The 115,343-nt window shown below is 63.9% G+C and carries 108 protein-coding genes (1 of these 108 running past the window's edge); 54 read left to right on the forward strand and 54 right to left on the reverse strand.

The window, feature by feature from the left end; all coding sequences use genetic code 11:
* Positions 1-3,211 (forward strand): VCBS repeat-containing protein (locus VGH98_00905; GenBank protein HEY2374506.1); only part of this gene is annotated, 3,211 nt, incomplete at its 5' end.
* A 4-nt stretch (positions 3,212-3,215) separates the two neighbouring features.
* Here VGH98_00905 and VGH98_00910 read toward each other — a convergent pair.
* Positions 3,216-3,659 (reverse strand): TonB-dependent receptor plug domain-containing protein, encoded by a 444-nt coding sequence (locus tag VGH98_00910; GenBank protein HEY2374507.1) that lies wholly within the window; start codon positions 3,657-3,659, stop codon positions 3,216-3,218.
* Between the two features lie 115 nt (positions 3,660-3,774).
* Here VGH98_00910 and VGH98_00915 point away from each other — a divergent pair, with 115 nt between their 5' ends.
* Both VGH98_00915 and VGH98_00920 read left to right on the forward strand, forming a co-directional pair.
* A complete protein-coding gene (locus VGH98_00915; protein ID HEY2374508.1) occupies positions 3,775-7,089 on the forward strand; it encodes a VCBS repeat-containing protein in 3,315 nt (1,104 codons plus the stop codon).
* A complete protein-coding gene (locus VGH98_00920; GenBank protein HEY2374509.1) occupies positions 7,086-9,551 on the forward strand; it encodes a hypothetical protein in 2,466 nt (821 codons plus the stop codon). Before VGH98_00915 ends, VGH98_00920 begins: the two co-directional genes overlap by 4 nt.
* A 22-nt stretch (positions 9,552-9,573) precedes the next feature.
* Here the strand turns inward: VGH98_00920 and VGH98_00925 are convergent, their stop codons facing one another.
* Entirely contained in the window at positions 9,574-10,797 is a 1,224-nt protein-coding gene (locus VGH98_00925) for a P1 family peptidase (protein ID HEY2374510.1), read from the reverse strand.
* A gap of 95 nt (positions 10,798-10,892) precedes the next feature.
* On the opposite strand from VGH98_00925, the gene VGH98_00930 reads away from it, so the two are divergent.
* A complete protein-coding gene (locus VGH98_00930; GenBank protein ID HEY2374511.1) occupies positions 10,893-11,438 on the forward strand; it encodes a DUF664 domain-containing protein in 546 nt (181 codons plus the stop codon).
* A gap of 364 nt (positions 11,439-11,802) precedes the next feature.
* Here VGH98_00930 and VGH98_00935 read toward each other — a convergent pair whose 3' ends face one another.
* Positions 11,803-11,982: a hypothetical protein gene (locus VGH98_00935; GenBank protein ID HEY2374512.1), complete on the reverse strand. Its 180-nt coding sequence runs from the start codon at positions 11,980-11,982 to the stop codon at positions 11,803-11,805.
* A gap of 36 nt (positions 11,983-12,018) precedes the next feature.
* Positions 12,019-13,380: an aspartate aminotransferase family protein gene (locus tag VGH98_00940; protein ID HEY2374513.1), complete on the reverse strand. Its 1,362-nt coding sequence runs from the start codon at positions 13,378-13,380 to the stop codon at positions 12,019-12,021.
* 106 nt (positions 13,381-13,486) lie between these two features.
* On the opposite strand from VGH98_00940, the gene VGH98_00945 reads away from it, so the two are divergent.
* Both VGH98_00945 and VGH98_00950 read left to right on the forward strand, forming a co-directional pair.
* Positions 13,487-13,726, forward strand: coding sequence for a hypothetical protein (locus tag VGH98_00945; protein HEY2374514.1), 240 nt, complete (start codon positions 13,487-13,489; stop codon positions 13,724-13,726).
* 184 nt (positions 13,727-13,910) lie between these two features.
* Positions 13,911-15,416 (forward strand): ankyrin repeat domain-containing protein, encoded by a 1,506-nt coding sequence (locus VGH98_00950; protein ID HEY2374515.1) that lies wholly within the window; start codon positions 13,911-13,913, stop codon positions 15,414-15,416.
* A gap of 45 nt (positions 15,417-15,461) precedes the next feature.
* On the opposite strand, the gene VGH98_00955 is transcribed toward VGH98_00950, so the two are convergent.
* The 3 genes from VGH98_00955 to VGH98_00965 form a co-directional block, all read right to left on the reverse strand.
* Positions 15,462-16,442 (reverse strand): amidohydrolase family protein, encoded by a 981-nt coding sequence (locus VGH98_00955; GenBank protein HEY2374516.1) that lies wholly within the window; start codon positions 16,440-16,442, stop codon positions 15,462-15,464.
* A complete protein-coding gene (locus tag VGH98_00960) occupies positions 16,432-17,766 on the reverse strand; it encodes an amino acid permease (protein ID HEY2374517.1) in 1,335 nt (444 codons plus the stop codon). The genes VGH98_00955 and VGH98_00960 overlap by 11 nt, the downstream gene beginning before the upstream one ends.
* Before the next feature lie 63 nt (positions 17,767-17,829).
* Positions 17,830-19,266, reverse strand: coding sequence for a peptidase dimerization domain-containing protein (locus VGH98_00965; GenBank protein HEY2374518.1), 1,437 nt, complete (start codon positions 19,264-19,266; stop codon positions 17,830-17,832).
* A 199-nt stretch (positions 19,267-19,465) separates the two neighbouring features.
* On the opposite strand from VGH98_00965, the gene VGH98_00970 reads away from it, so the two are divergent.
* On the forward strand, positions 19,466-19,702 hold the full coding sequence (locus tag VGH98_00970) for a hypothetical protein (GenBank protein ID HEY2374519.1): 237 nt from the start codon (positions 19,466-19,468) through the stop codon (positions 19,700-19,702).
* 113 nt (positions 19,703-19,815) lie between these two features.
* On the opposite strand, the gene VGH98_00975 is transcribed toward VGH98_00970, so the two are convergent.
* A complete protein-coding gene (locus VGH98_00975) occupies positions 19,816-21,267 on the reverse strand; it encodes an MATE family efflux transporter (protein ID HEY2374520.1) in 1,452 nt (483 codons plus the stop codon).
* A 378-nt stretch (positions 21,268-21,645) separates the two neighbouring features.
* On the opposite strand from VGH98_00975, the gene VGH98_00980 reads away from it, so the two are divergent.
* Positions 21,646-22,407 carry an Hsp20/alpha crystallin family protein gene (locus VGH98_00980; GenBank protein HEY2374521.1) on the forward strand — a complete coding sequence of 254 codons (762 nt, stop codon included), beginning with the start codon at positions 21,646-21,648 and terminating at the stop codon, positions 22,405-22,407.
* Positions 22,408-22,507: 100 nt separating this feature from the next.
* Here the strand turns inward: VGH98_00980 and VGH98_00985 are convergent, their stop codons facing one another.
* The 3 genes from VGH98_00985 to VGH98_00995 form a co-directional block, all read right to left on the reverse strand.
* The gene (locus tag VGH98_00985) at positions 22,508-23,998 is read right to left on the reverse strand and encodes a pitrilysin family protein (protein ID HEY2374522.1); all 1,491 of its coding nucleotides are present in this window, start codon (positions 23,996-23,998) and stop codon (positions 22,508-22,510) included.
* Positions 23,995-25,437 carry a pitrilysin family protein gene (locus VGH98_00990; GenBank protein HEY2374523.1) on the reverse strand — a complete coding sequence of 481 codons (1,443 nt, stop codon included), beginning with the start codon at positions 25,435-25,437 and terminating at the stop codon, positions 23,995-23,997. Before VGH98_00990 ends, VGH98_00985 begins: the two co-directional genes overlap by 4 nt.
* A gap of 171 nt (positions 25,438-25,608) precedes the next feature.
* A complete protein-coding gene (locus tag VGH98_00995; protein HEY2374524.1) occupies positions 25,609-26,781 on the reverse strand; it encodes a DHHA1 domain-containing protein in 1,173 nt (390 codons plus the stop codon).
* 56 nt (positions 26,782-26,837) lie between these two features.
* On the opposite strand from VGH98_00995, the gene VGH98_01000 reads away from it, so the two are divergent.
* Complete coding sequence (locus tag VGH98_01000) at positions 26,838-27,614, forward strand: hypothetical protein (GenBank protein HEY2374525.1); 777 nt, start codon at positions 26,838-26,840, stop codon at positions 27,612-27,614.
* A 29-nt stretch (positions 27,615-27,643) separates the two neighbouring features.
* Positions 27,644-27,814 carry a hypothetical protein gene (locus VGH98_01005; protein HEY2374526.1) on the forward strand — a complete coding sequence of 57 codons (171 nt, stop codon included), beginning with the start codon at positions 27,644-27,646 and terminating at the stop codon, positions 27,812-27,814.
* Here the strand turns inward: VGH98_01005 and VGH98_01010 are convergent.
* From VGH98_01010 to VGH98_01025, 4 genes are all read right to left on the reverse strand, one after another.
* Complete coding sequence (locus tag VGH98_01010) at positions 27,783-28,172, reverse strand: hypothetical protein (protein HEY2374527.1); 390 nt, start codon at positions 28,170-28,172, stop codon at positions 27,783-27,785. The genes VGH98_01005 and VGH98_01010 overlap by 32 nt on opposite strands.
* Before the next feature lie 30 nt (positions 28,173-28,202).
* A complete protein-coding gene (locus VGH98_01015; GenBank protein ID HEY2374528.1) occupies positions 28,203-28,646 on the reverse strand; it encodes a hypothetical protein in 444 nt (147 codons plus the stop codon).
* 26 nt (positions 28,647-28,672) lie between these two features.
* Positions 28,673-30,073: a magnesium transporter gene (mgtE, locus tag VGH98_01020; protein ID HEY2374529.1), complete on the reverse strand. Its 1,401-nt coding sequence runs from the start codon at positions 30,071-30,073 to the stop codon at positions 28,673-28,675.
* Between the two features lie 106 nt (positions 30,074-30,179).
* Positions 30,180-30,512, reverse strand: a complete 333-nt coding sequence (locus tag VGH98_01025) for a hypothetical protein (protein HEY2374530.1) — start codon at positions 30,510-30,512, stop codon at positions 30,180-30,182.
* Positions 30,513-30,734: 222 nt separating this feature from the next.
* Here VGH98_01025 and VGH98_01030 point away from each other — a divergent pair, with 222 nt between their 5' ends.
* Positions 30,735-31,052, forward strand: coding sequence for a hypothetical protein (locus tag VGH98_01030; GenBank protein HEY2374531.1), 318 nt, complete (start codon positions 30,735-30,737; stop codon positions 31,050-31,052).
* Between the two features lie 42 nt (positions 31,053-31,094).
* Here VGH98_01030 and VGH98_01035 read toward each other — a convergent pair whose 3' ends face one another.
* Complete coding sequence (locus VGH98_01035; GenBank protein HEY2374532.1) at positions 31,095-32,201, reverse strand: site-2 protease family protein; 1,107 nt, start codon at positions 32,199-32,201, stop codon at positions 31,095-31,097.
* A complete protein-coding gene (locus tag VGH98_01040) occupies positions 32,198-33,262 on the reverse strand; it encodes a DUF3108 domain-containing protein (protein HEY2374533.1) in 1,065 nt (354 codons plus the stop codon). The genes VGH98_01035 and VGH98_01040 overlap by 4 nt, the downstream gene beginning before the upstream one ends.
* Before the next feature lie 137 nt (positions 33,263-33,399).
* Here VGH98_01040 and VGH98_01045 point away from each other — a divergent pair, with 137 nt between their 5' ends.
* The 4 genes from VGH98_01045 (at position 33,400) to VGH98_01060 (ending at position 38,547) form a co-directional block, all read left to right on the forward strand.
* On the forward strand, positions 33,400-34,695 hold the full coding sequence (locus tag VGH98_01045; protein HEY2374534.1) for a hypothetical protein: 1,296 nt from the start codon (positions 33,400-33,402) through the stop codon (positions 34,693-34,695).
* Positions 34,696-34,710: 15 nt separating this feature from the next.
* Positions 34,711-35,406 carry a response regulator transcription factor gene (locus VGH98_01050; protein ID HEY2374535.1) on the forward strand — a complete coding sequence of 232 codons (696 nt, stop codon included), beginning with the start codon at positions 34,711-34,713 and terminating at the stop codon, positions 35,404-35,406.
* Between the two features lies 1 nt (position 35,407).
* Positions 35,408-37,006, forward strand: a complete 1,599-nt coding sequence (locus VGH98_01055; GenBank protein HEY2374536.1) for an ATP-binding protein — start codon at positions 35,408-35,410, stop codon at positions 37,004-37,006.
* A gap of 212 nt (positions 37,007-37,218) precedes the next feature.
* Positions 37,219-38,547: an MFS transporter gene (locus tag VGH98_01060; protein HEY2374537.1), complete on the forward strand. Its 1,329-nt coding sequence runs from the start codon at positions 37,219-37,221 to the stop codon at positions 38,545-38,547.
* Positions 38,548-38,589: 42 nt separating this feature from the next.
* Here VGH98_01060 and VGH98_01065 read toward each other — a convergent pair whose 3' ends face one another.
* Entirely contained in the window at positions 38,590-38,853 is a 264-nt protein-coding gene (locus VGH98_01065) for a hypothetical protein (GenBank protein HEY2374538.1), read from the reverse strand.
* 140 nt (positions 38,854-38,993) lie between these two features.
* Between VGH98_01065 and VGH98_01070 the strand changes: the two genes are divergently transcribed.
* The 3 genes from VGH98_01070 to VGH98_01080 are packed head-to-tail and all read left to right on the forward strand — an operon-like array spanning position 38,994 to position 40,458.
* Entirely contained in the window at positions 38,994-39,533 is a 540-nt protein-coding gene (locus tag VGH98_01070) for a hypothetical protein (GenBank protein HEY2374539.1), read from the forward strand.
* Positions 39,534-39,542: 9 nt separating this feature from the next.
* Positions 39,543-39,959 carry a phage holin family protein gene (locus tag VGH98_01075; GenBank protein HEY2374540.1) on the forward strand — a complete coding sequence of 139 codons (417 nt, stop codon included), beginning with the start codon at positions 39,543-39,545 and terminating at the stop codon, positions 39,957-39,959.
* 49 nt (positions 39,960-40,008) lie between these two features.
* Complete coding sequence (locus VGH98_01080) at positions 40,009-40,458, forward strand: DUF3618 domain-containing protein (protein ID HEY2374541.1); 450 nt, start codon at positions 40,009-40,011, stop codon at positions 40,456-40,458.
* Positions 40,459-40,533: 75 nt separating this feature from the next.
* On the opposite strand, the gene VGH98_01085 is transcribed toward VGH98_01080, so the two are convergent.
* Both VGH98_01085 and VGH98_01090 read right to left on the reverse strand, forming a co-directional pair.
* Positions 40,534-41,859 (reverse strand): ABC transporter permease, encoded by a 1,326-nt coding sequence (locus tag VGH98_01085; protein HEY2374542.1) that lies wholly within the window; start codon positions 41,857-41,859, stop codon positions 40,534-40,536.
* Positions 41,852-42,844 (reverse strand): ATP-binding cassette domain-containing protein, encoded by a 993-nt coding sequence (locus VGH98_01090; protein HEY2374543.1) that lies wholly within the window; start codon positions 42,842-42,844, stop codon positions 41,852-41,854. The genes VGH98_01085 and VGH98_01090 overlap by 8 nt, the downstream gene beginning before the upstream one ends.
* A gap of 149 nt (positions 42,845-42,993) precedes the next feature.
* Here VGH98_01090 and VGH98_01095 point away from each other — a divergent pair, with 149 nt between their 5' ends.
* From VGH98_01095 to VGH98_01110, 4 genes are all read left to right on the forward strand, one after another.
* Complete coding sequence (locus tag VGH98_01095; protein HEY2374544.1) at positions 42,994-43,959, forward strand: extracellular solute-binding protein; 966 nt, start codon at positions 42,994-42,996, stop codon at positions 43,957-43,959.
* Positions 43,940-44,761: an ABC transporter permease gene (locus VGH98_01100; GenBank protein HEY2374545.1), complete on the forward strand. Its 822-nt coding sequence runs from the start codon at positions 43,940-43,942 to the stop codon at positions 44,759-44,761. Before VGH98_01095 ends, VGH98_01100 begins: the two co-directional genes overlap by 20 nt.
* A gap of 7 nt (positions 44,762-44,768) precedes the next feature.
* On the forward strand, positions 44,769-45,842 hold the full coding sequence (locus VGH98_01105) for an ABC transporter ATP-binding protein (GenBank protein ID HEY2374546.1): 1,074 nt from the start codon (positions 44,769-44,771) through the stop codon (positions 45,840-45,842).
* Between the two features lie 70 nt (positions 45,843-45,912).
* Entirely contained in the window at positions 45,913-47,187 is a 1,275-nt protein-coding gene (locus tag VGH98_01110; protein ID HEY2374547.1) for a M20/M25/M40 family metallo-hydrolase, read from the forward strand.
* Between the two features lie 16 nt (positions 47,188-47,203).
* On the opposite strand, the gene VGH98_01115 is transcribed toward VGH98_01110, so the two are convergent.
* On the reverse strand, positions 47,204-47,995 hold the full coding sequence (locus VGH98_01115; GenBank protein HEY2374548.1) for an anti-sigma factor: 792 nt from the start codon (positions 47,993-47,995) through the stop codon (positions 47,204-47,206).
* A gap of 10 nt (positions 47,996-48,005) precedes the next feature.
* The gene (locus VGH98_01120; protein HEY2374549.1) at positions 48,006-48,518 is read right to left on the reverse strand and encodes a sigma-70 family RNA polymerase sigma factor; all 513 of its coding nucleotides are present in this window, start codon (positions 48,516-48,518) and stop codon (positions 48,006-48,008) included.
* 145 nt (positions 48,519-48,663) lie between these two features.
* On the opposite strand from VGH98_01120, the gene VGH98_01125 reads away from it, so the two are divergent.
* The 4 genes from VGH98_01125 to VGH98_01140 all read left to right on the forward strand — a co-directional run bounded on the left by VGH98_01125 (position 48,664) and on the right by VGH98_01140 (position 51,499).
* Entirely contained in the window at positions 48,664-49,935 is a 1,272-nt protein-coding gene (locus tag VGH98_01125) for a metallophosphoesterase (protein HEY2374550.1), read from the forward strand.
* 93 nt (positions 49,936-50,028) lie between these two features.
* Positions 50,029-50,151 (forward strand): hypothetical protein, encoded by a 123-nt coding sequence (locus VGH98_01130; protein ID HEY2374551.1) that lies wholly within the window; start codon positions 50,029-50,031, stop codon positions 50,149-50,151.
* Positions 50,148-50,948 carry a PPK2 family polyphosphate kinase gene (locus tag VGH98_01135; protein ID HEY2374552.1) on the forward strand — a complete coding sequence of 267 codons (801 nt, stop codon included), beginning with the start codon at positions 50,148-50,150 and terminating at the stop codon, positions 50,946-50,948. The genes VGH98_01130 and VGH98_01135 overlap by 4 nt, the downstream gene beginning before the upstream one ends.
* 2 nt (positions 50,949-50,950) lie before the next feature.
* Entirely contained in the window at positions 50,951-51,499 is a 549-nt protein-coding gene (locus VGH98_01140; protein HEY2374553.1) for a DUF1697 domain-containing protein, read from the forward strand.
* Between the two features lie 25 nt (positions 51,500-51,524).
* Here the strand turns inward: VGH98_01140 and VGH98_01145 are convergent, their stop codons facing one another.
* Both VGH98_01145 and VGH98_01150 read right to left on the reverse strand, forming a co-directional pair.
* Positions 51,525-52,934, reverse strand: a complete 1,410-nt coding sequence (locus VGH98_01145) for a serine hydrolase domain-containing protein (protein ID HEY2374554.1) — start codon at positions 52,932-52,934, stop codon at positions 51,525-51,527.
* An 824-nt stretch (positions 52,935-53,758) separates the two neighbouring features.
* A complete protein-coding gene (locus tag VGH98_01150) occupies positions 53,759-56,257 on the reverse strand; it encodes an ABC transporter permease (GenBank protein ID HEY2374555.1) in 2,499 nt (832 codons plus the stop codon).
* A gap of 151 nt (positions 56,258-56,408) precedes the next feature.
* Here VGH98_01150 and VGH98_01155 point away from each other — a divergent pair, with 151 nt between their 5' ends.
* From VGH98_01155 to VGH98_01170, 4 genes are all read left to right on the forward strand, one after another.
* Positions 56,409-57,155, forward strand: coding sequence for a c-type cytochrome (locus VGH98_01155; GenBank protein ID HEY2374556.1), 747 nt, complete (start codon positions 56,409-56,411; stop codon positions 57,153-57,155).
* Positions 57,156-57,234: 79 nt separating this feature from the next.
* Positions 57,235-57,591: a YciI family protein gene (locus VGH98_01160; protein HEY2374557.1), complete on the forward strand. Its 357-nt coding sequence runs from the start codon at positions 57,235-57,237 to the stop codon at positions 57,589-57,591.
* Between the two features lie 11 nt (positions 57,592-57,602).
* A complete protein-coding gene (locus VGH98_01165; protein HEY2374558.1) occupies positions 57,603-58,832 on the forward strand; it encodes an RNA polymerase sigma factor in 1,230 nt (409 codons plus the stop codon).
* A 35-nt stretch (positions 58,833-58,867) separates the two neighbouring features.
* The gene (locus VGH98_01170) at positions 58,868-61,285 is read left to right on the forward strand and encodes an ABC transporter permease (protein ID HEY2374559.1); all 2,418 of its coding nucleotides are present in this window, start codon (positions 58,868-58,870) and stop codon (positions 61,283-61,285) included.
* A 2-nt stretch (positions 61,286-61,287) separates the two neighbouring features.
* Here VGH98_01170 and VGH98_01175 read toward each other — a convergent pair whose 3' ends face one another.
* The 9 genes from VGH98_01175 to VGH98_01215 form a co-directional block, all read right to left on the reverse strand.
* On the reverse strand, positions 61,288-61,887 hold the full coding sequence (locus tag VGH98_01175) for a TMEM175 family protein (GenBank protein ID HEY2374560.1): 600 nt from the start codon (positions 61,885-61,887) through the stop codon (positions 61,288-61,290).
* Complete coding sequence (locus tag VGH98_01180) at positions 61,884-62,339, reverse strand: hypothetical protein (protein HEY2374561.1); 456 nt, start codon at positions 62,337-62,339, stop codon at positions 61,884-61,886. Before VGH98_01180 ends, VGH98_01175 begins: the two co-directional genes overlap by 4 nt.
* A 35-nt stretch (positions 62,340-62,374) precedes the next feature.
* Positions 62,375-63,664, reverse strand: a complete 1,290-nt coding sequence (locus tag VGH98_01185) for a SufS family cysteine desulfurase (protein HEY2374562.1) — start codon at positions 63,662-63,664, stop codon at positions 62,375-62,377.
* Between the two features lie 97 nt (positions 63,665-63,761).
* Positions 63,762-64,121, reverse strand: coding sequence for a Rieske 2Fe-2S domain-containing protein (locus VGH98_01190; GenBank protein ID HEY2374563.1), 360 nt, complete (start codon positions 64,119-64,121; stop codon positions 63,762-63,764).
* The gene (locus tag VGH98_01195) at positions 64,118-64,585 is read right to left on the reverse strand and encodes an SUF system NifU family Fe-S cluster assembly protein (GenBank protein HEY2374564.1); all 468 of its coding nucleotides are present in this window, start codon (positions 64,583-64,585) and stop codon (positions 64,118-64,120) included. The genes VGH98_01190 and VGH98_01195 overlap by 4 nt, the downstream gene beginning before the upstream one ends.
* A gap of 57 nt (positions 64,586-64,642) precedes the next feature.
* Positions 64,643-66,007 (reverse strand): Fe-S cluster assembly protein SufD, encoded by a 1,365-nt coding sequence (sufD, locus tag VGH98_01200; protein ID HEY2374565.1) that lies wholly within the window; start codon positions 66,005-66,007, stop codon positions 64,643-64,645.
* On the reverse strand, positions 66,004-66,777 hold the full coding sequence (sufC, locus tag VGH98_01205; protein HEY2374566.1) for a Fe-S cluster assembly ATPase SufC: 774 nt from the start codon (positions 66,775-66,777) through the stop codon (positions 66,004-66,006). Before sufC ends, sufD begins: the two co-directional genes overlap by 4 nt.
* A gap of 79 nt (positions 66,778-66,856) precedes the next feature.
* The gene (gene sufB, locus VGH98_01210; protein ID HEY2374567.1) at positions 66,857-68,290 is read right to left on the reverse strand and encodes a Fe-S cluster assembly protein SufB; all 1,434 of its coding nucleotides are present in this window, start codon (positions 68,288-68,290) and stop codon (positions 66,857-66,859) included.
* 284 nt (positions 68,291-68,574) lie between these two features.
* Positions 68,575-69,390, reverse strand: a complete 816-nt coding sequence (locus VGH98_01215) for an FHA domain-containing protein (GenBank protein ID HEY2374568.1) — start codon at positions 69,388-69,390, stop codon at positions 68,575-68,577.
* 319 nt (positions 69,391-69,709) lie between these two features.
* On the opposite strand from VGH98_01215, the gene VGH98_01220 reads away from it, so the two are divergent.
* Entirely contained in the window at positions 69,710-70,987 is a 1,278-nt protein-coding gene (locus tag VGH98_01220; GenBank protein ID HEY2374569.1) for a hypothetical protein, read from the forward strand.
* Positions 70,988-71,003: 16 nt separating this feature from the next.
* Here VGH98_01220 and VGH98_01225 read toward each other — a convergent pair whose 3' ends face one another.
* Complete coding sequence (locus VGH98_01225) at positions 71,004-71,201, reverse strand: hypothetical protein (GenBank protein ID HEY2374570.1); 198 nt, start codon at positions 71,199-71,201, stop codon at positions 71,004-71,006.
* A 196-nt stretch (positions 71,202-71,397) separates the two neighbouring features.
* Here VGH98_01225 and VGH98_01230 point away from each other — a divergent pair, with 196 nt between their 5' ends.
* The 4 genes from VGH98_01230 to VGH98_01245 all read left to right on the forward strand — a co-directional run bounded on the left by VGH98_01230 (position 71,398) and on the right by VGH98_01245 (position 75,257).
* A complete protein-coding gene (locus tag VGH98_01230; protein ID HEY2374571.1) occupies positions 71,398-73,860 on the forward strand; it encodes a protein kinase in 2,463 nt (820 codons plus the stop codon).
* 30 nt (positions 73,861-73,890) lie between these two features.
* The gene (locus VGH98_01235; GenBank protein HEY2374572.1) at positions 73,891-74,580 is read left to right on the forward strand and encodes a M23 family metallopeptidase; all 690 of its coding nucleotides are present in this window, start codon (positions 73,891-73,893) and stop codon (positions 74,578-74,580) included.
* Positions 74,581-74,589: 9 nt separating this feature from the next.
* Positions 74,590-74,874 carry a ribosome assembly RNA-binding protein YhbY gene (yhbY, locus tag VGH98_01240; protein ID HEY2374573.1) on the forward strand — a complete coding sequence of 95 codons (285 nt, stop codon included), beginning with the start codon at positions 74,590-74,592 and terminating at the stop codon, positions 74,872-74,874.
* Positions 74,875-74,993: 119 nt separating this feature from the next.
* On the forward strand, positions 74,994-75,257 hold the full coding sequence (locus VGH98_01245; GenBank protein ID HEY2374574.1) for a ferredoxin family protein: 264 nt from the start codon (positions 74,994-74,996) through the stop codon (positions 75,255-75,257).
* A gap of 21 nt (positions 75,258-75,278) precedes the next feature.
* On the opposite strand, the gene VGH98_01250 is transcribed toward VGH98_01245, so the two are convergent.
* The 5 genes from VGH98_01250 to VGH98_01270 form a co-directional block, all read right to left on the reverse strand.
* Positions 75,279-75,905 carry an isoprenylcysteine carboxylmethyltransferase family protein gene (locus VGH98_01250; GenBank protein ID HEY2374575.1) on the reverse strand — a complete coding sequence of 209 codons (627 nt, stop codon included), beginning with the start codon at positions 75,903-75,905 and terminating at the stop codon, positions 75,279-75,281.
* A gap of 17 nt (positions 75,906-75,922) precedes the next feature.
* The gene (locus tag VGH98_01255; GenBank protein ID HEY2374576.1) at positions 75,923-76,720 is read right to left on the reverse strand and encodes an alpha/beta fold hydrolase; all 798 of its coding nucleotides are present in this window, start codon (positions 76,718-76,720) and stop codon (positions 75,923-75,925) included.
* 18 nt (positions 76,721-76,738) lie between these two features.
* Positions 76,739-77,152 carry a thioesterase family protein gene (locus tag VGH98_01260; GenBank protein HEY2374577.1) on the reverse strand — a complete coding sequence of 138 codons (414 nt, stop codon included), beginning with the start codon at positions 77,150-77,152 and terminating at the stop codon, positions 76,739-76,741.
* Positions 77,153-77,207: 55 nt separating this feature from the next.
* A complete protein-coding gene (locus VGH98_01265) occupies positions 77,208-78,164 on the reverse strand; it encodes a pyridoxal-phosphate dependent enzyme (protein ID HEY2374578.1) in 957 nt (318 codons plus the stop codon).
* 86 nt (positions 78,165-78,250) lie between these two features.
* Entirely contained in the window at positions 78,251-79,525 is a 1,275-nt protein-coding gene (locus tag VGH98_01270; GenBank protein ID HEY2374579.1) for an AI-2E family transporter, read from the reverse strand.
* Positions 79,526-79,602: 77 nt separating this feature from the next.
* Between VGH98_01270 and VGH98_01275 the strand changes: the two genes are divergently transcribed.
* A complete protein-coding gene (locus VGH98_01275; GenBank protein ID HEY2374580.1) occupies positions 79,603-80,754 on the forward strand; it encodes an HRDC domain-containing protein in 1,152 nt (383 codons plus the stop codon).
* A 36-nt stretch (positions 80,755-80,790) separates the two neighbouring features.
* Here VGH98_01275 and VGH98_01280 read toward each other — a convergent pair whose 3' ends face one another.
* Both VGH98_01280 and VGH98_01285 read right to left on the reverse strand, forming a co-directional pair.
* On the reverse strand, positions 80,791-81,195 hold the full coding sequence (locus tag VGH98_01280; GenBank protein HEY2374581.1) for a metal-sulfur cluster assembly factor: 405 nt from the start codon (positions 81,193-81,195) through the stop codon (positions 80,791-80,793).
* A 34-nt stretch (positions 81,196-81,229) separates the two neighbouring features.
* Positions 81,230-82,324, reverse strand: a complete 1,095-nt coding sequence (locus tag VGH98_01285) for a DUF2156 domain-containing protein (protein HEY2374582.1) — start codon at positions 82,322-82,324, stop codon at positions 81,230-81,232.
* Between the two features lie 105 nt (positions 82,325-82,429).
* On the opposite strand from VGH98_01285, the gene VGH98_01290 reads away from it, so the two are divergent.
* Positions 82,430-83,650, forward strand: a complete 1,221-nt coding sequence (locus VGH98_01290) for a BamA/TamA family outer membrane protein (GenBank protein HEY2374583.1) — start codon at positions 82,430-82,432, stop codon at positions 83,648-83,650.
* Between the two features lie 39 nt (positions 83,651-83,689).
* Here the strand turns inward: VGH98_01290 and VGH98_01295 are convergent, their stop codons facing one another.
* Positions 83,690-85,072: a serine hydrolase gene (locus VGH98_01295; protein HEY2374584.1), complete on the reverse strand. Its 1,383-nt coding sequence runs from the start codon at positions 85,070-85,072 to the stop codon at positions 83,690-83,692.
* Positions 85,073-85,519: 447 nt separating this feature from the next.
* Here VGH98_01295 and VGH98_01300 point away from each other — a divergent pair, with 447 nt between their 5' ends.
* The 3 genes from VGH98_01300 to VGH98_01310 are packed head-to-tail and all read left to right on the forward strand — an operon-like array spanning position 85,520 to position 87,961.
* Entirely contained in the window at positions 85,520-86,107 is a 588-nt protein-coding gene (locus VGH98_01300; GenBank protein ID HEY2374585.1) for a sigma-70 family RNA polymerase sigma factor, read from the forward strand.
* On the forward strand, positions 86,091-86,795 hold the full coding sequence (locus VGH98_01305) for a hypothetical protein (GenBank protein ID HEY2374586.1): 705 nt from the start codon (positions 86,091-86,093) through the stop codon (positions 86,793-86,795). Before VGH98_01300 ends, VGH98_01305 begins: the two co-directional genes overlap by 17 nt.
* A 29-nt stretch (positions 86,796-86,824) precedes the next feature.
* Positions 86,825-87,961: a PDZ domain-containing protein gene (locus tag VGH98_01310; protein ID HEY2374587.1), complete on the forward strand. Its 1,137-nt coding sequence runs from the start codon at positions 86,825-86,827 to the stop codon at positions 87,959-87,961.
* Here VGH98_01310 and VGH98_01315 read toward each other — a convergent pair.
* The 7 genes from VGH98_01315 to VGH98_01345 form a co-directional block, all read right to left on the reverse strand.
* Complete coding sequence (locus VGH98_01315; GenBank protein ID HEY2374588.1) at positions 87,945-88,907, reverse strand: NAD(P)/FAD-dependent oxidoreductase; 963 nt, start codon at positions 88,905-88,907, stop codon at positions 87,945-87,947. The genes VGH98_01310 and VGH98_01315 overlap by 17 nt on opposite strands.
* Before the next feature lie 164 nt (positions 88,908-89,071).
* Positions 89,072-89,890 (reverse strand): matrixin family metalloprotease, encoded by an 819-nt coding sequence (locus VGH98_01320; GenBank protein ID HEY2374589.1) that lies wholly within the window; start codon positions 89,888-89,890, stop codon positions 89,072-89,074.
* 46 nt (positions 89,891-89,936) lie between these two features.
* Positions 89,937-90,695 (reverse strand): matrixin family metalloprotease, encoded by a 759-nt coding sequence (locus tag VGH98_01325; GenBank protein ID HEY2374590.1) that lies wholly within the window; start codon positions 90,693-90,695, stop codon positions 89,937-89,939.
* Positions 90,692-91,090 carry an alpha/beta fold hydrolase gene (locus tag VGH98_01330; protein HEY2374591.1) on the reverse strand — a complete coding sequence of 133 codons (399 nt, stop codon included), beginning with the start codon at positions 91,088-91,090 and terminating at the stop codon, positions 90,692-90,694. Before VGH98_01330 ends, VGH98_01325 begins: the two co-directional genes overlap by 4 nt.
* A 386-nt stretch (positions 91,091-91,476) precedes the next feature.
* A complete protein-coding gene (locus tag VGH98_01335) occupies positions 91,477-92,400 on the reverse strand; it encodes a proline dehydrogenase family protein (protein ID HEY2374592.1) in 924 nt (307 codons plus the stop codon).
* Between the two features lie 15 nt (positions 92,401-92,415).
* Complete coding sequence (queG, locus tag VGH98_01340; protein HEY2374593.1) at positions 92,416-93,489, reverse strand: tRNA epoxyqueuosine(34) reductase QueG; 1,074 nt, start codon at positions 93,487-93,489, stop codon at positions 92,416-92,418.
* Positions 93,486-93,758: a hypothetical protein gene (locus VGH98_01345; GenBank protein ID HEY2374594.1), complete on the reverse strand. Its 273-nt coding sequence runs from the start codon at positions 93,756-93,758 to the stop codon at positions 93,486-93,488. The genes queG and VGH98_01345 overlap by 4 nt, the downstream gene beginning before the upstream one ends.
* On the opposite strand from VGH98_01345, the gene VGH98_01350 reads away from it, so the two are divergent.
* The gene (locus VGH98_01350; protein ID HEY2374595.1) at positions 93,746-95,287 is read left to right on the forward strand and encodes an FAD-binding oxidoreductase; all 1,542 of its coding nucleotides are present in this window, start codon (positions 93,746-93,748) and stop codon (positions 95,285-95,287) included. The genes VGH98_01345 and VGH98_01350 overlap by 13 nt on opposite strands.
* On the opposite strand, the gene VGH98_01355 is transcribed toward VGH98_01350, so the two are convergent.
* Entirely contained in the window at positions 95,288-96,754 is a 1,467-nt protein-coding gene (locus VGH98_01355; protein ID HEY2374596.1) for an alkaline phosphatase family protein, read from the reverse strand.
* A gap of 178 nt (positions 96,755-96,932) precedes the next feature.
* Here VGH98_01355 and VGH98_01360 point away from each other — a divergent pair, with 178 nt between their 5' ends.
* Positions 96,933-97,946, forward strand: a complete 1,014-nt coding sequence (locus VGH98_01360) for a TIGR00730 family Rossman fold protein (protein HEY2374597.1) — start codon at positions 96,933-96,935, stop codon at positions 97,944-97,946.
* Positions 97,947-97,970: 24 nt separating this feature from the next.
* On the forward strand, positions 97,971-99,299 hold the full coding sequence (gene speY, locus VGH98_01365) for a deoxyhypusine synthase (GenBank protein ID HEY2374598.1): 1,329 nt from the start codon (positions 97,971-97,973) through the stop codon (positions 99,297-99,299).
* Between the two features lie 106 nt (positions 99,300-99,405).
* Here speY and VGH98_01370 read toward each other — a convergent pair whose 3' ends face one another.
* Positions 99,406-100,230 (reverse strand): MBL fold metallo-hydrolase, encoded by an 825-nt coding sequence (locus VGH98_01370; protein ID HEY2374599.1) that lies wholly within the window; start codon positions 100,228-100,230, stop codon positions 99,406-99,408.
* 152 nt (positions 100,231-100,382) lie between these two features.
* On the opposite strand from VGH98_01370, the gene VGH98_01375 reads away from it, so the two are divergent.
* Entirely contained in the window at positions 100,383-100,865 is a 483-nt protein-coding gene (locus VGH98_01375) for a GreA/GreB family elongation factor (GenBank protein HEY2374600.1), read from the forward strand.
* A gap of 68 nt (positions 100,866-100,933) precedes the next feature.
* Here VGH98_01375 and VGH98_01380 read toward each other — a convergent pair whose 3' ends face one another.
* On the reverse strand, positions 100,934-102,562 hold the full coding sequence (locus tag VGH98_01380) for a hypothetical protein (protein HEY2374601.1): 1,629 nt from the start codon (positions 102,560-102,562) through the stop codon (positions 100,934-100,936).
* Positions 102,563-102,615: 53 nt separating this feature from the next.
* Entirely contained in the window at positions 102,616-104,277 is a 1,662-nt protein-coding gene (glpD, locus tag VGH98_01385) for a glycerol-3-phosphate dehydrogenase (GenBank protein HEY2374602.1), read from the reverse strand.
* Positions 104,278-104,373: 96 nt separating this feature from the next.
* On the opposite strand from glpD, the gene fadI reads away from it, so the two are divergent.
* The 9 genes from fadI to rsgA all read left to right on the forward strand — a co-directional run bounded on the left by fadI (position 104,374) and on the right by rsgA (position 113,902).
* Positions 104,374-105,672 (forward strand): acetyl-CoA C-acyltransferase FadI, encoded by a 1,299-nt coding sequence (gene fadI / locus VGH98_01390; GenBank protein HEY2374603.1) that lies wholly within the window; start codon positions 104,374-104,376, stop codon positions 105,670-105,672.
* A gap of 3 nt (positions 105,673-105,675) precedes the next feature.
* Complete coding sequence (gene fadJ / locus VGH98_01395; protein ID HEY2374604.1) at positions 105,676-107,847, forward strand: fatty acid oxidation complex subunit alpha FadJ; 2,172 nt, start codon at positions 105,676-105,678, stop codon at positions 107,845-107,847.
* A 114-nt stretch (positions 107,848-107,961) separates the two neighbouring features.
* Positions 107,962-108,561, forward strand: a complete 600-nt coding sequence (locus tag VGH98_01400) for an RNA polymerase sigma factor (GenBank protein HEY2374605.1) — start codon at positions 107,962-107,964, stop codon at positions 108,559-108,561.
* Positions 108,542-109,147 (forward strand): isoamylase early set domain-containing protein, encoded by a 606-nt coding sequence (locus VGH98_01405; GenBank protein HEY2374606.1) that lies wholly within the window; start codon positions 108,542-108,544, stop codon positions 109,145-109,147. The genes VGH98_01400 and VGH98_01405 overlap by 20 nt, the downstream gene beginning before the upstream one ends.
* Positions 109,144-109,782 carry a hypothetical protein gene (locus VGH98_01410; GenBank protein HEY2374607.1) on the forward strand — a complete coding sequence of 213 codons (639 nt, stop codon included), beginning with the start codon at positions 109,144-109,146 and terminating at the stop codon, positions 109,780-109,782. Before VGH98_01405 ends, VGH98_01410 begins: the two co-directional genes overlap by 4 nt.
* A 69-nt stretch (positions 109,783-109,851) precedes the next feature.
* On the forward strand, positions 109,852-111,555 hold the full coding sequence (locus tag VGH98_01415; protein HEY2374608.1) for a M14 family metallopeptidase: 1,704 nt from the start codon (positions 109,852-109,854) through the stop codon (positions 111,553-111,555).
* The gene (locus VGH98_01420) at positions 111,555-112,505 is read left to right on the forward strand and encodes a proline dehydrogenase family protein (GenBank protein HEY2374609.1); all 951 of its coding nucleotides are present in this window, start codon (positions 111,555-111,557) and stop codon (positions 112,503-112,505) included. The genes VGH98_01415 and VGH98_01420 overlap by 1 nt, the downstream gene beginning before the upstream one ends.
* Positions 112,506-112,529: 24 nt before the next feature.
* Entirely contained in the window at positions 112,530-112,943 is a 414-nt protein-coding gene (locus VGH98_01425) for a hypothetical protein (GenBank protein ID HEY2374610.1), read from the forward strand.
* Positions 112,940-113,902 (forward strand): ribosome small subunit-dependent GTPase A, encoded by a 963-nt coding sequence (gene rsgA, locus VGH98_01430; GenBank protein ID HEY2374611.1) that lies wholly within the window; start codon positions 112,940-112,942, stop codon positions 113,900-113,902. Before VGH98_01425 ends, rsgA begins: the two co-directional genes overlap by 4 nt.
* 311 nt (positions 113,903-114,213) lie before the next feature.
* On the opposite strand, the gene VGH98_01435 is transcribed toward rsgA, so the two are convergent.
* Entirely contained in the window at positions 114,214-114,462 is a 249-nt protein-coding gene (locus VGH98_01435; GenBank protein HEY2374612.1) for a hypothetical protein, read from the reverse strand.
* A gap of 205 nt (positions 114,463-114,667) precedes the next feature.
* Here VGH98_01435 and VGH98_01440 point away from each other — a divergent pair, with 205 nt between their 5' ends.
* Positions 114,668-115,343, forward strand: partial view of a GntR family transcriptional regulator gene (locus tag VGH98_01440; GenBank protein HEY2374613.1) — the 5' portion only. 86 nt of this gene lie beyond the right edge of the window; the window shows 676 of its 762 coding nt (coding positions 1-676); it begins with the start codon at positions 114,668-114,670; the stop codon falls past the right edge of the window.

The following is a 115,343-nucleotide window of genomic DNA, read 5'->3' on the forward strand; positions in this document are numbered from 1 at the left end:
CTACCGGAACTTCTATAACGGGGGCGGAGTCGCAGTCGCGGACCTGAATGGCGACGGCCTTCCCGAGGTGGTGCTCACCTCGAACGAGGAGGGGCCAAAGCTCTACCTGAACAAGGGGCAGTTCCACTTCCGCGACATCACTAAGGCATCTGGCTTAACGACAGACCGGGCCTCGTGGACCACCGGTGTCGCCATCGCGGACGTGAACGGCGACGGCCTGCTCGACATCTACATCTGCCGCGCGGGGCCCGGGACGCCAGAGCAGCGCCCGAACCAGCTCTGGATCAACCAGGGCGTGGACAAGGATGGCATCCCGCACTTCAAGGAAAAGGCGAAGGAGTACGGCGTCGCCGACGAAGGCTATTCCACGCAGGCAGCATTTCTCGACTACGATCACGACGGCAAGCTCGATCTCTTCGTGATCGAGAACTCGCCGCGGTCGGTGAGCAACGCCGGCCAGCGAAATCTGCGCAGCGAACGGAGTCAATACGGCGGCGCGAAGCTCTACCACAACGACGGCGGACATTTCAGCGACGTGACCGGGCAAGCGGGCATTTACAGCCCCGATATCGCCTTTGGTCTCGGGGTGGCCGTAGCCGATGTGAACAACGACGGATGGCCGGACATCTACGTCTCCAACGACTTCGCCGAACGCGACTATCTGTACATCAACAATCGCGACGGAACGTTCAGCGAAGTGCTCGACAAGGAGATGCCCGTCGTCAGCTACTTCTCGATGGGTCTCGATGTCGCGGATCTCGAGAATAGCGGATGGCTCGACGTCTACACGACCGATATGCTGCCGGAGGACCAGGTTCGTCTCGCGACCACCTCCACCTTCGAGAACTGGGAGACGTACCAGAGTCGCGTGCACGGCGGCTATCACCATCAGATCATGCGCAACATGCTTCAGCGCAACAACGGTGATGGCACCTTCAGTGAACTGGGCCAGATGGCTGGAGTCGCGCGAACGGACTGGAGTTGGAGCGCGCTCATCGCCGATCTCGATCTCGATGGGCGAAAGGACATCTTCGTCACAAACGGCATCGCGAAGGACGTGACGTCCCAGGACTACATCGCCTTCATCGCGAACGGCGCGACGATTCGCAGCATGACGAATGAGGGCCGCCAGCGCGCCGACCTTCTCAAGCTGACTGGCGCGATGACGTCCACACCGCTGCTGAATTATGCGTTCCATAACACCGGCGGCTTGCATTTCACGAACGAAGCCGCGGCCTGGGGGCTCGCGACGCCGAGCTTCTCGAGCGGCGCGGCGTACGCCGACCTCGATGGCGACGGCGCGCTCGATCTCGTCGTGAACAACGTCGATCAGGAAGCCTTCATCTATCGCAACAACGCGCGCAAGCTGCATCCCGAGAATCACTTTCTCCGCGTCGCGCTGGCGGGCGACGGAGGGAATCGATTCGGTATTGGCGCACGCGTCACGGTGTACGCCGCGGATGACACGTTCATGCAGGAAGAGTCACCGCAGCGGGGCTTTCAGTCGAGCGTCGACTACGTGCTCGATTTCGGCCTCGGCGCCCACGCGACGGTAGACTCGTTAGGCGTGCAGTGGCCGACGGGCAAGGTCACGACACTTCGAGACATCGCCGCGAATCAGTCGGTGACAGTGCACGAACGCGATGCGGTGGGCAAAACACCAATCACCAATCACCAATCACCAACCACGCTCTTCACGGACGTCACCGCCGACACAAAATTCGACTTCAAGCATCAGGAGAACGACTTCGCCGACTTCGATCGAGAGCCGCTGATGCCCAAGCTGCTCTCGACCGAGGGTCCTTATCTCGCCGTTGGCGACGTGAACGGCGATGGCCTGGACGACGTGTACATCGGCGGCGCGAAGAACCAGGGCGGCAAGCTCCTGATTCAGCAGCGCGACGGACGCTTCGTGAGCGCGAACGATTCGCTCTTCGCCGCGGACGCGATCTCGGAGGATCTCGGCGCCGTCTTCTTCGACGCGAATGGCGATGGCCGCCCCGACCTCTACGTCGTGAGCGGCGGCAACGAGTACAACGAAGGGGCAACGGCGCTTCAGGACCGGCTATACATCAACGACGGGCATGGAAAATTTCACAAGGCCGTCGGATATCTCCCGCCGGAGTCGTCGAGCGGCTCACGCGTCGTCGCCGCCGACTACGATGGCAACGGCACGATCGATCTGTTCGTCGGCGGACGCGTGTCGCCGTGGGCGTATGGCGCCGATCCGGAAAGCATGCTCCTGCGCAACGACGGCAAAGGACACTTCACCAATGTGACGGCGACGCTGGCGCCCGAGCTCCAGCACGTCGGCATGGTGACGGACGCCATGTGGCGTGACATCGACGGCGACGGGCGTCTCGACCTCATCGTGGTCGGCGAGTGGATGCCAATCACCATCTTCCACAACGAGGGTGGCGGCCGCCTCAAGCGCATGCAGGTGAAGGGGCTCGAGAACACCAATGGCTGGTGGAATCGCATCATCGCCGGGGACCTCAATGGTGACGGAAAGGTCGACTTCATTGTCGCGAACCTCGGGCTCAACAGCCTCTTCCGCGCGTCGCCTAACGAGCCAGTGACGATGTACGTGAAGGACTTCGACGGCAACGACATCGCCGAGCAGATCATCTCGATCTACAATCATGGTGTGAGCTATCCGCTTCCACAGCGAGACGAGCTGCTCGGGGCGCTGCCGTTTCTCGCCTCGCGATTCCCGCGCCACAAGGATTTCGCGGGCAAGTCGGTCACCGATATCTTCACACCACAGGAGTTGTCGGACGCGGTCGTGAAGAAGGCCTACACGTTCGCGACGTCGCTGGTTCTCAACAAGGGCGACGGCTCGTTCAAGGTCGTGCCGCTGCCTGACGAAGCGCAGATCGCGCCGATCTATGGCATGCTCGCGGCGGACGTCGACCGCGACGGCCACACCGACCTGTTGCTCGCCGGCAACTTCGACGGATTCAAGCCGCAGATTGGGCGCATGGCGGCGAGCTATGGGCTCATGCTGCGTGGCGATGGGAAGGGAAGCTTCACTCCCGAGCGGCCACGGGAGAGCGGCTTCTTCGTTCCCGGTCAGGCGCGCGATATCGCGCGCCTACGCACGGCGCGTGGCGATCTGTACGTCGTCACGCGCAACAACGACCGTCCTCTCTTCTTCCGCGCCAATCGCGGCGTAACCGTCGCCACGCGCAGCGCCCGGAAAACCCAATGACCGGCTATTGCGGGTTTTTCGCTTTCTTGGTCTTGACGACGATCACGCCATTCGCGCCGCGGCTGCCGTACATCGTTAGGCTCGCCGCATCCTTCAGCACCTTGATCGAATCGATGTCGTAGGGATTGATGCCGCTCAAGCTGCCGTTCGCACCTGGCTGGATTACCTGACCATCCACGACATACAGCGGCTCGCCGTAGACGGAGTTCTGTCCGCGAATGCGCACGATGAGCCCGTCCGGACCCTGGAATACATCCACACCGGAGACACGACCTTGCAGCACTTTCTCGATCGGCTCATCCGGCGCGGGATGGATATCCTGAGACGTGACCGTCGCATCAGGGGTCGGAGCAGTCTTGGTGGCAGGAGTGCCGCCGTGCGAGCAGGCTGCGACGAACGCGGCAAGAAGCGCGGCACCCAGCAGACGATGTGACGAAAGCGACGGCATGCGATTCCTCCCGACGGGTCAGAACGGCGTGGAAACGGCGTCAGCTTTAACTGACGGTCTTACGCGTCGGCGCGCAAGTTGTGCTTCGTGGTCGAGACGCGCCTGGCACCCTCTCGTGAGGCTCCGCACGTTCGGGATCGTTCTTGTGACCCTGGCCGCCGCGTCGTGCACGGCCAGGCGCGAGCGGCCAGCCGGGCCCCCGCTCTTCGAGTCGCTGTCACCCAGTGCGACGGGCGTCACCTTCATGAACCGGCTGCCGGAAGACTCGTCGTTCAACTTTCTCAGCTACTTGTACTACTACAACGGCGGCGGGGTCGCCGTCGGCGACGTCAATAACGATGGCCTTCCGGACCTCTATTTCACGTCCAATCTCGGCGCGAACCATCTCTATCTGAACAAGGGGAATTATCGCTTCGAGGACATCACCGATCGCGCCGGGGTTGCCGATTCCATCGGGTGGAAGACCGGCGTCACCATGGCGGACGTGAACGGCGACGGCTACGTCGACATCTACGTATCGGCCGTTGACTACCTCGCGATGCATGGGCGGAACGTTCTCTACATCAACAATGGCGACGGCACGTTCACCGATCGCACAAAGGAATACGGGCTCGATCACGTCGGCTACTCGACGCAAGCGCTGTTCTTCGACTACGACGGCGACGGCGACCTCGACATGTTCCTGCTCAACCATTCGACGCACGGCGATCGCGGGCGCGCGGCTCAGGGTACCGGCACGCCCAAGGGAAGCGATCGCCTGTTTCGGAACGACGGCGGCCGCTTCGTCGACGTGAGCGAAAGCGCCGGCGTTGCCGACCGCGCCGGTGCGTTCGGCCTCGGCGTCGTCGCGAGCGATTTCAATCTCGATGGATGTCCCGACCTGTATGTCGCCAACGATTTCCAGGAGAACGATTACCTCTATATCAACAATTGTAACGGAACGTTCACCGAATCGGTTGCGAAGGCGATGGGCCATACCAGCCGCTTCTCGATGGGTGTGGACGCGGCGGACTTCAACAACGATGGCCGGCCGGACCTGATCGTGACGGACATGCTTCCCGAGCGTGAGAGTATTCTCAAGAGCTCGGCGAGCACCGAGAGCGTCGATCTCTTCAACATGCAGGCTCGCGCCGGCTTCCAGCCGCAGTACGAGCGAAACACGCTGCAACTGAATCGTGGTGGAGGGCGGTTCAGCGAAATTGGGTTCCTCGCCGGCGTCGCGGCGACGGATTGGAGCTGGTCGCCGCTGTTTGCGGATCTCGACAACGACGGCTACAAGGATCTGTTCATCACCAACGGTATCTACCGGCGGCCTAACGATCTCGATTACGTCAATTACATCAGCAACGAGGCGATCCAGGCGTCGCTCGCCCAGGGGATCACTCGCGAGAATTCGGCCGCGGTGCTCGAAAGGATGCCCGAGGTGCCGCTGCCTAACTACGCATTCCGGAACAACGGCGATCTCACCTTCACGAATGTCGCGAGCGCCTGGGGACTGGCGCAACCTGGCTTCTCGAATGGCGCGGCGTACGTGGACCTCAACAACAGCGGCGCGCTCGATCTCGTCGTCAACAACATCAATGCGCCCGCCTCGATCTATCGCAATCGCGTGCGCGAGCTGAATCCCGGCGCCTCGCACTATCTGGGCTTGCAGCTTCACGGTGCCCGCGGCAACACGGCGGGGATCGGATCGAAGGTGACGATCGTTGCCGGCGGGAAGACGCAGCTGCTCGAGCAGATGCCGACGCGCGGCTTCGAGTCGTCCGTTGATCCGCGCCTGCACTTCGGACTCGGGCGCGCGACGCAGGCCGATTCGCTCACCGTCATCTGGCCCGACAGACGTTATCAAGTGCTGACGAACATTCCGGTCGATCGGATGCTCACGCTCGAGCAGGACAAAGCCGCGGGAAAGTACGCGTATCGCCGCGACACGACGTTCCGGCCGCGCTTCGCCGACGCTACGGCACGCTCCGGAATCGACTTCAAGCACCAGGAGAACGATTTCGCCGATTACACGCGCGAGCCACTGATTCCACATCTCCTGTCGACGGAGGGACCGGCGCTCGCCGTCGGCGACGTCAACGGAGATGGGCTCGACGACATCTATGTCGGCGGGGCGAAATGGCAGTCAGGACGACTCTTCATTCAGCAGCCCGACGGCACGTTCAAGGAGAGCAAGCAACCCGCGTTTCAGGCCGACAGCCTCCAGGAGGATGTCGATGCCGTCTTCTTCGATGCGAATGGAGACGGTCATCTCGATCTCTACGTCGTGAGCGGAGGGAACGAATTCTGGGGCGACGACGACGCGCTCCAGGATCGGCTCTACATCAACGACGGGCAGGGCAATTTCCATCGAGACACGCAGGCGCTGCCGCGATTCGCGGAGAGTGGCTCGTGTGTCGTGCCCGGTGATTTCAACGGTGACGGCCACATCGATCTCTTTGTCGGCCGGCGCGCGGTGGCGCGCAACTATGGTCTCACGCCACGCAGCTATCTGCTCGAGAATGACGGCAAAGGTCATTTCACGGACGTCACGCGTGACAAGGCGCCGGCGCTTGCCGACGCCGGCATGGTGACTTCGGCGTCGTGGATCGACTACGACAATGATGGGAAGCTCGATCTCGTCGTCGTTGGCGAGTGGATGCCGGTGCGCGTGTTCCGGCAAGAGCATGGACGGTTCGCCGATCGCACGCAGGCGGCGGGGCTCGCGGGTACGGAAGGCTGGTGGAATACCGTGTCGGCGGCCGACGTCAACGGAGATGGGCGCAAGGATCTCCTGTTAGGCAATCTCGGACTCAACTCGTATCTGCGCGCGTCGGCGAATGAGCCGGTGAGGCTCTACGTCGGTGACTTCTTCTCTACGGGCGTGCTTAAACAAGTTCTCACGTCATACAAGGGCGGCGTCAGCTATCCGATTGCGGGGCGTGACGAGCTGCTGCGCCTCATGCCGCAGCTCCGAACCAGGTTCCCCACGTACGCGTCGTTCGGCGCGAGCCGGATCGAAGACATTCTCCCGTCCGCGGAGCTCGCGAAGGCGAAGGTACTGGAGACGCACGACTTCGCGAGCGCCATTGCGTTCAACGACGGAAATGGTCATTTCACTCTGCGGAATCTCCCGTCCGAAGCGCAGTTCGCACCGGTGAATGCCTTTATCGCCGATGATTTCGATCGCGATGGTCACATCGATCTGCTGGTTGCCGGCAACATCTACGGCGCTCCGCCGATTTTCGGCCAGTACGATGCCAGCAAGGGTTTGCTGTTACGTGGCGCGGGCGAGGGACATTTCACCGCGGCGGATCTCGAGGCCACGAATCTCGATATCGAGGGACAGGTGCGTCATATGGCGTTGGTGCGAGGCGCGCACGGCGCGAAGTTCATTGCGGTCGCGCGAAATAACGAGACGCTAGAGCTAATTCAGGTGAAACCGTGATCTCTTCTTGGTCATCCTTCGCCGTGCCCGCGCTGATCTTCACAGCGTCGATCGCTCACGCTCAGCGCGTCCCCACAACCAGAGACGAGTTACCGGTTCTCTCGCTCCCCGATCCAAGACTCGACGACACCAGCGCTTATCAAGGGTACAGCACGCGCTTCTATCGCGACTCGAAGGGGAACGTTTTGCAGGTGTATCTGCGTCGCAACGAAGGACGCGTCGTCAATCTCTGGGCCGATGCCGCCAACGAGAGCATCGGCCTTACGGTCCGCGACTCGGCCGGCGCGCCCGCGGCGGTCAACTGGGGCAGCGAGATCGCGCTCACGTCGGACTCCGGTTCGACGCGCGTCGTGAGCTATCACCTAACGACCAATAGCCGTGCGCTCCGGCTCGGCTGGTTCGTCCTCGGCACGATGCGCATCGAGCGCGATTTTCAGTATTGGCGCAAGCACCTCGATCCCTTCACCGCGCCCGGCTTTCACGTCGCCGAGGAGGACTCTCTCGTCGCGCGGCTGAGCGGAATGCCTGCGGAGGAGCGTCGACGGGAGCTCGTCCTGCTGCATGCGAGCAGCATCACCGAGCTCCGTGGCCGGCTCGAGCCACGCGTGACCATCGTCCATGCCGGAGCCCGCGACATCCTGCGGGTAACCAAAGCGAGCCTAACGGGAAGAAATCACCTTGGCATCGAGATTACCTACGACACGGCGCGCGTGAGCGGCAAGGTCATCGGCCGAGCGATTGCGCTCGACGCTCGCGGCGGTGGCCCTATCGATCTCGCCGTGCGGGTGGCGACGGATGCGCGGTCGCTCACGCCGCTCAGCCGCGGCGAGATCTTCGATCGTGCGTTCCTGGCATTCGCCGACTCGGTCTCGAAGCATGACCCGCGCGTCGAGCGGCAACTGCGTGCCGTCGAGCTCCTCAGTTCGCGCGAGAAGCTGATGGCCGGGCTGCCAAACTTCGCGACCTACTTCGGCCGCGACCAGATGATGTCGTCGCTGATGATGCAGCAGGTATGGACGCCGACGATGATGGAGCACGTCATCGGCAGCGTGTTGCGCAAGCTCGCGCCTAACGGTGAAGTGAGCCATGAGGAGGCGCTCGGCGGCCAGGCGATTCGCGAAGGCGCCGCCGAGTACGTGCGGCTCGTCGACTCCTCGCGCGCCATGGCGAAGCGCGGCGCGGCGCGCGACGCCGAGGCGCTCGTCACCCGAGCGCGAGTCGTGATTGGCGATCTGGAGCGCGTGCGCGAGAACTATCACATGATCGACGACGAGTTCCAGCTGCCGGTACTCGTTGCGCGATATCTCGCCGATCCGCGGCTCGACGCCAACAAGAAGCGCACCTTCTGGCGCGGGAGCGAGCGTGGTGTGCCGCGCCTATCGCTGCTCGTTCAGGAGCTCGAGGTCGTGGCGCTGCGCGCGGCACCGTATGCAGCGCAGCCGGACGCGACAAACCTAGTCGGGTTTGCCGCCCGTGACGCGACGCACTGGGAGTCGGAGAGCTGGCGCGACAGCGGCGCGGGCTACGCGAACGGGCGCTTCGCGATGGACATCAACGCGATCTGGGTACCGACGTCGCTACAGGCAATCGGGGATATCATTGCGTCGCTTCGCACGCTTGGTCTCGCGCAGGGGGCTTCGATTCCCGGAGCCACGCCGGGACCAAACTTCGCGAAGTACCTCGCAGACCCGATGGCCTTGGCGAGCGCCGAACGCGTGTGGTCGGGTGCCGTGCGGCACTTCGTCGTCAGGCTGGCACCCGCCGACGCGCAGGCGCGGATTCGCGCCAAGCTCGCGTCGCTCCCGGAGGTGGAGCGTGGCCACTGGATCGGCGTGCTCGCGAACACCGACGCCGATCGCGATTCCATCACCTTTCTCGCGCTCTCGCTCGACGCGGCGGGCCGTCCGATCGACGTCGTGAACACCGATCCAGCGACGGCGCTTTTTCTCGCCGACTTGAGCGGCCGGGGGCAGGCCGCTCTCGATATCACGCCGTTCCGGAACATCGATCCATTCGTCAGGCCCTATCCCGCGGGACTGTTCGTCGACCGGTTGGGTCCACTCGTCGCGAACGACGCGTACTCGACACCGGACGTGTGGAGTACGTTCGAGCGGGACCAGTACCACTCGCCGCGCGTCGTGTGGGGGCGGGAGGTGAACCTCATCACGCTCGGCCTGGCGCATCAGATCGCGCTCGCGGTCGATGCCCGCGGCCGTCCGCACGATCCGTCGCAGACGGCGTATGTCGCGAGCCTAACGAGCGCGCTGCGCAAGGTCCAGAGCGCGGTCGATGCCTCGGGACTGCGGCACTTCGAGCTCTGGAGCTACCGCATCCAGGGAGGGCAGCTCCAACCGGTGCGGTACGGCACGAGCTCGGACGTCCAGTTGTGGAACACGACGTCGCTGGCGGTGCAGTGGGCGTTGGACAAACTGCCGAAGTCGACGACGGCGGCACAAAGGTGAGAGCGGGTTGATGACAGCATGACTAGCGCCCGTATTTCTTCATCGCCGCCATGAGCCGATCGACGGGCAGCGCGTAGACTCGAACGAAGTTCGCGCCAGTCATGGTCTCGGCTTGTAGCATCGCGTTGACGATCGCTTCCTCCGTCGCCTGCGTGGTCGCGTAGAAGAGGGGATTGATCCTGCCGTTCGGGATCATGGTCACGTGCGCGAGTCCCGTGTCGGCCGCGGCGTGCGGGTTCGCGGTCGAGAAGGCGACGAAGATGTCGCCCGAGCTGTTCTCGCCTTTGCCTCCCATGCGTCCTATACCTAACGAGACGCGCGTCGCGATGCGCTTGAGCTGGTGCGGCAGGAGCGGCGCGTCCGTCGCGACGACGACGATGATCGAGCCTTGCCCCTCGTCCGACTCCTCGTCGCGATTCGCCGGCGCGGCGGCGTCGCAGCGAGGTCCGCGGATCGACATGTCGCTCGACGCGACGCACGACGTCAGATCGGGAATCTCTTCGCCTACCGGGACGCCGGCGACGCGCAGCTCGCGCCGCGAGCAGCAATTGCACTGCACGAGGACACCGACCGTGTAGCCGCCGTCGCGGGCGTCGAGCTTGCGTGACGCCGTACCGATACCGCCCTTGAAACCGTGACACACCATACCCGTCCCGCCGCCGACGTTCCCCTCTGCTGGCACGACGCCTCCGCGCGCTCCGTCGAGCGCGGAGAGCACATGTTCAGGCTTGACGTGGAAACCGTTGATGTCGTTGAGCCGCCCGTCATAGGTCTCGGCGACAACCGGCAGCCCCCAGGGTTGGAGACCCGGACGATGCACCTGCCACTGGAGAATCGCATCGCGGACGACGCCGACGGAGTGCGTGTTCGTAATCGCGATCGGTCCCTCGAGGAAGCCGGATTCCTGCAGCCAAGTCGTCCCCGTCATCTCGCCATTGCCATTGAGCGTGAACCACGCGCCCATCACCGGATCCGGGTCGGTCTTGCCGCGCGGGTGAATGACGGTGACGCCCGTGCGCACCGGTCCCTGGCCGACGACGAGCGCGCCGTTGCCGGAGATGAGAGTCGTGTGCCCGACCTCCACGCCGGCGACGTCGGTGATCGCGTCGAGCGTGCCCGGCGTACCGCCGATTTTCGCCGAGAGACCGAGATCACGAGCGCGCGGCTTTGACGCTGTCGTTTGCGCGGAAGCGTTGGCGAGGAGGAGAAAGCTGCTGAGCGAGAGCGCGAGGAGGTTGGCGCGCATGTTGAGACTCCGGACAGGAAGGCGAAATTACGGCGCGGAGAAGCTAGCGCGGATCTTGCGCGTCGGCGAGATTCGCCCGCCGCTGCAATCGCCGCGTGAACACAAAGGACGCCGACATGCAACCGCCGGAGTCGTTCGTGATCGGTTCGATGCCGGGCTATTCGCCGGGCATCAGCCGCCTCGTTGGCATGATGACGTACGCGCGTTGGACGACGCTTCGCGCCATCGAGGGCCTGACCGCTCCGCAGCTCGACCATCTGCACGATCAGTCGAGCAACACGATCGGCGCGCTGCTCACCCACATCGCGAGCGTCGAGGTCGTGTATCAGCGCCTAACGTTTGCGGGTCGCGCCATCTCGTCACCGGAGTACGACGGCGAGTGGTCGATCGCCTTGCAGTTGGGCTATCGCGCGCGCGACGCACTTCGCGGTAAGCCGCTCACGCATTACGTGCAGTCCCTCGAGGTGGTTCGCGCGTTCACGCTCGAGGAGCTCTCGCACCACGACGATCGCTGGCTCGATCAGACGACGGCGTTCTGGAACGGGCGTCAAGCGAACAACTACTTCAAGTGGTTCCACGTGTTCGAGGACGAGCTGAATCACCGCGGGCAGATCCGGTGGCTGAAGCAGCGACTGCCTTGACCCTAATTAGGTAGTAGAAGGCGCACCTCCGCTTGTTGCGACACCGTTGACGCAGTAGGCCGACGTGTTCACAGCGGTCGATCGCTCGCTCTGGTAAGATCTCATCGAGGAGCTGTGCGACCGCTACGAGGCCTCGCGTCTGCGCCGCGCCTCCGGCAAAAGAGGCAAACGTTCCACATTGAAAGGCGACCGGTCCAACTTCGAAGGCGACCGGTCCAACTCTGAACGCGACCGCGGCAAGAACGCGCGCGCCGGTGCCGCATAGGTAGCGGTCGCTACCAAATCGTGAGGCGCCCGCGACTTAATAAAGCGCGACCAGAACACTTCGTGAGGCGACGCGCGCAAAACTGAAGGCGACGTCGGCTCAGAGCGAGTGCACCGCGGCACTGTGTGACACGACCGTGGCTTCGCATGACACGACCGTGATTTCACACGACACGACCGTGGCTTTGTATGACACGACCGCCGCTTCATTCGACACGACCGGGGCTACATCCGACACGACCGGGGCTTCACCCGACACGACCGTGGCTACGCTCGACACGACGCCGGCGCGGCTGGTGGCTGCCTAATTAGTCCCTCACTCGACCCGCTTGAGCGTCTTCGCTACCGCGTCGATGATCTCGTCGATCTGCCCCTCCTCGACGATCAGTGGCGGGGACAGCGCGATGATATCGCCAGTCGTCCTGATGAGCACATTCTCATCCTGGAAGCACCGCGTGAACACCTCGAACGCGCGCGCGCCCGCTTTCCCCGGCCGCGACGCCAGCTCGATGCCGGCGACGACGCCGAGATTCCGAATGTCCACCACATGCGGCGCGACGCGCAGTGAGTGCACCGCGTCCTCGAAGTACGGCGCGAGGGACGCCGCGCGCTCGAACAGCCCCTCGTCGCGATAAACGCCCAACGTCGCCAGCGCCGCAGCACAGGCGAGAGGGTGTCCCGAGTAGGTATAGCCGTGAAAAAATTCGATCCCCTGCTCGGTTGCATTGACGATCGTTTCATAAACGCCCCGCCGGACGAACACCGCGCCCATCGGCACCGCGGCATTCGTGATGCCCTTGGCGACCGTCATCACGTCCGGCTCGACCCCGAAATAGTCCGCGGCGAAGGGCGCTCCGAGCCGGCCGAAGCCCGTGATCACTTCGTCGAAGATCAGGAGGATGCCGTGCCTCGTGCAGATCTCCCGCAGCCGCTCGAGGTATCCCTTCGGTGGAATCAGCACTCCGGTCGATCCGGCCATGGGCTCGATGATTACCGCCGCGATCGTCGACGCGCCGTGCTTCTGGACGACCGTCTCCAGTTGGTCCGCAAGCTCCTTCCCATGCTCCGGCTGTCCCCGCGAGAAGGCATTTCGAGCCGGATCGTGCGTGTGCGGCAGGTGGTCGACGTTAGGCAGGAGCTGGCCCGCGAACTGCTTCTTGTTCGTATCGATGCCGCCGACGGAGATCCCACCGAAACCGACGCCATGGTATGCACGCAGTCGGCCGATGAGCTTCGTCCGCGTCGGCTCGCCCTTCGCCTGCCAATACGCGAGCGCGATCTTGAGCGCGCTGTCCACTGCCTCCGAGCCGGAGTTGGCGAAGAAGACGTGGTCGAGCTTCCCCGGCAAAATATCTGTTAGTCGGGACGCCAGCTCGAACTCGAGGGGATGTCCCATCTGGAATCCCGGCGCGTAATCCATCCGTGCCGCTTGCTCGGCGATCGCCCGCGCGATCGGCTCGCGGCAGTGGCCGGCGTTCACGCACCAGAGTCCCGCCGTCCCATCGAGGATGCGTCGGCCGTCGACTGCGGTGTAGTACATCCCTTTTGCCTCGGTGAGCAGGCGCGGCGCGCGCTTGAACGCGCGGTTCGCCGTGAAGGGCATCCAGAGCTCCTCGAGGGACAGGTCGGCGACGTCGATGTCGAGGGCGGAGGCGGAGACGGTCGGTGCGCTGGACATGGTGGAAAGGGGCTAGGGGCTGGAGCCGATTGGCTAGGGCCACTGGAAATGTGTCGCCTCAGTGTCCCCTTCGCTATAGTCAAGCTACGTGGACTTATCGACGCTCATGGCAGACGACAAACAAGCCACGCCTAACGAGACAAGCGATCCGCCCATGGCTTCGACGGCCGAGGTCAAGGCCGTCGTCCAGAACGTGCAGCGGACCCACCGCGGGCGCATCAAGTGGGGAATCGGGAAACACACTGCCGAGCTTGCACTCAGGGCGCTGAACGAACCGCGGTCCGTGCTGCGGCGGCCGTCGTCGTCCAAGTCGCGGCGCCGAAAGAAGCACAAGCGACTGCTGTAGCTAGCCAATTCGCGGATCGCGCGTTGACACGGCCGCGCGCCCACGACAGCTTGCAGATCGAGCGTGTAGGGCGCCTCCAGTCCGCGGAAAGGGACCGAGTCCCACCTAACGAGGAGTCGTTGCCGACAAAATCGCTTCTTTCGGCCCGTACTGCGGACATCGGGCGCTCACGAAAGGAGCGCACATGCCCACTCGCACCCTCCCGCCCCGTCCCGATCTCGCGCAACTCAAGCGCCAGGCAAACGAGCTCCTGAAGCTCCAGCGCGAGAAGAAGGCGTCCGTCATCGCGCGGATTGCCGCCACTCACCCGAGATTCAAGCAGCACCCTCCAGAGAGAGCGTTCGCATCACCTTTCGCCCTCGCCGACGCGCAGCTCGTCATCGCCCGCGAGTACGGATACCCAAGTTGGGCTTCTCTGAAGCACGACGTCGAGGCCACACGCCGGGTCGCGCCATTCACGCAGCACCCGCGATTTGCCGAGGCCGTCGGCGCCATCGTCGCGGGCGATCTGCAGCGGCTCCGCGTGTTGCTCGACGCGCATCCCGAGCTCGTGCGCGCGCGAACGAACCTCGAGCCGCCGTTCCACTACTTCACCGGCGCGACGCTGCTTCACCATCTGGCGTGGAATCCCAGCCGGGAGGAGCCCGTACCGCCTAACGTCGTCGACATCGCGCGGCTCCTCCTCGATCGCGGCGCCGATCCGGACGCGCTCACCCTCGGCCGCAGCATTGGCACGACGATGGGATTGATCGTCACGAGCCGGATGGCGAGCGAGGCGAACAGCTCCGGACCGCTCATCGATCTGCTGCGTGACAGAGGCGCCAAGCTCGATCTCGGGAATTCGGAGACCGTGATTCCAGACTGGGGAAAACGAAATGTCCTCCACGTTGCGCTCTCCAACTATGGGATTCGCGCCGCGCAGAAGCTCATCGAGCTCGGCGCGAAGCCGGATATCTGTTCCGCGGCGGCGCTCGGTCGCATGGATCTCGTGCGCGGCTTCTTCGACAGCAACGGAGAACTGACCTCGCGGCCGCGTCGTGACGGCGCGCCGATGCCGGCGCGGGACGCGATCGGCCTCGCGCTATTGTTCGCGTACGTGAATCACCATCCCGATGTCGTCGATTTCCTGCTCGAGAAAGACGGCAACTGGAACATGACGGGCGTCAATAACGGCGCGGCCATGCATCGCGCGGCATGGAGTGGTGACCTCACGATGGTCCAGCGGCTCGTCGCCCGCGGCGCCGACTTCACCAATCGCGACAACCCCTTCAATTCGACGCCGCTCTCGTGGGCGCAGCACAACAAACAGCAAGCGGTGTTCGACTGGTTGCGGGCGCAGTGCGCGATCGACATACACGACGCCGCGAGTTTCGACCTCCGAGAGCACGTCGAAGCGCGCCTGCACGAGGATCCGGCGTCGATCGACAAGCGCCTCGATCAGTGGGAGGCGCCCCAGTGCACGCCTCTGTACTGGGCCGCATGGACTCGCCTCAGCGACGTCGACGGCGCGCACGAGCTCGATGAATCAAAGCGAATCGGCCTCGTTAGGCTGTTGCTCGATCATGGCGCCGACCCAAACATCATCGCGGGCGATGGCAATGCTCCACTCGATGTCGCCCTCGGCGCGGGCGCAGCGAATATCGCTGCGCTCATCGAGTCACGTGGAGGAAGGAGAGCCGCGGACCTCTGAGCAGAATCCGGATGCGCGCGCGTTCCTTCGCGACGCGAATCCCGCTCAATTGGTCCGATAGACACCCGCCGCATTCCCCGCAAGGATCTGCGCTCGTTCGCTCGGCGAGAACGCCGCACTCGCGATGCTTTCCTTCATGAGATCGATGCTACCGATCGCATGCGGGTAATCGCTGCCGCCGAGGAGCTGACTCACGCCTCCGAAATCCGCCGCAAATCGCAGCGCCCTGGCATCGAAGTTCACCGTGTCGAAATAGAATCGCCGTAAATACTCGCTCGGCGGATGCGTGATTTGCGTTCGACATTCACCGAATGCGCGCCACCCGCGGTCGAGACGCTCGGCGAGATACGGAATCGCGCCGCCGAGATGGCCGAGCACCCACTTGATGCGCGGATATCGCTCCGGCACTCCCGCGAAGACGAGCTTCGCTGCCGCGAGCGTCGTGTCCATCAGGAAGCCGACGAGCGGCATGAGCCAGAAATCCGTCATCGCTTCGACGCCGACGGGGCTCGTCGGATGAATGTGCATCACGGCGCCCAAGCGATTCGCTTCGGCGTAGAGTGGCTCGAAGCGCGAGTCGGCGAGCGCGTCGCCGTTCACATTGCTGAAGAGCATCGCTCCGGAGAAGTGCAATTGCTCGACGGCGCGCCGCAGCTCGGCGACGGAGGCCGCCGGATCGCACAACGGGAGCGTCGCCAGCGCGGCGAAGCGTGGCCCTCGTTCACGCACGATCGCCGCGAACGCGTCGTTGACCAGCCGCGCAAGCTTCACCGCACGCGCTGGTGGCTCGACGTGCGTTCCCGGTGTGGTTAGGGAAATGATCTGCGTATCGACGCCGTCGCGCGCGAGGACCTCGGCGCGATAGGCGATGTCGCGATGGCCGCGCACGGCGACGTTGTAGTCGCCGGGATAGTGGACGCAGGGATTGCCCGCTTCGTCGATCGTCACGCGGACGACGCTGTCCTTGTCGCGCAGCGCCTCGAGGTATTCGGGCGGATAGAAGTGGTTGTGGACGTCAATTACCATCGGCGACGAGGGGATTGGAGGTGACGGTTCGGCGGACCCAGATCCGGTAGGCGGGCCAGCCGATGAGGATGAGGACGAGCCCCGTTAGGCTGTCCATGGGCGCCGCGACGATCTGATTCGTGGCGACGAGCAGCGCCGTGGCGGCAAAGGCGACGGGAAGCACTGCGCCTAACGGTGCGCGAAACACCGGGGCGAAGCCCCCTCGCTTCCGTAGCTGAAGCAGCCCGATCGCCATCAGCGAGAAGAAAATCCACTCCGAGTACACGACGCGCGCGACCAGCACCCGATAGGTGCCTGTCGCGACGAGCACGCACGCCCAGACGGCCTGGAGGGCGATCGCGCGGTGCGGCGTCTGATAGCGTGGGTGGACGTCGCCGAGCCGTCGGAAGATCAGCCCGTCGTTGGCCATCGCGAGATACGCGCGCGGGCCCGCGAGCACGATGCCGCTGAGGGCGCCGAAGGTCGAGACGACGACAAGCACTGCCATCAGCACCGCGCCGCCGCGGCCAAGCACCGCGTCGGCGGCGTCGGCGGCAACACGCGTCGATTCCGCGACTCGCCCGAGCGGCAGCACGTGCAGGTACGCCGTGTTGAGCAGAACGTAACACGCCGTGACGATCATCGTCCCCGCGACCAAAGCGCGGGGGATCGTACGTTGCGGCTCGATCGTCTCACCCGCCGCGTACGTTACCATGTGCCAACCGCCGAAGGCGAACAGGCCCGCGGCGACGGCGAGGAGAAAGCCACGCGCGGATACGGGCGCCGGAGCCGCGCCTGGCACGGCGACATTCGGCCCGAGCGCGAACGCGGCAACGACGACCGCCGCGATCGCGAACACCTTCGCTGCGGTGAGCGCGGTCTGAAGGCCGCTTCCCTGCCTAACGCCGATGTAGTTCACCGCGGAGAGCACGACGACCGCTCCGGCGGCGACGACGCGCTGGCCGAGATCGGTCAGCGGCACGAGCACGCCGAGGTAGCGTGCAAAAATCATCGCGATGACGGCGATGATGCCGGTGTGCATCGTCCAGAACATCGCCCAGCCCCAGAGAAAGCCGAGGGCGGGCGAGAAGGCGCGCGTGAAATAGACGTAGACGCCGCCCGTGACGGGAAAGGCCGACGCCAGTTCGGCGGCGATGAGCGAGCCGCCCAACGTGAGGAGGCCGGCGAGGATCCAGACGGCAATGATACCGACGACGGAGGGAACGGCGCCCGTGACGGTCGACGGCTGAACGAAAATCGAAGCGCCGATGATCGTGCCGACGACCATCGCGGTCGCCTGTAGCGGACCAATCGTTCGGCGAAGCGGAGGGCTCGTGTCAGCCATGCCCGGATGACCTCCCCACTCTCCACTCCAGAGATGGTTGGGAAGGGGTGAGTTCACGCCCTCCTACCGAGCTCCAACGACCTTCGGGACCACGTACACCCGCCGCAGTGCGTCGAGGTACTCGTTATGCAATCCCTTGATCGTATCGAACTCCTTCTTCACCGCCGCGCGGTACTCGGGATGCGTCGCGAAATCGAAGAGGAGCGCGGTCATCGCCTGCGCGTCGACGACGAAGCCGTGATGTCCGACATCGGTGAGCGCGTCCGCTTCCATCTCGTAGGTGTGGTTCGGCGCGTTCGACGACTTGGCGCTGAAGCCAACGCCCGGGATGTTGCTCGACACGCTCCCCGTCTCCTCGTAGCCCTGCGGTTTGCCCGGCTCGGGGAGCACGCCTGTCGCGCCGTACTTCTTCATGTACGCGAATGCGAGCTCGTCGAGCGTGGCCACGCCCACGCCGTCGCGGTTGTGGCCGTAGTGATCGATCTTGACCTCGGTGCCCGTTGCCAGCGCGGCAGCGCGCGCCGCGTTGTCGACCATCTCCGTCTCCTGCGCGAGGTAGACCTCGTCGGGATACCGAATATAGAAATCGGCGGCCGTCTTGTCGGGTACGACATTCGGCGCCGCACCGCCCTCGGTGATCACGCCTTGAATGCGTGCCTCCGGGCGCAGGTTGCTCCGAATCGCATCGATATTGTTGAAAAGATGAATAACTGCCTCGAGCGCGTTGCGGCCGTTCCACGCCGTGAGCTGGTGCGCGGGCGCGCCATAAAAGGTGTACTTCGCGCCGTCGATATTCATGCAGCACGTACCGAAGCCGGGCGCGGCACGGCTCGTGGCACTGGTCGAATGGCTGCGGACGAGGACGTCGATCCCGTTGAAGACGCCCGCATCGTACATCACGGTCTTGGCGTTAGGCGGCATCATCTCCTCACCCGGCGTCCCGAATACGACAACGGACCCCGGCGTCTTCGTCTTCGTGAGATACTCCGCGATGGCGACCGCCGCGGCGATGCCGATCGGTCCCTGTGTGGAGTGTTGATCGCCGTGGAAAGCGCCCTTCGTGCCTCGTAAGGCGTCGTATTCGAGGATGATGCCAAGATTCGGCGAGCCGGATGACTTCGTGTAGCGCGCAACGAAGGCGGTCTTGAGACCAGCCACGCCCATCTGCACGTCGAAATCGTGCTTCTTGAGATAGTCCACGAGGAGCTGCACCGATCGCGTCTCCTCGAAGCCGATTTCCGGGTGCCGTGTAATGTCATCGCCGAGTGCGATAAGCTCGTTGTCCATCAGCGCCTTTGCGCGCGCAACGACGGCATCGCGCCCCGCACTCGGGCCGGTGAGGCGCGAGACGAGTGTGTTGACATCGAGCGAGTGTTCGAGGTCATCGAGTTGCTTCACGACGGAACGAGCTGCGTCGCGCTCCGTGGGCGTCTCCTGGGCGATGACGGAACCAGGGGCGAGCAACGCGAGCAACGTGAGCCTCACGACGAACGTGCGCATTGGAATCTCCAGGGGGTTACAGTCCGCGATAAGGCTGCACGAGAGCCGCGCTGACGGCTAGAGGTCGGAAGAGGCCGGTTTATCGCGCAGCTTGGCACGCACCCCGCATATGACGAGACCGGCTCGAACGCTTGGCTCCTTCGAGCGATCGAGCGGCGCCGCCGGCAGGGGGCCGGAGGCATAGAACTCGGAGGAAACAATGGCGGACGTCAACATTCAGCAAACGCCCTCCAGCGGCGAGTCTCGAAGCGGTGGCTCGGGCGCGGTGTGGGCGATCGTCGTGGTCATCCTGCTGCTGGTGATTGGCTGGTTCGTATTCGGTGGTGGTCTCACGCGCCGCACCACGGCGACCGTGAACGTGAATGTCCCAGGCCAGACTGGGGGCAGTGGATCGGGAAGCGGGTCCGGTTCCGGCGGAGCGACCAAGACTCCGTAGTTGCGTTGCATGACAAAGTCCGTCACGGACAAACTGGTGGTTGGTGATTGGTGATTCGTCGTAACGTTCACGAACCACCAACCACCAACCACCAACCACCAACCACCAACCACTCAGACAGTCCTCGTCTTCCACTTTCCTCGCCTGAAGATCAACGCACTCAGCACCGCCAGCGTCGAGAACGCGACCGTCACCGAGAGGTAGACTCCGCGCGGCCCGAAATGCAGCGTCTCCGCGAGCACGAACGCAAGTGGAATCTCCCACAACCAGAACACGACGACATTCAGGATCGTCGGCGTCATCGTATCGCCCGCGCCATTGAAGGCCGCCGCCAGCACCATTCCGTAGGCGTAGAACAGGAAACCCAATGCAATGATGCGCAACGCGTCCACCGCGTAAGGAACCACGAGCGGGTCACTGGTGAAGATATTGGCAATGGGCCCGGCGAACGAGACGAACAGCAGCCCGATCGCGCCGAGGAAGCACATGTTGTAGAAACCGGCGATCCACACCGCGCGCTCGGCGCGCTCCGGTTTCTTCGCGCCTAACGCCTGGCCCACCATCGTTGCGCCCGCGTTCGCCAGTCCCCACGACGGCAGCAGCGCAAAGATGATCACGCGGATCCCGATCGTGTAGCCGGCGAGCACGCCGCTGCCGAACGATGAGAGGATGCGAATCAACCCGATCCAGCTTGCCGTTCCGATGATGGTCTGCAGCGTCCCGCTCGCCGAGAGCCGGATCATCCGCAGCATCACCGCGGGCTGGAGACGAAGCTGCTTGCGCGTGATTGTGACCCGCCCCCTGCGCCCGAGCAGGAGCCGGCTCAACGCGAACAGCGCGCCCGTCCCGCGGCCGATGTTCGTCGCGATGGCTGCGCCCTTGACGCCGAGCGCGGGAAAAGGACCGAGTCCGAAGATCAAGCACGGACCCAGCGCGATGTTGATTGCATTTGCGAGCCAGAGCACCCGCATCGCGATCGCCGCGTCGCCTGCGCCGCGGAAGATCGCGTTCACGAGAAACAGAAGAACAATCGTCGCGTTGCCGCCGTACATGATGCGCGCGTACGTCGTGCCGGTCGCGAGCACGCTCGGCGATGCGCCCATCATACGCAGGAGCTGCGGCGCCATGATGCCGCCAGCAATACCGAGCGCCGACGCGATGAGCGCGCCGAGCACGATGGCTTGCACGGCGGCGCGCGCCGCTCCGTCCGCATCGCGCTCGCCGGTTCGGCGCGCGACCATAGCTGTCGCGCCGATCGCGAGTCCCATCGCGATCGAATAGATGATCGTGAGCATGGACTCGGTGAGGCCAACGGTCGCTACCGCGTCGGCGCCGAGCCGCGAGACGAAGAACACGTCGCAGACGGCGAACACGCTCTCCATCACCATCTCCAGGACCATTGGCACGGCGAGAACGAGTATCGCTCGACCAATCGGACCCTGGGTGTAGTCACGCCGCGAGCCGCGCAGCGCCTCCCGCACGCCCGACCAGAAACTTTCCACCGGCGGCGCTTGCGCGGCGACTGCCGCGCCTGGATCGAGTGCTTCGCTGAATTCCGACGACATAGTTGGTACGATCTCGTATCAAACGTGAAAGGGGCAGCACCGAGATCGGTGCCGCCCCTCATGTCACGAGCTCAGGCAAGCGACGATCGTCAGTGCATGGATCCGAATCGCGCGCGCATTCCGGCGTCAGCAGCGCTCGCGACGATTCTCGGCTTGTGTGTGAACTGGCGCATCGGCTCGATTGACGGGTCGGGGAGGGGGGTCGCCCGACTAGTGAGCCAGCAATGTATGCGGGACCGGAAAACGGCACAATGGCGCGCCCGATTTGGCACTTCACTTGCCGCGATTCGCCGATGACGAAACAGTGAACTCGCCGACGCAGGCGACGGAGTCGGCGTGCGATCGAAAAAACTATACGGCTTTGAAGGAGAGAGCGTCATGGCAACACGAGGCAGCGGCAGAACCGAGGACCGAGCCAACACCCGCAACCCGAGCTCGACGAAGGGAGGGGCAGGGGGAAGGGGAGCGACCGCGCAAAAAGTGGAACCGAACCAGCAAGCTCGCGGTGCACCGGCGACGAATCAGAGCGAGGCGAGTGCGCGTGGTGATCAGCAGCGAGTGTTGCAGACGGCGCGCGAGGGCGGCCAGACACAGCGGACGCCCTCGAGTGAACGTGGTGAGATTACCCGCAGCGATCGCTTCCTCCGTCCGTTCGGTTCACTCGCGGCAGTGAGCCCATTCGCGCTGATGCGCCAGATGATGGAGGACATGGATCAGCTCTTCGCCAACGCGGGCTCGTGGCCCGAGGCGCGTGGTCAAGCGCCTCAGCGGGGCACCCAACGCGGCACGCAGGCGCCGTCACTGCGCAATCTCTGGGCGCCGCAGGTCGAGATCTTCGAACGCGGGAACAACATCGTCGTGCGCGCCGAGTTGCCGGGTCTGAACAAGGACGACGTCGACGTCGAAGTCGAGGACAACGCGCTCGTCATTCGCGGTGAGCGGCACAGCGACGTCGAGGACGAGCACGAGGGCTACTACCGCAGCGAGCGGAGTTATGGAAGTTTTTATCGCGCGATTCCGCTTCCCGAGGGCGTGGATCCGAACGCCTGCAACGCGACATTCAAGGATGGCGTGCTCGAGGTGACGGTGACGAAGCCCGCCCCGCAGGAGTCGCGGGCGAAGAAGATCAACGTGCGGTGATTGGTTATCCGTGGCTGGTAACTGGTCAAGGCAATGCCGGCGAGCGTAGCTCGCCGGCACTCCGAATCACCAATCACCCATCACCAGTCACCGATCACTATTACGGCACCGCTACCGGATCTCCATTCAGGTCCAGCACGACCACTGGCGCGATGCCCGTGGCCTTGAGCGGTTGCTCAATCGCCTTCCGGTCGCCGACGATGACGATCGCGAGATGATCGACGTCGATGTACTTGTTCGCGACCCGCGTCACGTCGTCCTTCGTCACTGCGCGCACGTTCTGCGCATAGTGCTGGTAGTAATCCTGTGGCAACTGCTCGAGGAAGATGTCGGCGATCGAGCCATTCACCGCGCGCACCGACGAGAAGTTCTGCGGCAAGCCTTGCACGAGATTGTCCTCTGCCGTCTTCAGCTCGTCGTCCGTCACCGGACGTTCGCCGCGAATGCCCCTGAGCTGCTTCATGAACTCGATCAGCGCGCTGTCCGTTTTCGCCGTCACGACGTCGCCGCCGGCCTCGAACGGTCCGGGTCCCTTGCCGTAAGAGAAACCGGAGCCGACGCCGTAGCTGTAGCCTTTCTGCTCGCGGATGTCGGCGTTGAGTCGCGACTGGAACATGCCGCCGAGCATCGTGTTGAGCACCTCGAGTGCGAAATAGTCGGACGTGCTACGCGACGGACCTGGTAAGCCGATCGCGAAGCTCGATTGCGCCGCGCCGGGTTTGTCGACGAGGTAAATCGTCGTCGTCTTCTGTGGAGGAACCTGCGGATACTCGAAGCTGGGGACGGAGCCGCCGGCATTCCATGGAGCGAGTACACGCTCGACCATCTGACGCACCGCGTTAGGCTCGACGTCGCCCACGACCGAGATGATGGCGTGGCCCGGCGTAAAATACGCCTTCGCGAAGGAGACGATATCGTCGCGGGTGATCGCCTGCACCGACTGCTCCGTCACCGACCGACCGTACGGATGCGCTTCTGTATACAACACCTTCGGGAAGACGCGCGAGGCGATCGATGCGGTGCGGTCCTTCGCCTGGGTCAAGGCCACCAGCCGGCGCGCGCGATACCGCTCGATTGCGTCGTTAGGGAATGACGGATTGACGAGCAGGTCCTCGACGATCTGTAATACGCGCTCGACCTTGTCGGTCGTCGCGAGGAAGCTGATCGCACCATTCTCGCCGCCGACGCTGATGCGGACGCCGGTGCCGAGCAGCTGCAAGGCATTCGAGATGTCGTCGCCGCTCTTCGTCGTCGTGCCCTCGCTGAGCATCGCGCCGGCGAACTCACCGACACCGGGCTTCGCAGCCGGCTCGTACTGGTTACTTCCGCCGACGAAGTCGATCGCGACAGAAACGAGCGGCAGGTTGTGCCGCGGTGACACGATCAGCTCCGCACCGTTCGATAGCTTCATCGTCGTCCACGTCGGCACCTTGAGCTCCGGCGTCGCGCCGGGCGCGGGGATCGTCGCGCGATCAAAAGACGCCGGCCCCGCCGCCTGCTTCGGCTGTTGCGCCGCGACGACCGAGAGGGCACTCACGCCGAGTACGGCTGCGGCGGCCGCCGCGAGCCGCAGACTATAGTAAACGCTCATCGGTTCGCTCCATCGGTGACGGTCACGCTCTGATCGGCCTTGGCTGCATCCTGCTTGTGCCCCTGCGGCACGACCGAAAGCACGACGCGTCCCCTGGTCAGATACTGCTTGGCGACGCGCTGCACCTCGGCAGGCGTCACGCTCTCGGCCTCAGCGTAGGATTTGCGGTAATAGCCCGGATCGCCGTGAAAGACGGAGCCATCGCTCAGGATTTCCGCCTTCTGGAGATTCGATTCGAGTCCGCTCACGAAGCCGAGCTCGATGCCCGCCTTTGCGCGCGCCACTTCCTCGGCCGTCGGACCCTCACGCTGCAGCCGCTCAATGATGGTGTCGGATGCCAGCTCCAGCTCGGTGAGCGTGTGTCCCGGACGCGGCGTGAGTGTGATGCGGAACTCGCCGCCGTTCTCGTTCGTGCGCTGCTGTGCGGCGAGGCTCGCCGCCCACTGACGGTCGTACACCAGCTCCTTCTGCAACCGCGACGTACGCGAGCCGGACAACACGCTTGCGAGCACGTCGAGGATGTGATCGTCGTTGTGCGACTCGCCGACCGTCGGCCACGAGATCGTCAGGCGCGGTATCTGTACCCGGTCCTCGAACACGAGCCGCTTTTCGCTCGCCAACGTGACCAGCTTGACTTGCGGCCGCACGATGCTTTTGCCGCGCGGCAGATCGCCGAAATACTTCTGCACCCAGGCCTTTGCCTGCGTGGGATCGAAATCGCCGGCGATCGTGATCGTCGAGTTGTTAGGCGCGTAGAACACCCTGAAGAAATTCTTCACGTCGTTCACCGACGCTGCCGAGAGATCGACCATGCTCCCAATCACCGGCCAGGAGTATGGATGATCCTTGGGATACATCGCGGCACTGATGATCTCGCTCGTTCGCCCGTACGGCTGATTGTCGTAGCTCTGGCGCCGCTCATTTTTCACGACGTCCCGCTGCGCGTTGAGCTTGGTCGTGTCGAGCGCGTCGAGAAGGAATCCCATGCGGTCCGCCTCGAGCCAGATCGCGTCCTCCAGGTAGTTCGCCGGAACGATCTCCCAGTATTGCGTGCGGTCGTTCGTCGTCGAGCCGTTGTTGAAGCCGCCGACGCCCTCGGTGAGCTTGTCGTGCAGCCCATACGGGACGTGCCCGGAACCGGTGAACATCACATGCTCGAAAAGGTGCGCGAAGCCGGTGCGGCCCGGCAGCTCGTTCTTCGAGCCGACGTGGTACCACATGTCGACGGCGACTGTCGGGACGGCATGATCCGGCGACAGGATGACGTTGAGCCCGTTCGCAAGTTGATAATGCTCGTACGGAATGGAAATCTCACTGCGGGCTGGATGGCCAGCTGGCGTTTGCGCTGGCGCAATCCGGAGAGCGATGACGGCGGCTACGAGTGCCGCGGTCGCGCCTCGTCCATACGCCCGCGCCGAGGATCGGATGATCCGAGACACAATGCGGGTCCTATGTTGAGTGACAGGACGGTTCCTACGGAAGGAACGTGAAGTATGGCCTATCGGGCGTCATACCAGCAACGATCGGTTCGGTTCCGTACTGTTTCCGAACGTCGCATCTGACTGCCGTGCATAGGGTCAGAAAGCCAACGGAAGTTAGCACTTTGCCATTCAAACGGCGCTCAGAACCGTCGTGACCGCTTCCTCGAGACGTGCCGCGTCGGGCACCGTTCCCTGCGCGATCCGTGGTGAGCCGCCGCCCCGGCCGCCTAACCGCGTCACTGCCTCACGAAGCGTGCGCCCGGCGTCAACGCCCGCGTCCTCGGAGCTGGCGAAGAGGAGTGACGGCGGGTCAACGAGCGTGCCAACCAAGAGCACGCGCGGCAGCCCCACCATCGCCTGTGCCAGGTTTCGCAACTCGTCCATCGACGCCGCATCATGCCTAACGACTCGGCGACCGCCCGCGTCCGTCGGTGCGGCCTCGTACAGCGCCCGCGCCCGACCGACGGCAACTTCGCGCTCGAGGCGCCGGCGCTCGTTCTCGGCGGCGCGAAGTTGTTCGGCCTGCGCGCTCACGAGCGCCGGCGCGTCGTCGAGCGCGGCCGAGAGCGAGGTCGCGATCCGCGTCAGCGCCTCGAAGTCGGTCCGTGCGCGGCGCATCGCCCGCAGACCGCAAACGAACTCGAGACGCGCCGACTTTCGCACACGCTCAACTCTGCGAATGAGGATCGCGCCGATCTCACCGGTCGCGCGGACGTGTGTTCCGCCACACGCGCTGCGATCGACGTCGGAAATGGAAACGATGCGAAGCGTCCCTTCGCGATCGCTCTGCTTGCGCAGGTCCGTTGCCTCGGATGCCTCCTCGAAGGTCGTCGTGATCGGACGATTCTCGGCGGCGATCTCGTTCGCGCGCCGCTCGGCTTCGATCACCCGCTCCGCGCTGATCGATTCGACGTCGAGGTCGAGCGAAGAGTAGTCGCGTCCGAAGTGAACGCTCGCCGTGTGGTGGCCGAAGAGTTCCTCGAGCACGGCGGAGAGCAAGTGCTGACCGGTGTGCTGCTGCATGTGATCGAAGCGGCGCTGCCAGTCTATGTCACCAGCGACGCTCGATGCGTCGCCTCCGAACGGCGACTCTAGCACATGCGCGATTCGATCGCCTTCGTCGACGACGTCAGTTACGATTCCGCCGCCCAGAGTCCCGAGATCATTCGGTTGACCGCCTGACGTCGGGTAGAACGCCGTCTGGTCGAGATAGACGCGAAGGCCGTCGTCGCTGGCGTCGACGACGCGGGCATGGAAATTCGTAAGGTAGGAATCCGTGTAGTACAGCCGTATTGTGCTCATAGCGCGCGCGAGGAGTCTGATAAATATGTCGCGCCACCCACCGCACCAGTCTGCCTATGCTCAAACGTCTCGTCCGCAGGCGACTGGTCGTCGGAATCGCCGCGATCGTCGTCGCTCTCGCGGCATTCCGGCGTGCGCTCGACCAGTCCGGGATCATCCGCGTTGTCGGCGGAGTCGCGCCACCGCGAGCATCTCCAGGTAGCGTCGTCTCCGATAAGCCGGTTCCGGTGAGCCCAGGCTTTCAGGGCTGTCCGCCCACCGGCGACGGCGGCGACCGGGAGTTGAATTACCTGAAGAATCGCGTCGACAGCGCGAGCTGGGCGCCGACGGCCTTCGCCACCGTCCTCGATCTCCGCTGGTCACCGTCAGTCATTAGGCGCTTCCGCGAGGCGTGGAGCCGGCGCGACTCCGTCTCGGTTGCCGAGGACGAAGGGCTGCCGGTTGCAGTCGAAGGATATTTCGTCGCTGGGAAGCTGGAGGGTCCCGAAGCGACGAACTGTCACGGCGCGGACGCAACGTTCCGCGATTGGCATCTCTGGTTATCGGCGACGCCGGGCAAGGACCGCAGCCGCTCGATCGTCGTCGAGACAACGCCCGCGGTTCGCGCGAACCACCCGGAGTGGTCGCTCAACGCGATTCACAAGCTGGTACGCGATAGCACGCTCGTTCGCGTGAGCGGGTGGTTGATGCTCGACCCAGAGCACCCCGAGCAGTTGGGGAAAACGCGGGGGACGTTGTGGGAGATTCACCCTGTGATGAAAGTCGAAATGCTTCGCGACGGTCGCTGGACTGACCTTTCGGCAAAAGCATTGACGGACACTACCTCAGAATGAGCTGTCGTTTTTCAGCCATGGATGTGACGATGCACAAAGCAATCTCCCTTACCGTCCAGCTCTGGATCGAAGGCGACGACGAACCCGCACACGACTTCTCGCAATCGACGAGTCAGGCCGTCCGCGAAATGATCGAATCCGGCGTGGCGAAGTTCCCCGCGCTCACGGTCAAAATTCGCTCGATCCAGGAGCAATCCTGAACAACACCGGACCGCGTAGCGGGAGCGTGCGCGGAACGCCACGGATCGTCCAGAGCAAAGCCGCACAGCACGCCAGGGTCATCGCGCCTAACGTAAGCAGCAGCTCGTTCGTCGCCGCGATCGCGGCCGTCCGCCGGCGCTCCGCATCGAGCGAGACCCGCACGAGTTGCATCGCCTTCTCACTCGTGATCTTCCGCCGGCCCTGCTCGACAGACGCGATGTAGTCGCTGCGCATCTGCCAGTTGTCACTCGCCTCCACGATCTGCCGGAGCCGGGTCGCGGTGTAGAACATCCCTGCAACGATGACCGCGAGCACGAGCGTCGGCGCAAGGAGGAGGAATTTTCGGTCGAGTCGCATATCGAAAGGACAGCGACGCCAACGCCGAGGTCACGAACCGCGTCGGGCCGACGTATCGGAACGCGGCGCAGCCGGCCCACCGCAGGCGACCTTCACGCCGCGCACGCTCGTCACCGGGTTCTTGAGCCGTCCATCGGCAACCAGCGCGACGGCTCTTCCAATCAGCGTATCCCCACGCTGCTCCGTCCATTGAATCTCGAGTCCGACTGGCCACCAAGCGGGGAACAGCATGAGGACCGAATCCGCAGGCGAAGTCGATGCCCCGCCATTTGGCACCCGCGCGGCCCAATCACGCGGCGTGCCCACGGGCGCGCTCGTCGCCGGATCGTAGCCCGGATTGTACGCGCTCGCGACGCTCCTGAGCGGCGGATCCCAGGCGCCGAACTTGAAACCGAAGCACTCGTTAGGTGCTGCTTGCGCGCCCACGATGGATGGCGCGAGTGCGAGCGCGATGAAGACGAGTCGGCGATGCATGAAGGAACTATTCGTCCGCGCTCACCTCAGAGCAACGTCCCGTGCAGGACGATCAGCGCTACCGAGAAATAAATCACGAGCCCCGTCACGTCGACCAGCGTCGCCACGAAGGGCGCCGACGCACTCGCCGGATCGAACCCCACCCGCTTCAGGACGAACGGCAACATCGAGCCGGCGAGCGAACCGAAGCACACGATGCCGATCAGCGCCAGCCCAACCGTCAGTGCAACGAGATGATAGTGCACCCCATAATCGAACAGGTGCACGTGCTGCCACAGCTCAATGCGCACAATGCCGATCACGCCAAGGATCGAGCCGAGCACGAGGCCGGTCGGTAACTCCCGCATCGCTATCCGCCACCAATCGTGAAGCCGGATTTCGTGCAGCGCCAGTGCACGGATGATCAACGACGTCGCCTGCGACCCGGAGTTCCCGCCCGAGCTCATAACGAGCGGAATGAACATCGACAGCACAACCGCGCGCGCAATTTCTCCCTCGAAGTGCTGCATCGCCGTCGCCGTCAACATCTCGGACAAAAACAGCGCGCACAACCACCCCGCGCGCTTCCGGATCATCGACAAGAGGCCCATTTCCATGTACGGCGCATCGAGCGCCTCCATACCACCGAACTTCTGCACGTCCTCGGTCTGCTCCCGCACAATCGCGTCGATCACGTCGTCCACGGTCACGATGCCAAGCACATGCCCGCCATCGTCGACCACGGGCACCGCAAGCAGATTGTACTTCGAGATCAGACGCGCAACCTCCTCACGATCGGCGAGCGTGCGCACGCTCAATGGTTTCCGCTGATCGCCTACCGTCGTAACCACCGCCGCGCGCTCCGCCGTCATCAATTCGCGTAACGACACGACGTGCACCAATCTCTGATCTTGCGGATCGAGCACGTACACGGCGTATACGGTCTCCTTAGCTCGCCCAACCTCGCCGATGTAACGCAACGCCTGCTCGACCATCCAGGTCGCCGGAATCGCCACGAACTCCGTCGTCATGATGCCGCCCGCACTCTCCGGCGGATACTCGAGCAGCATCTCCAGCGAATGACGCGTCGGCGCCTCGAGTAGCTTGAGCAGCCTGGCGCGGTCGCTCTCCGGCAACTCGCGCACGAGATCCGCACGCTGGTCCGCCGACATCGCTTCGGCCAGGGCCGCTGCCGCCTGCGGCGGCATGCAGCGCACGATCGCGGCACGATGTCGATCGAGCTCGGGCTCGTCGAACACCTGCACGGCAAGATCGAACGGCAGCGCCGCCATCACCTTCGCGCCCGCTTCGGGACCAAGCTCCTTGAGCGCCTCGGCGACGTCCGCCGCGCGCATGCCGGCCAACGCCTCGGCTAGCTCCGAAGGATCCCCATGCAACAGATACAGAAGTTCCGGCGGAGCCGCCGCCCGCCCCCCATCCATTACCATCACGTCCTCGGCGTCAATTTGGTTGGCTCGGCGTTAGATCGATGTATTTGTCGCTCTAACGACTCGCGGAACCCAGCAACGGTTACGTCGGACGCGATGAAAGTAGCTACTCCTGCTCGGGTTCCGCGGCGGATTGGTCCGACTCGGCGGTCTTTTGCTTCGGCGAGATCACGGGCTTTTTCGGTCGGCCACCTTTGGCTCGCTCGGCGTCCGCCGCAAGCAACGCGTGATAGGCTCGCCGAGCCTGCTCCAACGGATGCTCCGCAGGCCGCACGCGCTCGGCACGACGCGCCTTTTCACGACGGTAATGCTCACGTGCGGCAACGTCCGTCGGCGAATGGTCGCTCTCGAACGTCGCGTCCCGCTTGGGCGGCGTCACATCGGTGCGGCGGACACGTGTGGATCGCTTTCGCTGGCGCTTTTCGTTCCCCGTCGACATGGGTCTCCCTCCCGGCAGCAACGCTGATTTTACGGAGGGCAAACACCATGCGCGTGGAGAACCTCCGCACCCCTCCGGCCGCGCAGGCACAACTATTGCGCCCCCTTTGTTTAGCGATCTTGCAACTTTGCGCTCCGGGCTGTCGCCGCCGATGGCCGGACGTTGCGTGCGGCAGTCGTGAGGTGCATAACGAGTGCGGCGATGCGGCCCCGGAGGACGAGCATGGATCAACGTGCAGCGGGACAACAGTGGACGCCGTCGCACGAGCCCGCATGGGTCCCCACGGCGACGGTCGCCAAGTTACGGCAGATCACTTCCCGGTACCTCGACGGCGATGGCGCCGCCTCCGCCGACGTCGAAACCGTCGCCGACTCCCTCGCGGCCGCCGCGCACTCGGCAGGACACAGCCCTGAGCGCATGCTCATCGCGGTGCGAGAGATCTGGCGCGAGTTCACTCCCTCGCAGCACGATCGGCTCCAGCTCGCGTCGCTCTACGATCGGCTCGTGCGCAGGACGATCGACCGGTATTACGATGTCTGACGTTCCGATCCGCTCGCCGCTCTGACAACGGCTCGTCGGTGCTCAGCTCCTCTGCTTCGCCGCCATCGCTGAGCGAATCATGATGTACTCCCCGATGTTCTCGAGCGTGAGCACGCCTAACAGCTCGCGCCCGCGAACGACCGGCATCGCGTTGCATCCACAGTTTCGGAGGCGGTCGATCGCCTCCTCCGCGCGGTCCTCGGGCGTCGCCGTCGCAAATCGGCGATGCATCGAGTCCGCGACCGTCGCCGATGCGCCGCCGTCGGAGAGCGCACGCAAGAGGTCGGCGCGCGTCAGCACGCCCACCAGGCCGCCGCTCGCGTCCACCACCGGGAAATCCTGCTGAAATCCCTCGAGCGTGAACTGCACGGCGCGCGACAGCGGATCATCGGGCGCCAGCGTGTGAACCTCGCGAATCATCAGATCCTCGATCGGTACTCCGTCGAGCGTCGCCGACGTCTGCACCGCGGCCGCCTCGCTTCCGGCGCCAAGCCAGACGAAGAGGGCGATCAGCACCCAGAAGGGGTTGGTGAAGCGGTACAGACCAGCGATGCCTAACAAAAGAGCGAACACGCGTCCCACCCGCGCCGCGATCTCCGTCGCCCGGGTGTAGCTGCTCAGCCGCATCGCAAGGATCGCGCGGAGCACACGCCCGCCGTCCATCGGGAAGGCGGGAAGCAGATTGAAGGCCGCGAGCACGACGTTCACGAATGCCAGCTGATAGAGAAACGCGCGTGCTGACGTCACGATATCGATGTCGTACAGCTCGCCAACGGGCGGCTGGCCGCCGAGCCTAACGATGCCGTAGAGCACGATCGCCAGCACGACATTCACTGCCGGTCCCGCGAGCGCGACGAGCAGCTCCTGCCGCGGGTCGCGGGGCATCCGCTCGAGCCGAGCGACGCCGCCGATGGGCAGCAGCGTGATGTCGCGCGTGCGGATGCCATAGCGCCGCGCGGTGAGCGCGTGTCCCAATTCGTGCAATACTACGATCGCGAACAGCGCGATGATGTAGATCATCGACGCCGCAATGGCTGCCGGACCCTGTGCGTACTCCTGAAACGCGACCCATGCGAGGAGCAGCACGAAGGTCGCGTGGACGTACAGATCGATCCCCGCGACGCGCCCGAGGCGCCAGGACCATCTCATCTCGACTGACCCGCGACCGGAGCCGCGCCCAGCCACGGTGTCCCGGGCCGGCGGTTTCGCAGATACAGATTGAGCGACCCGAACTTCAGCGACGACTTGAGCTGGACGAGCGTGCGCGTGCTGTCGTCCGTGAACCACACTTCCGCCCGGCCACCCTCGCCAAAAATCCCGGATGTCTTGATCACGGGCCTAACGACGACCGCGTTGAACGTGCCCGCCGGCACCTTGATGGTCTCCTTGCGTACGACGACGACGCGCACCGGATTCTTGTCCGGCCGGAAGTATCGAGCGAACTCGTAGGTCTGGCCAACCTCGAGCGGAATGCTTCGGAGGAAAAAAAGAAACGACGCCTCATCGAGCGGGTCGGCGACAGTAGGCGTCTCCGGCTTGCCGTTCTCGCTCAGCATCTTTCTCTCCGGGAAGAACTCGAAATCGCGCTGCCGATCGTACGAGCCTTCGTCGATGCTCTGCACGGCCCGGAGCGTCGAGTAGGACTCAGGATCGAACCAGCTTTCGTAGCTGTCGTTCACGCGATAGATGCGAATCCCGCCCTTCACCGTAAAAGTTGCGTGGATCGCCGGCGCGCCGCGCACGCTATCGATTCCGAGCACCTCGAGCACTGCGCTGCCGACGCCGAGGAAGCCGTATTTGACCTGATACTCGAGCCGCTCTTTGTCGCCGAAGGGAAGTCGCGCCAGCGCGATCGAGAGTGCGGATGGAGAGGGGGCCGCCGCGGGCGCGGGCGGCGTGGGCAGCGGCGCTGGCGCTGGCGGCGCCACCGTAGCGATCGTCGTCGAATCGATACGCGCCGACAGCGTGTCGGATGTTTTGCCGACTGGTTTTGTCGAGAGCCGCTGCGCCACCGGACCGACGCGCCGCGGCGTTCCGACGCCTGAAGCGCTCATCGGTGAGCGCATTGGGGCCGCGGTCCCGCTCTCCGCGTGCGCCGCACTCTGCGGTGGTGTCGCGGCGCTCGCGGTCTGACGCTCGCGACCGTGACAGCCGGCAGCCGCGACGAATGACAGCAGCATCCACCTGCATGCACTCGATTGCTTTCGCATGAGATCTTCAGTGTGCTCCGAACTGTTCTACAGGTTCATGCCGCATGCCATGCATTTCCCGACTGGCACCATCGAGACGATGCGAGAGCGGTCGGGCCATCGTACAATTCGCCACTCCCGTCACGGAGGATACCGACATGGGATGCTTCGCTCTCGCTCCGATCTGCCTTGTGGCGTTCGCGATTGTCAGCGCCACTGCGCAGCAACCCAATGCAAACCCCGCCACTCAAACCCAGGCAGACGACTACACACGCTACGAGCTTCTCGCTCCCGGCTCTGCCCGATTCCGCATCGCCTATGAGGTGACTGCGACGACCACCGGCGCGACGCAATTCTTGAATCCCATTCGCAAGGGCAGCGTCGCCAGCGACGAGCATGTCTACGATCGCGCGACCGGCGCGCCACTCGTCTTCGACGTCGTCGGCGGCGACGTTGCGCGGGCTGCTGGCGTGCGCGGCGGCGACTCCACATCGCAATACATTCGCGTGCGACTGGCGCGCCCCGTGCCCGCCGATGGCGAAGCAAGGATTCTCATCGATAAGACCTACTACGATCCCAAAAGCTATTACGAGGAGAACGGGGTTCTCGTCTTCGCGCGGCCGCTCGGCATCAAGCGCAACGCGATCGTTCTACCCCTCGGTTACGAGATCGTCTCTTGCAACATTCCGTCACAGGTCATCGAGGAATCGGACGGGCGCATCTCGATCAGCTTCTGGAATTCCCTACCGGCTGAAGCGCCACTGATCGTAAGAGCGCGGAAGCTCCCCGCGGCTGCGTTGAACCGGGTCACGATGGCCGGAAACGCCGCTTCTACGCCTTCTGGTAGCGCTCCTGTGGCGGCTGCGCCGCCTCGGATGCGTCTGCCCCTCGACGAGCGCGCGCATCAGAACCGAGAGATCGTCTACCTCCTTCAGCAGCCGGAGACCCACGCGTTCGACTTGTATCACGACTACACAGAGTCACGTCCAGGCGTCGACAAGTATCTCAACGTCGTTCGAACGGGGAGCGCGGTGTCCCATCCCACAGCGCGGATCCTCGACACGGGTGAAGAGTTGAAATGGGAGGTCCTGACCGGAGATGCGATTCGCCGAGCCGGCCTCGACGTGCCGGACGTGACGGCTGAGACCCAAGTGGTGGTCTTTCATTTCATGGCCGTTAAGCCGAACGAGTCTGCGCGGCTCCGGATGTACGAGACGTACACGGACAGCGCGCGCTATCGGTTGGACGGCAGCATGCTCGTCTGGGATCGCTCCTTCGGCCGGCCGGCGAATGCCGTCGTGCTGCCGGCGGGTTGGTATCTGACGAACAGCGCGATACCGGGTGCGATCAGCGAGACGGCGGACGGGCGCGTACGTCTTGACTTCATCAATGGCCGGCCCGATGAAATTGAAGTTTTCCTCACGGCGCGCCGGCGCGAGCGGGCGGGCCAATGATGATTCGACGCCGATATGGACAAGGCCGCCAGCATTCTGATTATCGACGACGAGCCGCAGATTCGCAGTGCGGTTCGCAACGCCCTCCGTGAAGTTGCTGACCACATCGGCGAAGCCGCGACAGGGGCCGAAGGGCTGAACGCCGCCGCCGCCGAGCGACCAGAGCTCGTCGTGCTCGACCTGGGACTCCCCGATTCAGCGGGCGTCGACGTCTGCCGCGAGCTGCGCCGCTTACTCGCGTCGCCGATCATTGTCCTGTCGGCCCGCCACTCGGAGGATGAGAAAGTCTTACTCCTCAATGCCGGCGCCGACGACTACGTTACCAAGCCGTTCAGCGTCCTCGAGCTCGCGGCGCGGGCTCGAGCACAGTTGCGGCGAGCGCGGACGGCGGCGCCGGCGACGCCGGCGCCCATCACGCTTCATGGACTGACTGTCGATCCGGTCACGCGCCGAGTCGATCGCGATGGCCGGCAGATTCACCTGACTCCGATCGAGTGGCAGATTTTGAGCACGCTCGTGAGCGCCGGCGGCCGCACACTCACCCACCAGCAGATCTTCGATGCGGTGTGGAGCCGGCAATTTGGCAGCCCGCAGCAATATTTGCGCGTGCACATCACGAACCTCCGGCGAAAGATCGAGAACGATCCGGCGTCACCGCGGATCGTCATCACCGAGCCGGGCGTCGGCTATCGCGCCGACGTCATGCGTTGACGTGACCAGCACCATCTCCACGCACAGCGGGACGCCCCCACTCGGCGGTCGCCTTCGCCGTGTGCTGCATCGCGTCGACGAGATCCGGCTCCATGTCAGCCGGCCTGCACTCGTCTGGCTGTTCTGGATCGTCATCCTTGCCGCCGCGACGCTGGCCATGTTCTCGGTACAGGGCCGAATCGAACAGGCGCACGTCGTTCTGATCTATCTCCTTATTGTGCTCGGGGCGAGCGCGAGTGCCGGCCGCGCGCTCGGCTTCGCGCTCGCCTTCGTAGCATTTTTTCTCATCGATTACCTGTTCCAACAGCCGTACTACGACTTCTTCAACGACAAGCCGCTCGATTTTTTTGTTCTCGTTGCCTTCCTGACGACGGCGATTGTCGCGACGCAATTGCTCGCCCGGGCACAGGAGCAGGCACGAGAGGCTCGCGCGCGCGCCATCGAGGTGACCTCGCTGTCGCAGCTCGCGTCGGAGACGCTCAACGTCGGTCGCGCCGAGGACGCGCTCGTGAAGATGGTCGACGTTATCCAGTCGACACTTGGCGTCGCGTCCTGCACGATCTGGCCGTGGATGCCGGATCGCGGCTTCGGCGAGAGCATAACGAGAGACGGTATCGACGTGCGACGTCGCGATCCCGACACCCTCGTCCATCGTGCCGCCGAGCGGGGTGAGCCGCTCTCGCTCGCCGTCAACGGCGCCCTCGGCGCCGAGGCCGCCGCGCCGGGCACCCGTGAGCTCTTTCTTCCGTTAGGCGTCAAGACGGGCGTCGTCGGCGTCCTCGTCCTCTCCGACGACAAGCCGATCGTTTTCAATCCGCCGAAGCAACGTTTCCTCGCCGCGCTCACCTACTACGCCGCGCTCGGCATCGAGCGGGCGCAACTCGTTCGTGAAGCCGAGCATGCCGCCGCGTTGCGCGAGGCGGACAAGATGAAGGACAACCTGCTCGCGTCGGTGTCGCACGATCTGCGTACACCGCTGACGACGATCAAAGCGCTCGCCCAGACCGCGGCACTGCGCGGCGACACCGCGGCTGCGGCAATCGAAGAGCAAGCCGATCGCCTAACGCGGTTCGTCGGTGATCTGCTCGACCTGTCACGAATGAAAGGCGATGCCTTTCGCGCGGCGCTCGACATCAATACCGCCGAGGACCTCATCGGCGCCGCGCAGCGCCAGGCGCAGGGCTTGCTCTCCGAGGGCCGCACCATTCGCACGGTCGTCGATCTGGAGAGTCCGGCACTCGTTGGGCGTTTCGATTTCACGCACGCGCTTCGCATCGTCGGCAATCTCCTCGAGAACGCGCTTCGCTACACGAAGCCGGGGGGCAGCGTGGAGCTCGGCGTGCGGCGCGACGGAGACTGGCTCGTTTTCACCGTCGCCGATCGAGGTCCAGGCATACCGGCCACCGAGACCGATCGGATCTTCGAGGCATTCAATCGCCACGCTGACGCCACGCCCGATGTCGGTCGAGCAGGTCTCGGCCTCTCGATTGCCCGTCGGCTCGCGGAGATTCAGCAAGGCTCGCTCGTGTACGAGCCGCGGCCGGGCGGAGGGAGCGTGTTCGTGCTGAGATTACCAGCGGTGGATCTCGAAGGCGCCTGACCCTACTGACCTACTGTCGCCGTGACGGCCGGAGGTCGAAGCAGAAGCCGCCTTAACGCAATCTTAGCCGTTGATCGAGCCTGGTCGCGCGTAACTTCCTCCGAGAGGCGAATCCAGATCGTTCGCGGTCAGATAGTCCGTCACGGCGTTGCGGTGGGTGGCGGCGCGGCGGGACCGCGACGATCGGAGCCTCGCCGCTGTAGCTTTCCGCGATGGCCGAGCGCGCCATCGCCCCGACCCCGCCTCGTTATGCCTGGTACGTCGTCGGCGTTCTGACGCTGGCGAACGTCTCCGGCTTCCTCGATCGCCAGGTGCTGAGCCTTCTCGTGCCTGCGATCGAACGCGACCTGCACATATCGGACACGCAGATGAGCTACCTCATCGGCCTGTCCTTCTCGGTGCTCTACACCGTGCTCGGGTTGCCCATTGCGTGGTGGGCGGATCGCGCCAATCGGCGCAACGTCATGGCGACTGGTGTCACCCTGTGGAGTTTGATGACGATGGCGTGCGGTCTCGCGTCGACGTATTCGCGTCTGCTGCTCGCGCGAATTGGCGTCGGCGTCGGCGAGGCGACGCTCAACGCGCCCTCCGTGTCGCTCATCGCTGATTACTTTCCACCCGAGCGCGTCGGCATCGCGATGAGCGTATGGTCGTTAGGCACGTTTCTCGGATCGGGGCTGGCGTATTTCATCGGCGGATGGATCGTCGGGCTCGTGGCGACGGCGTCGAGCGTGACGGTGCCCGTTATCGGCGCGATGCGCTCCTGGCAGGTCGTGTTCGTGCTCGTCGGCGCGCCGGGACTCGTCATCGCGCTCCTGATGTTGACGGTTCGTGATCCGCGCCGGGCGAGACGCGCCTCGCCGCCGACGGCGCGCGCCGCGCTCGTCCCGTACGTTCGCGCGAATCTGCGCACTTTCGTCAGCCTCGGCGTCGGCTTCGCGCTCTCCGCGTCGGTGAACTTCGGCATCGCCGCCTGGCTCGCGACCTTTCTCATCCGCTCGTACGGCTGGACGGCCTCGCGCGCGGGCACGGTTCAGGGAATACTCACGATGACCGTCGGCGTGGTCGGCACGCTCGCTGGCGGGCGCGCTGCCGATATGCTCGTTAAGCGCGGCCATGTCGATGCACCGTTGCGCGTCGGGATCGTCGGCGCGCTCGGGATGCTGATCTCCGCGTCCGCGTATCCGCTCATGCCAACGGCGGCGCTCGCCGTGGCGTGGCTCGTCGTCGTGAATTTTTTTGCCGCGTTTCCGTGGGGTCCCGCTTTCGCCGCCGCGGCCGAGATCGTCCCGGCGCCGATTCGGACGCAGGGCGCAGCGCTGTACTTCTTCGTGCTGAGTCTCGTCTCGGGCACGTTAGGCCCGACTGCCGTCGCCTTCTTCACCGACAGCGTTTTTCACGACCCGATGGCGCTGCGCTACTCGCTTCTGATCGTGAACGTCATCGGTATGGCGTGCACGATCGCGTTGCTTGCGTTCGGGATCCCGGCATATGAACGCACCGCTCGGACGGCGCAGCTGCCCGACGGCATCGCTCGTTAGGCTCGTCGGCGCCCGCGCCGTCGGGTGTGCGCTGGAGCGGCGCTAGCTCTCCCGGCGACGAGTCGCCCAGCCCTTCTTGGCCGCGCGGCTGCGCTCGTCGTGCGACATGCTGCCCGCGCTCGAGTCGCGTTGTCCGCGGCCGGAACCGCCGGACTTGTTGCCGCCGCCGGTCTGCTTATTCACCGTCGCCCATCCGCGCCGCTCCGCCTCGTGCCGACCGACGCCACGCTTTTCGTAGCCTTCTTCGATATGCTCTTCCATGCGTTTCTGCTTGTCCGTGTACTTCGATTTGTCGCCGCGTGGCATTGTACGTCTCCTGATGAATGTCTTGAGTATCGCGTGCAACGACTGTTCCCTTCAGGGGCGCTCCCAGCAGTCGCGCTTCTCGGTTCCGATGGGCACGCGCTCTGCACAACCGTTTCTGCCAACATCTGGAGGATGCGGAGATGGAACGGAACGCGGACGAGTATTCTGGCGGCAGCTCGACTGGCGCCGCGGGATCGACGACTGGTGGCTACGGCAACAGCGGCGACGTGAGTGGCGCAGCGGCCACCGGCGGCTCGAGCTACGGCAGCACGTCCGGTGCGGGTGAGGGTGGAATCGCGGATCGCGCGCGTGACATTGCGGGAACGGCGAAGGACAAACTTGCGGACGTGGGCACGAACGTGCGTGAGAGCACCGGCAACGCGAAGAACAAGCTCGCGGACGCGCTCGAGTCGGGTGCCGACAAGCTGCGTCAGCGCGGCGGGCGCGGCCAGCTCAGTGCGTCGGCGGGGAGTGCCGATGTCAGCGTCAGCGGCGATGGCGTCGCGAACGTGACCGACCGCGTTGCTGGTGGGATGCAGGCGACGGCCGATTGGCTGCGCGACGCGGATCTCGACACTCTGCGGTCGGGTGTGGAGCGTCAGGTGAAGGACCATCCCGGCCGGACACTGCTCCTCGCCGTCGGCGTTGGCTACTTGCTCGGCAAAGCGTTTCGGAAGTAGGAGGCGATCATGACGGTCGCCGTGCACCAGAATGGCCGTCGCTCGGTCGGCGCTCTCCTCCGCGATCTCGCGGAGGGGGGCGTTGAGTTGGTGCGAGCTGAGCTTGTTCTCGCCCGCGTCGAGATCCTCGAAGCACTCAATGGCGTCGGACGAGGCGCAGCGCTGGTCGCCAGCGGGGCGGTGCTCGCGCTCCTTGGCGGCCTCGCACTCATCGCCGGTGTGATTCTGCTCGTCGGAGATCAATGGCTTCCACGCGACCTGTATTGGCTCGCGGCGCTCATCGTCGCCGTCATCACCGGTGCTGGCGCTGCGTGGTTCGCAGGGCGTGGGATGTCGTTGCTCTCGCCGGACGCGCTTGCACCCGACCAGACGGTGACGACGCTTCGCGAGACGAAGGACGATCTCGTAGCTGCCGTTAGGCATTGAGTTGCAGCCGAGCCCAGACTTTAGGCCCTCATATCGGAGACTTCACGCAATGGCTGAGACAACGGCCGACGTCCGCCGCGACATCGAACAGACTCGTGAGCGCATGTCCAGCACGCTCACCGAGCTCGAGCAGCGGCTGAACGTCGTGCAGATCGTGCGCGATCATCCGTGGCCCGCGCTCGCGCTCGCATTTGGCGCCGGACTCGCGCTGAGTGCGTCCGGGACAGACAAGAAGGCAGCCGTCGCGGCCGTCGCCGCGACGAAGGGCTCGACGACGAAGCTCGGTGCGGCCCTCGACGACATCGTGGCGAATCTGATGTCTGGCGTGCACTCCGCGCTTCAGGACCGCATCGATGGTTGGGTCGACGACCTCAAGTCCGCGATGGGCGCGCCGCAACGAACGACTAACCGTCGCCCCGGCATGGTCGCGACTTCGGGCGGATATGGAACCGGACCCGTCGACGACTTCGGAAGAGCACAGCCGGGGAGGGCAGACTAACGGTTAGCTCGAGAAGGAGTCTCCGTTGACCTAACGAGAGCGGATCTAGAAAGTCCAATCCAGAGAAGCGGCTCTCTACGCGTATCTCACCCACTTTGCCACTTCAGCGAGGCTGGGCTTTTTTCCGTACATCAACATGCCCACCCGGTAGATCCGCGCCGCGAGCCAGACTGCACCGACGCAGCCTAACGCGCATACGGCGAGTGAACCAATGATGCTCGGCCAGCCGACCGGCGACAGCCCCATGCGCATCGGCATGATGATCGGCGACGAGAAGGGAAGCCACGACAGCACCCTCGCGATCGATCCGGTCGGATTCACGATCACGGAGTTCACGAACAGCCAGCTCCCGATGAGCAGGTACATCACCGGCATCGCTGCCTGTTGCGCATCCTGCTCGCTGTTCACCATCGATCCCGCGGCTGCAAGGAGCGAGGCGTAGAAAATGAAACCGAGCAGGAAGTACAGCACCACGACGACGAACAATCCGATCGTCAGGCCACCTAACGAAGCTCCGACCGCCGCGGTGCCCGCGCCCGTGATCGGGGCGCCTGCCGACTTGAGCACGATCGGCGCGATGTTCGTCATCAGGTAGCCAGCGATCGCGATCCAGAGAACCTGCTGCGTCAATCCGACCGCGCCCGCGCCCGCGACCTTCCCTGCGAGCAGCATCTCCGGCTTGATGCTCGAGATCACCACTTCGGCGACGCGCGTCGATTTCTCCTCGAGCACGCCGCGGAGCACGTTCTGGCCGTGGAAGATGATCGACATCAACAGCAGAACGCCGATTCCGATGCCGAGAAAGATTGCCGCCTGACCCGATCCACCCCGTCCGCGCTCATCGATGCGCGTGAGCGGCATTGTCAATGAGAGGTTGCTAATCAGCGCGATCGTCGCCGGTTTCACCCCTTCGCGCTCGAGCATCACGCCGGTGAATGCCTGACGGACGGCGCTCTTGAGCTTGTCCATGTCCACGATCGACGAGGCATTCCGCCCCGCGTAGAGAATTCGTCGACTCGACATGGTGCTGTCGTCCAGGACGAGATAGCCGACGATCGACTTTGGCCGCATCACCTCGTGCGTCGCCGAGTCCTCGGCGATCGATAGCTGCGCCTGCGACATTTCGCGAACTTGCGGCGGCGGCGCTGCGTCGGCGTTAGCCGTCGACGCGCTGTCGCGCATCAACACCGCCGCAACTCGGTGTCCGAGTCCCGTTCCCGTCGCATCCAGAATGACGATGTTCACCGCTGCCGCGCTCGAGGCGCTTCGCGCCGTGACCCATGCGGGGATCAGAAATATCGCGGTGATGAACACCGGAACGAACAGCGTCATCACCACGAACCAGCGCGAGCGCACGCGCTCCAGGTACTCGCGCTTCGCAACGACCCAGAATTTATCCATGTCCCGACATCCCCGTCTCGACGCCCTGGGCGCCGACACGCTCGATGAAAATTTGATGAAGTGAGGGCAGCACGAGCTCGAAGCGCTCGATGCGCGCGCCGGCTGCGACCAAGCGGTGGAGGAGCTCCTGCGCGTCAGCGCCCGCCGCCAGCTCGATCTCGAAATACCGATTGTTGTCGTCGTAGCGATTGACGAGGCGTCTGTCGCCGAGCACCTGGCCGACGCCGTTCTCGGTCACGCGGCCATTTCCCGAACGGCTCGGCACGAGCGTGAGCGCGACGTTGCGCCGGCCGCTGCTCGTGCGGACGTCGGTCACGGGGCCGTCGAGTACCTTCTCGCCCCGCGCGATGATACACACGGCGTCGCACATGCGTTCGGCGTTCTCCATCACATGCGTGCTGAAGACCACCGTCTTTCCTCGCTTTTTGAGCTCGACCACGGCGTCCTTCAGCGCTTGTGCGTTGATGGGATCGAGCCCGCTGAATGGTTCGTCGAGTATGACGAGATCCGGGTCGTGCACGAGCGTCGCGATGAATTGCACCTTCTGCTGCATTCCCCGCGACAGTTCATCTACTCTCGCATTGCCCCAATCCCGCTCTTTGGTCGTAAGGGCGAACCGCTCGAGCCATTCGCCGATGCGCTTATCCGCTTCCTCGCCCGAAAGTCCCTTCAACTCGGCGAGAAAGCGGAGGATGCGGCGCACCTGCATTTTCCGGTAGAGACCACGCTCCTCCGGCAGATATCCGACGCGATTGAGCAAGCCACTTTCGTAGTTGGGTCGCCCGAAGATGCTGATCGAGCCTCCATCTGGTGCGATGATGTCGAGTAGCATGCGAATGGTGGTCGTCTTGCCGGCGCCGTTCGGGCCGAGGAGCCCGTAGACGGATCCGGATGGCACCTGGAGCGACAGATCGCGCACCGCGACGTGCTCCTCGTACCGTTTCGAGACGCCACGAATATCAATGGCGAGATCGTTGGCGTTCATTTACAGGGTGGGTGGGGGAGGGTGTCGGCCCGTACTGCCGTGCAGTACAGCGCCGGCCCGTGGGGGGAGTTCGCTTCACTCAACGTCGACGGTATGCAAAGGTTTCGGAACCCTTGCTACTTACGGTTGGCGCCGCTGATTATTGCCTCATGCGGAGATCTTGTACATACGCCGTTGTCATGGCGCTCGCGTGCGCTGCCTGCCGCGAGCGAAGTTCAGCATCGTCAACGACATCGTCGTCGCAACGCGATACCGTGGTCGTCTATCTGGCCGCTAGTCTCACCAAACCGCTTCAGGCGGCGTTGGATAGCTTTGCCATTCGTAACAATACGGTGATCCAGCGGGAGAGCGGCGCCTCCCTCGAACACGCCCGGAAGCTCACCGAGCTCGGCCGAATTCCGGATATCATCGCACTCGCGGACCCCGAAGTCTTTCCCCAGCTGCTCATGCCGAAGCACGTCAGCTGGTACGCTGAGTTCGCGCGCAACCGGATGATCATCGGGTACACCGATCGGTCGCGTCACGCGTCCGAGATCGATTCCACCAATTGGCGACGTATTCTCGCCGAGTCGGGAGTCGAGGTGGGACGTCCGGATCCGAATCTCGCGCCAGCTGGGTATCGCACAGTGCTGATGTTGGTGCTGGCCGAATACCATTATCACGATCCGGGACTCCTCCAGCGCATTCTCTCGAACACGCCGCCCAAGAATATGCGGCCTGACGCCGCACAGCTCGCGGCGCTTCTCCAGACCGGTGAACTGGACTACGTATTCGACTACGAATCTGTCGCCGAGGCATATGGATTCCGCGCTCTGCATTTGCCGGCGGCAATCGATCTTGGTGATCCGTCGCTCGCGAGTGAATACGCTCGCGCGATGTGGCGCTACAAGACGCCCAAGGGTGACACCGTAGTCCGCCGAGGAAGTCCGATTCTTTACGCGCTCTCGGTGCCGGTCAACGCGCCGCATCCCGCGGCAGCGGCGCGTCTTGCCGCATATCTACTTTCGGGCGACGGCCGAAGTATGATGCGCACTGCCCACGTCGACGCGCTCGATCACGCGCTATTCGTCGGCACTGGCGTGCCCGCCACCATTCGTGACGCCGCTGCCCGATAGCGCGTCGCGCGATGCGAGCGGGTGGCGCGGAGCACTCTCGCCCGCGGCGACGGTCGTCAGTGGACTGTTCGCATCCCTCTTCCTACTCTTTCTTGTCGCACCGCTCGTCGGACTCGTCGGTGCGGGCGCGGCGTCCGGCGTTAGGCAGCTATTCGAGGATTCCGAGCTACGAGGCGCGCTGCTCCTCACGACATTGACGGCGACCACGGCGACGTTGGTCGCCATCTTCGGCGGCACACCCGTCGCATACCTGCTCGCACGGCGGCGCTTCTCGGGACGGACGCTCGTCGTCGCGATTCTCGATCTGCCCTTGATCGTGCCGCATCCGGTCGCGGGCATCGCACTGTTGCTCGTTCTGGGGCGCGCCAGCCCGTTCGGAACCGTTCTCTTCCAGGCTGGCCTCCGCGTCACGGGATCGGTGTTCGGAATCGTCTGTGCAATGCTGTTCGTTGCCGCGCCGCTGTACGTAGGCGGGGCTCGTGAGGCATTCATGCGCGTCGACCGGCGCTACGAGGCGGTCGCGCGGACGCTTGGCGACTCCTCGTGGGCCGCCTTTCGCCGCATCACATTGCCACTGTCGTTTCGCGGGCTCACCGCCGCCGCGATCGTCATGTGGGCGCGCGCCGTGAGCGAGTTCGGCGCCATCGTCGTCCTCACCTACAATCCCAAAGTTGCCAGCGTCCTGAGCTACGATCGATTCACGACACTCGGATTGAACGGCGCGCTTCCCGTTGCCGCCGTACTGGTTTTACTCGCGATCATTCCGCTGGTCGCGTTGCGTGCGCTGCGCCGGGACGAGTGACCGAAAGATGATCGCCGTCAACGGACTCACCGCGCGTCTTGGCGACTTCACGCTGGACAACGTGTCGTTCACGGTCCCGCGCGGTGCGTATGGCGTCGTCATTGGCCCGGCTGGCGCGGGCAAGACGACCCTGCTCGAGTCGATCGCCGGTCTCGTGCCGCTGCGATCCGGCATCGTTAGGCTCGGCGACGCTGACGTGACGCGCTTGCCCCCCGAGCGGCGCCGACTCGGTCTCGTCTATCAGCACGCGTACCTCTTTCCACATCTCACCGTCGATCAGAACGTCGGATACGGCGCCGCCGACGCCGCGCTCGCGGCCGAGATGACGGAGCGCTTCGGTCTCCAACTCGTTGGCGACCGCGACGTTCGTTCGCTGAGTGGGGGTGAGCGCCAACTCGTCGCGCTCGCTCGCACGCTCGCGCGCCGTCCGGACGTTCTGCTGCTCGACGAACCGTTCGGCGCGCTGGATCCGCGCGGCCGGGCAGCGGTCCGGCGCGAGGTCCGGACGATCTACTTCGAGCGGCAGTTCACCGTTTTGCACGTCACGCACGACTTCGCCGAAGTGGGACTCGTTGGCGATGTCGCGGTCCTTCTCGATCGAGGCCGCGTGCTGCAAGCGGGCGAGCCGGCGGAGCTCTTTCGACGTCCCGCGACACCGTACGTCGCCAGTTTTCTCGGCTCCGAGAATATCTATGCCGGCATCGCTCGGCCGATTCGCGCTACGAGCCCGGACTGGACCGATGCCGGCGACGGGCAGTTCGCAGAACATCCGCTGGCGTTCGACACGGGTTCGCTGACGTTCTACGCGTTAGGCGACGCCGTACCGGGGCGTGCGCACGCGATCCTGCGCGCCGAGGACGTCACGCTTTCCAAGGAGGCGCTCGCGTCCTCGGTGCGGAATCAGTTTCGCGGACGCGTTGTCGATATCCTGGCGGCGGGCGCATTGAGCAAAGTGACGGTCAATGTGAGTGGAACGCCGATCATTGCTGCCGTGACGACGCGCGCCGTCGACGAGCTCGGCCTGGCGCCCGGACAGGAGGTCGTCGCATCCTTCAAGGCGACCGCAATTCATATTTGTTGAAGCTGGCATCCCGAGCGACGCGAGGGATTTGCTTTTCCAATCAGCGCGCCACCAATCACTCAGACTCGAAATGAGACTCACGTTCCCCCTTTCGGTGCTGTTGACGCTCGCGAGCGTCACGACGCTCAGTGGACAGGCGCTTGCCGTTCCGCACGACAGTCCTCGCCTTCGCGCCGCACTCGATACGATCAAGGCACAGGAGCCCTGGACGATCCAGCAGCAGATTTCGCTCTGCGAGATCCCCGCGCCTCCGTACAAGGAGGCAAGTCGCGCCGCGGAGTATCGGCGGCGATTACAAGCCTTGGGCATCACGAACGTGCGGATCGATAGCATGGGAAACGTGATCGCGGAGCGCCGCGGAACGGGCAACGGCCCCACCGTGCTCATCGAAGGTCATCTCGACACCGTCTTTCCCGAGGGCACCGAGGTCGAGGTGAAGCGCAACGGCAGCATGCTCGCCGGGCCAGGCATCGGCGACGATTGTCGTGGCCTCGCCGTCGTGCTATCCGTCGTTCGCGCGTTTCAGCGCGCCAACGTGCAGACCGTCGGCACGGTGTACTTCGTCGGTGACGTCGGCGAAGAGGGGCAGGGTAATCTCCGCGGCACGCGCTATCTCTTCACCAATACTCTGAAGAGCAAGATCGATTACTTCATCTCGATCGACGGCACCGGGCTCGATCTCAAGGACCACGGCGTCGGCAGCAAGCGGTACCGCATCACGTACAAGGGACCGGGCGGTCACAGTTACGGTGCTTTCGGCATCCCGAATCCGATTCACGCGTTAGGCAGAGCCATCGCCGCGATCGGGGACATCCAGGTGCCGACATCGCCGAAGACGACCTTCAACGTCGGCGTCATTAGCGGCGGTACGTCGGTAAACTCGATTCCGTTCTCGGCTACCATGGATCTCGACATGCGTTCGGAGACGGCGGAGGCGCTCGACGCTGTCGACAAGCAAGTGCTTAGGATTCTCACGACAGCGCTCGACGCCGAGAACGACCGCTGGATCCGCCAAACGGGCTCCAGGGCCGAGAAGGCCAAGCTCTCGCTCGAGATCGATACGATCGGTATTCGTCCCGCCAACAGTACGCAGACCGATTCCTCCCGCATCGTTGCCACGGCAATCGCTGCCGGTCGCGCCCTTGGCTTCACGCCCAGAACCGGAGCGTCGAGCACTGACGCCAACCTGCCGATGAGCCTCGGTGTGCCCGCGATCACGATTGACGGTGGTGGACGCGGCACCGGCGCGCACTCGTTAGGTGAGACGTACGATGATGGCGCGACGGGCTGGTTGGGCCCACAGTGGGCAGCGCTGATCGTCGCCGCGCTCGCGGGAGTACACTGATCGACCGACGCCAAGTTCAGGACGACGCCAACAACTCCGTGAACGATCTCAATTCGCTCGCGTTCAAGTCCGACACCACCCAGCGCTCGACACCACGACTTCGCCAGTGAATCATGTTGTAGCCATTCGTCGCGGTCACTCCGAGCGGAGCGTCGCCAAGGCGGGTGGGCCATGAGAACACGTTGATCAGGTGCTGCCTCCGGCTGTAGACGACGACGGCGACCGGCCGTCCGCCCACGTAGTCGACACGACCGCCGACGAGCGGAAAGCCCTGCTCCTCGAGGCGTGGCACGTTCGGCGAGTAGTCCAATCGCCCGTTGAACCAGGGCTTCACATTGTGCTGATCCGACGATCGGACGTCCGTAAGATGGTCCGGCATCAATGATCGGACGTGGCTCGCCAGCACGTCAGCCGCGACATCTGGCGTCGACGTCCGTCCGCGCGACGCGAGCAGCGTGATCCCGCTGCCTAACGCGGCACTCACGAGCAGCGCCGCGGCGATCCCGCCTTGCCAGACCCACGGGCGTCGACGGCGAGACGCCCCCCCTTCCGGCCGTGCCGCCGGTTCGGAGATGCTCGGCGTTGCCGCAATCGCGGTGCGGACGCGCGCGCGCAGGACGTCCGGCGCCTGGTAACGCTCGAGATTCGCTCGCAGTGCGGCGATGGTTGCAAGGAGCGTCTCGTATTCCGCCGAGCATTGCATACAGGTCGTCAAGTGCTCGGCCACTTCTCGTGCGCGATCGGGCGTGAGCTCCCCATCGACATAGGCGCTGAGCGCTTCGTGCGTGCTGTGGAGTGCTTGACTCATGTGTGTCACGTTAGGCAGAGCGCTTGAGCACGCGACGGAGCCGCTCGCGCGCTCGGGCGAGACGCGACATGACGGTGCCCACCGGCACACCGGTCACGCGCGCGATGTCCTTGTACGAGAGCTCGTCGAGCTCGCGAAGCACGAGGACTTCGCGGAATTGCGCTGGGAGACGACCAAGCACGGCCTCGAGGCTCCCGCGGTCCGAGTCGTCTACGGCTCGTACGTCCGCGGCGTAGCGGCTGCTGGCGTCGAGTCCATGTAGCTCTTCGTCGAACGGGACGTGTTCCGCGTCGCGCCGCCCTCCCCGCCAGGTGTAGCAGCAATTCCTGAGGATCGTGAGCAACCACGCACGCTCGTCACCACCGCGAAAGCTCGCGTAGTACCGCCACGCGCGCAGATACGCCTCCTGCACTACGTCCTGCGCGTCGTGCTCATCACGCAGGAGATGGCGCGCAAGCGTGTACGCGTCATCAATCAGCGGAAGGACCGTTTGCTCGAAGCGTTCGTGAAGGTTCTGGCTCAAGGCAGTTCAGATACAGGAAAGCCTACCTCTATAGAAACGCGAATCGAGGCGGATTTATTCCGGCGGGTGCTTTTTTGGAATAAGCCCGAAGGCTCGGGGGTCTCTGCTAGCACCGAGCACCTAGCACCTATCACCTGGCCCTTCCATGTCCAACTACATAACCAACGACTCGCACGAGGATGAAATCGACCGCCGAGGCTTCCTGAAGTGTATGGCCTGGGTCGGCACCGCCTCGCTCTGGGCGCTCAAAGGCGGCGTGCCGACCAGCGTCGCCATGAGCCAGCTCCGCGACCTCGACGACGTGACGAAGCAGAACATTCTCTTCGCCCAGATCAGCGATAGCCACATTGGCTTCAGCAAGGAAGCCAACAAGGACGTCACCGCGACACTTCGCGAAGCCGTCGCGAAGCTCAACGCCCTCCCGCGTCGGCCCGCGCTCGTCCTCCACACCGGCGACATCTCACAGTTGTCGCGCGCCGAGGAGTTCGACACGGCGGATCAAGTGCTCCGAGACGTAAAGACCGATCGCGTCTTCTTCGTTCCCGGGGAGCACGACGTGCTCAACGACAACGGCGCCTCGTATCTCGCGCGCTATGGCAAGCCGCTCGGCGCAAGGGGCGGCGGCTGGTATTCGTTCGATCACAGCGGCGTCCACTTCATCGCTCTGGTGAACGTTCTCAACCTCAAGGCCGGTGGCCTGGGCTCGTTGGGCGCCGAGCAACTCGACTGGCTGAGGCGGGATCTGCAAGGCATCTCGGCCAGCACACCGATTGTCGCCTTCGCTCACATTCCGCTCTGGACGGTCTATCCCGAGTGGGGATGGGGGACCGATGACTCCGAACAAGCGCTCTCGATGTTGCGACGCTTCGGATCGGTGACCGTCCTGAACGGCCACATTCATCAGATCATGCAGAAAGTCGAGGGCAACATTGCGTTTCACACCGCCATGTCCACCGCCTTTCCTCAGCCGGCACCCGGCACCGCACCGTCGCCCGGACCGATGAAGGTCGAGGCCGAACGACTGGGCAGCGTGCTCGGTATCACGAGCGTCAGCTACGTGCCCGGCCGCCATTCCCTCGCGATCGTCGATTCGACACTCTCGGGTGAGATGCCGCCGATGAACATGGCGGGTGGCCAGCAGCCGTCGGCCCGCCGGACGCTGGATGTCGCGCCCAACCAGATCGGGATTGATAACTTTGCATTCACGCCGACTCCACGCACTGTGAGCGTGGGTACCGAGATCACGTGGATCAATCGCGACGACGTCCCGCACGTCGTGGTCGACACGCATGGGTCGTTCAGCTCGAAGGTGCTCGACACGAATCAGCGGTACTCGCACCGCTTCACCACCGCTGGCACCTACGACTACTTCTGCTCCATTCATCCCACTATGACAGGAAGAGTGGTCGTGACGTGAGCCGGCTGCATCCGCGCGCTACACATTGACTGGCGACGCCTTCGTGGCGCATGTTGGACTCGTCGTTGGCCACCGCTGACGCGCGAGGACACCATGAACTGGAAACTGATCCTTCAGCTTTCGCTGTTTGTTCTGGTGATGGGTGTGGCGACGGTGTTCGTCGTTCCGTCATCGATATCGCTGCCGTCGCATCCGCGACCCGTGACGAGCAGTTGAAGCTCCATCCCGTACGCGGCAAGCACTCCATCCGGCTCAGCGACGCCGACGCGAAGGCACGCGCGTCGGGGAAGTCGGGTGCCGACCTCGATCGCGCAATAAAGAAAGAGACGGACCGCATTTCTGATCTGCAGCGCGTCTTCTACGCCGACGCTCGTCATGCGCTACTGATCGTCCTGCAGGGACGCGACGCGTCGGGGAAGGACGGCACCATTCGCAAGGTCTTCAGCGCCGTCAATCCGCAGGGCTGTAGAGTCACCAGCTTCAAGGTGCCGACCGAGGCGGAGTCGCAGCATGACTTCTTGTGGCGCGTGCACGAAGAAGTTCCGCCACGGGGCATGATCGGTATCTTCAATCGTTCGCATTACGAGGATATTCTCGTTCCGCGCGTGCACGAGCTTGTTGCCAAGAAGGTGTGGTCGGCGCGCTACGAGCAAATCAACGATTTTGAGCGAATGCTCACCGAGAACAATGTCGTCATTCTCAAGTTCCTGCTGCACGTGTCCCATGCCGAGCAGAAGCGCCGTCTCGAGGAGCGGCTTACCGACGAGACCAAGAACTGGAAGTTTCGCGTTGGCGACCTCGATGACCGGGCCCGTTGGGACGACTTTACGAAAGCGTACCGTGGCATTCTCACCCACACGAGCACGAAATGGGCGCCCTGGTACGTCGTTCCCGCGGATAACAAAGACGTTCGTGACTGGCTTGTGGCACGCGCAATCGCCGATTGCATGAACGGTCTCGACCTCCGGTATCCGCGCGCCGATCCGTCGATCATCGGCATCGAGGTCAAATAGCGATGGCCCCCAGCGGTCGATACGTCGCGCTGCTCCGGGCGATCAACGTCGGCGGCCACGTCGTGAAGATGGATGCGCTGCGCAAGCACTTCACGCGGCTCGGGTTCGCGAACGTCGAAACATTCATCGCGAGTGGCAACGTGTTGTTTGACGCGCCGAGCGCCAAGCCCCGAGAGCTGGAGGAGCGCATCGCGATGGAGCTCGAGCGGACGCTCGGCTACGCCGTCGCGACGTTCGTGCGCTCACCCGCCGAGCTCACATCAGTCGTGAGGCACGAGCCCTTCGACGCGACCGCGTTCGACTTCCTGAAGCACGCGCTTTACATCGGCTTTCTCGCCGGCCGTCCCAAGCCCGACGTCGTTCGCAAAGTCGTCGAGCTCAAGACGCCGCTCGACGAATTCCACATCCACGGTCGGGAGCTATACTGGGGGGCCCGGGGCCGCTTCAGCGACTCACCGATGTCCGGCGCGATTCTCGAGCGCACGCTCGGCATGTCGATGACGATGCGCAATGTCACGACTGTCCGGAAGCTGGCGGCCAAGTGCGCGTAGGCGCGCGAAAATCAGATTTGTCACGTCAACGCCGCATAAACCGGATGTTGCGGACGCGCCCCGCCTCCACCGTGAATGCCGACGGCGCCGCACCGGAAACCCGCTCGAAGTGAAGCGTCAGCCCATTCGCAGTGCGGTACGTATCGACAGCCGTCGGAACGAGCTGCTGACTCGGCACATGGCGCGCCGAGAGCACCAGAGCACCATCGACCACGCCAATATGGTAGGTCGCGTCGACCTCGTCGGAATAGTAATCGCCCGGGTACATCGCAAGCTCGGCGCTGCCTAACGCGGGTGCGGCCGCCTGCGTCACCTCGCGAGAACGACGACCGGCGACCTGGGGCTCCCGCGCCGGACCCATCTTGGTCCCGACATAGACCTCGGCGACCTGCTCCGCCAACGGCCCGGGATTGATCGATCCGAGATTGCAGGTCGCGAGCACGCTGAAATGCTGATCCGGGAAGCGAAGAATTTCGGCCTTGTAGCCCATCAGCGAGCCGCCGTGCTCGTCGACACGGAGTCCCCGGTACGTCGTAACGTTATTCCCGAAGGCGTACATGATGGTATCGCCCTTGTTCAACACGCCGCGCGTGTGGATCAGCTTCTGCAACGCGTCGCCGCCGACCTGGTGGGTATAGAAGTTCTCATCCCACTTTCGTAGATCCTCGACAGTCGTGTACAGCCCACCCGCGCCGATCTTGTCGAAATTCTGCAGATACGAAATCCGGTAGCTGCCCTTGCCGTCCGGCTCGTAACTCATCGCCCGACCCTTCATGATGTGGCCGGGATCGTCGTGAAAGTGTGTATGTGTCATCCCCAGGGGCTGGAAGATCCGCGCGTCGGCGAACTCGCGCAGTGACTTCCCCGTAACGCGCTTCACGATCTGCGCAAGCAGGAAGTAGCCGGAGTTGCTGTACAGGTAGTCGTCGCCGGGCTTGAAGTTGAGCTCCTTCTGCCGCGCGATCAGCGCGACGGCCTCGGAATCCGAGAAGACATCCTCCAGTCGCAGTCCGCCGAGCGACATCAGGACGTAGATGTCGCGAATACCGCTCGTGTGATGGACGAGATGATTGATGGTGATCGGCGTGCCGTAGTCCGGCATCTCGGGGATGTATTTCCGGATGTCGTCGTCGAGCGCGATCTTGCCGTCGAGCACGAGCAAACCAATACTCGCCGCGGTGAACTGCTTCGAGTCCGACCCGACGTAGTAGACAAGCTTTGGCGAGTTGGGGATGTCGTAGTCGAGATTCGCCATCCCGTAACCACGCTCATACACAAAGCGCCCGTTTTGGAGCACGCCCAACGCACACCCCGGCGACGACGGCTTGTCCCACTCCGCAAAGATCTTGTCGACCTTTGGATTGGCCTGAAACTGCTGGGCAACAGCACTCGTCGCGGCAAACGTTGAAATGAGGAGGCCAAGGCCAAGACGCACGGGTTACACCTCGATGCGGGTTTCGGGTTGGAACCGATGACTAAGCCGCGTCAGTCACAATGTCAAAAGCTACATATGGTATTGGATGCATCGAGGAGAGTCGCTTCGCCGCGTGCGTCCGTCGCGGCGGCGAATCGTCGGGCCATCTTTGGCATCTCTTCGGCTGAGGTGATCTTGCCGCCACCTCATGCCATCTCGCCGCTACCTCAGGTCGTCTTGTGGGGACCTTACGTCGTCTTCCCGCGACCTCACGCCGTCTTCCCGCGACCTCACGCCGTCTTGCGGGGACCTCACGTCGTCTTGCCGGCGCCTCACGTCTTCTGTCGCTTCACGGACGTCGTCTTGCCGCCTCCGGAGATGACCTTGCCGCGACCGCCGATGACTTGTCCGCCACCTCACGTTGCCTTACCACGACCTCACGTCAGCTTGCCGAGACCTCACGTGATCTGGTAGACGCCTTCAGTGCGTTGCTCGTTCGCTCACGTCATCTGTCCTGCACCGCACGTCACCTTGCCACGACCTTCGGTCCCCTGTCCGCCGCCTCACGTCGTCTTGTCGAGCACTCACCTGATCTTGCCGAGACCTTAGTCATCCCGCCGGCCGCTGGCGTGAGCTCGCCGGCACCTCACGTTGTCTGTCCTCGACCGGATGTCATCTGTCCACGTCTCGATGTCATCTTACCACGACTCGATATCATCTACCCAGGACTCGAGGCCACCTGTCCTCGCCTCGTTGGGAACGAACATCGACTCGGTCTGACATGACCTCAACGCACTGGGTGGAGATCTCGATTCGCTGCGGTCCATTACGGGCATCTTCGCGCTCTACTCGTAGCGTAAGGCCTTGATCGGATCGACCGTCGACGCGCGATAGGCAGGTAGATATCCTGCCGCCAAGGACACCAGGGCGAGCACAACCATCGCGCCGACCACGACCACCGGATCGTGCGCCTGGAGACCGAACAACAGCGACTGCGCCGTCCTGCCTAGCGCCAACGCGACCGCCAGCCCGATGAGGCCACCGATCAACGTCAGCATCCCGACCTGCTTGAGGACCATCCATCGTACTCTCGACGCATCGGCGCCGAGCGCCATGCGAACGCCGATCTCCCGCGTGCGCCGGGCGACGGTGTAGGCGAGCACGCCATACAACCCGACCGCGGCGAGCAACGTCGCCAACGCCGCGAACGCCGTTGACAACATGCTGATCATGCGATCGAGGTAGACGTTTTCGCGAACCTGCTGAGGCATCGTCTTCACCTCCTCGAGCGGAAGATTCGCGTCGATCCGCTTGAGCACCGCCGGCACCTCGCGAACGAGCTGCTCCGGCGACCGCGACGCGCGCACATAGTAGTGCATGTAGCCCAGCGTCGTGTCCTGCCGATACGGTGTGAAGAACAACGGCTGCGGCTTCTGTTTCACGTTTGAGTATGCCGCGTTGCGCACGAGACCCACGATCAACACGTCGAGCGTTTTCGCGCGCGGATCGAGCGACATCGACTTGCCGACCGCTTCGCGTCCGAGGTTGAACTTCCGCGCGAACTCTTCGTTCACGATCGCGACCTTCGGCGCGCCTGCGGCATCGCTCGTCGTGAATTCGCGGCCCGCGAGCAGCGGCACGCCGAGCGTGCGAAAATATCCGGCGCTGATCTCGTTGAAGCGCGCATTGTCGTCGATATCGGGTCCCGACTTGAACCCTTCGACGGCGACGTCCGTGCCGTAGTTGCTGCCCGAAAGCAACGGCACCATCGATGCCGCGACGCCCGTCACGCCCGGCATCGCACCGAGCGCCTCTTCGGTTTGTTGAAAGAAGCTGTGCGATCGTGCCGCCGTATAGCCATTGAGCTCCGGCGACACGCCGAAAGTGACGACGTTGTCGATCTGCATGCCGAGATCGACGCGGCTCACGTTCGCCAGGCTCTTGATGAACAGTCCCGCCGAGATGAGCAATGCCATCGAGAGCGCGATCTGCGCTGTCACGAGTACGGTTCGGAAGCGCGTGCTCGCGCCGGCGCTCGACAGCTGACCGGTGTTGGCGCGAATCGTCGACACCAGATCGGGACGTGTGCTGTGCAGCGCGGGGAAGAAGCCAAAGAGTAATCCCGTACCGATTGCCACGGCGGCAGCGAAAAGGAGAATCGGCGGGCGAAGCTCGGCGTGCAGCACCGCGCCGGTGTCCCCTGGCAGGATCGCCAGCGCACCCTGTAGCGTCCAACGAGCGATGACGAGACTCACGAGGCCGCCCAGCACCGCGAGGACGCAGGACTCCGTCAGCAGCTGCACGAAGAGCTGCTTGCGGCTCGCGCCTAACGCCAGACGCACCGCCATCTCCATCGAACGATTCGCACCGCGGGCCAACAAGAGATTGGCGATGTTCGCGCACGCGATGAGCAGCACGATACCAGTAATCGCGACGAGGAGTAGCAGCGGCGTCCGCGTGCGCTCGAGCATCGAGCTCTGGCCGTGCGCGCCCGCCTCGACCGCGACTTGCTTCACACGAAAGCGAGCCATCGTCTTCTGGCTCATGTTCTGCTGCAACGGCACTTCGACATCGTTGACGATCGGCGTGTAGAGCGCGTTGAGCTCGCGCCGCGCTCGTTCGATCGTTACGCCCGGCCTGAGGCGCGCGAACAGATACAACCAATAGCTCGTTCGATTCTCGAATCCCTTCCAACCCGGCACCATCAATGCGCGCATCGTCACTGGAATAAACACGAACGGCCGGACGCCGAGTGTCGTCCCGTTGAACTCCTGCGGCGCCACACCAACGATCGTCATCGATTGGCCGTTGACCATGATCTGATCGCCAACCACGTTGGGATTCGCGCCGAGATGACTCTGCCAGTACGCGTAGCTCAGCACGACGACGAAGTTCGAGCCGATCTGCTCGTCATCGTGGGGCGACAGAAGCCGACCGAGCGCCGGGCGGATCCCGAGAACGGGGAAGTACGAGCCCGAGACGAGCATGCCGTCGGCACCCTGCGTCTGTCCGTGGTACGACAGATTGACGCCGACGCCGACATGAGCGGCGATCCCCGTGAACGCTCTCTGCAATCGCTCGAGGTCGCGGAACATCGGATAACTGAACACCACATCGCAGTCACCCGCGTTGCTGCACGATTGCGATCCCGGTTTCGGACCGGGCGCGGCGAGATTGACCAGCTCCTGCGGCGCGCGCACCGGCAGCGGCTGCAGAAGCATTTGATCGAAAAGGGAGTAGATCGCGGCATTTGCGCCGATGCCGAGCGCGAGTGATGCAATCGCGACCGCGGTGACGAACGGCGTCTTGAAGAGGCTCCGAAAAGCGAGCTCGATGTTCTTCATTGGGCGGCGTTTGAAAGATCCAGTTACAAACTAGACACTCTCGCCTCGCGGGAGGTTCGGAACGATTATCGAAATGCTGTACTTGCTATCAGGCGATCGGACGGAAGATTCTTCACGGTTCGTCACACACCACTCGTCACACTTACGGCCAATGCGTCGACTCCTGTTTCTCCTCATTGCGCTCGGCATCGCGTTCGTCTCGACTCCGGCATATGCCCAGTTTCCGCCGAAGGAACTGAAGAATCTCAAGGTCTTTCCGAAGGACATTTCCGTCCGCGCGTTGCTCGATACGATGGGAGGCTTCACGCGCGCGCTCGGCGTGCGCTGCACATACTGTCATGTCGGCGAGGAAGGGCAGCCGCTCTCGAGCTTCGACTTTCCGTCCGATAAGAAGCCCGAGAAGGACAAAGCGCGTGAGATGTTGCGTATGGTCGGTGCGATCAATGGGGACTATCTGACAAAACTCGTCTCGCGTCGCACTCCGGCGATCGTGGTCGCCTGCGCGACTTGCCATCGTGGTATCACCGAGCCGCGGCCTCTACAACAAGTCGTCCTGAATGCTTACGACAGCGTGGGCGCCGACTCCGCCGAAGCGCTCTATCGCGCGCTACGCACGCGCTACTACGGCCGCGCCGCGTACGACTTCGGCGAGGTTCCGCTCGTTGACGTCGGTAACGCGCTCCGTGCTCGCGGCAAGACGGCCGATGCGCTTCGCTTCTATATTCTGAACACCCAAATGTTGCCGACATCCGGGTTCGCCTTCCGCTCCGCCGCCGAAGGACAGCTCGCGGCAGGCGATACGGCGTCTGCGATACGTAGCTACCAACAGGCTCTCACGATCAACCCGAACGACCGTCAGGCGAAAGGTGCGTTGGAGAGGCTAGGTCAAAAACCGTGATGTCGATTTGAGCGAAACTCAAACGACTACTACCGAATTCTGTAAGCTCTAGTCCCTAAACCCTAGCCCCTTTTGTCTTATGCGCTACCTCTGCCTGATCTACGAGAACGAGAAGAGCTACGCGACCATGCCCAAGGAGCAGTCCGACGCGGTGATGGCCGATTACGGTGCCTTTACACAGGGCATCAAGGACAGCGGCCACTACGTCGGCGGCAACGCGCTCCAGCCGACACCTGCCGCGACCACACTTCGCGTTCGGAACGGTAAAGTCTCGACGACCGACGGTCCGTTCGCGGAGACGAAAGAACAACTTGGCGGCTACTACTTGATCAACGCCAAGGATCTGAACGACGCCATCCAGGTCGCGTCGCGAATTCCCTCGGCGAAGTCCGGATCGATCGAGGTGCGGCCGATCCAGGAGTTCGGCGACGCCTAACGCTTCTGGCCGTGCGCGAGCGTATCGACGAGATCTATCGCGCCGACTCGCGCCGCGTGCTCGCGACACTGATCCGCCTCCTCGGCGACTTCGATCTCGCCGAGGAGGCGCTGCACGACGCCTTCATGGCTGCGCTCGAGCGGTGGCCTAACGAAGGCCTGCCGCGAAACCCTCGCGCCTGGCTGGTGTCCGCCGGTCGCTTCAAGGCGATTGACCGAGTGCGCCGCCGTGCCAACTTCGACGCGGCAGTATCGCGCTTCGCCGAGGACAAGGATCGCACGACACCGGCGTCGCTCGATGTCGAGGACGAAGACGTCCCCGACGACCGGCTCCGTCTGCTCTTCACCTGCTGTCACCCCGCGCTCAGTCCCGATGCACAGATCGCACTGACCCTGCGGGAGGTATGCGGCCTGACGACCGAGGAGGTCGCGCACGCCTTCCTCACGCCCCCGCCGACCATCGCTCAACGAATCGTCCGCGCCAAGGCGAAGATCCGTGACGCGCGGATCCCGTACGAGATTCCATCGCGCGCTGACCTTCCCGCACGGCTCGACAGCGTGCTGCACGTGACCTATCTGGTCTTCAACGAAGGCTACCTCGCCTCGTCAGGCAGCACGCTCACGCGCCCTGATCTCTCGCGCGAGGCGGTTCGGCTCGCGCGCCTGACGTTGGAGCTCCTCCCGGATCCCGAGGTCATGGGACTCCTCGCCTTGATGCTGCTCCACGAATCACGCCGCGCGGCGCGCGCGACAAGCGAAGGCGAATTGATTCTGCTCGACGATCAGGATCGGTGCCTTTGGAATCGCCAGCAGATCGCGGAAGGAATCGCGCTCGTCGAGCGAGCGCTCACCTCGCGGCGTGTGGGGCCGTACTCGCTCCAGGCTGCGATCGCCGCCGTCCACGCCGAAGCGCCTAACGCTGCCGCGACCGATTGGCGTCAGATCGTCGCACTCTACGATGTCCTGCTGCGCGTCGATCCTTCGCCGGTGATCGAGCTCAATCGCGCTGCTGCCGTCGCGATGCGCGACGGCGCGGCAGCAGGTCTCGCGCTGATCGATGGTCTGCTCGAGCGTGGCGAGCTGACGACTTACCTCCATGCACATTCAGCGCGCGCCGACCTTCTCCGCCGCCTCGGCCGCGTGAGTGAAGCGATTGCCGCGTACGAGCGAGCGGCCAGGCTCGCGACTCAGGAGCCCGAACGCCGTTTCCTGGCGCGTCGCTTGAGCGCGTTACGCACGTAAGCGTTGCTGTGTTCCTGCTTGCCTCGTCGTTTAGCATGCGACGATTCATCGACGACCTCCGCGGCTCCGCTCGCGCACTTGCCAAAGTCCCGTTGTTCACGGCGGTCGCGGTCGTTTCGCTCGGCCTCGCGCTCGCATTGAACACGACGATGTTCGCCCTCGCCGACTCGGTACTACACCCCGTCGTGCCGTACGCGAACGCCGAGCGGATCGTGATTCCGTCCTTTCGTGGTGGCGACACGAAGCATCCCGTGCCCGCGGACGCGCGCTTTCGGGCGATTCAGGGCGGCATGCGGTCGTACGAAGCCATCGCCGCCTTCTGGCGTGTTCAGGCGTTGGTCCAGACGCCAGGCTACGCGGAGGACATCATGGCCGTCGCTGTGTCGCCAAACTTCTTCGATCTGTTCGGTGTGCACCCCTTCCGCGGGCGCGGCTTCGACAAATCAGACAGCGGGGCGACGAGCACGCCGGGCGCCGTCATCAGCTATCGAATCTGGAATCGCCTTTTCGCGGGTCGTCCCCTGAGGGAGTCGCTCACGCTCGATGTTGGGCTGAACCGCTACACGGTGGTTGGCGTCATGCCGCGCAGCGTGCACCCGCCGTACGGCAACACCGATCTCTGGTTGCCGATTGATGCCGTACCTTCTAATCCGGCGATCGGTCGCTTCGGCCCGACTGCCGTCATGCGCCTCAAGCCGGACGTATTGCTCGACGCCGCAAAAGCCGAGTTGGCCATGGTTGGCGCGCGCCTAACGACCGAGCTCACGCCAAGGCACCCGCTGTCCACATGGCTAGCGCCGGTCGTCGCGTTTTTCTACGCGCCGCAGAGCGTCTTTCCGTCGTTCATCCTTGGCACGGTCGCCATGGTGCTCATCATCGCCTGCGCCAATCTCGGCACGATGATGATCGCTCGCGGTATCGCGCGTCGTAGGGAGCTCGCGATTCGGTTGGCGCTCGGGGCGAGCCGCCGCGACATCGCGCGACACGTTCTGAGTGAGTGCGCGGTCGTGGTGGGCGCCGGCGTCGCTCTCGGCCTACTGGTCACGCTCTGGGCGCTGCGCGTTCTCCCGCATTTCACCAGCGCCCGAGTGCCGCAGCTGGGCGATCTCGATCCAGCGCCCAGCTGGCGAGTGTTCGCCTTTGCGCTGACCACGTCGTTGGCGACGATCGTCTTTGCTGGAGCACTCCCCGCTCTGCGTGCAGCGAGGACGGATCCCGCCCAGCCGATGAAAGACACGGCCGGCACGACGACAGGGCGGATTCGCGACCGTTACAATCCACTAATCGTCATCGAAGTCGCGCTGTCGACGGCACTGCTCATGTGCTCAGGCTTGTTCGTGCTCATCGCCTTCAATCTCGCTTCGTTCGACTTTCGCTACGACGCCAGGCATCTCGTCGTTGCGGATCTCGATATCAAGAGCAATCAGATGACGAACGCGGCCATCAGCCGGTTTTACGATGGAATCATTGCGAACGGCCGAGCGCTTCCGAACGCCATCGCCGCGGCGACATATCATTGGGCCTCGCCCGATGGTCCGACTGTAGCCGCGGAAGAGGGAAAGAGCGGTGATACGTGGATCAACCTGAGGTGGTATCAGGCCGTCAGCCCGGATTTCCTTCGGACGTTCGGTATAAGGATTGTCAACGGCCGCGACTTTGCGCCGGGCGACGCCCTCGGCAATGAGCCTGTGGTGATTGTGGACGAGGAGGCCGCGAAGCGGCTCTGGCTGGACGTCCACGATCCGGTCGGGCGGATGATGAAGCTGGGGAGCAAGGAATCGAAGGCGCCGTGGGTGCGTGTCATCGGTGTCGCGGAGGCCGTCGAGTACTTGCCGCGCATCGATTACTACCTGCCACCCGAGCCGATGATTTACGCCGTGATACCGAACGACTCGTGGCGTTCGCGGAGACTCGTGGTGCGCGAAAACGCCGGCGCGGGCATGCCCGGACGCGCCGCGCTGGCGGTGGCGATGCGGCGTCAACTGCAAACAGAGATGCCGTGGGCCTGGTCGGTTCAGGTCCACCCGTGGCTCGACAACTACGAAGGTCGGCGGACAGATAGCACCTTCATCGCCTCACTCTTCGGTGCCTTTGCCGCCTTCGGCCTCGTGCTTTGCGCCGTCGGTCTCTACGGCGTGCTCGCTTACGCCGTGAGCCGGCGTCTCCGCGAGTTCGCCGTCCGCATCGCGTTAGGCGCGCGGCGACGCGACGTCGCGCGCCTCGTCACGCACGACGCCGCGGTCACTGCACTCGCCGGTGTGGCGATCGGAGCCTTCGTCGCCCTGTATGTGACACGCGCGCTGATGGAACAAGTGGTGATGATCGACTACGCGCACGCGATCGCGCTCGTCGCCGCCGAAGCCATTCTCTTCGCCGTGGCATTCGTCGCCGCGCTCGGACCGGTGCGACAGGCGGCGAAGGCGGATCCGATCGAAATCCTGCGCGCGATCTGAGCCTACCCGGGCTCTCGCTCGGCCGTCCCTCGAAATCGCGATTCGATCCGCGGATCCGGCACCAACCAGACCAGCGCGACCGCCACGTAGAGCACATCCGCGATCGCTGGATGGACAAATGCGAGCGGAATCGCGGCGACATAGAAGAGCAGCGACAGCTTTCCCTTCCGATCGGAGCCGACGGCCTCGGCGAGTCGTCTATTCTCTCCCAAATGCGCGGCGAGAATCGTTCGTAAAAGGATCGTAAACGCGATCGCGCAGAGCAGAAGCACCACGCCGTACGCCGCCGTCGGCACGGCTGCGTTACGCGAATCGTCCATCCAGCCGGTCGCGAAAGGGATGAGCGACAGCCAAAAGAGCAAGTGCAGATTCGCCCAGAGTGTTGCGCCGTTGATCCGCTGCGTCGCCTGGAGCATGTGATGGTGATTGTTCCAATAAATGCCGAGGAACACGAAGCTCAGGAGGTAGGTGAGCAGAGACGGCACCGCCGCCCGCAGCGCGCTCCAGTCGGAGCCGTGCGGAGTGTGAAGCTCCAGGACCATGATCGTGATGAGAATCGCGATCACGCCATCGCTGAACGCCTCGAGCCTCGACTTGTTCATGTCGTCGTTCCGATCGTTAGGTCCGCACGCGCGCAACGGCGCGCCGAAGCCGCAATGATTGCACGACGCCGACGACGTTGGACGCCACCCAGTACAGCCCGACCCTGGGCGCTCAAGCGCCAGGCGACGAGAAAGGTGACTGCGGCGGCAAGGGCGGCGGAGGTTCGGGACGACGTCGACGCGGGCCCTGCCATGACGGCCGCTCCCGCGAGTCCCGCCGCAACCGACGCAACGACCGCATCGGGCTTGAACAGATCTCCCATCAAGAAGAATCGCGCCGCCCGTCTGGCGCTTGCCGCGATGGTCTGATAGATCCCTGCTCCGATCGGCAACTGTATGAGCCTGCCGAGAGAGAGGACGACGATGCCACCGCCAAGACTTCCACCGCAAACGTGGGCGAGAGCAAAGAGAACGACGCGCAGTGGGTCGAGAAACACGGACCAGAGCGGCATGGCTGGACTCCGATTGCGCGCCGATTAGCGCTCGGTCACTCGGCGCCGAAGAGGGCCTTCGTCTTCGCCACGGCGGCGACCAGCGCCTCGACGTCGGATTCGTCGTTGTATACGTAGAACGACGCGCGCGCCGTTGCGGGCACGGCGAGTCGGCGCATGAGCGGTTGCGCGCAATGATGTCCCGCGCGCACGCACACGCCCTCGCCGTCGAGAATCGTGGCGATATCGTGAGGGTGCACGCCCTCGAGTGTGAACGAGACGACGCCACTCCGGGACGACACGTCGCGCGGCCCGTAGAGCGTCACTCCGTCGACGGCGGAGAGCGCCGCGGTCGCGCGCTCGAGCAGCGCCAGCTCGTGTGACCGCACGGTCTCCATACCTAACGACTCGAGATAGCCGCAGGCGGCGGCGAGGCCGACGGCGTCGGCGACGTTCGGCGTCCCCGCTTCATACTTGTGCGGTAGCACGTTCCACGTCGTCTGCTCGTCGCCCACGATCTCGATCATGTCACCGCCCATCTGATAGGGCGACATGCTCTCGAGCAGCGTGCGGCGGCCGACGAGTCCCCCGATGCCCATCGGGCCGAGCATCTTGTGTCCACTGAAGGCGTAGAAGTCGACGTCGCCAAGCTCCGGGCCGTCGAGGTCGAGCCGGAGATGCGGCGCCGCCTGCGCGCCGTCACAGACGACGATCGCGTCGCGCGACGCGCGTTGCCTGACGAGCGAGGTGATCTCAGCCACGAGATTGAGGGTGCCGAGCGCGTTCGAAACGTGGTTGAATGCGACGACGCGGGTTCGGGCATTGAGGAGCGACTCGAGCGCTTCGAGATCGAGACGGCCGTCACTCGTTAGGCCGCAGATCCGGAGTGCCGCGCCGCGCCGGCGCGCGAGCTGCTGCCAGGGAACGAAGTTGGCATGATGTTCGAGGGCGGTGACGACGATCTCGTCGCCGCGGGCGATGTTGTCGGTTCCCCACGCGCTCGCGACGAGATTGAGCGCTTCGGTCGTTCCGCGCGCGAAGATCAGCCGCGCCGGGTCGGCGACGCCAAGGAATCGAGCGACATGCGCACGCGCTTCGTGATAGCGGTCGGTGGCGCGGACGGAGAGTGTGTAGGCGCCGCGGTGTGGATTCGCGTTGTCGTGCTCGTAGAACGCGCGAATGGCGTCGAGCACGACGCGGGGCTTCTGCGAGGTCGCCGCCGAGTCGAGGTAGTGCAGGGAGGGATTAGCGGCGAGCAGCGGGAAATCGCTCTTCGGCGAAAGGCTTCGATGGTGGTCGGCACGCCGCGCGGCAGCAGATTGCGATTCGGGGGGGGCCCCCCGCACCGCTGACGCCGTTTCCGGGACGCTCTTTTCGACGCGCTCGTCTCGGCGCGCCGTTCTCGACGCGCTGTCTTCGACGCGCTCTTCTCGCCGTTCTGTCTTATGCGTGCCCACCCTTCCTCCCTCTAACGAGCACTTTCCCGCTCTCCACTCGAACCTCGTACACCGGCACCGGCTCGATCGCCGGGCCACGGCGCACCTCACCCGTTAGGCACGAGTACCGCGCACCGTGCCACACACATTCGATCGTCCCGTCATTTGACAATGTGCCGTCCGACAAGGGAAACTCCGCGTGCGTGCACACGTTGTGAACCGCACCGATTCGGCCCCGATGGTTGAACAGGCACACCTCCTCGCCCGACGCCGTGCGCACGCCCAGCAGCGAACCCTCCGGCACATCATCCACGTCGGCCACCACCTCGAGCTCCTCGCCCTCGCCGCGCGTCTCGCCGACCGTCACTCCTCGCGCTCCTCGCTCGTATCGTCGCCCGCGTTCAGCGCCGATCGCAGTGCGTGCCATGCCATGCTCGCGCACTTCACCCGAATCGGAAATCGCGACACACCGCCTAACGCGCGTAACGAGCCCAGCGCTTTCTTCGCCTCCGGATCGGCCTCGACGTCGAGCTTGCCGGTGACGAGATCGTGAAAGCGCTCGAACAGCGCCTCCGCCTCCGAGCGCGTCTTGCCTTTCACCGCCTCGGTCATCAGCGACGCCGATGCGCGCGAGATCGCGCATCCACTTCCTTGAAAGCTCGCGTCGCTCACGCGGTCGCCGTCGAGCTTCAACCAGAGTGTGAGCGCGTCTCCACATAACGGATTGTGTCCTTCGACGACGCGGTCCGCGCCCTCCATCACGCGATAGTTCCGCGGACGTCGATTATGCTCGAGAATGAGCTCCTGGTAGAGGGCGTCGAGGTTAGCCATGAACAAGCAAGGGCTGGGGTCCAGGACATAGGGGCTAACAGCCCTAGCCCCTGGGCTCTAGCCCTCCGCGATACTCTCTCCCTTCGTAAAGCGCTTGAGCGTCATCCGCTCCAGTTCTTGCCGAACGCTTTGTTGCTCGATCGTCTCGAGCACATCGGCGGCAAAGGCATACGTAAGGAGCTGCCGCGCCAGCTCGCGGCTGACGCCGCGACTCTTCATGTAGAAAAGGGCCTGCTCGTCCAGCCGGCCCACCGTCGCGCCGTGCGTACACTTGACGTCGTCCGCGAAAATCTCGAGCTGAGGCTTCGTGTCGATCTGGGCTTTGTCCGAGAGCAGCAGTGTGTTGTTCGTCTGCTTGCCGTCGGTCTTTTGCGCGATCGGATCCACGTAGACCTTGCCGTTGAACACGCCGTGAGACTGTCCGTCGAGCACACCTTTGTACAGCTCACGGCTATAACAATTGGGCTGCGCGTGCACGATCATCGTCTGATGATCGCAGTGCTGCTCACCGTCCAGCATGTACAAACCGTTCAACGTCGAGCCGCATCCCTCGCCATCGAGCGTCGTATAGACGTTCGTGCGCGCCAGCGACGCTCCTGTCGCCAGCGCGAACGAGACGTAGTGGCTGTCGCGTGCCTGATGCGTCTCGACCGTTCCGACGTGATACGCCCGCATCCCCTCGCGCTGCATCCTGTAATGGTGCAGCGTTGCTCCCTCGCTGATGGCGACTTCGGTGACGGCGTTTGTGAAATACACTGCGTCGCTCAGGGAGACGTAACTCTCGATCACCGTCGCCTTCGCATTGCGCTCGACGAGAATCAGGTTTCGCGGATGCATCATCGACTTCGCCGCAACGGCGTCGGTGACGAAGACGAGATGGATCGGCTGCTCGACGCCCACGTCGCGCGCGACACAAACGACGGCCCCGTCGTGCATGAACGCGGTGTTGAGCGCCGTGAACGCCCGATCGTCGTAGCTCGTGATCTGCGCCAGCTGTCCGATGAGCTCGGGCGCTTCGCGCCATGCCGACTGTAGATCGAGCAGTCGGACTCCGCGTGGCAATGCACGCCTGTTCGAGAGCTCCGGCGCGTAACGACCGTTCACGAACACCAGCGTGTGCCAGTCGTCATGGCCAAACGTGAATGGCGCGAGCGCCTTCGGCAGTACGTCACCACTCGACGTCGTGATATACAGATAGTCGTGCTCGACGATCGGCGCGACGCTCGTGAAATGCCAATCCTCATTCTTCGTCGTCGGGAAGCCCAGGCGACGGAACGTGTCGAAGGCTGCCTCCCGCATGGATTGAATGCTCGCGGGCGCGCTCCGGCCGGCGCCGTCGTCGAACGCGCGAAACGCTTCCTCGAATGGAGTCACGGCGCTTGGGAGATCGAGGATGGCCTCTGCTTCCGCGTGTGCCGTCACGCTGCCACCTCTGGCGGCTGGTCGCCGCCCGAGAGCCAATCGTAGCCCTTGTCCTCGAGCTCCAGCGCGAGCTCCTTGCCACCGGACTTCACAATCCGTCCAGCTGAGAGCACATGGACAAAGTCTGGAATAATGTAGTTGAGCAAACGCTGATAGTGGGTGACGACAATGAACGATCGATCCCGTGTGCGAAGTTTGTTGACGCCATCCGCCACGGTTCGGAGCGCGTCGATGTCGAGTCCCGAGTCCGTCTCGTCGAGAATGCCGAGGCGTGGCTCGAGCACCGCGAGTTGCAGAATCTCGTTTCGTTTCTTCTCACCGCCGGAAAAGCCCGTATTCACCGAGCGTCCGAGCATCGCGGGATCCATATCGACGAGCTTGAGGCGATCCTCCATGAGATCGGCGAATTCCAGCGGATCGACCTCGCTCTCGCCGCGCGCCTTACGAATCTCGTTGTAGGCTGCGCGCAGGAAGTACGCGTTCGATACACCAGGAATCTCAACCGGATACTGAAAGGCCAGAAAGATCCCAGCCTGCGCGCGCTCTTCGGGCTGCATCTCGAGCAGATCGAGTCCCTGGTACGTGATCGATCCTCCGGTAACTTCGTACGCCGGATTTCCCGCCAGCACCTGCGCTAGCGTGCTCTTGCCGGAGCCGTTCGGCCCCATCACTGCATGCACCTGACCGGCGTCGAGAGTGAGATCGATGCCGCGCAAAATCGGCTTGTCGCCGACGGAAGCCGTGAGGCCACGAATTTCCAATAGAGACATTGATAATCAGAGTTCTGAGTGGTTGGTGCTTGGTTGTTGGTTGTTGGTGTGTTCAGACCACCAACCACCAGCAACTAGTTCAGCCAACACTTCCTTCAAGTGTTATTCCCAACAGCTGCTGTGCTTCCAGCGCAAACTCCATCGGTAGCTCCTTGAAGACTTCTTTGCAGAAGCCACTCACGATCATGCTCACCGCCTGCTCGGCGCTGAGGCCACGCTGCTTGAGATAGAAGATCTGATCTTCGCCGATCTTCGAGGTCGACGCCTCGTGCTCGACGATCGCGGTGTTATTCGCGACCTCGATGTAGGGGAAGGTGTGTGCGCCGCACCGATTCCCCACGAGCATCGAATCACATTGCGTGTAATTGCGCGCGCCACTCGCCTTCGGCAGTACCTGCACGCGCCCGCGGTACGAGTTGTTCCCTTCGCCCGCCGAGATGCCCTTCGACACGATGTTCGACTTCGTGTTCTTGCCGATGTGGATCATTTTCGTTCCGGTATCGGCTTGCTGGCGGTTGTTCACGACCGCGACACTGTAAAATTCGCCGACCGAGTTGTCGCCCTGCAGGATCACACTCGGATACTTCCACGTGATCGCCGATCCCGTCTCGACCTGCGTCCACGAGATCTTGGAGTTCGCGAACGCCTTGCCGCGCTTGGTCACAAAGTTATAAATACCGCCGCGGCCTTCCTTGTCGCCGGCGTACCAGTTTTGCACGGTGGAATACTTCACCGTTGCTCCTGGCAACGCGACCAGTTCCACGACGGCGGCATGCAGCTGATTCGTGCTGCGCTTGGGCGCCGTGCAGCCCTCCAAATAGCTGACGTATGCCCCTTCATCCGCGACGATTAATGTTCGCTCAAACTGGCCGGTGTCGGCCGCATTGATGCGGAAATACGTCGACAGTTCCATCGGACAGCGCACGCCCTTCGGCACGTACACGAACGAACCGTCCGAAAAAACGGCGCTGTTGAGTGCGGCGAAGAAGTTGTCGCTATACGGAACGACTGAGCCGAGGTATTTGCGAACGAGATCGGGATACTTCTGAATGGCTTCGCCCAACGACATGAAGACGATGCCGACCTTCGCCAGCTCCTCCTTCATCGTCGTTCCCACCGACACCGAATCGAAGATGGCATCGACGGCCACGCCGGAGAGCATTTTCTGTTCGCGCAGAGGAATGCCGAGGCGCTCGTACGTCTTGAGAATCTCCGGATCGACCTCCTCGAGGCTCGCGAGTGGCTTCGCCTTCTTTGGCGCCGAGTAGTAACTGATCGACTGATAGTCGATCGGCGCGTATTTGACGTTCGGCCAGTGCGGCTCCGGCATCGACTGCCATCGGCGAAAGGCTTTGAGCCGCCACTCCAGCATCCACTCCGGCTCGGCCTTTTTCCCGGAGATCTTCCGGACCACGTCCTCGCTCAGACCCGGCGGCAACGTATCCGACTCGACGTCGCTGACGAAGCCGGCTTCGTATTCCTTCGTGATGAGTGATTCGATCGAAGAGCTCATGTGCGCTCCAAGGGCGGCGCGACGCGGGCTGCCCGCAGACCGATCAGCGGTCTCAAATCGTTAGCCCACAGTTACTTGCGTTCGACCACCGAACGCCAGGCCTTACCCACAGCCTCGAGCGACCCGCTCGCGTTGAGCGGTCGCTGCTATGCCAGACAAAATTAGTCGGAAATGAGAAAAGGGGCTAGGGACAAGACGCTAGAGCCTAGGGACACCTGCGCTGAATTCGATTGCGAGGTCCGGTCCGTTTACCCTAGCCCCTCCCCACGATGCCCCAGTCCCTGCTACGGCCCTCGATGCAATAACACGAGCGTGGCGATCGCCACCGCGGCAATCACCGAGCTCACGAACGCGACGGCTCGCATCGGCGTCCGCATTGTGATTGCGGAAGAGAGATCCGTCGTTGGCGACTCGCGGAGCCTGGCCGTCCGGATGCCGACCGCACTCGTATCGGCCTCGCTCGTTAGGCTCGCCGATGTGGCGGCCTCGATACCGTCGGGAAGCGGCTCGCGCGTGTAGCGCAGCTCGAGGCTCGCGATCTGAATCTCGTCTCCCTCGTTGAGCAGCACCGGCCCCGATACGGGGCGACCGTTGACCCTCGCCGTTGCCGAATCCGAGGTTCGGAGTGCATGTCCACCCGCTTCTCGCCGGACCTCCGCGTGAAAGCTCGCCGCTGCTTCGTCGTCGATCACGAGCACGTTGGAGTCGTCGCGTCCGATGCCCGTCGAGATGCGATGGAGCGAGAGCGCCGATCGTCGCCGCAAATCGATGAGGTGCCCCGAGACCGGCGACTTCATCACGTTCCGGCTCTCGCCGGGCGTTGCTGCCCAGAACCGAAACTCCGCAGAGCCGGCGCCGATCGCGTCACCGTCGTGCAGATCCGACGTGCCCGTCGGGAGTTGACGTCCATTCACGGTGACAACTGTGTCGCTCGAAAATGGACGGATCTTCACTCCATCGTCCGAGGTCCACACGATGAAATGACGCGGCATCAGGTCCGCGCGACGAAGCCGCCATGTGGCCTGTGCGCCCGTGCCGACGACGACTTCCGAATCTGGTCGAAGCTCCCGCAAGGCTTCGTTGTACTCGAGCCACGTCATTGCTTCTGCTCTCGGTGCGATTGCGACGGTGCGTGACCGTGATGCACCGACGGAACGTGTCGGTGTAGCACGTTTCACCTGTGAACGGGCCTTCTCCTTTGAGTGTCGACACACAGCGACCTTCGTGCCGAAGCGCCAAACGCCACTCTCATGTACAACCCAGTGATTTCCATTTCGTTTCGCCGGCCGACACCGCATCGAAATGGATCGTCGCTGGGCCGGATCGTGGCGACCTCTGCCAGCGCCATCACCTTACGGTTGCCTGCGGGACGCATCATCGTCTACGGTTGCGATCCGCGTTTCCCCCTGTTTCATCGGCATGCCGCAGCGCTCACTGGCTTCGCTCGTTCTTGGGCCCGTTCTCATCGGGATCCTTTGTCTCGCTCTCGCCTGCGTTGCGGGCGCGCGAACCGACCGCCTCGGCGACACACTGACCGTCGCTGACACCCTTCACACCATCGATAGCGCGCGCGTCGCGGACACGCTTCGAAAGAGCGACTCGACCCGTGCCGCGGCTGCGGATAGTGCTGCCGCCTCGCAGCTCGCCGTCGTCGTCGATAGCGCGACCCTGAAGCAGGGCGCGGCGCAGCAAGGCGCGGCCTCCGGCACGAAGCAGGGCACGGGTCAGCCGTCGGGCTGCTGCCAGATGATGCCGCACATGCATCGCCATGGCGAGCATCCGCTCTCGCGTGTCGCCGACAGCATCGCGAACGCACTCGTGTTCGTTCCCACCGATCGTAATTGGTTTCCCGTTGCCTCACGTGGCCGCCATATGCTGGTGGACATCGGCCGTATTGACTTGACGCTCAAGTCCGATTCGGAGAGTCGCGCCGGTTTTGTCGAGGCCGTGGCCCGATTGTCTCCCCTTCCTCTCGGCGCGGTGTTGCGGCTCAGAGCCCCGTACTCGATCGACGAGCAGGCCAAGGTCACCGGTTTCGATGTTTGGCATGGTCGCATCGTGGCGAAGCTCAGTGTTTCACACTTGCTCGACTCGCTTGCCCGTGCCGAGGACATGTTGCCGGCAACGGCCATACGAATCGACACGGCATCGGCCAAACCAAAGGTGGGATCTGATACGTCACAGCATGCGACCGCGACCGTGGCGACTACGGCGCCGCCGGCCGACAGCATTCCACCCGCGCCCCCGCCAGTGTGTGTTCGCGATACGCTGCCGACGGACATCACGACGAGAGCGATCGCGGTACGCGACTCGCTCGTTCGGTTTTTGACGGATTCGGAGAAGCCGCCTTACGAGCGTCAGCTCGCGACGGCGAAGATCCAAAGCTGGTGGGTTCCGGGTTGTTTCGGCGTCGGCCGCGCGCTCATCATCGCGAACAAGCACACGCCGGAGATGGATTTTGCCGTGGAGCGGGTCGCGCTCCTCGATTCGACCGGGAAGACCGTGCCCTTGAAGTTTGCCGACCTGCGCTTTCACGCACACGATCCGCTCTATGTGTTCGATGCGGACGGCGACGGCGTGGACGATCTCGCCGCGCGCGGTCACGGCGACCGCAGCGGAGGCCTAACGATTATGCGGCTCGATCTGGCAGCAAAGCGCTTCGTGCGGCTCGTAAGCGGCTTCGCATGGGAGCAGTGACCCGCAGATCGTTGCCCTAACGAGCCTCAGCCGCCGCTGCGTTGTGGTCTGGCTCGCCCCGCCCGTGCCAGGTCACGTCCGTCGGATGTCGATACGTCTTCTTGTGGACATACGTGGCGGTGACAATGCAGGCGAGCACGAGCAGCAGTACCCCCGTCGCGACTCCCCATCCACTATTCGTGTTGGCTGGTACGTAACGATCGACGTGTTGCATCCGTAGTCCAGTGTTGGCTGACCGCGTGGCGTGTGCTTGTCGTCGCTCGCCCGCGCTCCGCCAAATGTAAGGGAGCAGTGCGCGATGTGAAGGTAGCGTCCGGTCTGCATCGGTGACGAAACCCTTACCGCGCGAGTGCTGTCTGTAAAGTAGTACCTTCGGTATTCTTAGCGACGGATTTTCGAGCATCGGTTCAGTGGCGGACATTCGCGAAGACCTGCAGCGGGCACTCGGCACGAGCTTCACGATCGAGCGTGAGCTCGGGGGTGGAGGCATGTCGATCGTCTTCGTCGCCACCGATAACACGCTTGGCAGACAGGTCGTCATCAAGGTGCTCCCGCCGGAGTTGGCAGCGAGCGTGTCCGTCGACCGGTTCAAGCGCGAGATCATGCTCTCCGCCGCGCTGCAACACCCGCACATCGTGCCCGTGCTCAGCGCCGGCCAGGCGGACCAGTTGCCGTACTTCCTCATGCCCTACGTGGACGGCGAGTCCGTGCGCGGGCGCATGGCGCGTGGCCCGCTGTCGGTGCGTGAGACGGTGAGCATTCTCAAGGACGTCGCGCGCGCTCTCTCATATGCGCACGGTCGCGGCGTTATCCATCGCGACATCAAGCCCGACAACATTCTGCTCTCCGGCGGCGCGGCGGTCGTCACTGACTTCGGCGTCGCAAAAGCCATCTCCGCCTCCCGCGAGCGCGTCACGCTCGGCGGACGTGCGACCAACAGCGGCGGCTGGAGCAGCGGCACGATCACATCCGTCGGGACCTCGCTCGGCACGCCGATGTACATGGCGCCAGAGCAGGCTGCAGCTGATCCGAACACGGATCATCGCGCCGATCTCTACGCGCTCGGTGTTGTCGGTTATGAAATGCTCGTCGGCGCGCCGCCGTTCTATGGCCGCTCGCCGCAGGCGCTCCTCGCGGCACAACTGACCGAGGCGCCCAAGTCGATCTCGAGTCGACGTTACGACGTGCCGCCCGCGCTCGCCGATCTCCTCATGCGCATGATGGAGAAGGATCCGGCCAAGCGGCCGCGAACCGCCCAGGAGGTCGCGCGACAGCTCGACGATCCATCCGTGATGAGCGGTGAATTCACCTCTCTCAGGCCGCCAGTTTCGAAGTGGCGAAACTGGCAGCGCCGCGCCTCGTTTCTCGGCGTCGTCGCGGTACTGCTCACCGCGGGCTTGGCCGCCGGCACGTATTTCCGAACTCGTGAGGCACGAAACGCCTCCGTGGCCGCGACTGCCGCGGCCACGACCATCTCGAGATCCATCGCCGTGATGCCGCTCGTCAACATCGGTGGCGACACGAGCGACGTGTATTTCGCCGAGGGCATGACGGCGCAGATCACGACCGCATTGTCCAAGTTGCGTGGCCTGCGTGTCGCCGCGCGCACCGCGGCGACGTCCGCGCGTGACAAATACACTACGCCTGACGAGATCGGGAAGGCGCTCAACGTCACGATGCTGCTCGAAGGCACCGTGCAGCGTGAGCGCGGACGCCTGCGCGTCACGGCACGACTCATCAACATCACCGATGGCGCGACGCTCTGGTCGGACATGTTCGAGCGTCAGGCAACGGATCTTTTCAAGGTTCAGGACGATATCTCGAACGCGATCGTCGCTGCCGTTTCACCGGAGCTCGGCTCCACGGTCGCCCTCGCCGGCTCGTCCGCGGCGCGCGGCACCGACGACCTGCAGGCATACGATCTCTACCTGCGTGGACGCTTCTTCTTCCAGAAGCGCGGCGAGGACGCGCTACGCAGTGCGCTCGCCTACTTCGAGAAGGCGGCCGGTCGCGATCCGGCGTTCGCGAAAGCGTATACTGGCATGGCCGACGTGTACGCCGTCTTGCCTCTGTACGCCAACGTGCGCGTCGATTCGTTGTTGCCACTCGGTTTACGCAGTATCGACAAGGCAATCGCGCTCGACAGCACCATTCCCGAGGCCTACGCATCGAGAGCCAACTTGCTCGGAGTCGGCTGGCGCTGGAACGAGGCAGAGCGCGATTATCAACACGCGCTCGCCCTCGACCCGAATTATGCAACTGCTCATCAGTGGTATGGCGAGATGCTGCTGCTGAACGGGCGCCTCGATGAAGCGCTCGTGCAGTTACGCCGAGCGACCGAGCTCGATCCGCTCTCACCCGTCGCGTTCGGCTCATATGGGCTCGCGCTCGGTATCGCCAAACGCGATGTGCAGGCCCAGGCCGCTGTGAAACACGCACTCGATCTCGACTCCACGTTGCTCGTCACGCGGATGATGTCCGGTACTGTCCAGCTATACGGCAATCGCGTACAGGAGGCGATCCGCCAGCTGGAGCCTGCACGTCAGCTCGATAGCACCAACGCTTTTGTACTCGGAGTCCTTGGCTATGCGTACGGGAAGGCTGGTCGCATCGCGCAAGCTCGTGAAATTGCGCAGCGCCTCGAAGCCGCCGTGCCCACGCAAAGCAGCGCTGCTGGTGCTGCGGCGCGCGTCTACCTCGGCCTTGGCGACACCGCGCAGGCGTTGACGATGCTCGAGCGGGCGGCGGCAGTGCACGACATGTCATTCAGCACCGAAGTTCTCGCCGAACCGTTCTTCGATCCAGTTCGCCAGTCGCCGCGTTTTGCGGCCGTGGTCGCTCGCGTCGGCCTCGACAGGCGACTGTTGCACTAACATTGCGACGTCGACGAACGACGATCGTCAATGGAAAAGATGGCTGGGCGTTCACGATTCCTCTCGCGGTTGAAGTGTGGCCACTGGCATCGCACGGTAGCAGCACTCGCGCTGCTCGGCGCATGTACGCGTCCGCGCTTTCCCATTGTCTCGTCACCGGCGCCTGCTGCAGCCCCGGCGCGCTCGGACGCACCGGCAAGAGGCACCTCGGAGACCGTACCGTTGGCCACCGTCGCGACGCTCGGTTCGGCCGAGGCCGACGTGGACTATCTCAGATCACGCCGGCTCCTCCTTCCGGTTGCGGGTATTCGTCCCGAACAGCTGATCGATTCATTCGAGGAACCACGCGACGGGTCGCGCCGGCACCACGCGATCGACATCCTCGCGCCACGCGGCACCCCAGTACTCGCCGCCGATGACGGGCGTGTGCTTCGTGTCAGCTGGAACAACGCCGGCGGCAACACCGTGTACGCGACCGACTCTGAGTCCCGACTCGTCTACTACTACGCCCACCTCGACCACTATCACACCGGGTTGGTGGCGGGGATGACCCTTACCAAGGGTGACACGATCGGCTTCGTCGGGACGACGGGCAACGCGCCCAAGGACATTCCGCATCTTCATTTTCAGGTGATGCGAATGCCACACGACAACAAATACTGGAATGGAGAGCCGATCGACCCATTCTCGGTTCTGCGCGCTGAAGGAGAACGGCCTTAAGTTTCGGCCATGTTATCGTCGAAGGCCCGCGCCGCCCTGCGCGCGGAGGCGCATCATCTCGCCGTCACCATTCACGTCGGGCATCAGGGTGTCACCGAGGCAGTGCGTCAATCGCTCGAGGACGCGCTCCGCACGCGCGAGCTGGTCAAGATCCAGTTCTCGCGTAACGACGACTCCGACGTGAGGAACGTCGCGAATGACCTCGCCCGATCGACGGAGGCAGACGTCGTCCAAGTCATCGGCCGCACGGCGACGCTTTTTCGAGAAAATCCGGAGCTGAAGAAGAATTCCTAGGTAGCTAGGTGCTAGGTGACGTGCGGCGCTTCCTGGCACATATCACCTAGCACCTATTACCCAGCACCTTTTATCTTAGCCAGCGTACAAGCGCACCACCGAGGATGGTTCGAGGCGACATGCCCTACGTGATCACGGAAGCCTGCATCGGCGTCAAGGACAAGGCCTGCGTGGACGTCTGTCCCGTCGATTGCATTTATGAAGGCGAGCAGCAGCTGTTCATTCACCCCGACGAATGCATCGACTGCGGTGCGTGCGAACCGGAGTGTCCGGTGACCGCGATTTTTCCCGAGGAGGACGTTCCGGGCAATCAGAAGCAGTTCGTCCAGATCAACCGGGACGTGTTCAAAGGCGAGAATCCTCCCGGCCGCCCTACGCGCTAGCTGCCTGTCATCCTGCGCTCCTCAGGATGACATACTGATCTCCCACAACTGCTTCACGACGAAGAGCGCCACGAGCGCCGCGTATTGTAAGAAGGTGCTCACCTCGCTCCGCCACCCTTCCGCCCAGTCGTGCGGCCCGCCGAACGTGGCTTTCGGTGGACGCGGAATCCAGCGTGGCGTAGCCTCCTTGAACTCGAGATACTCCGCTCCAAAAATCGATTCGAGCACGCCCTCCTCGTATCGCACGATGAGCGAGTACTCAATCGCGAAAATCACGATCGCAATCGGCAAAAACCACAGCACGCCGGAGATGATCGTGAACCCCATCCAGATGAGGAAGTTGCCGACGTAGAGCGGATTTCTCACCCAGGCGAAGATTCCGTACGTCACCAGGCGCTGCACCGTGCGCGAACGGCGGCGCGTTACCGTGCCCGCGGCCGCGACGCCGGCCAGACGAATCCATTCACCGGCGACGATGACAATCCCGCCGATGATCCAGAGGGCCGCCGACATGGTGGCGGGCACGAGCAGCGGCACGCCGATGAAGACAACGGGGAGCCAGCTGCGATTGCGAAAAAGCATCGCGCCGATGCGCGCGCTGCGCGTCTGCTCGGCGGCGGAAATCGGTTCGGCATTCGGTAAAGACATGTCAGGAAGCTAACCGGCTAGTCCGCTTGTTCGACGCGATGCAGAAACTCACTCAGCACTGCGGTGAAGGCGGCGGGGCGCTCCACACTGCTCAGGTGACCCGCGTTGGCGAGAATCTCCAGTCGGCTTCCGGCAATTGCCACGTGCATCGCCCGTGCTTCTTTGGGCGGCGTGAGCACATCTTCCTCGCCGACGACGATCAATGTCGGAATGGTCAGCGTCGTTAGTGTTGGGTTCGAATCGGGCCGACCAAGCATGGCTTCGAGCGCTCCGACGAGGCCGTCTACCGACGCGCTCGCGGCAATCACTCTCATCGCGCTCTCGATGTCAGGTCTTCGCTCGCGCGTCGTCCTCCCGAGCAGGCCGACCAGCTGACGGTCGGCGACGGCTGGCGCGCCCGCGCTCCGCGCGAGTGCGATCAGTTCTTGCCGTCGAGCGCGCGTCTCCGGCGTGTCCGCTCCGGCGCGTGTGTCGGCGAGCACGAGCGCGTGCACGCGGCTGGCATGCCTGCGCCAGAGGGAGAATGCGACGTAGCCGCCCATCGAGAGCCCAACGACGATGGCCGTGCTAATGCCGACAGTGTCGAGCAATTCGGCAACGTCGTCTGCATAACGATCGAGCGTGCATGGCGCTACGGGCTCAGATTCGCCGAAGCCGCGGAAGTCGATGGTGAGACAGCGCCAATTTCCAGCAAGGGCGCTCGTCTGGGGAGCCCACATCGTGCGATTCAGCGGAAAGGCATGCAGGAACACCACGGGCGTTCCATCACCAATATCGTCGTACCCGATCGTCGCGCTCCCGATGTGCGCGATCATGCGCTCACGCCGCCACCGTCATTCGGCGTCAGGCCATAGCGGGAGCAGCTTCCGCCAGTCGTCAGGCACGCGGACGGGCCGACCGTCATGGCCGATCGTCACGAAGACGATGTTCGCACGCGCGACGAGGAGATCGGATCCGACCTTCTGTGCTTCCTGGCGCACGATGTAGCTCGTGTTCCGAACCGCGAGGAGACCGGATTGGATACGCAGATCCTCGCCAGGTAGAGACTGCGCGAGATAATCGATGTCCACATGACGCACGACCGAAAATACCGGCTGTTTCGCCCAGTGCTTAATGTCGATCTGCGGCTCGAGGAGCGCCCATCGCGCGCGCTCGAGAAAGTTGAGCATCGTCGCATGATTGAGGTGCCCGAGCATGTCGCAGTCGGTCGGGTAGATGTGAAAGCGGACTTCCGGCAGTGTCGACATGGTCTGTGAGCAAGCGAGGACGGCGCGTCGCGGACCGCGAACGATGGCACGTCCACTACCCGAGTGCAACGACGTCCGGCGTTCCCTCGGCGTGGTCCCGGCGCATCCACCAAGCATCGAAGGACAACCAGAAGAGAGTCGTACCACCGGCGTGCCGGGCGAGCGCGACGGCGGCCGCCAGTGCCTTTGCCCCATATGTCGGGTCGATGGTGATTCCGCTGCTCTCGGCGCATCGTCGCGCGATCTCGTCGCCGGCTGCCGTCACGCGTCCGTACGCACCGCCGTAGAAATCGTGGACGATACGAATCGCTCGATCGCCCGGCATCGGCACGGGTTCGTGCGCCGCCCGCTGGATCAGATGTGACGTGCGTGCGATGAGACGCCGCACATGAGCGCGATTCGCGACCAGCGGCGGCACAACGCGTACGCCGACGACTTCGATCTTCAGTTGCGCAATCGCGAAACCGAGCGCGAGACCGGCCATTGTCCCTCCCGTGCCCAGCGGGAGCACGAGACGATCCGGGCGGGGCATCGTGCCAGCGTCCAGTTGATCCGCCAGCTCGAGTGCCGCGTTGACTTGACCGAGTATGCCTATCGGCGCGCTACCGCCGGCGGCGATCCAGCGCGCGCCGCAGAGTCGCGCGATCGTCGCGCGTGCGTAAGCGGCGATCACACTGTGGCTGACTGGGCTTTCGTCTGCATCGAAAGCGATACGCTCTGCGACACGTCGCGCCGCGTCGTTCATCTCCTGCGGCCAGCGAAATACGCGCGACCGCGCACCGAGCAGTCGGGAATAGACGGCCGTCGCGAGCACATGCGTCGATCCCTCGGCGCCGACGGTCGCCACCACGTCCCCCGGCTGCACGCCACCGAGAAGAAACTCGAGCGCACGTACCTTGTTGCCGCCTAACGGTTCGGCCGCGAGATCCTCACGCTTGAACCACAGGTTGGGTGCGAGCGCCTCCATGCGCTGGACTGGCGTCGGAAAGCGGCCGAGGCGAACGCGTGGCACGCGGCCCAGACCAGGGAAGCGCCGGAGTAGTGGGAACGTCGCGTCGGAGTCCCTCGCGGGCATTGCGGGCACGCGCTCGTTTGTCGTTAGGCCGGTGCGATGTCTCTCGCCGGATCCTCGTTCGTGACCGGCACGTTCTCGCCAACCACGCCCTCCACGTACAGCATCTTTACCGCGACCAGCGTCGCGGCGAGGATCGGCACCGCGCACATCAAGCCGACGAAGCCGAACACCATTGCCATGAGCGCCTGTGAGAGGATCGTCAACGCCGGCGGCACGTCGACGCCGCCTTTCATCAACAGGGGAATGAGAAGATGATTCTCTGCGAATTGAATTGCCCAGAACGCCATCGCGACGTAGAGCGCCTTTTCCGGAGAATCGAGAAACCCCATCGCGACAGCGGGCACGGCGCTCAGGATTGGACCAACGGTTGGAATGAATTCGAGAAGTCCCGCGATAATCCCGAGCGCGAACGCGGCTTTCACCTCCATCACGAGCAACACGACCGTCGTGACGGATCCTATCACGACCATCGCGATGAGCTGTGTCACGAGCCAGCGTCGAAGGACCGTCGCCATCGCTGAGAACACCTCGCCCGCACGAGCACGCGTGCGTCCCGGAAACAGCTGCATCAATCCGCGATGATACAGATCTGGATCCGCTCCGATGTAGATCGCGAGAAAGAGGATGATCAGGAGCCCGCCCAATGCGGCAAGCGTCGACGACAAAAAAGGAAACAGATAGCGAGTGGCGCCGCTCATCTGCTTGCTGATACGATCGCGCAGCGGTGTCGCGCTCGTCGTGTCGGTTTCCGACGAAGCGGGCGTAGCGCGCGCGGCTGATGTGACGCCTCCGGCCGTCTGCGCCGAATCTCGCCGCGCCGACCCGCTCGAGGGTGCGAGGATGCTGCCGATCAATCCCCCATTGTGCCGATTGGCCCACGCTTCGAGTCGATCGAGGGATTCAGGGAGACGACGCCTGAGCTCGACCGATTGCGCGCGGATCGTTGGCGCAACCCAAGCGCCGAAGCCGACCAGGAGCCCGAGGAACGCGATGACGATGAGTGCGGCTCCCATGCCTCGAGGGATGCGCCAACGCACCAGGTGATCGACACCGCTCGAAACGGCAAGTCCGAACAGGATACCGAGAAAGGCCGTGAGAAAGAGCGGGCTCGCGAACCAGAGCATTCGAACGGCGACGTACATCGCGATGACGAGAGCTGCCGTGCGGAGAACGTCTTTGGTACGCCAACCCATCGTGCGCTTACGGCGCTCGCCATAGACCACAGCCCTTGGCCCGGCGTTTGGCGACGCCAGCTTCTGGTCCTCGACGCGCTCGTCCTTTCGAATCGGTTCGGTCATCGCTGTTCGCGGGGCAAAGGCAGTGCCCGTCTCGGCTATCTTCCGTCGGCTACATTTGTCTGCGGACCATCTACCCCATGATGCGGCATCAAGCGATCTACCTCGACACGGCGCAAGATACGTCGCGCTTCCTGCGCTCGATCGCGGGCGTCGACCAGATCGCTATCGATACCGAGGGAGCGAGCTTTCACCGCTTCATCGATCGAATCTACCTGTTACAACTCTCGACCCGGGATCGATCCGCTATAATCGACCCACTGCCCATCGGAGTGCCGCAGGAGTTAGGCACTCTGCTCGAGGACCCTAACGTCGAAGTCGTCTTTCACGACGCGGACTACGATCTGCGACTCCTGCGACAGGATTACGGATGGCAGGTGCGCAAGATTTTCGACACGCGAGTGGCCGCCCAACTCCTCGGCATTCGCGCGTTCGGACTCGCAGCGCTCCTTGAGAAATATTTCGCCGTCAAGCTCGATAAGAAGCATCAACGAGCTGATTGGTCGATGAGGCCACTCACGCCAGACATGCTCGAGTACGCCGCGCAGGACACGATGCATTTGCTCGGCCTGCGCGACCGGCTCGCCGATCAGCTGGTCCGCGTGGGACGCTGGGAGTGGGCGCGCGAGGAGTTTGCGCGCCTCGAGGAAACACGCTGGGACGACGAGGACGACGCCACCGGGTTCCTTCGCTTGAAGGGAGCACGCGATCTGAATCGGCGCGAGCTGGCGATCGTACGCGAGCTCGTCGCCTGGCGGAACGACACCGCGCGTAAGGCCGATCGTGCGACCTTTCGCGTTCTAGGAAACGAGCCGCTCTTCGAGATTGCGCGAACGAGGCCAGCCACTCGTGAGGCGCTGGCGTCAATCAAAGGCATGCCGCGGTCGCTGCTCGAGCGCGCATCGACGGATCTCCTCGAGGCGGTCAAGCGCGGTATCGCGCTGCCCGACGCCGAACTACCTCGCTTCCCGAAAGCGATCAGGTGGGAGCGCGACCCGGAGTTCGACTTACGTGTGTCGGCGTTGCGCACGGCCCGCGATGCCGCGGCCCTGCGGCTCGACATGGATCCCGGAGTGCTCTGTTCACGTGACCGGCTCGAGGCACTCGCTCGGCGAAATCCAGCGACGATCGACGCGATGCGGGAGATTCCAGAGCTGCGCCGATGGCAAGTAGAAGAGCTCGGGGCGGATTTCCTCGCCGCGTTGGCCCCGCATCGTAAAGCGGCAGTCTGAAAAGCGTGTTTGTTAAACCGTCAACGCGCTTTTGGGCTAGAGGCCCATATACGCCCTGACGCGCGGCTCGATGCGCTCCGGCGTCCAGTAGGGCGACCAAACCAGATTGAGCTCGACCTCGCCGACGCCGGGCAGCCCCTGCAACACCCGCTCGACGTCCGTCATGATCTGCGGACCGGCGGGGCACCCCGGCGAAGTGAGCGTCATGTCGACGTGAATGTTGTTGCTCGGGTCGACGCTGATCTCGTAGACGAGTCCGAGGTCGACGATGTTCAGGCCGAGCTCCGGATCTTTCACTTTGCGCAGCGCGAGCTTGGCGATGTCTGATGTGATGACGTCGGCCGGCGACGCCGCATTTCCAGGCTCGTTAGGCGCAGCCGCATTACTCGCGTCATTCGCCGTATTCTCGCTATTCGCGTCCTGCTCGATTTCGTCGCTCATCGTGGAGGCTCCTCGTGCAAGATAGCTTGCGCGCTCAAGAGTGCAGCAACCGGCGACGAAGCCACCGCGACTCCGTTCGTGCCGCCCGCCACAACGCGCGTGCGATCGTCGAGACGGGCGAGCCGTCGCTGAATGCCCCGGCGATGGCGTACAACGCGCCAGGCGAAAAGCGCGGCTCGTTCACGATCGCGTACACCGGCTCCCACCGCTCGGGCAGAAACTTCGCTTTGAAGTTGTCGAGCCCCTCGAAATTGTAGAAGCGACGTCCATGCGCCTTCACCAAGCGTAGCAGTAGTCGAAGCCACATCGGATTTGCCGTCGGTCCCGCGCCGTGTCGTGAGAGCGGCGCGAGTCCGAGCGTCACGTAGTCGTAACCTTCGCCAGCAAGCGCCCGCATCGCAGAGTCGAGTAGCAGCTCGACGGTGCCGTTCGGAGCGTGGCGTCCGCGGACGAACTGCTCGACGAGCCATCCACCGCGCGCCGGTGCGGGCGAGGCAACGAGAAACGCGACAATCTCGCTCGACCGAGATCGCGCGACGAAGATTCTGCGGTCGAATAGCCTCGTGAGCGTATCCGGCTCGACGAGAAAGTGCATCGGTGGCAACCCACGCGTCGCGAGCCACTCCGTGAGCACCCGTATGAGCGAGGGATGACCCGTCGCTTCGTCCGCCGACATCGGTTCCACCACGATGCCCTTGTTGCGCGAGCGATTGACTTGTGCGCGAAGCGACGACTTGCTCGCGACGATACCCGGCCAGTGAGCTGGATTCCATGAGGGCTGCGCACCGAGCAAGACCATCGCATGTCTATGATGTGATCGAAGCAGCTCTTCGAGGCGCGCTTCAGCGCCGAAGTAACAAACGCGGCGTCTGCCTTGTGCGCATTCGCGCTCGAACTCCGAGATGACGTCGGCCAGTCGGTGCTTCGCGCACACGGGTGATCCGGCGACCACACGCGTCCGGCGGCGCTCCACGTAGCCGACAACGGCGTCGCCCATCGCCGAGAACCAGAGGCTCATCCCCGGGTTCACGATCTGATAGGCTGTCGCATTCCAGCCGTGGAGCATCACGAGCTCACGCGCCAGTTCCAGTGGATCTCCCCCAACCGGTGCGTCGACGAGTGAATTCATCTACGTCAGTGGCAGTCCGATGCTACGTCAGGACGCGCATGGTTCCTCATTCCACACGACGCGAGCTTGTTCTCGCCCGCTAACCTCGTGATGGAGTAGTCAGCCATGCGCCCTCGAAATGTGCATCGCATCCTCGCCGTTGGCTTCATTCTGATCATCGCAACGACCGCTCGCGGTCAGCAGAGCGACGATCGCGCCGCGTCGGCGGCCTCCCCTCGGGTACCCAAGGGTTGGGAACTGTCCGGCGTTCCCGCGCTCAATTTCGACGCCGACGAAGGAGTCGGTATGGGTGCTGCGCTCGAGCTCTACAACTACGGCCCCGGCGTGCAGCCGTATCGGTTCACGATTCAGCCGACGGTGCTCATCACCAGCAGAGGGCGGCGCGACATGACCGTCTTCTTCGATGCGCCGACGCTCCTGCCGCACGGATGGCGTGTGAGTGCGTTCGCCGGAAGTGAAGAACAACGCGCTCAGCCGTACTACGGCGTGGGCAACGCGACGCCCTATGACCCAAGTCTGGAGCGGCCGCCGAACTCGTATTTCTACCGCTTCGGGCGCGAACGCCTCAGAGCCTCAGCGGACTTTCAACATCGCGTCGGCAAATCGTCAGCCCGTCTCCTTCTCGGCGGCGGCTTCTCAGGCTCTACGATCGATCTCACACCCTACGACTCGGGAACGACGCTGCTCGCGGTGCAATCGAACGGGCAAACCCCTCCGCCGGATCGCGTCAACTACCTGCGCGCCGGCCTGCTGTGGGACTCTCGAGACCGAGAGATCGGACCCAGCCGAGGCACGTGGGCCGAAGCACTCATCCAACGCGTGAGCAAAGGTCTGGGTGCCACCGAGGACTTCACGCGCTGGACGACTACCGTGCGCCAGTATGTGCCGCTTACGAGTCGCGTCGTCTTCGCGGAGCGTGTTGTTGCACAGGGCACATCCGGCAACGTGCCGTTCGATGAGTTGCCGACAATTCAATCTTCGTTCAAGCAGGGTGAAGGACTTGGAGGATCGAGCAGCCTCCGCGGAATTCCAAAGGATCGGTACATCGGTAAGTCACTCCTTCTCAGCAATTCGGAACTGCGCTGGCGGGCTGCCGAGTTCGCCCTGTTCGGCCGGCAGTCTTTCGTCGCGCTCGATGCGTTCGCCGATGCGGGCCGAGTGTGGGCCGATCAATTCCGCGTTGATCGGGTGCTCGACGACGTGCACGTCGGCTACGGCGGCGGAGTGCGAATTGGCGTCGGGCCGAGCTTCATCGTCGCCACGGACGTCGGCCACTCAAACGCATCGACCGCCGCGGTCTACGTCGGACTCGGCTGGATGTACTGAGCGGTGTCATCCCTCTTCCCAGCCAGGATGACGGCCTTGTCAGGCCTTGTGCGTTGCCTTTTTCGTCGTGTGCTTGGCGGCAGGCTTCCTGGCTGGGCTCTTCTTCGCCTTAGCCTTCGACGACTTCGCGCTGGAAGACTTGGACTTCGCGCTGGAAGACTTGGACTTCGCGCTGCTCGACTTTGCGCTGCTCGACTTCGCCCCGATGCGTCCTGCGCTCACCGACGTGTGCACGCGCGAGTGCCGTGCTCGAGCCACGCGCTCCGGTCTGTTCCAGCCGATCGCGCGATCGGCTCGGAATTTCGCCGGCATCTCGAGCATGCCGTCGCCGTAGTCCAGAACGGCGAGTGCTGCAGCGTCTGAGAGGTCGGCACGGACATCGGCAATCACTTTGGCCGGTCGTCGCGCTCGAGCCGCGTGAACGCGGTTCGTGAGCAGAATGACGAACATGTCGCGATCCGGATCGATCCACAGCGACGTGCCGGTAAAGCCGGTGTGCCCGTAGGCGCGCTCGCTGAGATACTTGCCGCAGCTTCCGTCACCCGCGCATGTGTCCCATCCGAGCGCTCGCGTGCGCGCTGCGCGAGTCGTGAAGAGCGTGACTGTCGAGTCGGCGATGATCCTCGTTCCACCGTACTCACCACCGTTGAGCATCATCTGAGCGAACACGGCGAGGTCCGACGCCGTACTGAACAAACCAGCATGGCCTGCGATACCGCCGAGTGCAAACGCGTTCTCGTCGTGCACTTCGCCGCGAAGTGGATAGCCCCGCGGCGGGTTCACCTCGGTCGGCGCGATTCGGTCACGCAACGAGTCCGCCGGCTTGAAGTACGTGTTCTCCATGCCGAGCGGCTTCCAGACATGATCGGCAAGGAACTGGTCGAGTCGCTCGCCCGAAGCCGCTTCCACGACGAAGCCGAGCATGTCGGCACCGAGGTCGGAATACTCGTAGTACTGATCCGGATGATAGACGAGCGGTGTTTCGATCGCCGCCTGACGAGCCTCCTCGGGGCTATGCGCTATGCGCCAGAGGTCGCGACCAGCAGGCAGCCCGGAACGGTGCTCCAGCAGAAGCCGCAGCGTGACGAGATCCTTTTCGCCCCCGGAGAATTCGGGGATGTACTTCGAGACCGGATCGTCCAGGTGCACTTTTCCCTGATCGTAGAGAATCATCAGGGCGGTGGTCGTACCGACGACTTTGGTGAGGGACGCGAGGTCGTAGATGCTTTGGGTTGGGCTGACGGCCTCGCTCTGGTCGTCCCAGTCGAGCCGGCCAAAGCCGCGCTGCCAAACGGCGGCACCTTTGCGCCCGACGACGACGGCTGCGCCGGGGTAGCCGCCCGCTTGAATGCCACGCATAACGACGTGGTCGATCTTGGCCAGCCGAGCGGCCGACATGCCGACCGAACGCGGGGCTTTCACGGGCAATCCCCCGGGACCGGTGGGACCACCAGTGGCCAGCGTCAAAGCCGAGAACAGCAGAGAAACCAACACTTCGACTCCCCGGTCGGACGAGCGGAAATCACGGGTCGGCGCTAACGAGTCGCTCGATAACGCCTATGTATGCAGATGCCGTGCAACGAAAACGATGACGGGCCGGACGTGGGGGAAAGTCATCCGGTCAGTATGAATGCCTTACTATCCGAGGGCGACCAAGGTTCCAGAGGCGGGCGGCCGCGCGTCGGAAATAATGTCGCATGGAAACGGGACGAGCAAGGGGGGCGTATGCAACGGTGGCTCAAACGGTTGAGAACTGGTGGTTGGTGGGTGGTTGTTGCTGACGGTCATCCCGACTCAGCAACAGCGACGAACCACTAGCAATCAAGCACCTGCGCAAACCATTCTCTCCATCCCAGTGACCAATTTCCCGTGACTGTTGAGCTTCTCACGATTCGCCAGGCAATCGAAGGAGATGAGGCGGCGCTACGGGCGTTGTGGACACGCCACGCCCCACATATCGACCTCGTCGTTCGCCGGCTGGTCGGATCCGACTCTGATCTGGCGGCGGACATCGCACAGGAGGTTTGGATTCAGATCTTCCGCGCGCTGCCAAGCTATCGTGGCGACTCCCAGTTCGGGACATGGGCGCACCGCATCGCGGTGAACCGTACGCTCAACGCTCTTCGAAAAACGAGACGGCTCGCGAACGCGGAATCCGAGATCCAGGAAGACAGCGCATCGGTCGAGATGGATACCGATCGCTCCTTCCTCGCCGCCTCGATCGAAGAAGCGATGACGAAGCTCTCACCGGGCGCCCGTGCCGTGTTCGTCTTACACGATGTGGAAGGGTTCACGCACGAAGAGATCGCTCGCGACCTCGGTATTACGGCGGGCGGCTCGAAATCACAACTCTTTAAAGCGCGGGCGAAACTGCGAAAGCTGCTCGCCCATCTTGTAGAAGCAGCAACCGATGCAACGAAACAGAGGATTGATAGTGGACATGTCGCACCTGCCTGATGAGCGCCTTTCGGCGCTGACCGACGACCCGCCGACATCGGCGGAGCTCGCGCATCTCGCGTCGTGCGAGCGATGCGCGGCGGAACGCGCCGCCTATAGAGCGCTGCGTGAAGTTGCCAGGTCGGAGCAATCGCGAATTGGGGCACCGTTGAGTGATTGGGAATCGCTCGCACCTGCGCTGCGCGCCGATGGAGTGATCGACACGGGTGAATGGCGTGTTGCACGTCGTCCGCGACGATTCGGTGGCGTGTGGTCACAGGCCGCCGCCGCGGTGTTGATCGCAATCGGCGGCATCGCGTACGGTCGTTACTCGGCAGCCGGATCGATGCTGCCGGCCTTGCGGCATGGCGGGGGCGCGTTGGCGAAGGCGGGCGCGGATTCGTCGGCATTTTCGAGCCTCGAAGAAGCGCGCTCAGCACAGGAGCAAGCGCAGACGCTGTATCAGAGCGCGGCGCTCTATCTCGCGGCGCACGACACGCTGGAGCTGTCGCCGGACAGCCCGGCTGCGATGCGCCATCGTTTAGCAACGCTGGACGAGGTGGGCGCGACCGTTCGACAGGCGCTCGCTGAGTCGCCCGGCGACCCCGTCATCAATGGCTATTACCTAACGACGCTGGGACAGCGCGATGCGACATTGCGGCAGCTCAACGCATCCCTGCCCGCGAACATGCGGGTGAACATCTTCTAATGCGCGGTCTCTGGAGTGACGTGGCGACGATGCCTCGAGTGCGTTCGGCTTTGTGGATCTGTGTCATAGGACTCGTTATCGGCGCGGCGGCGCTGGCGGAAGCGCAGACTCCCGTTTCGGCCCGCGATAGCAATCGCGTCTATCGCCTGCAGTTCCAACGCTCGGCCGACACAGCGTACACCAGCAGCCTTCGTCGAGCGCGGCTTCAGCTCCGGGAACGCCTCGATTCCCTGCAGCATGAATTCGAGGGGCTGGGGCTCGATGCGCCCGATCGCGTCGATCTCGTGCGCGAGCTTCGCGCGCTGATCTCCTCGCTCGGCGATCTCGATCAGCTCGAACAGCACGGGCGCGTGCGGTTCGTCGATCCGTCCATGGCGGCCGAGAAGGCACGGACGCTGGCCCAGCAGGCGCGCACGTTTGGCCCAATGCTCCGTCGCTCGATGCAGTCGCTGCAGCCTGGCTGGATCGGCATCAACGCGCAGGGGACGCAGCAGCGCATTGTACGCAACGACAGCGTCTACCTCAGGTACTTCAACTATCCGCAAGTCATCTCGGTGGAGCCCAGCTCACCCGCCGAGCGCGCTGGAATTTCTCGTGGTGATCAACTCATCGCGTATGAGGGCGCAGACCTGCGTGACCACGAGATCAACCTGACGAAGCTCCTTCAGCCATCCCGACGGATCTCGGTCACGATTCGGCGCGATGGCGAAGAGCGAGATTACGACGTCGTCGTTGCGAAAGCGCCACCACAGATCGAGGCCTTGCGAGGATTCAGCTCTCGCGATGTCGCTGTCGATTCCATGCCTTTCGCGCTTGCGATGCCTCGCACCCCAGTGCTCGCCCGCACCATGCCGCAGGTGCGCATCTTCGATGGGAGAGAGGCTGGTGTCGTGCCCGTTCTCGGCGCAAAGCTCGTCGCGATCACCGACGAATCGCTCGGACGCATCTTCGGTGTCTCGAGTGGCGTGCTCGTGACCGAAGTCTTCAGCGATCCGGCCGAGTCCTCTGGTCTTCGAGGTGGTGACGTGATCAGTAAGGCTGATGGCCGCGACATAACGGACGTCGCGCAGCTCCGCCGAATCGTCGCCGCGCACGGCGGCGACCGAAACGTGGAGCTGGAGATTGTGCGTCAGAAGCGGACGCGCGCCGTCACGCTCCGCTGGTAACGAGCGACAACTCGCGCGGCGTGAGCTTCTGACTCTCCGGTACGAGCGACTTGTGAATCGATAGCGCCGCGACCGCGCCATCCGATGCGGCGGTGATCGCGAGCTGCGGACCCGGAACGATGTCCCCGGCGGCGTACACGTTGTGGACCGACGTGTGATAGTGGCCGTCGATGAGCACGTGTCCCTCGTCGTCGCGGTCGCAGCCGAGCTGCAAGGAAAGCTTCGTGCCGGCATCGTCAGCGGGAAATTGCCCGATCGCGAGAAAGATCTTCTCGGCGTCGAGATGCATTCCGTCGCGCAGCTCGAGACTGTGTATCGCCTGTCCTTCGCAGACAACGCGCAGGATCGGCTCGGTGAGCACGGGAATATTGAGCACGTCCAGCTTCTCGCAGTACTCCGGAAGGTCGAGCGCCGACGGCTCACCATTCGTACAGATGATGATCTCGCGCGTCCACGTCGTTAGGTTGAGCGCCATCCCGATAGCGAGCCGGCCATTTCCGATGACGACGACTTTCTTGTCGCGCGCCTCGTAGCCGTCGCAATCGGGGCAAACGTGCGCGTTCTGACCGAATGCGTGGTCCAGCCCCGGGATGTCCGGCCAGACATCGCGAATCCCGATGGCAAGGAGCAGCCGGCGGGCTTGTAAGGGCTCGCCCGTCACTAGCTCGAGCGAGAATTCATCATCGCCTTCCTTGCCGACGGCGACAACGATGTCATCGACGAGCTCGACGCCATAGCAGCGGCATTCCTCCCGTCCCAGCGCGCGCAGATTCGCCGGACGGATGTGAGGCAGGCCGAGGAAGCCATTTACGCCCCGCGTTTCCCAGTTGCGCGGGTCGCCACTGTCGATGAGAACGACCGAATGGAGATATCGTGCAAGCCAGATTGCAGCGGTCAGTCCGGCCGGACCGCCACCGACGATCGCAACATCGAAGATTCGCCCCATGCGTCCAGCACTGGCGCAAGATCTGGGCGAGCGTGGTGGTCGGTGTTGGTTGCTGTGATTGGCTAGTGCTGGTTGTTGGCTGCTGGCTCGTCGGCGAGGCTACAGCGACCAATGACGCGCAACCAGCCACCAATCACCACAGCCAATCGCCAACCACGACCAGATCACCTCACACGACCAGGCGGCAACGCGTACAAGAGATGTAGCGTTTCCTTATCCAGATCGGTGATATCGAGATGGGTGCTCTCGGGATACATGATCGTTCCCGTGTTCTTCGAGTGCCCGAGGCCGAGCGCGTGGCCGATCTCGTGGCGCAGAATCTCGCTGATCTCACCCGGCGGGAACGTGTCGCCATCACGGTCATGCAGCGCGACGACGACGTCGGCGTGAACGACCCATGCATTCTGATCAGCGAGTCGCTTCGTCTTGCCGATGCGCAGCTCGTCAACCGGGAATTGATCGATCCAGCGTACAACGATGTCGGCCCCCGCTGAATCGGAGGGGAAGACGAAGCGCAGCGGGATGCCCGCCGTCTGCCACTCGAGAAACACGTCGCGCGCGGACTGGACGTAGCCGATCCACCAATCGCGAACGTGCGGATCGGATTGAATCCATACCCGGACTCCTCCGTCGCGATTCTCCGGCCATCGAAACAACACGGAGTCCTGCATTGCGAGCAGATCGTTGATGTAGGTTCTCGATCCCGCGTCGGCGATACGCCGCCGAATATCCACCGCATTGCGCACGGGGGCCCGCGCGCGGGAGGCCGTCAGCGCGTTGTGCACATCGGCCGGAGCCGCGTCGTTATCCTGCGCCGCGCTCGAATCGAGCCTGGGATCCCCGGAATTGCTCCGCGGGTTACCGGCCTGCGCGACCTGAAATGCATAACGACGCGGCTCGAGCGTCGATTTCACGCTCTGAAACGCAATGAATGTGATGAGTGCCCCGACGGCACCAAGCAGCCAGTACTCGATGCGTCCCATTACGAGATGTCGGGGGAACGACTGAGCGCGGCGATTCCTCGCCGGATCAGCGCACCGGACCAGGCGGGAGGGAGTACAGCAGACGGACCGTTGCGCGATCGGCGGTGGATAGATCGCGCACGCGGACCTTCGGTGCCATGATGCTCGTCGGATCCTGCGTGTGATCGAGTCCGAGAAGATGACCGATCTCGTGCAGCGCCATTGCGCGCATCGCCTCTTCGTCCAACACCTCACCCTGATGGTGATGGACAGCGAGGATGATGTTCGCGTCGGTGATGAGCCAGTCATCATCGCGCGCCCACTTGGTACGTCCGCTGATTGGCTCGCTGAAGTGATCGATCCAGTTTACGTGCACTTCCGCGTCGGCAGAATCGTCGACGAAAACGAAGCCGAGAGGAAGTCCAACCCCCTGCCACTCCTCGAATGCCTCGCGAACACGATCGACGTAGCCCGGCATCCAGTCGTCGATCGCCGCACTCGGCTGAATCCAGACCGCGAGCGGGCGATCACCGCGATCCGGCCAACGTGCGAGCGACGAATCGCGTTGTTGGAGAATCTCGCTGATGTATGTGCCTGGCTCGTCGCGACGCAACCGGCGCCGCACGGCGGCGCGATCGGGTTCGTCGAGATCGTCGCGTGGAAAGAGCGCGCGACCAACGCTTCCCGCGGCGCTCTGTTCGCGCGACGCGGTGAGTGCGTGCGCAACCGCGACTTCGGGTGACCGCGTCTTCTTCACGGCACCTAACGCGCCGAGGCCGACGGCGAGATACAGAACGGTCAGGGACGCTCGCTTAGCACGCTTCATACGGATTGGCGAACGGCACCCAGCAACTGGGCGGCGAGGAAGGAATCGACGACAGAGAAGAACACATCTGGCGCCTCCCAGAAGGGCATGTGACCCGAGTGAGGCACCGACTCGCGTTGCGCACGAGGTAGCAGCGCCCCCAACTCCGCCGAAACGGCAACCGGCAGCGCGTCTTCCTCGCCGTGAATGACGAGTCTCGGTACTGAAAGGGCACGCAAACGACCGCGCCAATCGTAGCCATCGCGACGCAGGTGGGCCAGAACGGCTGCACCCGTGCCGCTACTCAGTTTCGGTGGCGCGAACGAGCTTGCGAGCTCAGCATGAGCGAACCACGCCGAAGAGACCGCGAGCGGTGAAAGCGCGAAGGCGACGAATCGTTCTTTGGCTGAGGGCAATGAATAGCGACGCGCTCAGCTAGCGCAGGAGGAGGGTACGACAGTAGCGCACGGCGGGTGAGAGACCGCGCGCATGTGAGGGGGATCACGTTCTGGCGAGTAAATACCCCCGGAACCGAAAAATGGTAAGAGGGAACATCAGAATATTTTGGGCGAGGAAAAGGGCTCGAGGAGGCCGCGAACACCAAGGAGCGACCAACGGGCGCGCGACGCTGGCAGTGGGAACGCCTGCTTGCAGGGCAGGTAAAAAACGCCCGTCGCCGGTACTCAGGCGACGGGCATTTCACGTAACTCTCAACCCACTGAACCCCTTCATGATCATCCCGGTTTCAAAGCTCTTCTCCGCCGGATGAATCTGACTTGAGTGCCGTCAGGTGCGAGACACCTCACGACATCAGGCTACGGACGACGAACCACACATTCGCGGGCCGCTCGGCCAGACGGCGCACGTACCACGGAAACCAGTGCGAGCCGTAGCTGATGAGAACGCGAACCGGGACGCCGTTCGTCGGAAGCGCTCGCTGTGCTGCGATCTGGATGCCGTACAGCATGTGCACTTCCCAGGTACCGCGGGGCACTTTCTTCGACTGGGCATGGCCACGAATGCGCTCGACCAGCGCGAGGTCGTGTGTCCCGAACACCTGAACGCAATCCGGAGACGCCGCGTCCAGCATTCGCGTCGCGAGTGTGAAATACCCGGCATCGGTATCGGATTTCTTGGGAAACGCGACTTCCGCAGGCTCGCGGTAGGCCCCTTTGACGAGTCGTACCGAGCCGCCGACAGCGAGCAATGACTCGAGATCGTTAGGCGTGCGCCGCAGGTACGCCTGGAGGCAGACGCCGATCTTCGGGTGCTCGGTTCGCACACTACGATAGAGGTCGAGCGTGGCGTCGACATAGTGCGACTCCTCCATGTCGATCCAGAGCATGTTGCCGTTGGTCTCGGCGCGAACGACGAGCGCTCGCACCGAGTCGGCGCACAATGCCGGATCGACGTCGAGGCCGAGGTGGGTGAGCTTCACCGAGACGTGCGTGGGGAGCCGGCGCGCGGCGATGTCGTCGAGAACCTTGATGTAGTGGCGCCGGACCTCTTCCGCTTCGGCTCGCGTGCTCACGCGCTCACCGAGCGCCGTGACGACAGATCCGACGCCGGCGGCACCGAAGGATGCCGCGGCGTCGAGCGCGGCGCCGACGTCCTCGCCGGGCATGAAGCGCCGAACGGCGCGACGAGCGAAGGATCGCCGGCGGAATTGTTCGGCGAGCCACGTACTGCGCGAAGCGCGCAGGAGAACGGTGCGGGCAATTGACATGGGCCGTAGTCTGCGTCAGAAGACCGCACTTCGTCCAGCGCCTTGCTTTTCTCGAAGCACTCGCAACGCCCAGACCGCGTGCGCCTGGACGACTGGCTCGGGATCGGAGCATGCCTTCTCGAGCACCGGTACGTCTTCGGTGGTGCCGACGCTCGCGAGCACGACGGCGGCATTGCGTTTCAGGCCTCGCAGCTTGGCTCGTTTCATGGGCGAGCCCGCGAAGCCCGCGCGAAACTCGGCGTCGCTCATCGCGAGGAGCTCTCGCGCGAGGGTGCGAGCGTCCTTGCCGCCTAACGCCGCCCGTGGCGCAAAGGGAGACGGTTCGGGGAGCGATCGCGCGAATCGTTCATTCCAGGGGCAGACGTCCTGGCAGATGTCGCACCCATAGATCAAGTCTCCCATCGCCCCGCGAAGGTCGAGCGGTATGTCTCCTCTGAGCTCGATCGTTAGATATGAGATACAGCGGGTCGCATCGAGCACGCGCGGCTCGACGAGCGCTCCGGTCGGGCAGGCCTCGAGACAGCGCGTGCAGGTGCCACACCGGTCGGCCTCGAAGGGCGCGTCTGGCGCAAGCTCGATGCCGACGAGCAGCACGCCAAGAAAGAAGAACGAGCCTAACGCGGGATGGATGAGGTTCGTGTTCTTTCCGAACCAACCGAGGCCCGCGCGGCGCGCGATGTCACGCTCGAGGACGGGACCGGTATCGACGTACGGCTTGCCGAGGACGTGCTGATCGACCTGGTCGTCGAGCCAGGCATGCAGCGCCGTGAGACGGTCGTGCATGACATCGTGATAATCGTCGCCTCGTGCGTAACGAGCGACGGGTCCCGAAGGCTCACGTCCACCGTAGTTCATCGCGACGACGATCGCCGATTGGGCGCCGGGCGCGGGGAGGCGCGAATCGCGGCGCTTGTCGCGGCCGCACGGCAGATACGCCATCGTGCCCGCAAAGCCGCGCGCGAGCCATTCGTCGAATGCATCGGCGGTTTCGGCGGGGCCAAGCACACAAATCCCGACGAGATCGAAGCCCAGGCCGAATGCCTGCGCTTTTATTCTGGCCTCGAGCGAGACTGGGCCGTCGACCTTCATTTGCGCACGGCCCAGCGTGCGTAGCGCGCGACGTCGTCGGCCGGCGGCACGATATCCGGGTCGCCGTACGCCGTCAGCATGCGCCAGCGCACGTACTGTCGATCGGGAAGGGGCAAAAACGGGGCGCGCCGAAGCCAGCGCCGACGCCGGAAGCGCCACGCGACACGAAGGAGCGCCGCCGCGAGCCGCGGATCGCGCAGCGCGCGGAGTGCCAGCGAGAGAACGAGCCGAGACCAGCGCTTCCGAGGAGCGAGCCGTGGGGATTGCACGCTCGAAAGGTAATCGACGAGCATTGCCGATCGACGCGCTGCGTCATCATGAGAGCGCGGCTACGTCACTCGACGGATGGGGACTGCAGGCAATGCGAGAGAGTTTCCTGACAATGTTCAACTACAGTGCGGGCGAGGCAGTCAACGACGCGCATTCGCGCCTGAATCCGACGTGCGTGCGCCGTGTGGTGCCGGTGCGCAGTCTGGCGGACGCGCGTGCCGCCATCGCAGGGGCAGTACCTAACGAATCCATCTGCATTGCCGGCGCACGTCATGCGATGGGAGGTCAGCAGTTTGTGGAGGATGGCATCCTGCTCGATACATGCGCGTTCGATCGCGTGCTCTCTCTCGATGTCGAGCGCGGCTTGGTCGAAGTGGAGACGGGGATTCGATGGCCGGCGTTGATTCGACAGCTTGGCGTACTGCAACGCGGCCGTAAGGATCGCGGGACGATTCGGCAGAAGCAGACGGGGGCGGACCAATTGAGCATCGGTGGCGCGTTGTCGGCGAACATCCATGGCCGCGGCCTAACGATGAAACCGGTCATTGACGATGTGGAATCGTTCACGCTGCTCGACGCGAATGGTGAGCTGCACCGGTGCTCGCGAACCGAAAATCGGGAGCTGTTTCGGCTGGCGATTGGCGGCTACGGTCTGTTCGGGTTCATCGCGACAGCGACGCTCCGCCTCGTCCGCCGGCGTCGGCTGCGCCGAGACGTTGCGCTTGCGACATCGGGCGACCTCGTGCACGCGTTCGCCGAGCGAATCGCCGCGGGCGCGCTGTATGGCGACTTCCAGTTCGCCATCGATCCACGCTCGCCGGACTTCCTTCATCGCGGCATTCTGTCGACGTACACGCCAGTTGCCGCCGCGACGCGTGGCGCCGAACCGGCGCCGGTACTCACCGCCGATCAGTGGGGCGAATTGCTCGTTCTCGCGCACGTCGACAAGTCGCGCGCGTTCGAGCTGTATGCGGCGCACTATCTCGCGACATCGGGACAGGAATACTGGTCCGACCTCCATCAACTCTCGATCTACCTCGACGACTATCACCGCGCGATCGACCCGTGCCTGACGGCCCACGGATATCGCGACGGCGGCACGGAAGTGATCACGGAGCTATTCGTGCCGATTGGTCGGCTCGCGGAGTTCCTCGGCAATGCGAGCGAAGACCTCCGTCGCAATGACGTCGACGTGATTTACGGAACGATCCGGCTCATCGAGCCGGACGATGAGAGTTTTCTACCGTGGGCGCGCCAACGCTCGGCCTGTGTGATCGTCAACGTGCATACGCCGCACTCGGCCGCCGGTCTCGCGCACTCAGCCGAAGCCCTTCGTCGGCTGATCGATCTCGCCATCGCGCAGAACGGCAGCTACTACCTCACGTACCATCGTCACGCGCGCCACGACCAGGTGCTCCGATGTCATCCGTCGTTGCGCGCGATGCTACGGAGGAAGCGCGAGTACGATCCGGACGAGCGATTTCAGAGCGAATGGTATCGTTGGTACCGCGAACTGCTCCGCGTCTGATCACGCAGCGGCGGTCTTGTGCGCGGGCGCGAAGAACGACGTGCCGTCGAGACCGGCGGGCGCGTCGATGCCGAGTGCGGCGAGCGCGCTCGGCATGACGTCTACGGTTCGGCGTGGTGCGAGGGCCGGTGGACGGTTGACGACGAGCGGCACGAGCATGTGCTCGCGATGGAGCGCGCCGTGCGAGCTCACGTGCGGAATCGGCTCGTAGCGGGCACGGAAATCCCAGTCGCGCGCCGCGGAGAGGATGATGTCGCCCGCTCGCGGCGCGCCCGCGATCGTCGCGATCTGCACGATGCCGTCGGGATAGTCGGTATCGATCGTCGTCTCGTACGCGCCATGCGCGTCGAGCTTCCGGAGATCGGCGCCGATGCCGAGGGGATCGCCAGTCAGGCGCCGATAGCTGAAGCGCGCTCCGTCGGTTGCGATGATCGCCGAGCCGCGCGTCCGCGAGCGAACCTCGCAGCCATGGCCGTCGTTAGGCAACAGGAGCAGGTCAACCGAGGGACGATCGAGCAGCGTTTGCGCGAGTGGCTCCCATCGCGAGCGGAGCGCACTCCAGAAGGGGCGATGCCGCTGCTCGAGCTCGACGTACACGTGCGCCATTGCGTTGCCGCTCACCATCACCGCGGCTTGCGGAGCGAGCGTGAAAATCCAAGGATGTGCCATCACACGGAGGCCCTGCGCCGCGATGCCGCGCTCGAGATCGTCGTGCGCGCGAACGGGCGAATGACCGTGGTCGCTGGTGATCCAGACGTGCGTGTCGTCCCAGTATCCGAGCTGCTCGGCGTCATGCCGAATACGCGCGACGAGCTCGTCGACGATGCCGATCGCATCGCCGACAATCGGCGCGTCGTGTCCCTGGGCGTGCGACGTCTTGTCGATCCCCGTCAGCGCCGCAAAGACGAAATCCGGCCGCTCATCGCGCACACGCCTAACGACCTCCTCGACGATGTCGCGATCGAAGTCGAGCCAGCCGCGCACGTTCCCCGTGAAATGGGTGCGCGCGACGCGCGCGGCCGAGCGCAGGGCGCGCAGGCTCTGGACCCCGAACGTCGCGACGCGCCCGCTGGGCGCGAGACCGCGGTTGATGACACTCAGTGCGCCGACGCTTCGTTCCGAAAGCTCGAACACCGTCGGCGCGGTGGGGTCGATGTCGGCGTCGACGCGCCGCATCTGGTGGCCCACGTAGCTGCGCGAGAACGTCGGAAACGAGCACGTGGCGCGACTCCGATCGAACCAGCGCAGACCGGGAAGACCAACCGTGCCCGGATAACGGCCCATGAGAAAAGGCGCGTAGGCCGGACCGGTGACGGACGGGAAGCACGAGGTGATCGTGAAGAAGCCACCGTCATCGCGGAGCCCGGAGATCGCGGGCGCAGCGGGCGCGGAACCCGGCGCGCGCTCGAGCGCTGCACCGAGCGTATCGGGGCGCACGCCGTCAGCGATGATGATGATGACAGGCACGTCTATTCCCGTAGGGGTCAGATGGCTCGAGGAGTCGGCGAGTCAGCTTTACGCAAAGCACGCACCGAACGCCACTCGCATCTTGCTGGCGAACGCCCCCCCGAGCCCGATAGACTTGTGCGGCATCGTCACCGAGGCGCGGACCTTGGTTGCGCTCGCCATGTCACATCAACGTTGAATGCCTTCCAGAAACAAGAATAACGGGGGGGATGGTCGGGAAGATCGCCGTCGGAAGCCGCGAGCGGGGCGGCGGTCGCCGCGCACCGCTACCGGCAAGCGGTCCGATCCACAACTCCTCGCCGAAGCGGCGCTCGAGGCGCAAGAGTATCTCCGCGAGCGGACCGAGGCGGGGCATCGCGCCGCTGGCCGCACTCCCCCTTCGGAACGAACGGCGGCACGCGCATCGGGCGCGACGCGCATCATCGATGATTCCATTCGCAGCTTCGTCGGCCCCGTCACGGAGGACGAGAAGCTGCTGCAGGCGCCGAGCGAGGCGGCGGATTTCACGAGAACGGACCCGTGGCGCGTCCTCCGCATCATGGGCGAGTTCATCGAGGGATTCGACAACCTTGCGACGGTGACGAAGGGCGTCACGATCTTTGGATCGGCGCGCACGCACCCAGACGATCCGCAGTATCAGGCGGCGGAGGAAACGGCGCGGCTCCTGGCGGAGCAGGGATTCGCGATCATCACCGGCGCGGGCCCCGGGATCATGGAGGCGGCGAACAAGGGCGCGCGCATCGCCGGCGGCCGCTCGATCGGTTGCAACATCGAGCTGCCCTTCGAGCAGGGCGCGAATCCGTACGTCGACACCCTGATCAACTTCCGCTACTTCTTCGTGCGGAAGACGATGTTCATCAAGTACTCAAACGCGTTCATCATCTTCCCCGGCGGGTTCGGGACGCTGGACGAAGCGTTCGAGGCGCTGACGCTGATTCAGACGGGAAAAATCTATCAATTCCCGGTGATCATGTTCGGGCGCCATTACTGGGCGGGGTTGATTCGCTGGCTGCAGTCGCGCGTGCTCGGCGAGGGCAAGATTTCGCCCGGCGATCTCAATCTGATTCTCCTCACCGACGATCCACAGGAAGCCTGCTCGGCCGTCGTCGAAGCGTACGAGTCACAGCAACGCGCGATCCGTCCGCGGGAAGCGGCGACAAAGGCGGCGCGTAGCACCGATCGGGACATTTAGCAAGTTTCAATTGGCGAGCGAGCCATGGCGAGAAAGAAGGACGACAGTTCAGCGCGAGGCAATGGCCGCGAGCGCGGCGGCTTCAAGGCCTCCCGGCACGGCACGGCCAAGCGTGAACGCGCGTCGGCCGCGGGACCCAAGGCGGTGCAGAAACGCGCGGCCGAGGAACGCGAGCGCTCGGGCGAACGCCACACCGCGCACGAGACGAGCCGGTTCCTGCGCGGCGACCGGATCGATCCGCGGCGCATCGACGGAAGCGAGCGCGTCGCCGATCTGATCGACGGGACCTTTCTCGCATACAACGCGGCGCGCCTGCGCGAGGGCTGTCAGCTCTTCACCCAGAAAATGCTCGATGCCGATGTCACGGTTGGGATGACGCTCACCGGTGCGTTGACACCGGCGGGATTGGGCATGGCGGCGGTGATTCCGCTCATCGAAAGCGGCTTCGTGGACTGGATCATCTCGACCGGCGCGAATCTGTATCACGACACGCATTTCGGTCTCGGCCTGGCGATGCATCGCGGGAACGCGCAGGAATCGGACGTCGTGCTGCGCGAGGAGGGCGTCGTTCGGATCTACGACATCTTCTTCGACTACGATGTGCTGCTTTCGACGGACGCATTTTTTCGCACGATCATCCAAGGGAAAGAGTTTCAGCGTTCGATGTCGAGCGCCGAGTTTCACAATCTCTGCGGCAAATACGTGCGCGAGCGCGAGAAGGCGTTAGGCATCGGCCAGAAGTCGCTGCTCTCGGCGGCGTATGCGGCCGGCGTGCCGATTTACACGTCGTCGCCCGGTGATTCATCGATCGGGATGAACATTGCGGCGCTCGCACTCGATGGGAATCGATGCATGATCGACCCGAATCTCGACGTCAACGAGACGGCGTCGATCGTGCTCGATGCCAAACGCGGCGGAAAGAAGGCTCGAGGCGGGCGCTCGGCGGTGCTGATCTGCGGCGGAGGCAGTCCGAAGAACTTCATGCTCCAGACCGAGCCACAAATTCAGGAGGTGCTCGGCATCGACGAGAAGGGGCACGACTACTTCCTGCAGATCACCGATGCGCGCCCCGACACGGGTGGTCTCTCGGGAGCGACGCCGGCCGAAGCAGTGAGTTGGGGGAAGATCGACCCCGATCGCCTCCCGGATGCTGTGGTGTGTTATCTGGATTCGACGGTTGCTCTGCCGCTACTCACGGCGTACGCCCACGCGCGCCACGCGCCCCGGCCACTCAAGCGCTTGTTCGCTCGTCGCGTGGAGATGCTCGATCGCCTAACGAAGGAGTATCGGCGCGCTGGTCACGGGCCGGCCGACGCGGAACACACGGAAGCAATGCTGCCGATGCATCGGTAGGGCAGGGGGCAGAGAGTAGAGGGCAGAGGGCAGAGGGCAGAGGGCAGAGAGTAGAGAGTAGAGAGTTGTGGGGCAGAGAGTTGTGGGCAGAGGTTCACGCTGCTCTCTACCCTCGACCCTCTTCGCTCGACCCTCGACCCTCGACCCTCGACCCTCTTCGCACCGCGCGCACGAAATTCATGCGCGCATACTCGCCTCCCGATGCAATCGCGACGGTTTCATCGCCACCCAGGAGACGGCGCAGAATCGCACGATCACTCCAGCCTGCGGCCTGTTTTGTCTTGATGGCAGCGATCGCGTCTTCGAGGTAGCTGATTTTCGCCGCCAGAGCGGCGACCGGATCGCGCACCGGGCCGCGGTGCGCGTCGAACACGCGCTCCGGCGAAAGAGCGAGCACCGCACGCAAGCTCTCGACGATCTGATACGGGTCCTCGTTCTCGTGCATGAGCGTTGCCCGAACGCCGAGCCAGAGATCGCCGGAGAACACGGTGGCGCGCGCCGGATCCCAGATGATCTGATGATCTGCGCTGTGACCGGGCGTGTGGACGAACTCGAGCGGCACTTCGGAGACGAATGCTCGCGGCGCCGATGTCAGACGCGGCGTTGTTCCCCAGACCGCGCGCCGATAGAGACGAATCGCCGCCGAATCGCGAAGACGATCGAGGGTAAGCGCGTGCATCGCGAGAGGAATGCCCCGTCCTGCCAGGAGCTCCGCGTTGCCCGCGTGATCCTCGTGGTAGTGTGTGAGCATGGCGCCGATGATCGGCCGCTCATCGAGAAATTCGGCCAGCGCCCGCTGCGCAAGCGGGAATCCGCTGTCCACGAGAACGCCATGGACGAGGTAGGCGCTGACGTCCATTCCCGCGAGCCGGCTACCCCAACTCGCGAGGCGGATGCGTTCCACGTCGCCAAAGCGCTCGATCTCGATCATCCGTCGAAGCTAGCCGGAGAATAGCGACGCCGGCGCGGCGCAGGACGACGGGTCCGTCATTTGCGGAAGTGTCTGGCCAGGCGTACGTTGCGGTGAGGCGCCCGGCCTGATGGTCGGGCGCTCCATTTTGTTGTACTGGACCCGACACGCACATGATCGAGGCACTCAAGCAGAAGCTTGGCGAGGAAGTGGAGAAGTTGCAGTACGAGCTCAACGTCACCCTGCCGGGGGAGATTCGGCGCGCAGTGGAGCTTGGCGACCTGCGCGAGAATTCGGAGTACAAAGCGGCGCTCGAGCGACAGCAGTTCGTACAGGCGCGACTCGGTCAGCTTCGCCAGCGGTTGAGTAAGCTCTCGCAGATCGATCCGTCGCAGATTCCGAAGGATCGAGTCGGGCTCGGCTCCAGGGTGATCGTCGAGGATCAGCGGACGAAGACGCGGGAGACGTACTATCTCGTCTTCGGCGATGCGCTCGAATTCGAGGAAGGCCACGTCACGATGGCGTCGCCGATTGGGCGTGCACTGCTGGGAAAGGCGGTCGGCGAAGTGACGCAGCTGCGGCTGCCGACGGTGGTGCGAACGCTCAAGGTCGTGAATCTCACGACCATCCATCAGGCGACGCCGAATGATCTGTGATCGTGATTGGTGATTGGTGATTGGTGGTTACCAATGACCAACAGCCAACGACCGATCCGTCGACTAGCTCATCGCGAGCGGCGGCGGCTGAGCGTAAAAGCCCACGGCACGACTCTGTGTTCACCATCGCCAAGCGCCACGCCGGTGGTGCTGATGGCGGCGGCCGTGGGTCGCAGCCGCACGGACGAGAGGACGAGATACTGCGCGCCAAAGTGCGCGGTCAATGTGCGCAGCGCGTTGGCGTCGACATCGAGTGAGCGCGGCTCGAGGTATTCGGCTGCGGTGAACGTGGTAATGGGAACCGCGTGTCGCCCGGTGTAGAGATACACCACGCCCTCGTCGTGGTCCGTCGCGATCACGGCGCTCGTATCCGTTTGCGAACGAATCCATTCCAGTTTCGGCGCGATCCAGCGCCCGCTCAAGTCTTCCGTGGTCGCCCACCAGCGCCGTTGGTAGCCGCGCACGTTGTACCCGATGAGGCCAGCGACGAGGACGAAGGCCGCGATCCCTCCGGCCAGGCGCATCGCAAGGCGCATCTTTGGTCGATTCCATGCAACGGTAGGCAATCGGCTCTCGAGCAGCGTCTGCGCGCCTAACGCGAGCACCAGCATGATCAACACCCATATGCCGAGCAGGAAACGAACCGGCGCGAAGGGCCAGATGGCGACGATCGCGAGGTAGCCGGCAATGAAGCCGAGCGTGACCGGTGCTCGCCGACTCAACCTCGCAACGCCTGGAATCGCGAACAGCAGCACGCAGATCGACGCGATAACGTCGGGCAGCGGATTCGTCGGCGGACGAAATCGGTGCGCGATGTGGCCGAACATGTCGGGAAGATTGCGGCGCAACGTCTCGAGCACGATTCCGGGGCCGCCGTCTCTGATGCCATCTTCAAACCATGCGAAGTACGAGCCATAGTCTCCGCGCATCAATGGCGGGAAGGCGTCGTGCGCCGAGACCCAGAGCAACCATGGCAACACCACGATCGTTGCCGCGGCGACAGTCAGCGCGCTCTCGCGCCACCGTCGGCGGATTGCGTAGACGAGCGCCACCGCGCCAACCAGCGCGATCGCCTGGGACCGGACGAGGAAAAGCAGACCCGCGCCTACGCCGAGCCAGAGCGCTCCGCGTGGATCGGGTCGGTCTTCATTGACTCTACGCTCGGCCCACAGGAGGAACGGCAGCACGAGCGCGAGGAACATCATTTCCGAGAGCAGCATGCTGCTCAGGTAGAGCGTGGGCGTCGTCGCGGTTCCGGCGACGGTGGCAGCGACGGCGAAGCCAATGCTCAGAGCAAGACGCTCGCGCGCGAGTTTGTACGCAAATGCCGCGACGACCCCGAGAAAGAGCGCATTCGCAACTTTGAATAGAACGAGATTCGACGGAAACGACGGCCCGATCCGCCACAGCGCCGCGAGAAGAAGTGGATAGCCAGGCGGGTAATGCGTCGCGAACGGCGCGCCCGGCAGGTTGAGATTCCGGTACCCATGTCCTGTGGCGAGCGACTTCCCGAGAATGACGTAAAACGCGTCGTCGTAGAAACCACCTATCGGCAACGTGTCGACGGCGTACAACCCGGCGGCGACGGCAATCGCCGCGACGACGAGCGGAAGGTGTGACTCCGAGAAGCGCCAGCGCACGCGCGACTCGGTCGTGGCCGACTCGTTGGGCGGTACATCGAGGGCGGGAAGAGACATCGATACCAGGGAGAGGCTCCGCCTCTCGACGCCTGTCTTGCCCGATAGGCAACCTACGGCTCGATGGTGAAGACGCGCCCTACGTCCCGAGCGTAGGCCTCGATCGCCTTCGCGATATCTCGGTCATTCCAGCCGAGCAGCTCCCCCACACCGCGAGCGACGCGCTCGCCGCTGGCCGTTCCATGATCGCGCGTCTCGAATGCGAGATGCGTGCGGCGAAGCAGGAGGTCGGCGAGCGTGTACGCCATCTCGTGTCGCACTCCGTAACGCATTTCGCCGATCGTGTATGGCAAGCCAGCGAGGCGCTCCGAGCCGCCGGGCGCGGCGATCTCGTCGGCGACAGCGGACCAACGACTGCCATACGAATGCACGAGATGATTCGCCAGCTCGTTATCGGCGGTCGCACGCTCCGCGGCCGCGATTGCTTCGTCGATGTAGGCGAGATCGCCACCCGGGAGCCGAGCGTTCTTCGTCGGTGGACGGCGCGTGACGCCCTTGCCCAAGCGTTCGGCGACGACATCCACGACTTCGGCGGCCATGATGCGGTACGTCGTCAGCTTGCCGCCGGTGATGCTGACGACGCCGTTCGCGCTGCTCGAGATCGCATGTTCGCGGGAGGCATCGCTCGGATCGGCCTTTTCGGCACCCGTGGCAATCAGCGGTCGAATGCCTGCCCAGGCGCTCATGACGTCGGCATTCGTCAGGCGTGCGGCGGGAAAGAAGGCGTTCGCCGCCTCGAGGAGATAGGCGACATCTCGCTCGCTGGCGCGGACTTCATCCGGGTGGGCGTCGGTGAACGTGTCCGTCGTGCCGATAACCGTTAGGCGACCAGACGGCAAAATGAACATGACCCGTCCGTCGTTAGGCGCGAGCAGTGTCAGCGCGCCATGGTTACCGACGCGCTCGCGGCCGACGGCGACGTGTACGCCCTTGCTGCCGCGCACCTCGGTGCGTCGTGGAGGGCGCTCCTCACCGAGATGGTGCAACTCGTCGCTCCACGGGCCCGTCGCATTGACGACGACCTTGGCGCGCACGTCCAGGTGCGTGTCGCCGATCGTGTCGTGCACCCGGGCGCCTCGCTGCGCTTCGGTGTGGACGAGCAATTCGGTGACGCGCGCGTGGTTGAGGACGACGGCACCCGCTTCGCGGGCGCCGATGGCATTGGCGAGCGTTAGGCGCGTGTCGTTCGTGGAGGCGTCGAAATAGCGCGCACCGCCGAGGAGCCCGTCGCGCCTCAGTGTTGGCTCGCGCGCCGCGATCTGACGGATACTGAGGCGACGATGCGAGCCGACGTTACGAAAGAGGGCCAGTGCATCGTACAGCGTGAGACCGGCGTTGAGCTTCCATTGCGGCACTCGCGCTCCGGCGTATACGGGCCAGAGGAATTCGAGTGGTCGGACGAGGTGAGGGGCCAGGCGCAGGAGTCGACGACGCTCGCCGCTGGCTTCGAAGACGAGATGGAGCAACCCATGCTCGAGATATCGCAGTCCGCCGTGCACGAGCCTCGACGAGCGGCTCGACGTGCCGCTTGCGAAATCGTCTTTTTCCACGAGCGCGACACGGAGGCTACGCAGTGCAGCGTCGCGCGCGATGCCGCATCCGGTGATGCCGCCACCAACGACGAGGAGATCGAATTCATCCCGCGCGAGCGCCGCGAGCTGCTGGCGTCGCGCTTCCGTCGGCGACAGCTCGCGCGAGGCGGTGACAGTCGTCAGATCGTCCTCCGGGTCAGCGGGCTACGTCGAGCGGGCGCATCATCACGAAGCTACCAGAGCCTAGTGACATCTTCCAACGACACCTAACTTCCCAGCATGGCAACGCTCGGAACGAACGGACGCCGCGTCGCGGTCGTGGCCGGTGTGCGCACGCCGTTCGCGAAGGCAGGCACGGCGCTCAAGGATTTCACCGCGATCGAGCTCGGGAAGTTCGCCGTCGCGGAGCTCATCCAGCGCACAAACCTCGACGGGAAGAACGTCGACGCGGTGGTGTATGGGACGGTCGTGCCGTCGGTGATCGCACCGAACATCGCGCGTGAAATCGCGCTCATGCCGATGCTGCCGAAGGGCACCGAAGCGTATTCCGTGAGCCGGGCCTGCGCGTCGGCAAACCAGGCGATCACCGACGCCGCCGATCAGATCGTGCTCGGCCATCACGACGTCGTCATCGCGGGCGGCGCGGAATCGCTGTCGAACGTCCCGATTCTGCACTCGCGCGGGATGTCGGAGAAGCTCGTGGCGCTCAATCGCGCGAAGAGTCCCGCGCAAAAACTCAAGATCCTCGGTTCGTTCCGGCCGAAGGACCTCGTCCCGATCACGCCGGCGATCGCGGAACCGACGACCGGCGAGTCGATGGGCGAGTCGGCCGAGAAGATGGCGAAGATCAACCACATCACTCGTGAGGCGCAGGACGAGTTCGCGCTGCGGTCACACGAGCTTGCCGCGGCGGGAACGCGCGACTGCCGCCTAACGGCTGAGATCGTGCCGGCGTACGTGCCGCCGAAATTCGAGAAAGTGCTCATCTCGGACAACGGCATTCGCAGCGACTCGTCGCTCGAGCAGCTCGCGGCGCTCAAACCCGTCTTCGATCGCAGATACGGGACGGTGACCGCGGGCAACTCGTCGCCGCTCACCGACGGCGCGAGCGCGGTTCTCCTCATGAGCGTCGAGCGAGCAAAGTCGTTAGGTTACGAGCCGCTCGCGTATATACGATCCTACGCGTACGCGGCACTGGATCCTGGCGAGCAGTTGCTCATGGGGCCGGTGCTCGCGGCACCTGTCGCCCTGAAGCGGGCCGGCCTGACGCTGGCCGACATGGACCTGGTCGAGATGCACGAGGCGTTCGCGGCCCAGGTGCTGAGCAATCTGAAGGGATTCGTGTCGTCGGACTGGGCTCGGCGCGCCGGCTTCACGACGCCGGTTGGCGAAGTCGATCCGGACCGACTGAACGTGATGGGCGGCTCGATCTCGATCGGTCACCCATTCGGCGCCACCGGAGGCCGCATCCTAACGACGCTCGTCGATGAGCTGCGACGTCGCGACGGGCAGTTCGGCCTCATGACGGTGTGCGCGGCCGGCGGGATGGGACACGCGATGGTCGTGGAGCGGAAATAGAGCATGCCATCGCTGACCGTTACGCGCGATTCCAACGTCGCCGTCCTCTCACTCGACGTCCCGGACGCACCCGTCAATACGCTCAGCCTGGCGCTTGCCGAGGAGTTGCGGAAGGTGTTCGATGATCTCGAGCGCGATTCGTCGGTTGGCGCCGCCGTACTGATCTCGGGGAAGAGTGACAACTTCATTGCCGGCGCGGATATCGAGCAGTTTCTCGAATTCAAAACCGCAGAAGAGGCCGAGCAGGCGAGCTACACTGGTCAGAAGCTGCTCTCGCGCCTCGAGCGTCTGCGTGTTCCCGTCGTCGCCGCGATCCACGGCGCGTGTCTTGGCGGAGGCCTCGAGACCGCTCTTGCCTGCGCGTGGCGTATCGCTACCGAGCATCCGAAGACGGTGCTGGGTCTCCCCGAAGTGCAGCTGGGGCTCATCCCTGGCACGGGCGGCACGCAGAGGCTGCCGCGTCACATCGGCCTGCCTAACGCGCTCGACATGATTCTGCGCGGCCGCAATATCCGCCCGAAGAAAGCGCTCCAGATGGGCCTCGTCGACGACGTGGTCCATCCGGCCATCCTGCGCGACGTCGCGGTGCAGCGCGCACGGGAGCTTGCGGCGGGCACGCGTCAACGATCGCTGGGTCGTAGCGATCGCGGCGCTGAAGGGTTGCTCATCGAGCGCAATCGTCTCGGGCGATCGCTGGTGTTCAAGAAGGCGCGCCAGAGCGTGATGGCGCAGACGCACGGGCAATATCCGGCGCCCCTTGCCGCACTCGACGTCGTCCGCATCGGCTACGAGCGCGGCATCGACGCCGGTTTCCGGGAAGAGTCGCACCGCTTTGGCGAGCTGGCGATGACGGACGTTTCGCGTCAACTCATCTTTCTCTTTTTCGCGACGAACTCGCTGAAAAAGGACACCGGCGTCGCGGCGCCGGTCCCGACCGCTCATGTCGTGGACAAGCTCGGCGTGCTCGGCGCCGGCTTCATGGGCGCGGGCATCACCTCCGTTGCTGTCCAGCAAGGGACGCTCGTCAGGCTCAAGGACACCGATACCGCGCGCATCGGCAAGGGACTCGCCGCCGTGCGCGAGGTCGTGCGCGAGCGGTACACGAAGCGTCAGATCACCCGCCAGCAATTCGACGACATGATGGCGCTGACGGGCGGAACGACGGAATACACGGGCTTCGGCAACGTCGATCTCGTCATCGAGGCGGTGTTCGAGGATCTCGATCTCAAACATCGCGTCCTGCGCGAGGTCGAGCCGCTCATGCCCGCCGACGCGATCTACGCGTCGAACACGAGCACGATTCCGATCAGTCGCATCGCCGAGGCCTCGAAACGCCCCGAGCACGTGCTCGGAATGCACTTCTTTTCGCCCGTGCCGAAGATGCCGCTCCTCGAGGTGATCGCAACATCACGCACGACGAAAGAGGCGACGGTGACCGCGGTCGCCTACGGCAAGCAACTCGGGAAGACAGTGATCGTGGTCAACGATGGTCCCGGGTTCTACACGACGCGTACCCTCTCGGCCTACATGAACGAGGCGGGACGGCTACTCGACGAGGGCGCGGCAATCGACGCCATCGACAAGGCGCTCGTCGACTTCGGTTTTCCTGTCGGGCCAATCACGCTCCTCGACGAAGTCGGAATCGACGTGGGCGGAAAGGTCGGTCTCGTGCTCGCGGACGCGTTGGGCATTCGCATGACTCCTTCGGAGGCCATGCGACGCGTCGTCACCGCTGGCCGCATGGGACGAAAGGGACGCTCGGGCTTCTATAAGTACGACGACAAGGGAAAGAAGGGCGAGGTCGACAATTCGATCTATCAGATCATCGGCGCCGGCGCACGAGCGAGCGCCGGCCAGCATGTGACCATTCCGCCCGACGAAATCGTTCGTCGCTGCGTCCTCGCGATGGTGAACGAAGCGGCGCTCTGCCTTCAGGAAGGCATTCTTCGCAATGTGCGAGATGGCGACGTCGGCGCCGTGTTCGGAATTGGATTCCCGCCATTCCGCGGTGGGCCGTTCAGATATGTTGATACTCTTGGCGCCGCGACGATCGTGCGACAACTTCAAGAGTTGAACAACCGCTATCCTCCGCGCTTCGTGCCGGCAGACGTGCTCGTCGAACTGTCAAAGACGAGCGGGGCGTTCTATCCAACCGAAGGGCGGCCTGTAGCGTAAGAGGGGATAGGGGCTGGGGGCGTAGGGCTAAGCAATCGCAGCCCCTCGCCCCTTGTCCCTAGCCCCTAACTCCTCAGTCGTGTGACCCCCTCTTCCCCCCCAAGGTCTGTCTCTATGGATCGTAGCTCGGACGCGCAGATAGTCGAACGCGTGCTCCGGGGAGAGGCCGAGCTCTATGCCGAGCTCGTGGAGCGATATCGCGATCGGTACGCACGATATGCGCTGCACATGCTTGGCAACCGCGAGGATGCGGAGGAAGCGCTGCAGGATGCGTTCACCCGCGCCTACAGGTCGCTCGCCCGATGCGAGGATCCTGAACGATTTGGCGCGTGGCTGTTTCGCATTTTGGTAAATCGGTGCCGTACGGTTGGCGCCCGACGTGGTCGCCGCTCGCGCACCTTCGTCAGCGACGACCTCGCGCTCCACGAAGCGGCGGAAGAGCATCCCGCCGAGCGAAGCGCCTGGCGTGAGGAGATCGAGCGCGCCTTGAGCCAGCTGCGACCCGAACAGCGGGAAGCATTTCTGCTGAAGTACGTGGAGGAGCTGGGCTACGACGAGATGTCGCGACTGACGGGCGCTGGCGTATCCGCGCTCAAGATGCGGGTGATGCGGGCGTGCGACCGGTTACGCGAACTATTGAGTGACGTACGGAGCGATCGCGAGGTACGTGAGGAGCGCGGACGTCCTGAGGTGAATGATGCGAGGCAAGCCTGAAAACTGGATCCAGCGAGTCGTGGCGGAGCTGCGGCAGCCGGCGCGATTCGATGAAGAATTCGATCGACGCGTCATGACGGCAATTCGTGCCATGCCGCGACATCGCTATCGTGCCTGGACGCGCGCACTTCGTCCCCGAACGATCACCGTCAGCCCGCTGGTTTCCGGGATTGCCGCGGCACTGCTGCTCGCGCTGACGCTTTCGGTTGGCCACGCTATCGGAACGCTGCGCGCCTCGAGGGCCGCCGGAAGTCGGCTGGACGTGAGCGTTGATCGCTCGGGCAGTTCTCACGTAACGCCGCGGCGTGCGGTGCAATTCGTTCTTGTAGCGCCCACGGCGCGCAAGGTTCAGGTCGTTGGTGACTTCAATGATTGGGACACGACACACCCGGAGTTCAGTGCCCAACATCGAGGCGGCGGCGTGTGGTCCGTGACGGCCGCCGTTCCCGAGGGACATCACCGCTATTCCTTCGTCGTCGACGACAGCCTTTGGGTCGCGGACCCGACTGCGCCGCGCGCGCTCGATGACGACTTCGGGGTGCCCAACTCCGCGCTCGTCGTTGGAGGGGGAGACCTGACTCGGTGAGCTGGCCAGCGCGCGCCGGCAGCTTTGTGGTCGCCGCGTGCTGCGTCGTCCTGTTGGTCGCCCGCAGAGCTCCGGCGCAGCAACGCAGTGCTGATGTGCGTCTCTCGCGACTCGACTCGTCCACGCGCGTCGCCGTGGGCGCATTCGTCGACTCGGCGCGTAAGGTACGCCTGCCTACCGAGCCACTCGTCGACAAAGCACTCGAGGGCTCGCAGAAGGGTGCGGACGACGATCGAATCGTCACCGCCGTGCGCGGGCTCTTCGCCGAACTGCGTACCGCGAAAGGCGCCCTCGGCGCCGGTGCGAGCACCGATGAAATCAACGCGGGCGCAAACGCATTGCACGCCGGCTTGCCAATGACCAATCTTGCCCAACTGCGTGCCGCTTCGCAGCGCGCCGGGCGTGCGCGAGTCACATTGCCGCTCACGGTAGCGACGGACCTCGTCGCCCGCGGCGTGCCGGTGGGTGTTGCATCGGACGTGGTGCTCTCGCTCGCGAAGGCGGGACTTCGCGATGCCGACTTTACGATGTTCCAGCGGAATGTGAGGCTCGATATCGAGCGCGGAGCCGATGCAGCGACCGCGGCGCAGACGCGCGCTCGCGGCGCCGTCCTGCACGGGGGACGCGCGACATAGTGTGGCGCGTTGAGCGTGGCGGGTAGCGAGGCTACACTTCCTGTCTCCGATAGCCTCACGAGTCAATACGTGCGACACTCCCCCGCATCGCTCGGGACGACGAAAAAGGCACTCCTCTGGCTGTTAATCGTCGCCGCGTGCGCGCAGGCCTCCTCGCCCCCTAGCACGGCGCCATCCCGGAGCCGCTATCCGGGCAATCTCGCGCTCGCGAAACCGCTCACGCGCGCCGAGCGCACGAAGTTCACCGAGACGTCCTCCTACGCCGACGTCGTTCAATTTCTCGATTCACTTCGGCTGCTCGGCGCGAAAATTCACATCGGATCGATCGGCAAGACCACAGAAGGTCGTGACATTCCGTTCGTGATCGCCTCGCGGCCGCTCGTCACGACACCGATCGAGGCGAAGCGACTCCAGAGGCCGATCGTCTACGTGCAGGGCAACATCCACGCGGGCGAGGTCGAGGGTAAGGAGGCGCTCCAGTCGATTCTGCGCGATCTGCTCTTCGACGATCACGCGAACATTCTCGATTCGATCGTGCTCATCGCGGTTCCGATCTACAATGCGGACGGGAACGAGCGGTTCGCGTCGCAGGAGCGCAATCGCACCGAGCAGAACGGGCCTGCGCTCGTGGGAACACGCGCGAATGCCCAGGGGCTCGATCTGAATCGCGATTACGTGAAAGCCGAGGCGCCGGAAACGATCGCGTCACTTGCCATGTTCCGCGCGTGGGATCCAGACGTCTTCGTGGATTTGCACACGACGGACGGGAGTTATCACGGCTACGCGCTGACGTACGCGGCGACATTGAATCCCGCGGCCGTGTTTACGCTGGCGTACACGCGCGACACGATGCTGGTCGAGCTGCGCCTGCGGATGCGCGAGCGCCACGGCTTCGAGGTCTTCGATTACGGTAACTTTCCTCGCGAGCAGGGTGCACCGACCGCCTGGGAGACTTACGACGCGCGTCCGCGCTTCGGGACGAACTACTATGGCCTGCGGGGACGCATCTCCGTGCTGAGTGAGGCCTATTCGCACGATCCCTTCGAGCGCCGTGTCGCGTCGACGTACGATTTCGTGTCCGAGTTGCTTTCGTACGTCTCGGCCAACGCGGACGATATCGTTGATCTCGCTCGGCAGGCAGAGACGCGGACGACGGGCTGGGGAAACGATCCGCGCTCGGCGCCCTCGATTCCGATTCGCTCGACGATGGCGACGGTGCGGAGCGGACCGATTCGCGTGGAGGAAGTGCAGCGCGTCGGCGACACGGTGCGCTACGAGGCCGGACTGCCGCGCGGCGTTAGGCGGACCGGCGGCGTGCGCACGGTCGACATGCCCATCTACGATCGCTTCGCGCCCGCGCTGTCGGTGCCGATGCCCTACGCGTACACGTTTCCGCGTGAGGTTGGCGACTCGCTCCTCAAGCGGCTCGTTATGCACGGCATCGTCGTCGAGGAGCTGACGGAACCCGTCGAAGCGCGCGTCGCGACATTCACGGTGGACTCGACGAGCACCGCGGCGCAGCCATTCCAGAAACACCATGAGCGGCGCATCAGTGGAAGCTGGGGAACGCCGGCGACGCGTACACTGCCGGCGGGGAACATCGTCGTGCGGACCGGCCAGCCGCTCGGCGTACTCGCCACGTATCTCCTGGAGCCATCGAGCGACGACGGGTTCGTCGACTGGAACGTGCTGGACCCGTGGGCCAACGAACACACCTTTCCCGTGGTGCGCATCGTGCAGCCCGTCCAAGCTCGACTGCGTCCAACTCCTTGATGCTTCGTTCCGCGCTGCTGTATCTGTCGAATCAACCGCGCGTTTTTCGATTCGTGCGGAACAACGGGCTCGCCAAGCGTTTCGCGAATCGGTTCGTTGCCGGCGAGACGCTGGACACTGCGCTCGATGCCATACGCGTCTTGAACAGCCGCGGTATTCGTGCATCGCTCGATTTGCTCGGGGAGAGCGTCACGAACGAGCGTGAGGCCCGCGGTACGCGCGACGCGTACCTCGACATCCTCTCGCGCATCCACGCGCAACGCCTGGACGCAAATGTCTCCGTGAAGCTGACGGCGATGGGCCTCGACATCTCGGAGGACCTGTGCGTCAGCCACATGCACGAGGTGCTCGCCCGAGCGCAGGAGTGTGGGAGCTTTGTGCGCGTCGACATGGAGTCGACCGAATACACCGATCGCACGCTCCATCTGTTCGAGCACCGACTCTATCCGCACTATCGCAATCACGTCGGCATCGTGCTGCAGAGCTATCTCTATCGTACATTCACCGACACCGAATACGCGATCAAGCTCGGCTGTCGCGCGCGTCTGTGCAAAGGTGCGTACAAGGAGCCGGCGACCGTCGCCTATCCGGATAAGACCGATGTCGATACCAATTACGTGAAGTGCATGCACGCGTTGCTGCGGCATGGTAACTTCCCCGGCATCGCCACACACGATCCGGCGATCATCAACGAAGCCAAGCGGTTCGCGCGCGAGAACGATGTCGCGGCGAACCGCTTCGAGTTTCAGATGCTCTACGGTGTGCGGCGCGACCTGCAAGAGCGGCTCGTTAGGGAAGGCTATGGCATGCGGGTGTACGTCCCGTTTGGAACGCAATGGTATCCTTATCTGATGAGACGACTCGCCGAGCGCCCTGCCAACGTTGCGTTTATCACCGGTAACGTGCTCCGAGAGATGCTGCACCGAGGCAATCACCGTGACACTGCCTAACGAAATGGCGTCCGCGACGTCTTGATGGCTCGCTTTCAGTCGCCCGACCACTCCAAGGGAGACGCCAACACGCTGGGCGGATACATGGCCGTGCACGATCGCCCGGCTGCATTCGAGGGTGGCGACGGATTCTCGTACAGCGCCGAGATCGTGACTGACGCCACGACTGATGCCACCGCGCCCTATGCGGCGTATCTCCTCTTCGTGAAATGGGCGCGTATCGGTGCCCAGTCGCCCGAGGGGCATCTCGAGACCGATTATCTCGCGCGCTCGGCAACGGAAGACGAAGCACGCGCCGCCGTCGGTGCGTGGCAGCTCTCGGCGGTGAAGCGGGCGCTCGATGAGCTCATCGCAGGCAAAGGTGGTGACGGGAGTGCGTCGCAGCGCCGGTGGTGGGACGCGATGCGCGCCGAGGGTAGTGAGGAGGGCGCCGAGTGAGTGAGGGTTCGCGCCGCGGCGTCGTGCTGAGTGGTGGCGGTGGCAGTTGGCGCGTGCGCGTGGACGACGCCCTATCGGTTGACGCGACGCTCCGCGGGCGTCTCAAGCGCGAAGGCCCAAATGCGCCGCGACGCGACGGTGACGTCGATCGACTCAAGCTCGCGGTTGGCGATCTGGTGCTCGTCGAGCCGGACACGCGCGGCGGCGCATGGGCCATCTGTGAGATTCTACCGAGACGGTCGCGACTCGCGCGCCGCGCACCTGGCGGTGCCTACGGTGAACGCATCGTTGCGGCTAATGTCGACCAGGTCGTCGTCGTCTTTTCCGCCGCCAAGCCCGAGCCACACGTCCGCATGCTCGATCGCTTTCTCGTGATCGCCGAGGCGAACGAGCTCGCGGCGCGTATCATCGTGAACAAAGTCGATCTCGTGAGCGAGCGCGGGGTGCACGACCGGTTTGCCGCCTACTCGCGCGCAGGCTACCCGGTTCACTACACGAGCACGAAGCGTGGTGATGGACTCGACGACGTACGCTCGATGCTGAACGGACGCGTGTCGGTATTCACCGGACCGTCGGGAGTGGGGAAGTCGTCGCTCTTGAACGTGCTGTTCCCTGGCCTCGCGCTTCGCGTTGGTGAGATCAGCGCCTCGGTGAACAAGGGTCGACACACGACCGTCGGCGCGACGATGATTCCGCTACCTAACGAGAGTGGTGGCTACGTGGTCGACACGCCGGGTCTCCGCGAGGTGGGAATGTGGGCGCTCGGGGCGGTGCATCTCGATACCTGTTTCCCGGAGCTGAGACCGTTCCTGACAGGCTGTCGCTTCGCGGATTGCACCCATACGGTGGAACCGGATTGCGCTGTGATGGACGCGGTGGAGAAAGGCGTCGTGAGCGCCGAGCGCTTCGCGAGTTACCTCAAATTGAGGGATGAGCTGGAGGCGGCGGATTTTCATTGATTGTCATCCCAGCGTTTTTTTTCGCGGGAGCATCCCAGACCTTGGCTGACCACTGGCGGCGCGACCCACAAAACGATTTTAACACCGACAAAGCCGACAAATCGCGGGCACCGCCGGACAAACCAAAACAGCGTCTGCCATTTTGAAAAAGCCCTCAACGCTCTTTTGCAGTACCCGGCAGTGTTCGCACTTTGTCTGGCTTTGTCCGCGTTATCAGCCGTTGATAGTTGCATCGCCTGCGACAAGCGTTGGTCTGAGATGCCTGTGCCGGGCCGACATCCCGTCGCTTCACTCCGGATGACAATCGCAACTCATCGGAGATCTGCGAACCGCCACTCCTCGCGGTAGCGTGTGATCCCGAGCGTGCGCGCCATCAACTCGCCAATCACCGCCGAGACGTGCTCGCGGTGGTCGTCGTCGTCCATTCCGTCCTGCGAGGGCGTCGCACCGGCGACGAAATCAATGACCGCGCCCGGCGTGTCGAGCTGCTCGGTGTCTTCAATCGAGACGCCGAATTCCTCCTCGACGCTCGCGAAGAATTCGTCGAGGGCCCAGCTCATGGCAGGCACTCGTCAGGCAGTACGCCTCCGCGCGTTACGAGGAGAGGAATCACGGACGCGGTTGAATATAACCCTGCCATGCCGCTCACCCCGACGCTCGGGAAGCGCCGGCGCAGGTGGTCGTTTGTCACAATTCACTCGACGCAACAAAGCGTTCTTCGCGCTGTCTCGTCAAGCCGCGCGAAAGGCCTATATTCCAGCCGAGATGAGCACGAGACGGAAGCGCGGGAAGGCACAAACCAACCTCGGCGAGGTCGCGACCGATGAAGCGATCGACGCGCCGCATGGCTCCCGACCGGACCAGGTGTATGCGCGGTTACGCGAGCTGATCGTCGGAGGCCTTCTCGCCCCCGGCAATCGCATCGTCGAGACCGAGATTGCGACTCGGCTCGGCGTCAGCCGCACGCCCGTCCGCGAGGCGCTGCAGCGACTGCTGCAGGAAGGCTATGTGATCGACACGCTCGGTCAGCAACAATCGCGTCTCACCGTTGCTCCGCTCACGCGCGACGACGTCCACGAGTTGCTCACGGTCGTCGGTGCATTGGAAGGCATCGCGGCACATCATGCGGCCTCGCTCAGCACCGACGCGCGTTCAGTGCTGAGCAAAGCGCTGCGCGACGCGAACGCGGAGTTTCATCGTGCCGGCCGCGCCTCGCCGATCGATCATGAAGCATTGTACGATGCCGACGACACCTTCCATCGGCGCATCGTGGAGTCGGCGGCCGGGCCGCGGCTGCTCGGCTTGTACGAAGCCGTCAAGCCGCAGGCCGAACGCTACATCCGGATGTACATCAGCATGCTCACGGGCGACATCCGCAGCTCCGTCGCGGAGCATGACACGATCATTGCCGCGATCGGTGACGGGCGTAGCGACGACGCCG

It is taken from the genome of Gemmatimonadaceae bacterium, from assembly GCA_036496605.1.
Lineage (GTDB): Bacteria > Gemmatimonadota > Gemmatimonadetes > Gemmatimonadales > Gemmatimonadaceae > AG2.

What these genes read in the sequence shown, in the direction of transcription:
- VGH98_00910 (HEY2374507.1), bottom strand. Translation starts at nt 3,659, where the DNA reads ATGCCGTCGCTTTCGTCACATCGTCTGCTGGGTGCCGCGCTTCTTGCC.
- VGH98_00925 (HEY2374510.1), bottom strand. Translation starts at nt 10,797, where the DNA reads ATGCGCGCCAACCTCCTCGCGCTCTCGCTCAGCAGCTTTCTCCTCCTC.
- VGH98_00940 (HEY2374513.1), bottom strand. Translation starts at nt 13,380, where the DNA reads ATGTCCAGCGCACCGACCGTCTCCGCCTCCGCCCTCGACATCGACGTC.
- VGH98_00945 (HEY2374514.1), top strand. Translation starts at nt 13,487, where the DNA reads ATGGCAGACGACAAACAAGCCACGCCTAACGAGACAAGCGATCCGCCC.
- VGH98_00950 (HEY2374515.1), top strand. Translation starts at nt 13,911, where the DNA reads ATGCCCACTCGCACCCTCCCGCCCCGTCCCGATCTCGCGCAACTCAAG.
- VGH98_00955 (HEY2374516.1), bottom strand. Translation starts at nt 16,442, where the DNA reads ATGGTAATTGACGTCCACAACCACTTCTATCCGCCCGAATACCTCGAG.
- VGH98_00960 (HEY2374517.1), bottom strand. Translation starts at nt 17,766, where the DNA reads ATGGCTGACACGAGCCCTCCGCTTCGCCGAACGATTGGTCCGCTACAG.
- VGH98_00965 (HEY2374518.1), bottom strand. Translation starts at nt 19,266, where the DNA reads ATGCGCACGTTCGTCGTGAGGCTCACGTTGCTCGCGTTGCTCGCCCCT.
- VGH98_00970 (HEY2374519.1), top strand. Translation starts at nt 19,466, where the DNA reads ATGGCGGACGTCAACATTCAGCAAACGCCCTCCAGCGGCGAGTCTCGA.
- VGH98_00975 (HEY2374520.1), bottom strand. Translation starts at nt 21,267, where the DNA reads ATGTCGTCGGAATTCAGCGAAGCACTCGATCCAGGCGCGGCAGTCGCC.
- VGH98_00980 (HEY2374521.1), top strand. Translation starts at nt 21,646, where the DNA reads ATGGCAACACGAGGCAGCGGCAGAACCGAGGACCGAGCCAACACCCGC.
- VGH98_00985 (HEY2374522.1), bottom strand. Translation starts at nt 23,998, where the DNA reads ATGAGCGTTTACTATAGTCTGCGGCTCGCGGCGGCCGCCGCAGCCGTA.
- VGH98_00995 (HEY2374524.1), bottom strand. Translation starts at nt 26,781, where the DNA reads ATGAGCACAATACGGCTGTACTACACGGATTCCTACCTTACGAATTTC.
- VGH98_01000 (HEY2374525.1), top strand. Translation starts at nt 26,838, where the DNA reads ATGCTCAAACGTCTCGTCCGCAGGCGACTGGTCGTCGGAATCGCCGCG.
- VGH98_01005 (HEY2374526.1), top strand. Translation starts at nt 27,644, where the DNA reads ATGCACAAAGCAATCTCCCTTACCGTCCAGCTCTGGATCGAAGGCGAC.
- VGH98_01010 (HEY2374527.1), bottom strand. Translation starts at nt 28,172, where the DNA reads ATGCGACTCGACCGAAAATTCCTCCTCCTTGCGCCGACGCTCGTGCTC.
- VGH98_01015 (HEY2374528.1), bottom strand. Translation starts at nt 28,646, where the DNA reads ATGCATCGCCGACTCGTCTTCATCGCGCTCGCACTCGCGCCATCCATC.
- mgtE (HEY2374529.1), bottom strand. Translation starts at nt 30,073, where the DNA reads ATGGTAATGGATGGGGGGCGGGCGGCGGCTCCGCCGGAACTTCTGTAT.
- VGH98_01025 (HEY2374530.1), bottom strand. Translation starts at nt 30,512, where the DNA reads ATGTCGACGGGGAACGAAAAGCGCCAGCGAAAGCGATCCACACGTGTC.
- VGH98_01030 (HEY2374531.1), top strand. Translation starts at nt 30,735, where the DNA reads ATGGATCAACGTGCAGCGGGACAACAGTGGACGCCGTCGCACGAGCCC.
- VGH98_01035 (HEY2374532.1), bottom strand. Translation starts at nt 32,201, where the DNA reads ATGAGATGGTCCTGGCGCCTCGGGCGCGTCGCGGGGATCGATCTGTAC.
- VGH98_01040 (HEY2374533.1), bottom strand. Translation starts at nt 33,262, where the DNA reads ATGCGAAAGCAATCGAGTGCATGCAGGTGGATGCTGCTGTCATTCGTC.
- VGH98_01045 (HEY2374534.1), top strand. Translation starts at nt 33,400, where the DNA reads ATGGGATGCTTCGCTCTCGCTCCGATCTGCCTTGTGGCGTTCGCGATT.
- VGH98_01050 (HEY2374535.1), top strand. Translation starts at nt 34,711, where the DNA reads ATGGACAAGGCCGCCAGCATTCTGATTATCGACGACGAGCCGCAGATT.
- VGH98_01060 (HEY2374537.1), top strand. Translation starts at nt 37,219, where the DNA reads ATGGCCGAGCGCGCCATCGCCCCGACCCCGCCTCGTTATGCCTGGTAC.
- VGH98_01065 (HEY2374538.1), bottom strand. Translation starts at nt 38,853, where the DNA reads ATGCCACGCGGCGACAAATCGAAGTACACGGACAAGCAGAAACGCATG.
- VGH98_01070 (HEY2374539.1), top strand. Translation starts at nt 38,994, where the DNA reads ATGGAACGGAACGCGGACGAGTATTCTGGCGGCAGCTCGACTGGCGCC.
- VGH98_01075 (HEY2374540.1), top strand. Translation starts at nt 39,543, where the DNA reads ATGACGGTCGCCGTGCACCAGAATGGCCGTCGCTCGGTCGGCGCTCTC.
- VGH98_01080 (HEY2374541.1), top strand. Translation starts at nt 40,009, where the DNA reads ATGGCTGAGACAACGGCCGACGTCCGCCGCGACATCGAACAGACTCGT.
- VGH98_01085 (HEY2374542.1), bottom strand. Translation starts at nt 41,859, where the DNA reads ATGGATAAATTCTGGGTCGTTGCGAAGCGCGAGTACCTGGAGCGCGTG.
- VGH98_01090 (HEY2374543.1), bottom strand. Translation starts at nt 42,844, where the DNA reads ATGAACGCCAACGATCTCGCCATTGATATTCGTGGCGTCTCGAAACGG.
- VGH98_01095 (HEY2374544.1), top strand. Translation starts at nt 42,994, where the DNA reads ATGCGGAGATCTTGTACATACGCCGTTGTCATGGCGCTCGCGTGCGCT.
- VGH98_01105 (HEY2374546.1), top strand. Translation starts at nt 44,769, where the DNA reads ATGATCGCCGTCAACGGACTCACCGCGCGTCTTGGCGACTTCACGCTG.
- VGH98_01110 (HEY2374547.1), top strand. Translation starts at nt 45,913, where the DNA reads ATGAGACTCACGTTCCCCCTTTCGGTGCTGTTGACGCTCGCGAGCGTC.
- VGH98_01115 (HEY2374548.1), bottom strand. Translation starts at nt 47,995, where the DNA reads ATGAGTCAAGCACTCCACAGCACGCACGAAGCGCTCAGCGCCTATGTC.
- VGH98_01125 (HEY2374550.1), top strand. Translation starts at nt 48,664, where the DNA reads ATGTCCAACTACATAACCAACGACTCGCACGAGGATGAAATCGACCGC.
- VGH98_01130 (HEY2374551.1), top strand. Translation starts at nt 50,029, where the DNA reads ATGAACTGGAAACTGATCCTTCAGCTTTCGCTGTTTGTTCTGGTGATG.
- VGH98_01140 (HEY2374553.1), top strand. Translation starts at nt 50,951, where the DNA reads ATGGCCCCCAGCGGTCGATACGTCGCGCTGCTCCGGGCGATCAACGTC.
- VGH98_01150 (HEY2374555.1), bottom strand. Translation starts at nt 56,257, where the DNA reads ATGAAGAACATCGAGCTCGCTTTTCGGAGCCTCTTCAAGACGCCGTTC.
- VGH98_01155 (HEY2374556.1), top strand. Translation starts at nt 56,409, where the DNA reads ATGCGTCGACTCCTGTTTCTCCTCATTGCGCTCGGCATCGCGTTCGTC.
- VGH98_01160 (HEY2374557.1), top strand. Translation starts at nt 57,235, where the DNA reads ATGCGCTACCTCTGCCTGATCTACGAGAACGAGAAGAGCTACGCGACC.
- VGH98_01170 (HEY2374559.1), top strand. Translation starts at nt 58,868, where the DNA reads ATGCGACGATTCATCGACGACCTCCGCGGCTCCGCTCGCGCACTTGCC.
- VGH98_01175 (HEY2374560.1), bottom strand. Translation starts at nt 61,887, where the DNA reads ATGAACAAGTCGAGGCTCGAGGCGTTCAGCGATGGCGTGATCGCGATT.
- VGH98_01180 (HEY2374561.1), bottom strand. Translation starts at nt 62,339, where the DNA reads ATGCCGCTCTGGTCCGTGTTTCTCGACCCACTGCGCGTCGTTCTCTTT.
- VGH98_01195 (HEY2374564.1), bottom strand. Translation starts at nt 64,585, where the DNA reads ATGGCTAACCTCGACGCCCTCTACCAGGAGCTCATTCTCGAGCATAAT.
- sufC (HEY2374566.1), bottom strand. Translation starts at nt 66,777, where the DNA reads ATGTCTCTATTGGAAATTCGTGGCCTCACGGCTTCCGTCGGCGACAAG.
- sufB (HEY2374567.1), bottom strand. Translation starts at nt 68,290, where the DNA reads ATGAGCTCTTCGATCGAATCACTCATCACGAAGGAATACGAAGCCGGC.
- VGH98_01215 (HEY2374568.1), bottom strand. Translation starts at nt 69,390, where the DNA reads ATGACGTGGCTCGAGTACAACGAAGCCTTGCGGGAGCTTCGACCAGAT.
- VGH98_01220 (HEY2374569.1), top strand. Translation starts at nt 69,710, where the DNA reads ATGCCGCAGCGCTCACTGGCTTCGCTCGTTCTTGGGCCCGTTCTCATC.
- VGH98_01225 (HEY2374570.1), bottom strand. Translation starts at nt 71,201, where the DNA reads ATGCAACACGTCGATCGTTACGTACCAGCCAACACGAATAGTGGATGG.
- VGH98_01235 (HEY2374572.1), top strand. Translation starts at nt 73,891, where the DNA reads ATGGAAAAGATGGCTGGGCGTTCACGATTCCTCTCGCGGTTGAAGTGT.
- yhbY (HEY2374573.1), top strand. Translation starts at nt 74,590, where the DNA reads ATGTTATCGTCGAAGGCCCGCGCCGCCCTGCGCGCGGAGGCGCATCAT.
- VGH98_01245 (HEY2374574.1), top strand. Translation starts at nt 74,994, where the DNA reads ATGCCCTACGTGATCACGGAAGCCTGCATCGGCGTCAAGGACAAGGCC.
- VGH98_01250 (HEY2374575.1), bottom strand. Translation starts at nt 75,905, where the DNA reads ATGTCTTTACCGAATGCCGAACCGATTTCCGCCGCCGAGCAGACGCGC.
- VGH98_01255 (HEY2374576.1), bottom strand. Translation starts at nt 76,720, where the DNA reads ATGATCGCGCACATCGGGAGCGCGACGATCGGGTACGACGATATTGGT.
- VGH98_01260 (HEY2374577.1), bottom strand. Translation starts at nt 77,152, where the DNA reads ATGTCGACACTGCCGGAAGTCCGCTTTCACATCTACCCGACCGACTGC.
- VGH98_01270 (HEY2374579.1), bottom strand. Translation starts at nt 79,525, where the DNA reads ATGACCGAACCGATTCGAAAGGACGAGCGCGTCGAGGACCAGAAGCTG.
- VGH98_01275 (HEY2374580.1), top strand. Translation starts at nt 79,603, where the DNA reads ATGATGCGGCATCAAGCGATCTACCTCGACACGGCGCAAGATACGTCG.
- VGH98_01280 (HEY2374581.1), bottom strand. Translation starts at nt 81,195, where the DNA reads ATGAGCGACGAAATCGAGCAGGACGCGAATAGCGAGAATACGGCGAAT.
- VGH98_01285 (HEY2374582.1), bottom strand. Translation starts at nt 82,324, where the DNA reads ATGAATTCACTCGTCGACGCACCGGTTGGGGGAGATCCACTGGAACTG.
- VGH98_01290 (HEY2374583.1), top strand. Translation starts at nt 82,430, where the DNA reads ATGCGCCCTCGAAATGTGCATCGCATCCTCGCCGTTGGCTTCATTCTG.
- VGH98_01305 (HEY2374586.1), top strand. Translation starts at nt 86,091, where the DNA reads ATGTCGCACCTGCCTGATGAGCGCCTTTCGGCGCTGACCGACGACCCG.
- VGH98_01310 (HEY2374587.1), top strand. Translation starts at nt 86,825, where the DNA reads ATGCCTCGAGTGCGTTCGGCTTTGTGGATCTGTGTCATAGGACTCGTT.
- VGH98_01315 (HEY2374588.1), bottom strand. Translation starts at nt 88,907, where the DNA reads ATGGGGCGAATCTTCGATGTTGCGATCGTCGGTGGCGGTCCGGCCGGA.
- VGH98_01320 (HEY2374589.1), bottom strand. Translation starts at nt 89,890, where the DNA reads ATGGGACGCATCGAGTACTGGCTGCTTGGTGCCGTCGGGGCACTCATC.
- VGH98_01325 (HEY2374590.1), bottom strand. Translation starts at nt 90,695, where the DNA reads ATGAAGCGTGCTAAGCGAGCGTCCCTGACCGTTCTGTATCTCGCCGTC.
- VGH98_01335 (HEY2374592.1), bottom strand. Translation starts at nt 92,400, where the DNA reads ATGTCAATTGCCCGCACCGTTCTCCTGCGCGCTTCGCGCAGTACGTGG.
- queG (HEY2374593.1), bottom strand. Translation starts at nt 93,489, where the DNA reads ATGAAGGTCGACGGCCCAGTCTCGCTCGAGGCCAGAATAAAAGCGCAG.
- VGH98_01360 (HEY2374597.1), top strand. Translation starts at nt 96,933, where the DNA reads ATGCCTTCCAGAAACAAGAATAACGGGGGGGATGGTCGGGAAGATCGC.
- speY (HEY2374598.1), top strand. Translation starts at nt 97,971, where the DNA reads ATGGCGAGAAAGAAGGACGACAGTTCAGCGCGAGGCAATGGCCGCGAG.
- VGH98_01370 (HEY2374599.1), bottom strand. Translation starts at nt 100,230, where the DNA reads ATGATCGAGATCGAGCGCTTTGGCGACGTGGAACGCATCCGCCTCGCG.
- VGH98_01375 (HEY2374600.1), top strand. Translation starts at nt 100,383, where the DNA reads ATGATCGAGGCACTCAAGCAGAAGCTTGGCGAGGAAGTGGAGAAGTTG.
- VGH98_01380 (HEY2374601.1), bottom strand. Translation starts at nt 102,562, where the DNA reads ATGTCTCTTCCCGCCCTCGATGTACCGCCCAACGAGTCGGCCACGACC.
- fadI (HEY2374603.1), top strand. Translation starts at nt 104,374, where the DNA reads ATGGCAACGCTCGGAACGAACGGACGCCGCGTCGCGGTCGTGGCCGGT.
- fadJ (HEY2374604.1), top strand. Translation starts at nt 105,676, where the DNA reads ATGCCATCGCTGACCGTTACGCGCGATTCCAACGTCGCCGTCCTCTCA.
- VGH98_01400 (HEY2374605.1), top strand. Translation starts at nt 107,962, where the DNA reads ATGGATCGTAGCTCGGACGCGCAGATAGTCGAACGCGTGCTCCGGGGA.
- VGH98_01405 (HEY2374606.1), top strand. Translation starts at nt 108,542, where the DNA reads ATGATGCGAGGCAAGCCTGAAAACTGGATCCAGCGAGTCGTGGCGGAG.
- VGH98_01420 (HEY2374609.1), top strand. Translation starts at nt 111,555, where the DNA reads ATGCTTCGTTCCGCGCTGCTGTATCTGTCGAATCAACCGCGCGTTTTT.
- VGH98_01425 (HEY2374610.1), top strand. Translation starts at nt 112,530, where the DNA reads ATGGCTCGCTTTCAGTCGCCCGACCACTCCAAGGGAGACGCCAACACG.
- VGH98_01435 (HEY2374612.1), bottom strand. Translation starts at nt 114,462, where the DNA reads ATGAGCTGGGCCCTCGACGAATTCTTCGCGAGCGTCGAGGAGGAATTC.